Annotated in this window: 75 protein-coding genes, 1 tRNA gene and 1 pseudogene; 49 read left to right on the forward strand and 28 right to left on the reverse strand. The window is 45.9% G+C overall.

The window, feature by feature from the left end; genetic code table 11:
* The 21 genes from HY811_07495 to HY811_07595 all read left to right on the forward strand — a co-directional run.
* The coding region (locus HY811_07495) for a trypsin-like peptidase domain-containing protein (GenBank protein ID MBI4834643.1) at positions 1-1658 on the forward strand (1658 nt) is incomplete at its 5' end.
* A gap of 81 nt (positions 1659-1739) precedes the next feature.
* The gene (locus tag HY811_07500; GenBank protein ID MBI4834644.1) at positions 1740-2639 is read left to right on the forward strand and encodes a cation transporter; all 900 of its coding nucleotides are present in this window, start codon (positions 1740-1742) and stop codon (positions 2637-2639) included.
* A gap of 13 nt (positions 2640-2652) precedes the next feature.
* On the forward strand, positions 2653-3978 hold the full coding sequence (locus tag HY811_07505) for a trypsin-like peptidase domain-containing protein (protein ID MBI4834645.1): 1326 nt from the start codon (positions 2653-2655) through the stop codon (positions 3976-3978).
* A 9-nt stretch (positions 3979-3987) separates the two neighbouring features.
* Positions 3988-4821, forward strand: coding sequence for a chromate transporter (locus tag HY811_07510; GenBank protein MBI4834646.1), 834 nt, complete (start codon positions 3988-3990; stop codon positions 4819-4821).
* A 7-nt stretch (positions 4822-4828) separates the two neighbouring features.
* The gene (locus HY811_07515; GenBank protein MBI4834647.1) at positions 4829-5344 is read left to right on the forward strand and encodes a chromate transporter; all 516 of its coding nucleotides are present in this window, start codon (positions 4829-4831) and stop codon (positions 5342-5344) included.
* 12 nt (positions 5345-5356) lie between these two features.
* Positions 5357-6028, forward strand: a complete 672-nt coding sequence (locus HY811_07520) for a cation transporter (protein ID MBI4834648.1) — start codon at positions 5357-5359, stop codon at positions 6026-6028.
* A gap of 29 nt (positions 6029-6057) precedes the next feature.
* Positions 6058-6621: a zinc ribbon domain-containing protein gene (locus HY811_07525; GenBank protein ID MBI4834649.1), complete on the forward strand. Its 564-nt coding sequence runs from the start codon at positions 6058-6060 to the stop codon at positions 6619-6621.
* Positions 6622-7255: 634 nt separating this feature from the next.
* Positions 7256-7549, forward strand: coding sequence for a LapA family protein (locus HY811_07530; protein ID MBI4834650.1), 294 nt, complete (start codon positions 7256-7258; stop codon positions 7547-7549).
* 47 nt (positions 7550-7596) lie between these two features.
* Entirely contained in the window at positions 7597-7836 is a 240-nt protein-coding gene (locus HY811_07535) for a hypothetical protein (GenBank protein MBI4834651.1), read from the forward strand.
* A gap of 125 nt (positions 7837-7961) precedes the next feature.
* Complete coding sequence (gene feoB, locus HY811_07540) at positions 7962-9929, forward strand: ferrous iron transport protein B (protein ID MBI4834652.1); 1968 nt, start codon at positions 7962-7964, stop codon at positions 9927-9929.
* A gap of 21 nt (positions 9930-9950) precedes the next feature.
* The gene (locus HY811_07545; GenBank protein MBI4834653.1) at positions 9951-10610 is read left to right on the forward strand and encodes a metal-dependent transcriptional regulator; all 660 of its coding nucleotides are present in this window, start codon (positions 9951-9953) and stop codon (positions 10608-10610) included.
* Positions 10611-10641: 31 nt separating this feature from the next.
* On the forward strand, positions 10642-11670 hold the full coding sequence (locus HY811_07550) for an ABC transporter substrate-binding protein (GenBank protein ID MBI4834654.1): 1029 nt from the start codon (positions 10642-10644) through the stop codon (positions 11668-11670).
* 2 nt (positions 11671-11672) lie between these two features.
* The gene (locus HY811_07555) at positions 11673-12452 is read left to right on the forward strand and encodes an ABC transporter ATP-binding protein (GenBank protein ID MBI4834655.1); all 780 of its coding nucleotides are present in this window, start codon (positions 11673-11675) and stop codon (positions 12450-12452) included.
* Between the two features lie 12 nt (positions 12453-12464).
* A complete protein-coding gene (locus HY811_07560; GenBank protein MBI4834656.1) occupies positions 12465-13235 on the forward strand; it encodes an ABC transporter permease in 771 nt (256 codons plus the stop codon).
* A gap of 54 nt (positions 13236-13289) precedes the next feature.
* The gene (locus HY811_07565; protein ID MBI4834657.1) at positions 13290-13547 is read left to right on the forward strand and encodes a hypothetical protein; all 258 of its coding nucleotides are present in this window, start codon (positions 13290-13292) and stop codon (positions 13545-13547) included.
* 13 nt (positions 13548-13560) lie between these two features.
* Positions 13561-14403 carry a cation transporter gene (locus HY811_07570; protein ID MBI4834658.1) on the forward strand — a complete coding sequence of 281 codons (843 nt, stop codon included), beginning with the start codon at positions 13561-13563 and terminating at the stop codon, positions 14401-14403.
* Positions 14396-15286, forward strand: coding sequence for a cation transporter (locus HY811_07575; protein MBI4834659.1), 891 nt, complete (start codon positions 14396-14398; stop codon positions 15284-15286). Before HY811_07570 ends, HY811_07575 begins: the two co-directional genes overlap by 8 nt.
* Positions 15287-15289: 3 nt before the next feature.
* Entirely contained in the window at positions 15290-15976 is a 687-nt protein-coding gene (locus tag HY811_07580; protein MBI4834660.1) for a PDZ domain-containing protein, read from the forward strand.
* 21 nt (positions 15977-15997) lie between these two features.
* Complete coding sequence (locus tag HY811_07585) at positions 15998-17431, forward strand: exodeoxyribonuclease VII large subunit (protein ID MBI4834661.1); 1434 nt, start codon at positions 15998-16000, stop codon at positions 17429-17431.
* Between the two features lie 117 nt (positions 17432-17548).
* Positions 17549-17989, forward strand: a complete 441-nt coding sequence (locus tag HY811_07590; protein ID MBI4834662.1) for a hypothetical protein — start codon at positions 17549-17551, stop codon at positions 17987-17989.
* A gap of 14 nt (positions 17990-18003) precedes the next feature.
* A complete protein-coding gene (locus HY811_07595; protein MBI4834663.1) occupies positions 18004-18945 on the forward strand; it encodes an AAA family ATPase in 942 nt (313 codons plus the stop codon).
* Between the two features lie 15 nt (positions 18946-18960).
* Here the strand turns inward: HY811_07595 and HY811_07600 are convergent, their stop codons facing one another.
* Complete coding sequence (locus tag HY811_07600; GenBank protein MBI4834664.1) at positions 18961-19974, reverse strand: FAD:protein FMN transferase; 1014 nt, start codon at positions 19972-19974, stop codon at positions 18961-18963.
* Positions 19975-20172: 198 nt separating this feature from the next.
* Here HY811_07600 and HY811_07605 point away from each other — a divergent pair.
* Positions 20173-20244 (forward strand) — tRNA-Cys (locus HY811_07605).
* A gap of 42 nt (positions 20245-20286) precedes the next feature.
* Here the strand turns inward: HY811_07605 and gcvPA are convergent.
* From gcvPA to HY811_07630, 5 genes are all read right to left on the reverse strand, one after another.
* The gene (gcvPA, locus tag HY811_07610; GenBank protein MBI4834665.1) at positions 20287-21624 is read right to left on the reverse strand and encodes an aminomethyl-transferring glycine dehydrogenase subunit GcvPA; all 1338 of its coding nucleotides are present in this window, start codon (positions 21622-21624) and stop codon (positions 20287-20289) included.
* 580 nt (positions 21625-22204) lie between these two features.
* On the reverse strand, positions 22205-23596 hold the full coding sequence (locus HY811_07615; GenBank protein MBI4834666.1) for a DUF4340 domain-containing protein: 1392 nt from the start codon (positions 23594-23596) through the stop codon (positions 22205-22207).
* Positions 23597-23696: 100 nt separating this feature from the next.
* Positions 23697-25316 carry a Gldg family protein gene (locus HY811_07620; GenBank protein MBI4834667.1) on the reverse strand — a complete coding sequence of 540 codons (1620 nt, stop codon included), beginning with the start codon at positions 25314-25316 and terminating at the stop codon, positions 23697-23699.
* 3 nt (positions 25317-25319) lie between these two features.
* Positions 25320-26021: an ABC transporter permease gene (locus HY811_07625; GenBank protein ID MBI4834668.1), complete on the reverse strand. Its 702-nt coding sequence runs from the start codon at positions 26019-26021 to the stop codon at positions 25320-25322.
* A gap of 6 nt (positions 26022-26027) precedes the next feature.
* Entirely contained in the window at positions 26028-26969 is a 942-nt protein-coding gene (locus tag HY811_07630) for an ATP-binding cassette domain-containing protein (protein MBI4834669.1), read from the reverse strand.
* A 142-nt stretch (positions 26970-27111) separates the two neighbouring features.
* Between HY811_07630 and HY811_07635 the strand changes: the two genes are divergently transcribed.
* The 4 genes from HY811_07635 (at position 27112) to HY811_07650 (ending at position 30187) form a co-directional block, all read left to right on the forward strand.
* Positions 27112-27705 (forward strand): RNA polymerase sigma factor, encoded by a 594-nt coding sequence (locus tag HY811_07635; protein MBI4834670.1) that lies wholly within the window; start codon positions 27112-27114, stop codon positions 27703-27705.
* Between the two features lie 23 nt (positions 27706-27728).
* On the forward strand, positions 27729-28394 hold the full coding sequence (locus HY811_07640) for a hypothetical protein (GenBank protein ID MBI4834671.1): 666 nt from the start codon (positions 27729-27731) through the stop codon (positions 28392-28394).
* 4 nt (positions 28395-28398) lie between these two features.
* A complete protein-coding gene (locus tag HY811_07645) occupies positions 28399-28890 on the forward strand; it encodes a hypothetical protein (protein MBI4834672.1) in 492 nt (163 codons plus the stop codon).
* 85 nt (positions 28891-28975) lie between these two features.
* Positions 28976-30187: a DUF4349 domain-containing protein gene (locus HY811_07650; GenBank protein MBI4834673.1), complete on the forward strand. Its 1212-nt coding sequence runs from the start codon at positions 28976-28978 to the stop codon at positions 30185-30187.
* 8 nt (positions 30188-30195) lie between these two features.
* On the opposite strand, the gene HY811_07655 is transcribed toward HY811_07650, so the two are convergent.
* Positions 30196-30933 carry a flavodoxin family protein gene (locus HY811_07655; protein MBI4834674.1) on the reverse strand — a complete coding sequence of 246 codons (738 nt, stop codon included), beginning with the start codon at positions 30931-30933 and terminating at the stop codon, positions 30196-30198.
* A 158-nt stretch (positions 30934-31091) separates the two neighbouring features.
* On the opposite strand from HY811_07655, the gene HY811_07660 reads away from it, so the two are divergent.
* The 5 genes from HY811_07660 (at position 31092) to HY811_07680 (ending at position 37942) form a co-directional block, all read left to right on the forward strand.
* On the forward strand, positions 31092-31394 hold the full coding sequence (locus HY811_07660) for a hypothetical protein (protein ID MBI4834675.1): 303 nt from the start codon (positions 31092-31094) through the stop codon (positions 31392-31394).
* 50 nt (positions 31395-31444) lie between these two features.
* Positions 31445-35671, forward strand: coding sequence for a CoA activase (locus tag HY811_07665; GenBank protein ID MBI4834676.1), 4227 nt, complete (start codon positions 31445-31447; stop codon positions 35669-35671).
* Between the two features lie 96 nt (positions 35672-35767).
* On the forward strand, positions 35768-36898 hold the full coding sequence (locus HY811_07670; protein MBI4834677.1) for a WG repeat-containing protein: 1131 nt from the start codon (positions 35768-35770) through the stop codon (positions 36896-36898).
* Between the two features lie 24 nt (positions 36899-36922).
* Complete coding sequence (locus HY811_07675; GenBank protein MBI4834678.1) at positions 36923-37165, forward strand: hypothetical protein; 243 nt, start codon at positions 36923-36925, stop codon at positions 37163-37165.
* Positions 37166-37225: 60 nt separating this feature from the next.
* A complete protein-coding gene (locus tag HY811_07680) occupies positions 37226-37942 on the forward strand; it encodes an SDR family NAD(P)-dependent oxidoreductase (protein MBI4834679.1) in 717 nt (238 codons plus the stop codon).
* 103 nt (positions 37943-38045) lie between these two features.
* Here the strand turns inward: HY811_07680 and HY811_07685 are convergent, their stop codons facing one another.
* Positions 38046-38840, reverse strand: a complete 795-nt coding sequence (locus HY811_07685; protein ID MBI4834680.1) for a hypothetical protein — start codon at positions 38838-38840, stop codon at positions 38046-38048.
* An 863-nt stretch (positions 38841-39703) separates the two neighbouring features.
* Between HY811_07685 and HY811_07690 the strand changes: the two are divergent.
* The 11 genes and pseudogenes from HY811_07690 (at position 39704) to mreD (ending at position 49605) form a co-directional block, all read left to right on the forward strand.
* Positions 39704-39990 (forward strand): annotated as a pseudogene (locus tag HY811_07690) (GIY-YIG nuclease family protein).
* Positions 39968-40684, forward strand: coding sequence for a sigma-70 family RNA polymerase sigma factor (locus HY811_07695; protein ID MBI4834681.1), 717 nt, complete (start codon positions 39968-39970; stop codon positions 40682-40684). The pseudogene HY811_07690 and the gene HY811_07695 overlap by 23 nt, the downstream one beginning before the upstream one ends.
* A 172-nt stretch (positions 40685-40856) precedes the next feature.
* Entirely contained in the window at positions 40857-41705 is an 849-nt protein-coding gene (locus HY811_07700) for a diguanylate cyclase (protein MBI4834682.1), read from the forward strand.
* Between the two features lie 80 nt (positions 41706-41785).
* Complete coding sequence (locus tag HY811_07705) at positions 41786-43330, forward strand: serine/threonine protein kinase (protein MBI4834683.1); 1545 nt, start codon at positions 41786-41788, stop codon at positions 43328-43330.
* Between the two features lie 50 nt (positions 43331-43380).
* Positions 43381-44940, forward strand: coding sequence for an apolipoprotein N-acyltransferase (gene lnt / locus HY811_07710; protein MBI4834684.1), 1560 nt, complete (start codon positions 43381-43383; stop codon positions 44938-44940).
* Between the two features lie 27 nt (positions 44941-44967).
* On the forward strand, positions 44968-45819 hold the full coding sequence (locus HY811_07715; protein MBI4834685.1) for a hypothetical protein: 852 nt from the start codon (positions 44968-44970) through the stop codon (positions 45817-45819).
* Between the two features lie 12 nt (positions 45820-45831).
* Positions 45832-46674 carry a hypothetical protein gene (locus HY811_07720; protein MBI4834686.1) on the forward strand — a complete coding sequence of 281 codons (843 nt, stop codon included), beginning with the start codon at positions 45832-45834 and terminating at the stop codon, positions 46672-46674.
* A 12-nt stretch (positions 46675-46686) separates the two neighbouring features.
* Positions 46687-47049 carry a hypothetical protein gene (locus tag HY811_07725; GenBank protein MBI4834687.1) on the forward strand — a complete coding sequence of 121 codons (363 nt, stop codon included), beginning with the start codon at positions 46687-46689 and terminating at the stop codon, positions 47047-47049.
* 47 nt (positions 47050-47096) lie between these two features.
* Complete coding sequence (locus HY811_07730) at positions 47097-48161, forward strand: rod shape-determining protein (GenBank protein MBI4834688.1); 1065 nt, start codon at positions 47097-47099, stop codon at positions 48159-48161.
* Positions 48162-48176: 15 nt separating this feature from the next.
* Positions 48177-49088: a rod shape-determining protein MreC gene (locus HY811_07735; protein ID MBI4834689.1), complete on the forward strand. Its 912-nt coding sequence runs from the start codon at positions 48177-48179 to the stop codon at positions 49086-49088.
* A 1-nt stretch (position 49089) separates the two neighbouring features.
* Positions 49090-49605 (forward strand): rod shape-determining protein MreD, encoded by a 516-nt coding sequence (mreD, locus tag HY811_07740; protein MBI4834690.1) that lies wholly within the window; start codon positions 49090-49092, stop codon positions 49603-49605.
* A 3-nt stretch (positions 49606-49608) separates the two neighbouring features.
* Here the strand turns inward: mreD and HY811_07745 are convergent, their stop codons facing one another.
* The 14 genes from HY811_07745 to nusB form a co-directional block, all read right to left on the reverse strand.
* Positions 49609-51276: a PAS-domain containing protein gene (locus HY811_07745; GenBank protein MBI4834691.1), complete on the reverse strand. Its 1668-nt coding sequence runs from the start codon at positions 51274-51276 to the stop codon at positions 49609-49611.
* Between the two features lie 7 nt (positions 51277-51283).
* Complete coding sequence (locus HY811_07750) at positions 51284-52510, reverse strand: type II secretion system F family protein (protein ID MBI4834692.1); 1227 nt, start codon at positions 52508-52510, stop codon at positions 51284-51286.
* A 25-nt stretch (positions 52511-52535) separates the two neighbouring features.
* Positions 52536-54236, reverse strand: a complete 1701-nt coding sequence (pilB, locus tag HY811_07755) for a type IV-A pilus assembly ATPase PilB (GenBank protein ID MBI4834693.1) — start codon at positions 54234-54236, stop codon at positions 52536-52538.
* A gap of 75 nt (positions 54237-54311) precedes the next feature.
* Positions 54312-55610: a UDP-N-acetylglucosamine 1-carboxyvinyltransferase gene (gene murA / locus HY811_07760; protein MBI4834694.1), complete on the reverse strand. Its 1299-nt coding sequence runs from the start codon at positions 55608-55610 to the stop codon at positions 54312-54314.
* Between the two features lie 263 nt (positions 55611-55873).
* Positions 55874-57151: a 3-deoxy-D-manno-octulosonic acid transferase gene (locus tag HY811_07765; GenBank protein ID MBI4834695.1), complete on the reverse strand. Its 1278-nt coding sequence runs from the start codon at positions 57149-57151 to the stop codon at positions 55874-55876.
* 390 nt (positions 57152-57541) lie between these two features.
* Positions 57542-58852: a hypothetical protein gene (locus HY811_07770; protein ID MBI4834696.1), complete on the reverse strand. Its 1311-nt coding sequence runs from the start codon at positions 58850-58852 to the stop codon at positions 57542-57544.
* A gap of 860 nt (positions 58853-59712) precedes the next feature.
* Positions 59713-60822 (reverse strand): aminopeptidase P family protein, encoded by a 1110-nt coding sequence (locus HY811_07775; GenBank protein ID MBI4834697.1) that lies wholly within the window; start codon positions 60820-60822, stop codon positions 59713-59715.
* A gap of 109 nt (positions 60823-60931) precedes the next feature.
* Complete coding sequence (locus HY811_07780) at positions 60932-62716, reverse strand: DUF4340 domain-containing protein (GenBank protein ID MBI4834698.1); 1785 nt, start codon at positions 62714-62716, stop codon at positions 60932-60934.
* A gap of 5 nt (positions 62717-62721) precedes the next feature.
* Positions 62722-64335, reverse strand: coding sequence for a GldG family protein (locus HY811_07785; GenBank protein ID MBI4834699.1), 1614 nt, complete (start codon positions 64333-64335; stop codon positions 62722-62724).
* Positions 64326-65063: an ABC transporter permease subunit gene (locus HY811_07790; protein ID MBI4834700.1), complete on the reverse strand. Its 738-nt coding sequence runs from the start codon at positions 65061-65063 to the stop codon at positions 64326-64328. The genes HY811_07785 and HY811_07790 overlap by 10 nt, the downstream gene beginning before the upstream one ends.
* The gene (locus tag HY811_07795) at positions 65060-65989 is read right to left on the reverse strand and encodes an ATP-binding cassette domain-containing protein (GenBank protein MBI4834701.1); all 930 of its coding nucleotides are present in this window, start codon (positions 65987-65989) and stop codon (positions 65060-65062) included. Before HY811_07795 ends, HY811_07790 begins: the two co-directional genes overlap by 4 nt.
* Positions 65990-66090: 101 nt before the next feature.
* Positions 66091-67020 (reverse strand): tetratricopeptide repeat protein, encoded by a 930-nt coding sequence (locus tag HY811_07800; GenBank protein ID MBI4834702.1) that lies wholly within the window; start codon positions 67018-67020, stop codon positions 66091-66093.
* Between the two features lie 15 nt (positions 67021-67035).
* The gene (gene ftsY / locus HY811_07805) at positions 67036-67716 is read right to left on the reverse strand and encodes a signal recognition particle-docking protein FtsY (protein MBI4834703.1); all 681 of its coding nucleotides are present in this window, start codon (positions 67714-67716) and stop codon (positions 67036-67038) included.
* 84 nt (positions 67717-67800) lie between these two features.
* Complete coding sequence (nusB, locus tag HY811_07810) at positions 67801-68190, reverse strand: transcription antitermination factor NusB (GenBank protein ID MBI4834704.1); 390 nt, start codon at positions 68188-68190, stop codon at positions 67801-67803.
* Between the two features lie 115 nt (positions 68191-68305).
* Between nusB and HY811_07815 the strand changes: the two genes are divergently transcribed.
* The 3 genes from HY811_07815 to HY811_07825 all read left to right on the forward strand — a co-directional run bounded on the left by HY811_07815 (position 68306) and on the right by HY811_07825 (position 72574).
* Positions 68306-69850, forward strand: a complete 1545-nt coding sequence (locus tag HY811_07815) for an insulinase family protein (GenBank protein ID MBI4834705.1) — start codon at positions 68306-68308, stop codon at positions 69848-69850.
* 12 nt (positions 69851-69862) lie between these two features.
* Positions 69863-71332 (forward strand): insulinase family protein, encoded by a 1470-nt coding sequence (locus HY811_07820; protein MBI4834706.1) that lies wholly within the window; start codon positions 69863-69865, stop codon positions 71330-71332.
* Positions 71333-71419: 87 nt separating this feature from the next.
* Positions 71420-72574, forward strand: a complete 1155-nt coding sequence (locus HY811_07825; protein MBI4834707.1) for a terpene cyclase/mutase family protein — start codon at positions 71420-71422, stop codon at positions 72572-72574.
* Here the strand turns inward: HY811_07825 and HY811_07830 are convergent, their stop codons facing one another.
* The 6 genes from HY811_07830 to HY811_07855 all read right to left on the reverse strand — a co-directional run bounded on the left by HY811_07830 (position 72575) and on the right by HY811_07855 (position 79587).
* A complete protein-coding gene (locus tag HY811_07830; GenBank protein ID MBI4834708.1) occupies positions 72575-73726 on the reverse strand; it encodes an acyl-CoA dehydrogenase family protein in 1152 nt (383 codons plus the stop codon).
* Positions 73727-73859: 133 nt separating this feature from the next.
* Complete coding sequence (locus HY811_07835; GenBank protein ID MBI4834709.1) at positions 73860-75005, reverse strand: acyl-CoA dehydrogenase; 1146 nt, start codon at positions 75003-75005, stop codon at positions 73860-73862.
* A gap of 122 nt (positions 75006-75127) precedes the next feature.
* The gene (locus tag HY811_07840; GenBank protein ID MBI4834710.1) at positions 75128-76321 is read right to left on the reverse strand and encodes a terpene cyclase/mutase family protein; all 1194 of its coding nucleotides are present in this window, start codon (positions 76319-76321) and stop codon (positions 75128-75130) included.
* Positions 76322-76455: 134 nt separating this feature from the next.
* On the reverse strand, positions 76456-77721 hold the full coding sequence (locus tag HY811_07845) for an MFS transporter (protein ID MBI4834711.1): 1266 nt from the start codon (positions 77719-77721) through the stop codon (positions 76456-76458).
* Between the two features lie 253 nt (positions 77722-77974).
* A complete protein-coding gene (locus HY811_07850; GenBank protein MBI4834712.1) occupies positions 77975-78793 on the reverse strand; it encodes a tetratricopeptide repeat protein in 819 nt (272 codons plus the stop codon).
* Positions 78790-79587 carry a tetratricopeptide repeat protein gene (locus HY811_07855; GenBank protein MBI4834713.1) on the reverse strand — a complete coding sequence of 266 codons (798 nt, stop codon included), beginning with the start codon at positions 79585-79587 and terminating at the stop codon, positions 78790-78792. The genes HY811_07850 and HY811_07855 overlap by 4 nt, the downstream gene beginning before the upstream one ends.
* A 97-nt stretch (positions 79588-79684) precedes the next feature.
* On the opposite strand from HY811_07855, the gene HY811_07860 reads away from it, so the two are divergent.
* The 4 genes from HY811_07860 to HY811_07875 all read left to right on the forward strand — a co-directional run.
* Positions 79685-80527: a YihY/virulence factor BrkB family protein gene (locus HY811_07860; GenBank protein ID MBI4834714.1), complete on the forward strand. Its 843-nt coding sequence runs from the start codon at positions 79685-79687 to the stop codon at positions 80525-80527.
* A gap of 62 nt (positions 80528-80589) precedes the next feature.
* Positions 80590-81687 (forward strand): peptidylprolyl isomerase, encoded by a 1098-nt coding sequence (locus HY811_07865; protein MBI4834715.1) that lies wholly within the window; start codon positions 80590-80592, stop codon positions 81685-81687.
* Positions 81688-82077: 390 nt separating this feature from the next.
* Complete coding sequence (locus HY811_07870; GenBank protein ID MBI4834716.1) at positions 82078-82488, forward strand: response regulator; 411 nt, start codon at positions 82078-82080, stop codon at positions 82486-82488.
* A gap of 64 nt (positions 82489-82552) precedes the next feature.
* Positions 82553-82697, forward strand: a 145-nt coding sequence (locus HY811_07875; GenBank protein MBI4834717.1) for a hypothetical protein, incomplete at its 3' end; no start/stop codon positions are given.

Here is an 82697-nt window from a genome sequence, read left to right on the forward strand (position 1 = left end):
AATACCTAGAATGCCCCAATTGCCGTATCCAGATTAAGCCGACTCCGGGGATTCCCTGGTCGGGCGCGACATGCCCGGGTTGTAAAACTGTCATGGCGCATTTTATCCGTGAGGTGCAGAGTAAAAACGGTAATAATCAGCCAAATCCACCGGTTGCTTCAGGCACCCAGCCTGTATACTGGGGTCCTTTTGGGTTACTTGCACATAAATTTTATCATGGGGCTGGGAATCAGGCACAGGGACAGCCACAAGCCCTGCAACCAGCCAACCCACAAGTTACTCAGCAGACAACAGGTGGGATTGGCGCCGGTATTATTGTATCTTCACAGGGACATATTTTAACTAATTACCATTTGATTGCCGGACAGACGGATATAACTGTAACCATATTTACGCCTCGAGGTAATAATGCTTGCCCAGCTGTTATAATTGCAACAGATCCCCAAAATGATTTAGCTATCCTGCAGATTAAGCCAACTGCGCCGATGGAGTTTCCGGTAGCGCCATTAGGGAACTCTGATAATATTTCGGTGGGAGATACGGTTTTAGCCTTTGGCAATCCTTTTGGATTATCACAGACCGTAACCGATGGTATCATCAGCGCCAAAAGGAAAAACATAAACATAGAAGGGCATCAGTTGAATAATATGCTCCAGACGGATGCCCCGATTAACCAGGGAAATTCCGGCGGGCCTTTGGTTAACCTGCAAGGAGAAGTTATCGGGCTTAATACCGCCATTTATTCGCCGATGCAAACCCATACAGGCTTGGGTTTTGCGATACCTATTAACCAAGCAAAGCAATCCTTTGCAAAATATATAGACCTGAAATCGCCGCAGGCGGTCCAGGCGCAGTTGGTTGCCATGCGCTGGATAACATGCCCGAGAGCATTCCCGGTTGCCCAGGCCGGGCCTCAGGCAGGGCCCCAAGCTGGCCCTCAAGCCGGACCAGTAGCAGCAAATACCCCTAATGAGGATTCTCCTGCCTGGATGGGTGTAGAATTCCAAATACTCAATGACGTCCTGGCAGAACAGTTCAAGGTGCCTTTTGACCGTGGAATACTCGTTAACAAAGTTTTTCCTAATTCACCTGCAGCTGAAGCCGGATTGCAGGTTGGTGATGTCATTTACCGTGCCGACGGGACAAGGATAGCGGATGAAACAGTTATCCGTACCTTTTTGGCTGATAAGAAACCGGGCGATAGCGTAACCTTTGCCATCTTCCGTGAAGGCAATAAATTAACTATCAAGGTGAAACTTGCCGGTGGCTCGAACGGGCAACCAATGGGATTAATACCGCTGCCTCCGGATGGGTTATTGTTCGGTTCGGAAATAGAGGCCGGGACAGCCGATATCGTAACCCTGGGGTTAACCGTGGATAATATTACCCCGGAGGTTGCTTTTGCATTTGGATTGCCTGAAAACATGAAAGGAGTAGTGATTGCAGATGTCGAAGGAATAGCCTTATTGAAAGGGGTAGAAGAAGGTGATGTAATAAAAGGTGTTAATGGGGAACCTACACCTGACCTGCTTTCCTTTTTTAAGTGCTTAAAGAAAAGTGATTTGACTAAAGGAGTGACCATGAACCTATCACGCAATGGCAAACCGGTTGATATATTTCTAAAGGAAAATCCGGAAATTCTGACACCGGGAATATGAGTTACCCGGTAGTTGCTATTCCGAACCGATGCCCAGTGTTTACGTTATTATTTAACGAGTTTCTAACAAGCAAGAATTTAAATGACAACTTTAAGTAATGTAAACGGGAATGAAAAATGCGCCGGTTGTGCCCGGTCTGTCATGATGATTTCCGCCTTAGCTAATGTGGTCATGGCATTCGTAAAAGGATTTGTGGGGTTTATGACCGGTAGTAAAGTGCTATTAGCCGATGCCTTGCATTCAGGCGCTGATATTATTTGCGGCTTTTTTAGCATATTAAGTTCATGGACGAGCGGCAAGCAAAGCGACCAAAAACATCCTTATGGTTACGGCAAGATAGAATTTTTTGTCGGCATTGTCGTTGGCTTAGTTCTTATTTTTGCCGCGGCTAATATATTTATCCCATCATTTAAAGCCTTCTTTTTAACGCCACCTGTAACGGTTCATGCGCCGCCCTTCATCGCACTCTGGGTGGCACTTCTTTCAATTTATGCCAATATCGTAGTATCGCAGTTGACGCTTTGTGCGGCCAAGCGCGTAAACAGTCCCGCTCTGGATGCGATTTCCGCGGACAACCGCTCGGATGCGTATTCTTCCGTCCCCGTTGCTCTGGCAATTATGGGTGCGCAATTAGGGTTTCCACAGCTTGATTCGATTGGCGCAATTTTTGTCAGTATCATCATCCTCAAAATCGCCGTAACACTGGTTATAAAGAATTACCGGGGCTTAATGGATGCAGCGGCACAGCCTCAAGAGGTCCAAAATATCTCCAAGATTGTAAAGAGCCTGCCTGAAGTAAAAGATATCGGATACCTAAAAACCCGCCTTACCGGCAGGAATATCTGGGTCGATCTCCAAGTGTTGGTGGATGGCAAAAAGACAGTTTCTGAAGCGGATTTGATATGCACGAGAATCCGTTCGGCTTTAATACAGAAAATAAATACTATCGGCAACGTCCAGGTGACATTAAAGCCGGTTTGATGAGAGGCTATATATGAAAACAAATTCAGTAGTATGGGTCATGGTTTCGATTATCGCGGTCGGATTGATTTTACTGTGGCTCGTTTTATTCCGAAGCCTCTGGACAGATGAGCCGGCTAAAATAGGCAGCGTTAATTTATGGAATAATAGCAGTTGGTCAGGGCAGCCCGTGATTAACCCTACTCCTTTAAAACCAGATGCAGTGACCGGCCCGACCCCGCGGATTATTGCCTGGCAGACGGGAAATGTTATTAACAGTATCAGGCCGGCGGTAGTCGGTATAGCCGTGGGGAATACCGGACAGCCGCCCCCCTGGCAGCAAGGCTGGAAGGTGTTTACGCCTACCGGTAAGTGGAGTGTCGGCAGCGGCGCAATCGTCAGTCCCCAGGGATATATTATTACCAATTATCACGTTATTGCTTCGGGCGGACAGATTGCGGTTTCCGTATTCTCAAATGATACTTACCAGGAATATCCGGCACAGCTTATTGACGGCAATGCCAATAACGATTTAGCGCTTCTTAAGATTAGTTCCGCCCAGCCATTACCGTCTGTTCCGATAGGCAATTCGGATAAAGTGCAGACCGGCGACCAGGTCATTGCCATCGGTAATCCCTTTGGATTAAGCCAGACCGTGACCAAGGGTATCATCAGCGCCAAGCGGAAAAAACTAATGATTGGCAACCTTAATATGTATAACCTGCTTCAAACCGATGTCCCGATTAATCCGGGCAATAGCGGAGGTGTATTATGCAATTTAAAAGGCGAGGTCATCGGTGTTAATGTAGCGATTTATTCTCCGGTAGAATCGGTTTATACCGGTGTGAGTTTTGCCATACCCATTAATAAGGCAAAGATGCTTTATGGCAAGTATATGGATTTGACCACTCAACCGGTGAAATATCAGCTTCTGAGCGGCAAGTCGCCGGGATACGGGCAGCCTGCCGCCGTAGGTGTAAACAATCCTGTTCCGTTTAATGCGGCTAATCCGGAACGCATTCCGGCTAATCAGCAGCGGATTATGCCCTCACCGGGAGAAGGCATTGAAGAGCTTGCCTGGCTGGGTATTGACCTGGTGCCGGCAGCTGATGTTGGTTTGGGGGTAGAGGTAGATGAAATAGAAGGAATTTCACCTATGGAGGCAGGGCTGCAAGCCGGCGACATTATTCAAGGAATTAATGGGTCACCTATAGTTGATCTCTACGCCGTTAAGGAGATAATCAAAGAGATTCCTCTCAAAAAAGGACAGTCGGTTGTCATGCAAGTCTTTCGCCCGCGGACGACCCAGAATATATTTATCAATTTCCGCTTGCAGGACTGGGATATTAAGGGAAGATGAATCCCGATTATGATGAAGGAAGATATCAGTGCACAAGCAGACCAACTGTTTAAGCAGGGTTTATTCCATTATACCCAGAGTAAAACCTCGGAGGGGATAAAAATCGTTACCGACCTGTGGCAGAAGGCAATAGAACTCTACCGGCAGATTGGCGATCAGATTAAAGTAAAAGAGGTAGAATCATATTTTAATCGCCTTTCCCGAAACATCCTAAAGAAAGCATCCCCCGAATCATTTACTAAAAGGGCAAAAGAGAAGTCCAAGAAGTTATTTAACGATTGGTGGGTTTTCCTGAAAATAGGCTGTTTCGGGGTAGGCGGTCCCATGGCGGTTCTGGGATTATTACAGGAGGAATTGGTTAATCGTAAAAAGGTTCTGGATAATAAAGACTTCCTGGAAGGGACGGTCTTGGGTGATATCATTCCCGGTCCGGTAACTATGGACCTGGTTACATATACGGGCTTTAAACTGCGCAAGTGGACCGGAGCCATATTGGCAACCGTGGTTTTTATCCTGCCTTCTTTTTTTATAATGCTTATCTTAGCAAAATACTACGACATATATAATTCAATCCCCATGGTAAACAATATATTCAAGTGTTTAGGGGCAGCGGTAGTTGCAATCATAATTTCCGTCGGAATAAACCTGGGCAAAAGTGAGATTAAGGATTATTGGGGAACGGGTATTTTACTCTGGTCTTTTATCTCATTTGTATTCTTTAGGGTGGATATGATTATAGTAATATTTTTAGCCGGGTTAGTGGGTATCCTTGTTGAGTTTATCCCCCCCCCCCCCGCATTATCGACTGTTTCAGAAGGCATTATGGGGGAAGTAAAGGCATAGAATAATTATGTATACGTTACTTTTGCTTGGTTGGGTATTTCTGAAGGTTGGATTCTTCTGCTGGGGCGGAGGCATTGTAATCATCCCCTTGGCAGAAGAAGAAGTCGTTTTCAAATATGGCTGGTTGACTCCGACTGAATTCGTTGATGCAGTGACATTAGGCCAGGTATCGCCTGGGCCGGTGGTTATTTCCACCACTTTTATCGGCTATAAAGTTGCCGGTTTATTAGGCGCGATTGTTGCTACAGTAAGTGTAATATTGCCGGGTTTTATTCTGATGTGTTTGGCTACCCAGGCAGTAACCGCGTTCAGGAATAACCGTTACATGAGCGCCTTTTTCCATGGTGCCCGGGCAGCCGTTATCGCCATGATTTTCCAAGCAGCCTTAAGTATTGGTAACACTGCTCTGGTTGATGTCAAAGCGGTTTTTATCGCTGTAATCAGCTTGGTGTTGCTGACACGATATAAATTAAGCCCCATCTGGCTGATATTTGTGGTGCTAGGTATAGGAATTATAACTTAATTAAAAGAGCTTATGAGTAATATATGTCTCGAAGTTAAAACCTGTTCAACAAGGTTAATGATTTTTTCGGTAATAGCCAGCCTTGTTTTGAGTGTCATTAAAGGCGGAATTGGCATTCTCGGCAAAAGCGAGGCGCTGGTGGCAGACGGGTTATATTCATTTTACCAGGGTTTTATTTGTGCCCGGTCTCTTATAACCAAAAGAGATATAGAGCCGGATAAAGATAGTAACCGGTTCCCATTGCTGACTACCGGCCAGATATGGTTTGTAAGTAGCGTGGTAGGTTTGATTCTTATATTAGGCGTATTTGACGTATTTGTTTTTTCTATAATAAGATTAATTAAAGCCGCAAGCGGTTGGATAGTTGACCCAAGCCCGTATGCGTTTTATGTGGCGTCTTTTTCTAGTACTGTTAATTATATCTTTTCATGTTACAGCAATTGTGCGGTTCAGCAAACCGCGGTGAAAAATATAGCGGAGTTAAACCATAGCTTTCGGTTATCAGTCCTTATTTCTATGATTGCGCTGGTCGGTATCGGGTTAAGCCGCTGGGCATGGCTTGGCGGGGATGCCTTTGCCGCCATGGTCATTGTCGTATTGATTGTTAAACCGGTTTTTGGATTATTCCAGAAATACCAAGGCGATAGATTAAATACGACTTCTATGGGTACTAATATTACTTAGTGATGAGTTTATAATAAGGAGGGCTCTATATGTCATTAGTCAAGTGTGTACAATGCGGCCACGATATTTCGGACCGCGCTTTAACCTGCCCAAGATGCGGTGACCCAAGGCGCTTAGCCGGCAATCCTGAACCGCGTTTTGGCGGTAATATGGTTAAAGAACCGGTTATTACCTGCCCAAACGGTGCGGAGGATACTAAGCTTCATGAGGTATCATTAAAACATCAGGGGGCAGTAACGGAAACGCCTAATATTGCCAGGAGGATTCTCGCTGAAGAAACTGAGTATGTGGAGCACGAGGCAAAAACGGCGAAAATCTGGTGTTTGCTGGGGATTATTGGCGGTCTGGGTATCATTGGCGGTGCTATCTGGATAATGATTTATACCCGAAATGCTGTTATTGACCTGAGCTTTCTTACTAAGCTCTTGGGCAGGAATATAGATATAAAATATCTGGGTGAAATATTGTCAATTGGGTTATGGGGTGTGGCATTAGCAACCATAGTGCATGGTATCTGGTGGCTACGGCGGATGAATCGCCTTCAGCCGGTTATTGCGAGTCTCAGGAATATTCGGGATAAGATGCAGAAATAAAACCATATATGTAGCATACTAATTGCTAAAAGTGGTTGTTCTTTGACAAATAATTATTTTTTTTGTGACAGGGGGGAGCGTATATTGCCTAGGGAGAGTATAACTGTTGTAGAGGAGCGGGATAACTGTTGCGAGGGACGGAGATAACTGTTATAGGCTGGAAGTAAGTATATTGCCGGTATAGAGTATAACTGTTGTGGGCAGGGATGATGACTGTTGCAGGGATAGCTGGGAACTGTTGCAAGGCATGGTGGTAACTGTTATAAGCTGGGGGTAAGTATATTGCCGGTATAGACTATAGCCGTTGCAGGGTAGATGCGGTTATGTTGCAGGCGGGGTGTACGCCAGGAGGGGGTGGGGGGAGGTACCCCCTATCACCTTGAAACCGATTTATATTGATTTTTAGCGGGAATAATCGTGACTTTTTCATACGAAACTCAATATATTAAGAATTAATTCTGCATATATTCGAGATAGGCTAAAAACGTCACGATAAAACCGAACTATTATAGATGAATTTTAGAACAGCAAACATGGGTATATATGAAACAAGATAAAGGTATAATTGTTGCTTCTATATTATTAATACAGGAGGGAGCAAAGTAGCTAATCCCCTAATAATAGGAGTTGCAATATGAAATTTCAACTAATTATTATCCTGGTAATGGCGTTGATTGTAGTCCTTTTTACCTTCCAAAACCCGCATCCGGTTCCCATGCACTTTGTCGGCTGGGGAACCAGGGATTTCCCGGTAATAGGCGTAGTCTTGATTTCGGTCATTGCCGGAGTGATACTGTCTGTTTTATGGGGATTAATCAGCAATAGCAAGTTAAAAGAAGAGATTTTTAATTTAAAGAGGAAGTTACATAAGGTTCAAGCCCCACCGGTTAATCCGGAGGAAGAGGAACCGCCTGATTTCATGAAATAAACTATTAATAAATTACGAGCTTTTATAAGAAAGGAGCATCGAGGATTATGAAAGATAAAAACCCAGGATTGGCGGGAGTATTTTCGTTCTTTATTCCCGGTTTAGGACAGATTTATAACGGCGAATTCGGCAAGGCCATCGGTTTTATTATAGCTTCAATCATCGGTGGATTGCTGACGCCTATTTTTATCGGCTTCCTGATCATTCTGCCGGCTTGGGCGTGGGGCGTGGTAGACGCTTATTACTCAGCCGAGAAGATTAATGAAGGCGAAATTGTTGCGGATTAGGATATATTGATGCCTTTCTGCACTTCCGGCAGGCGGATTTACTATTCCCGTTATTACGCCCGTTACACTAAGGAGTGGTTGGTGCAGGAATGCTTCCGGTTAAATAATGACGTTTTACGATTTCTATGAATATTACAGCTATAGAAGAAAAACCAGTGATGTTTCTGGGTAATGTAAGTGTCGGTAAAACCACTCTTTTTAACCTGCTGTGCAAAAAAACAGCCTGTGTAAGTAATTATCCCGGAACACTGGTGGAAATCGGGCGCGGGTATTTTTCAGAAAACGGGAAAAACATAATGTTAATTGACACGCCGGGGATTAACAATATCAATCCTGAGTCTGAAGAGGAGATTATATCGCGCAACCTTTTGCTTTTGGAACAACCCCAATCTATAGCCCTGATAGGCGACGGTAAGAATTTACGCCGCACTTTGCTGTTGGCTTTGCAATTAAGCGAATACCGGCTACCCATTTTGCTTAACCTGAATATGATGGATGAAATAGCCCAGCGGGGGATACAAATCAATAAGGAGCTATTATCTTCAATGTTAGGGGTCGATGTTACCTCGACTACCGCGACCAAAGAAGACGGCGTTTTTGCGTTCCGCAGAAAATTGCTCAACGCCAGGGTGCCGCATTTGTTGGTTAAGTATAATAGCGAGATAGAATCAGCGCTGGAGCGGATTTCCGGGGTTTTAGCTGATTCGTTCCATTCCATTCCGGCAGATGTGAAAAAATCATTGAGAGCAATCGGCACATTATTGCTCAGCGGTGATAACGGCATATTAAATTATATCCGTGAGAAATGGGGGCATGAAGTATCGGAACAGGTTAGCTTAATTATTAAAAATACCCAAAAAGTGTTTACCAGGCCGTTAAACCTGATTATATCCGAAACGCGATTGCGGATGGTTGACGAAATAGCCCAAAAAACCCAGGTGGTTTCTACGCCCCGTAAAACATTCTGGTCGGAACGTATCGGGGAATGGACGCGGCAGGTGCATACCGGCATCCCTATTGCAGTGGGAATGTTGTTTCTCATGTATCTTTTCGTGGGGTGTTTTGGCGCACAATTACTTGTCGGATTGGTTGAAGGGGAATTATTCGGACATATTATCATTCCTTTCCTGCAAAAGATAGTTTACGGATTACCGTTATTTGTACAGGATGCTTTTATCGGAAAATTCGGGTTAATTAGTATGGGATTAACGGCTCTTATAGGGATTGTCGTTCCTGTTTTGGCGACGTTTTTCTTTGCCTTCGGGATACTGGAAGACCTCGGTTATATCCCGCGCCTTTCCATATTGCTCGACAGGATTCTTAAGAAAATCGGCCTGCACGGAAAAGGCATTATTCCTTTTATTCTGGGTATTAACTGCGTTACCACAGGGATTCTTACTACGCGCATCCTGGAAACTAAAAAGGAAAAATTTATTGCGACTCTTTTGATAGTGGGGTTGCCCTGTGCGCCTCTTTTTGCCGTAATGCTGGCTATATTCGCGTCGGTTTCATTCTGGGTGCCGTTCGTTGTTTTCTGGATTATTATTGGATTGAAAATTATAACCGGTATTATTGCTGATAAGGTTATTAAGGGAGAGCAATCTGATTTTATCATGGAAATTCCGCCGATTAGATTGCCTGATTTCAAGAAAGTATTAATTAAAAGCTTCAGCAGAACCAAGGATTTTGTCATTGAAGCTTTTCCTTATTTCATCATGGCTGTTTTTATTGCATTCCTTCTGGATTCGATTGGGCTACTTGCATTAATTGAGCACCTTGGTGCGCCGGTAGTCAGGGACATTCTGGGTTTGCCGGCACAGGCAACCGAGATGTTTATTATGTCGGTAATGAGGCGTGAGGCTGGCGCGGCAATGCTGAAGCATCTTTTTGACAGCGGGGGAGTCGGGACGATCCAGCTAATCGTCTGTATATTAGTAATGACTTTTTTAATCCCATGCCTTAACACCTTGCTGGTAATTGCCAAGCAATATGGGGTTAAAACGTGCTTGATTATCCTGGGCATTATGGTCCCTTATGCCATTTTGGTGGGAGCAGCCGTGAACTGGGGATCCCGGCTTATGGGAATACATTAACCCGTTAGAAAGGAGAATGTTATGACGACGCGTGATGCGGATGAGGCCTTGGAAAGAATATGGACTTATGGTGAAGAATGCGAGCACCGTTTAAGCGTGATAAAGAAAAAGGCACACGCGACCATTACCCCCTCAGTCTTAAATCAGCTGGAAGAGGAGAACTTGATTGCCTACAGCGGTGATGATGTCTTGTTGACCCGCGATGGCAAGCGCTATGCCGCAGGAATTATCAGGCGCCACCGTTTAGCGGAAAGGATGCTTGTGGATATATTAAATATGGATATTGACGTAATTGAACCGCGGGCTTGCGAATTTGAGCATGTGATTATTGATGAAGTGGTTGATAGCATTTGCACCTTGTTAGGTCACCCGAAGGAGTGCCCCCATGGATTACCTATACCCGAAGGAAAATGCTGCCATGAAACCAGAAATACGGTGAAAAACAGCATTATGCCGTTAGACAAACTGGATATCGGAGAGAAGGCTAAAATCGCCTATATTTCCACCAACAGAAATCACGGCAGGCTGTCTAAATTAATATCTTTTGGTGTTACGCCTGGAAGGAGAGTGCAGGTTAACCAGAAATTCCCGAGCTTTGTAATAAAATGCGACCAAAGCGAGCTCTCGATGGAAAAGGAGTTTGCAAAAGAAATATTCGTATGGAGGGAGAATTATGAATGAGATTAAAAACATCCCGTTGAAAGATCATGTTATGGATGCCAAAGGGAAAATCATTTACGCCTTGATATTATTCGGCATAGTAATTTGGGGCGTGGCTGTTTTACTGGGTTGTGAACCTGAACAAAAACTGGCGGTTAATGCAGGTTATTTCCCTGACATTGTCCATGCCCAAGCTCTAATTGGCAGGGCAAACGGGTCTTTTTCAGGTGCCTTGTCTTCACAGTGCATTATTGATTGGAAGGTGTTCAATGCCGGCCCTTCAGCCATAGAAGCGCTTTTTGCCGGTGAGATAGATATTGCTTATATCGGGCCTAACCCGGCAATTAACGGGTTTATCAAATCCAAAGGCAGGTCGTTAAAAATTATCGCCGGTGCATCCAGCGGTGGCGCTGGACTTGTTGTGCGTAAAGATTCCGGTATCACTAAGATAGAAGATTTTCATAATAAGAAAATAGCGACACCCCAATTAGGCAATACCCAGGATGTGGCATGCAGGTATTGGTTCCAGAAGCAAGGTTTATTGTCGAAGGAAAAGGGCGGTGACCTCCAGGTTATCCCGATAGCCAATCCGGACCAGTTAAGCTTGATGGTGAAGAAGGAAATCGATGCTGCCTGGACGAAAGAGCCATGGGTTGCCAGGTTGATAAAGGAGGCAAATGGGCGGTTATACATGGATGAAAGGGATATCTGGGAAAACGGCGAATTTGTTACCGCCCATGTCATTGTCAGCACTAAATTCCTGGAAGCACACCGGGATTTAGTCAAAGAGTGGGTTAGGGTGCATGTCGACTTAACAGATTGGATTAATAAAAACAATCAAGAAGCCAAGAAAATTATTAATGCCGAAATTAAAAAGCTTACCGGTCATCCATTAGCCGAAGGTGTTTTGGATGACGCCTTTACCCGCGTTAAGATAACACACGACCCGATTAGTAAATCCTTGCTAAAATCCGCCGCCTGGGCATATGAAATCGGTTTCCTTGGTAAAGAACAGCCGGCGCTCGATGGTATTTACGATTTGTCCATACTTGATGAAGTCCTTAAAGAAAGGCAGAATTAGAAATGAGTTTGATACGTTTGGAAAACGTGACCAAGGGGTATCAATCCGAGAGTAACGGCTTGATTATTGCCTTGAAAGATATCAACCTGGAGATTGAAGCAGGTGAATTCATCTGTGTAGTTGGCCCCTCCGGTTGTGGAAAATCGACCATCCTTAATATGATTGCAGGGTTTGATTATCCGACCGAAGGCAGGATTTGTTTCAATGATGACCTTATCACCGGGCCGGGCCCGGAACGGATTATGGTTTTCCAGGAACATGCTTTGATGCCCTGGCTTAATATCAGGCGTAATATTGAATTCGGTTTGACCATGAACGGTAAAACCCAGGATGAGCGCAATAAAATTGTTGATGATTTGCTGAAGATTACCCACTTAGAAAGGTTTGCCAATTCATGGGTGCATGAATTATCAGGCGGGATGAAGCAAAAAACCGCTTTAGCGCGCGCCCTGGCGCCGAACCCGAAAATATTGCTGATGGATGAGCCGTTTGCAGCTCTGGATGCGCAAACCCGGCGCATGATGCAGGATGAATTATTGAATATGTGGTCACTGGCTAATAAAACCATTCTTTTCATTACGCATAATGTGAATGAAGCCGTGACGCTGGCAGACCGGGTGGTCGTTTTGACCAAGCGTCCCGGAAGGATAAAGAAAATTATTCCGGTTCGCCTTATGCGTCCCCGTGACCGGACGGGTTTTGATTTTAATACAATCCGACAGGAAGTTTACGGAGAATTGGAAGTGGAAGTGACACAGGCATATGCAAATGCTTTGTCGTAAATAAATAACTTTATGAAAAAGAATAACCATAAGTCGTTGTTCCTGAAAATAGGATTTCTGGCTCTGGTCATGGTAATATGGGAAGCATTGTCCCTGATGCATATTTGGGATGATTTTATTTTCCCATCGCCTGTTAACGTTATCAAAGACCTTGTTGCCGGAATAGGAGAAGGGACTTATATTACGGCTATTTTAATAAGTATGAAACGTATTGCCATCGGGTTTGGTTTGGCTATGGCGGGTGGTGTTGGTTTGGGCTTATTATTAGGAAGGTCTAAATTAGCTGAAGATACTATCGGAACTCTTGTTCTGGGTTTGCAAACATTGCCGAGTATTTGTTGGTTGCCGCTGGCTTTGCTTTGGTTTGGTTTGAATGAAAAGGCGATAATTTTTATCATTATTATCGGTTCGATGCTTTCCATAAGCATTGCGACCATGTCCGGGATTAAAAATATACATCCTCTGTATCTCAGGGCGGCCCAAACATTCGGTGCTAAAGGATATAAATTGTATTCTAAAGTTATCATTCCTGCGTCAATTCCATCCATTATTACCGGATTGAAGCAGGGATGGTCATTTGCCTGGCGTTCATTAATGGCTGGGGAATTGCTTTATATCAGCCTGGGGCTGGGACATATCCTGATGATGGGCAGGGAATTAAATGATATCAACCAGGTCGTCTCGGCAATGCTTATCATTATGTTGATTGCCATGGTGATTGACCGGTTAATCTTTAGCCGTCTTGAAACCATGGTTTATAAAAGATGGGGTTTAGCAAATTAGCCGGGAAACTTGCGTGTTGATTAACTTATTTTGAACGTAAGGAGATAAATAAGAATGCAAAAGCAAACAATAGAAACGCTGGATAAAATTAACCCGATCTGGCTGTTAAGGCAGATAAGCGTGGACAATTTGGTTAGAGGGATTAATTGGATTGGGAGAATTCTTATCCCGATTAAGAAGTGTGCCGTTTCGGTATCAGGTAATATCAAGGAAAGTATTGCGGAAGCAGCAGAAGAAATGGAGAACCCGAAATCAAAGGGTAAAAAGATTACGATATCTAATAAAACGGATAGTGAAAAAAATGCAGAGTAAGGAAAAATGTAGCGTGTGTTCCAATAAATACTTGTGGGTAGGGCTCGGCAATAGTATTGTCCTGGTGGTTTTGAAAGGCACTGTTGGTTTATTAAGCAATAGCCGTGCATTGATTATGAGTGCCTTTTATTCTATCCATGATGTTATCGCTGCCATTACCATTATTACCGGGTTAAAGATAGCCAATGCACCTAAAGATGAAGAGCATCCTTATGGCCATGGTAAGGTGGAAGATATTATCTCGGTATTTACCAGTCTTCTGATCATGGGCGGTGTTATTTTCCTTTTGATTGATATCATCAGGATTGTTTATGCCGGAGAACATTCTACTCCTCATTGGGCGGTTTTCGGCACGGCGCTTATTGCCGTTTTTGCCAATGAAATTATCCACCGGTATAATATCTGTGCTTTTAAACGGTTGAACAGCCCTGCGGTTTTAACCGGCGCCAAGCACCACCGGGCGGATGCTATCTCGTCCCTCGCCGTTGTTATTGCGGTTTTGGGCGGTAAATTGGGATTCCATTTCTTGGATTCTGTTGTAGCTATATTCGAAGCAGGGCACCTAATAATCTTGAGCGGTGAAATACTTTACCATTCAAGCGCAGAGTTAATGGATCGTTCTCTGGACCAAAAGATAATTTCTGTCATACGACGGGTTGTTTCCGGTATTGTCGGCGAGGATACAATTAAAAATATAAAGACCAGGCAAATTGGGCGGCTTTGGTGGATTGATTTATCCCTTGCTTTGCCTGATAATATTACCATTACCGAGGCAGATAATATTAAGCATGAAATCGAATATACTCTCAAAAGGGATGTTAAGCATTTAGAACACGTTAATGTAATATATGAGTAAATCAAATATAAAAGAACGTTGCATCAGATGCGAACAGAAAGTGCCCTGGGTAATTCTTTCTATTAACCTTGGCGTATTCCTGATAGAAGGGGTTTTTGCCCTTATCAGCAATTGCCGTTCGCTCACGGCTGATGCCATTGAGTCTTTTGCGACTTTGATTATTGCCTTAATCGTTCTGTATAGCCTTAAAATTTCAAAGAAAGAAAATGATGAGAAACATCCTTACGGGTATGGTAAAATAGAATTTCTCGCTTCAGGTGTAATATATTCATTGCTATTAATGGGGATATCGGTGTTTATTTATGCCTCAATCAAGGAAATGATAACACCCGGCTTTATGGAGCCGCCTTGTCTTATTGCGGTTTTCCCTGTCTTGATTGCTATTGCGGGTAATTATATTGTATTCAAATATTGCCGTTGCGCAGGGGAGAAACTTCATAGTCCGGTTATTTTAGCTAATTCCATGATTAATAAAACGGATATAATGACTTCTTGCCTGGTTCTCGTGGCGGTTATCGGGTCTAACCTCGGATGGGTTAGCCTGGACCATATTATTGCCGTTATCATCAGCCTTCTGATTGTCAAGACGGCCGTTGAGGGGATGATTAAATCCGCAAGAGGGCTAATAGATTATTCTCCCAAAGAAGCCATTTTACAAATAAGGGATATAATCAATCGGGTTCCGGGAGTAAAGGAAATTAAGGATATAAAAACGAGATTAGTCGGCAGAAAGATTTGGGTTGATTTGGATCTGGGTGTCCCCGGAAATTGTATCTTGGGCGAGGGGTTGAAGATTAGCGAAAAACTGAAATATATGTTAAAAGAGAAGATGAGTAACATTGTAGATGTTACGATACGTCTGTCTCCGGTAACGGAGGAATAACCAATGTATTGGAATGATGAGCTTAAAAACGAGGGTAAAATGTCGTCTGCGGTACTTAGTAATGCAGGAGGTGCCCTGTCGGATGAGGATTGCTTTGCCGAAAAGTCGAAAGGTTGGATTTATGTGCTGGCATTTGTCATTATCGGAGTTCTGCTTTTCGGGATAATTAACCTTTTTAATAATCCTACTTGTCCGATAGCGCAACTTAATACCATGGCACAGCCGGTCGCGTTGAATCCCTGCCCATATTGTACCGGGGGACTGCTTGATAGTCAAGGGCGGTGTAATATCCCGGACTGCAAGATTTTTAGCCCTAATTGGGGACAGGCATCAAACACTATTACTTCAGCTCCGGTTCCCAAGGTAGTGCCTAAACCGGTTTTGATTAAACAGGTGGCAATGGAAGTGGCCCCATCCGCTGTCGGTCAAGGGGTGGTGGTTCATTCGGTCTATGGCGGGAGCTGGGCTCAAAAGGCGGGGCTTGAGCCGTATGACCTTATTATTAATTTTAACGGGCAGAAAGTAAAAGACATCGAACAGTTTCAGGCTTTGGTCGCCAAGGCAAAAGCTGAATCAGCGGTTAAAATTGCGTTCGTGCGTGATAATAAAAAATATGAATCAAATATTACCATTGGAGAAGGAGAAATGGAAGGAGCAATCAAACCGGTTGTTCCCCTTAAAGTGCAATAAATAATGTTAGGAAGTAAAATTATGCAAAACACCCAATTAAAAACACAAGCAAAACCGGAAAAAGATACGTCCCCTAAAGTTATAGAATTACTGAAGCGTATAAAATCATTCCAGGGCGAAGAGCTTGCCGATATTCAGGTTTCCGGTAAAGTTTCTAAGTTGGAACAGACCGATTCCGGGCATAGATATTTTATGCTTGGTGAGGGAAAAGAGCAAATTAAGTGTGTCCTTTTTGCGGATAAGGCGCGGAATCTTAATCTAAAGATGAAAAACGGATGGCAGATGTCCGTTTCCGGCAGTGTGGTGATAGATAAAAAAGCCAACAGCGGCCAAATCATTGCGGATAACGTCGAGATTATCGGGATGAGCGGTATGCAAATGGCGATAACGCAGCTTAAAGACCGTCTCCATGAAGAAAAACCATTGGAATCATCGCATGAAACGCCCATAACGCCGGTGCCCAAAGCGCAGGCAAGCGGCGGCGTTCCGCTTCCGGTTAGCGCGCCTGGGATTAATAAAAACAGGACTCAGGAAGAAGAGGATGATGCCGTCCGTGATGAGAAACTAGGGGTTGCCCGTTTGTCCATCATATCCAATACCGTTCTTATTATCGGAAAATTAGCCGTAGGTCTTTTCACCGGTTCGGTTAGTGTTGTGTCCGAAGGCATCCATTCCGGCATGGATTTATTGGCTGCGATTATCGCCTATTTCTCGGTTCGCGCCGCCGCCGTGCCACCGGATAAGGAGCACAAATTCGGGCATGGCAAGATAGAAAATATCTCCGGTTATATTGAAGCCACTTTGATATTCTTTGCCAGTGCTTTGATTATCCATGAGGCTATTGATAAATTAATCAATGGGACACCTGTCGAATTCCTTGGTTTGGGTATTTTTATTATGGGAGTATCCATCGTATTAAACTGGATTGTCTCTAAGAAACTTATGGCTGTTGCAAAGAAATATCATTCCGCAGCATTGGAGGCCGATGCTATGCATCTTACCACGGATATATATACTTCATTAGGTGTATTGGTCGGATTGGTGTTAGTGCAATTAACCGGCGTAGAGATTATTGACCCGATCGTCGCCATACTGGTCGCTTTGTTAATCGTCCATGCGGCTTATGAACTGACCAAGCGGTCTTTGCGCGATTTGTGCGATGCCAGGCTGACCGACCAGGAAGAAGCTGTAATCAGGGGTGTTTTAGATGAACATCGCGAGCAATATGTAGATTATCACCAATTGCGCACCAGAAGAGCCGGAAATACCTGCTTTATTGATTTACATGTGGTTGTGAAAAAGGAAAGTTATATTGATGAAGGGCATAAACTAAGCAAGCACTTGGAACGTGATTTGGCAGAGGCATTCCCCAGCACCGAAATATTAATTCAGGTGGAGCCCTGTGATGAAAAGTGCACGCTCTGCCCGAAGAAAAAAGATTGCCAACCCGGCTAAAAATCGGCAGGGAATTTTCGGAAAATACCGGTGTGATTAAATACTTGATTACACGGAAGGAATATGTATAATCTCTCGTGAGCATTATTGGTGTATGCTTATGAGAAAGGCTATGTTATGAAAATAGCGGTTCCTTCTGATGATACCCAGAATATTTCTGCTCACTTTGGCCGGTGTACTTATTTTATAATCTATACGGTTAGGGATAAAAAAGTTATAGAACGAGAGGTGAGGAACAATAACTATTGCCCCCATCGCATGGGTGTTTGCCCTAAAATGGTGAAAAGCAAGAAGGATAAATTCGTGGAGAAAGTAAGGGCATCGGCTGTTGGCGGAATTCGGGATTGCAACCTGTTAATCGGCCGATTTATAAATCCAACATTGAAAAGCACGCTCAAGAAGTATAATATTGATTATCGGGTCGTTGATGAAAAGGAAGGCGATAAAACCGTAGAAAAATATTTATCCGGGGCTTTAACCGATAGGTCAGCTGATTTTTCGTGTGAGCATCCGCAATGCCAGTGTAATTGCCTGGGAGAATTCATTGCTGATAATTAATCCTGCTGATAATCATGTCTAAGATTTTTGGCAAATGGAAAGACTTTTTCAAAGATTACATTTCCACCGACAAAAAGGGAGGTGGCTCCTCTTTGATTAGCCATGTAATAAAAAGCCTGAGGCAAAAAAAGAGGCATAATAAGGATACGCAAAGCTTGGCGTTAGGCGTCCTTATCGCTTCCGGCGCGGCGACGGCACGTGCTCTTTATGCTAAGCCAAGTGTTAAATCTACATTTGAGTCCACCGTGGATAAATTATTTACCGGCAGGTGGGAAGAATATAAATCTTTGGGGACGGTTAAACGCTATGCCGATTTGATTGCTGAACTGTTAAAATCCAACAATGTTGTTCCTGAAAGGTTGGCTGTGGATGGCTTGCCCGGAAGCGGCAAAAGCACATTGGCGCGTGCGCTTGCCGAAAGACTCGATTTCCAATGGAAATCCTTGGATGGCATGAACCTGAATAAACCCATCGATTTCAGCGAAAGCAAAGCGGTTTATGAGCACCACCGGTTGTTAAGAACCCATGAACCGGATAATTTCGACGCCATTATATATATTGACGAGCCGGTCGAAATGGCTAAAGCCAGGGTGGTAAAAAGAAAAAGAATGGCGATTGTCGTGGATATCTGGGATTTTGATAAATTAAAACAGATAGGCGATAAAGCCTTTGCGATTTGCAATGGGGCGGTTCATGCCATCCCAAATAGTAATATCAAGATCAAAATAAAACCCCGCGGCGGTTTTGGAGCATATGAGAATATCGCCTCCGAATTATTTATCTTGGGAATTAATTCGGAAGGTTTATCTAAGGAGCAATTATTGTTTTTATCCATAGATGGCAAGGCAAGGCAGGGGCTTAATGCTTATATTAACACCAGCGCATATAATCAAGAGTTGCTTGCTGGGTTGACGGCAGGGCTTCGTGAATTATTCCAACCGGGAAAAGATGATTAGCCGCTTGCGTTTTTGCTAATTCTGTTTTAAGAATTTAGCGAATCCTTCGGTTTGGAGAAAAGTTAATTTCTCTCCGTCGCTGGTTATGATAAAAACCTCCGCGTCTGGGATTGATTTTGCCAATTTCAATCCTTCTTCAGGCCCCAAAACGCATATCATGGTTGCCAGGGCGTCGGCGGCGGTTCCATCCGATGCGATAACCGTTACGCTCGCCAACTTTTCCTCTACCGGCCATCCGTTTCGTGGATCGATGATATGGGAATATTTCTTTCCCTGGACCGTGTAGAATCTCATATAATGCCCCGAAGTTGCGACAGCTTTATCAGTGATTCCTATATACTTCAGGTTTTCTTCAGGTTTTAAAGGGTTTCTTATGCCTATCAGCCAATCAGCACCTTTTTCCGGGTTATTACCGAGCGCATATAAATCGCCTCCGGCGACAATTAGTCCGTTGGAAACACCTTCGGATTTCAATACCTTGATAGCTTCTCCCACGATGTACCCTTTGGCAATTCCTCCGATATCAATGCTCATTCCCTGTTTGGAAAACCCAACCTCAAGGGATTTGGGGTCGAGAATAATATTACCATAGCCGGTAAGATTTATCGTTGCTTTTAGTTCGTCTGATGATGGCAGGGCGTTTTTGTTTTCCGCTTCGCGCCACAGTCTTAAAATCGGTTCAACCGTAATATCAAAAGCGCCGCGCGAAATATTCCCGAATCCAACAGATTTATTTATTATATCGAAAGTTATCGGATTAACTTTGGATTTTTGGGGGGAGGATTGGTTCAAACGTGCAATATCGCTGTTGTTATTGTGTTTGTTTAAAAGCACTTCTAATTCTGATATTTTTTGGAAAGCCGCGTTCGTTACCTTAGCAGCTTTATTTTCATCCTCGGCAAACACCGTAATAGAAATTTGTGTGCTTAATAAAAGCCTGTCTTTTTGATATTTAATCTTTTCAGCTTTTGAGCACCCGAAAGCAACTATTAAAAACAGACAGAAAAAAACAGAGTGTTTAGACAGCATATATAGTTATTATCGCGTTGGTATTTGTTTGTTTTATAGCATAATTAAATTGATGCGTCAAGACCTTTAATGTTTTTCAGGAGTTTTGATCTAGACTAAATGATAATGAAAATCTAAGATAATGAGGCTAAGTATATTCCGATGAACAAAACATTGACAGATAAGCCATGAAATGATAAATCAGATAGGCGTATTTAAGGCGGTGTAGCCAAGTGGTAAGGCGGAGGTCTGCAAAACCTCTATTCACCGGTTCGAATCCGGTCGCCGCCTTACTTTTTAAATTCTAAACAGAAACAGTTAATTAGTTTTAATCTATGCTTTAATCGCTTCTGCTAACCGGTCGATATCGAATTTGGTATTGACCTCAGTCGCGCAGAAAAGAATCGAACCTTTAAGTTCCGGATAGAACCTGCCTAAATCTAGCCCTCCGATAATGCCTTGTTTTATAAGCTTCTTATTAAGTTCGGCCGGTTTTATCGGGCATTTCATGGCGAACTCGTTAAAGAAAGGGCCTTCAAAGACCGGTTTATATCCTTTTTCCGTGCCTATTTTTTCCGCGGCGTAATGGGCTTTATGGGCACAGAGAGTGGCTACGTCCTTGATTCCTTTTTTGCCGACGCTGGCCAGATATATTCCGGCGCGCAACGCCAGGAGCGCTTCGTTGGAGCAGATATTGGAAGTGGCTTTTTCCCTTCTTATGTGCTGCTCGCGGGTGGAAAGGGTCAGGACGAATCCGCGTTTGCCGTCGTGGTCTTTGGTTTCCCCGACCAGTCTGCCGGGCATCTTGCGGACGTATTTCATCTTGGCGGCGAAGATTCCCAAAAACGGCCCGCCGAAATACATTTCGTTTCCCAAAGACTGGCCTTCTCCGACGACGATATCCGCATCGTATTCGCCGGGGGCTTTGAGGATTCCCAAAGAAATCGGTTTGACAATGGCGACAAGGAGTGCGTTGTTTTTATGGGCGAGTGCGGAAATTTCCTCGCATTCTTCGATGATGCCGAAGAAGTTCGGGCTCTGGATTGCCACGCAGGAAGTATCCGGGGTAATTGCTTCTTCCAGGGCGGCTAAATCCGTCTGGCCGTTTTTGCCGTAGCCGACCTCGACGATTTGCGAATCAATATCCTTGAGATAGGTTTTAAGGACTTCACGGTATTCAGGGTGAACGGTATTTGAGATAACCACCTTCTTTTTATTGGTGGAGGATAAAGACATCAGAATCGCTTCCGCCAGTCCGGTTGAGGCGTCGTAGACGGAAGCGTTTGCCACTTCCATTCCGGTCAGCTCGCAAATCATGGTCTGGTATTCGAAGAAGGCGGTTAGGTTTCCCTGGCTGGCTTCCGGCTGGTAAGGCGTATAAGAGGTGTAGAATTCGCTCCGGCCGGCCAGATGGTTGACAACCGCCGGGATAAAATGATTATAACAGCCCGCGCCGAGGAAGGAGATATATTTATCCGCCCCAATGTTTTTATCCGCGAGGGTTTTCATATGGCGGGTGAGTTCAAGCTCGGACATTGCCGGAGGGAGATTGAGGAGTTTTTTCAGGCGCAAATCCGCCGGGATGGATTGGAACAAATCGCCGATTGATTTAACACCGATAGCCTGGAGCATTTCGTTGATTTCGTCCTGTGAATGCGGGATGTATGGCATAAGTTGCTCTTTCAATTAATTATTATTATGTTATGCTATTAAAATAATACGAAAACGAGGCGGGGTCAAGGAAATAATATTATAAGCTGATTAAGCCTAAATGATGCCATCCAAATCGCTTTTAATTTTTAGGCCGGGGAATATAAGCTTTCCGGGTACGGGGAATAAGCCTTTTGTGACCGGGATTACAAACTTTGCAGACGGGAATTAATCCCGGCAAAGGGGCGGGAATAAGCTCTTTAATAGATGGGTTTGCCTGATTTGGGAGAGGGAATAATCTCCGCCCCCTACCAGATAGGTATAGGGATACCCCCCTACCCACCTCCCCTATACCCCCTACCCGACCCCTATCCGGATTACCCCGAACACGAAAAGGGAGCATATAGATTTTCTATCCGAAGGGAATAAAATAGCTTGAACGCCCCGAAGCCAGTATCACCACCCTCTCTACCCACCTACCCTATAACCCCCTCCTACCCCCTATCCGGACCGGTCAAAGTATTTGAATAGGGGGGTACGACGAGAGAGTATAAAAGTAGGTGTTAAGTTCAGAGTTTAATTCCGGAGATGCTCTCCCTCTTTATTTGTTCTCTTCGGGTGGCTTGGGTTGGTCATCTTTTGGCGGTTCGGGAGGTTTGGCTTTAAAATCTTCAGGCTTTTTCATCAGGTTTTCCGCATAGTGCTTGCTTAAAAGATATATCGTTTCCGAATCACTTTTCTTAACATAATATGCCTGGTCATCTTTCTTGTTACCGATTAGCAGGGTTTGCTTAGTGCCGTCTTTAAGGGCGCCAGTTATCTGGAACTGGGGGCTTACCAATCCGGTTGCAGACAGGTCGGTTTCCGCCGTGGCGACATTCGCCCTGAGATTGGAAAAGGTATTAATGATGAAGTTGACCGTATCGTTCTGGGCGGTAATCGGTTCACTCTGAACTGGCTCCAATAATATCCAATTGCCTGTTTCCGTTTTGCTGATAACCAGTTCAGTATCTAAATACTTTATGGTTAGTTCTGTTACATTTGCCGTTTCGAATTTGGCGAGTGTTTTATCTATAAAATCTTCTAATCTCTTTGCCAGTTTTTCGATAATCGCCTTACGCACGATGACGGAGAAGTTCGAGGATGATAGTTTGGCATAGTAATCTCCGGAAGGAGCGGGACTGCCGACCAGAAGCGTTTCAGCGGAATTATCTTTCTTCTGCACAATAACCATTCGTTGGGGCGGTTCCAGTCCGTAGGCGGCGAGCGCGGTGACAGGGGCAACAGATTCCAATTCCAGGTTTGAAATGACCTGGGTTATTTCATTTGCCGCGTTTTTATCGCAGGGGAAAGTTTTGGGGGCGATAACCGACCAGTCGCCGCTTTCCGCCTGTTTCAGGGTGATGGCGCTGTTATCCGCATGAGATTTAAGGGTTATTTTGGCAATATCCTTTTGCTCGCATTTAACGAGGGAGAGTTCCAGCCATGTTTTGTCATCAACCGCAATCAACCTTGAGATGTTTTCATCTACGGTGAGGACTTCATCGGCGTTATGGGGCCTGATATACGTGCTCTGGTAATCCGTCCCGTTTTTGCCGATATAAATATCCGCGAGTGTATTATTGCTTTTATCTAATATTTTCAATAACTTTCCCTGTGCGGCGTCAACCTGGAAGAGGCTGTGCTTTTCCGGGTTCTTGGAGACGGCATCTGAGCGCTTGAGATTTTTAGTTTTATCAAGCAGTTCCTGCACCTTAGCTTCTTTGACGGGGTAATTGAAGGAGGAAGCCGCCAGCCATTTTCCTTCATTCCTTAACAGGGAAATTTGTTTGCCGCCCTGGGATAATTCAATCCGCATTGCCTCACCCGGCGCAAAGTTCGTAATCGCCTCGCCGGGTTCGCCTGATTTATAGGTTGATGGCCCTTTAAGCACCAGCGCTAAGATAATCAGGATGATGAGCACTATCAGCGGAACAATTATTTTCTTAAGCATATTAGTTTGCTCCTATTTGACACAAAAACACGGAAGTCAACTCGAAAACACGAAACCTTTCCTTTCCGTGTTTTCAGGTTTAAAGTTTGATTATTTAGTGTTAAATAACTTCCTCAACTGCTTTTTTCTCCCGATGCCTCAAGAGTAGCCTGACAAGCCCGTAAAGGATAAAGAGGAACGGCACCAGACCGATATTCAAGACTTTGCATAAAAGTTTTGTCGCCGGAGATGTTTCTTTTAATGGTTTTAATTCCGTATCTTTGGCCCGGATGCCGATTAAATCACCGCCCATGGTAGCCCAATCAACGGCGTTCAATATGAACGGCAAATTGCCTTCCCGGCCGCCTGAGAGGAGTTGATTGGATATAAAATCAGAATCGCCTATTACCATGATAGTTGCCGGATTGGCGCATTCCTTTACAGTCTGCCGGTTTTTGTCGGCCTCCGCCGGGAGCGGCGTCTTGTCCGAAGCCGGCTTGGGGGCGGGAATTGGCTTATCCGAAAAGAAACTCTTGAATTTTCCGCGGATAATAGCGGCCAGAAGATACTGTTTTAAATCAGCCATATTAGGCCGGGGCAAGCGCTGTGCATCGATATTAAAGTTGTCTTTCTGTTCGGTAGACTTAGGAGTGGTTTTTAATAACTCTGTCACCTCCATATCCGGGATACGGTCTTTATTTATTTCAATCGAACTTATCCATGGGAAAGCGACTGTTTCCAGCCGGCTGACAATCGGGTTGTTCGGTGCCATGTGGTCATGCACTACCTTGGGCCAGGGTGGGTAGTTGGTGGAAAACTGGACATACTGGCTGCCGAAAGTGACGATGGAATTGGCACCCCAGTCCAGAACCAGGTTGTTATTCAGGCGGACGCCATAATTTTCCAGAAGGTCATTCAGCTTATGGCTTTTGGGGAGCGCCATGAACACTTCCGTCGAAACGTTTACCGAATCAATCAGGAAGAAGACATTCTTTCCCTGCATCAGGAATTGGTCAATTTCATATTTATCGCGGTCGGAAAGTTCGTTCGGCCCGGCAATGATTAAGGTTTCAACGTCATCCGGTATTTTCGTCCCGTCGGAGGTGTCAACCGTGGTGATTTCATAATTCTTTTCCAGAGATTGCTTGACCGTGCTGTAATCACTGCTGATAGTATGCTCTCCATGTCCGGTGAGGAAGCATAGTTTTTTGAGCTTGCCTTTCAGCACCTTAAGTATGGAACTCGTGAGGTCGTATTCAAGATTAGCGACGCTCGTAACGGCCGGCAGGATTTCCTTGCGGTCGGCGTAAAAGATGCCTATTCCCATGTAAATATTAACCAGCTCGCGTTTATCCTGTTCGATAATACTAGCCTGCAATTGGGGGATGCCCAGGCGCTGGACTTTTTGTTCTTCGTCCTTATTTTCAGCCGGGTCAATCCATTCAACCTGCAGTTTACTGCCGGCATAAGCCTGGTATTCATTAAGAGTGTCCCTTATTTCCCCGGCGACCTGCTCCAGCTGGGTAGGCAGTTTTTTGGAGCAATAGACTTTTATTGAAACGATATCATCCAGCCGTTTCAAGACGTTACGGGTAGATGAAGTGACCGAATAGGACTTATTTTCCGTCAAATCCCAGCGCCAGAAATAATCCGCGGAGATGAAGTTGACAATCCCCATAATCCCCAGGATGATGACGAGGTTAATCAGGATACCGTAACGCCTTTTCTTATATCCTTGCATAAATTATTTCTGTGTTACGACTATAAAGTTATTTAAGAATAAGAAGAAAAATATCACCGAAAGATAATAAATCACATCGCGGGAATCTATCACGCCGCGCGCGATACTTTCAAAGTGTGTTGCCGGGCTCAGGAAATATAAAAGCGTGCCCAGAGAGCCGAATATCTGGGCGAGCCAACCGGCGATAAGCGAGACAGCCAGGATAAATATGGTTAGGAGGAAAGCGATAATCTGGTTTTCGGTCAGGCTTGAGATGCACGTCCCGACCGCGGCGTAAGAGGCACCCAATAGAGCCGCGCCGATATAACCGCCGATAATCGGGCCGAAATCCGGTTTGCCCAGTAATGCCAGAGTTATCGGCACGTTTATGGAAAGGACAAGCGTAAGCAGAATTAATAACACGCTTGCCAGGTATTTTCCGATGACTACCTCGTAATCCCTGACCGGCCAGGTTAGAAGAAGCTCTAGTGTTCCCTGCTTGCGTTCCTCCGCCCACAGGCGCATGGTAATCGCCGCCACGAAGAAGAGGAACACCCAGGGCATTATCCCGAAATAATAACGCATCTCGGCAATATTGTTTAAGAATAATGTATAGAAAAATAGCCCGTTGGTAAAAAGGAGATATACCACGATGAAGACATAGCCTATGGTCAGGTTAAAGAACGACCTGAATTCCTTGCGCGTAATAAGCAATATATTCCGCATAAAATATTATTTATTATCCTGTTTAGTCAGCTTGATAAAGACATCTTCCAGGGTTGCTTCTTCCTTGTATAATTCGGCCAGGGTCCAGTTATTATCTTTTGCCAGGTGGAATATTTTCTCGTTGATATCAATATCTTCCGCGCACGTTATTTCGTATTTGCTCAGGTTGTCGCTTGATTTCTGGATGGTTTTAATTCCGGTAATCTTATCCAGTGTTTTCAGCTTATTAATAATATCGCTTTCAGACCCGCGTATTTTGGCATAGACGACTGCGCCGCTGCGCGCCTTGCACTGGAGTTCCTCAATCGTGCCCGAACCGGCGATTTTGCCTTCGTTAATGATGATGACGCGGGTGCAGGTTGCCTCGACTTCCGCCAGGATATGCGTGCTGAAGATGACGGTCTTTTCTTTGCCGAGCTCCTTGATTAAATCGCGTATCTCGACAATCTGGATAGGGTCAAGCCCGGATGTTGGTTCATCCAGGATAAGGACTTCCGGGTCGTGTATCATTGCCTGGGCGAGCCCGACGCGCTGGCGGAATCCCTTGGAAAGCTTGCCGATATTCTGCTTGATTACCTTTTCGAGTCCGCAGGTCTTGATAATCCGCTTTACCTTTTCCCGTTTATCTGTGGATGGTATATGGCGCATATCCGCGACGAAAGAGAGGAAATCGCTCACCCTTAAATCATTATAAAGGGGATTATTTTCGGCCAGGTAGCCGATCTTCCGCCTGATTTCCAGCGGGTTTTCCATGATGTCAAATCCGCCCACGCTTGCCGTGCCTGCCGTGGGAGGGAGGTAGCAGGTGAGCATCTTCATGGTGGTGGATTTGCCTGCGGCATTGGGTCCTAGGAATCCGACAATCTCGCCTCTGTTGACCTCAAACGAGATATTATTAACCGCCGTTACGCCCGGATATTTCTTGGTAAGGTTTTTAACTTCTATCATAATGTATTAAGGAAATCCGGAAAGTGGGTTTAATTATTAGATATAAAATATTTTTCTATATGAATTTGTCAAGAATTTTTATATTCCATCTAAAAAGATTTGATTTATGAGTTAATATATCCTAAAATAAAATCCAGCGGTTATGGAGAACCTTTCTGATATAGAATTGATTTCCCTGTGTAAAAGCGGTTCTGAGCGGGCGTTTGAAACCCTTTACGAGCGTTACCGCCAGACCGTGGTTAACTTTGCCTATCAGATATTGAAAGACAAGGATTTATCGCTGGACGCGCTCCAGGAAACCTTTGTCTATGTCTTTAAGAAAATGCCTGAATACCAGCCGGCTGCCAAACTATCCACTCTGCTTTTTACCGTTACCAGGAATATCTGCCTGAATATGCTGAGTAAAACCAAGTGCAACAAGAGCATACCGAACGAAGAGATGAACGGTTTTATCAAAGTAAAAGAGCCGGTAAATTCGATTGAACTTGTGGAGAAAGAGGAGTTGAAGAAAACTGTCGCTGCCGAACTGGATAACTTACCGGATATTTACCGCGAGGTGATAATACTCAAAATACTTAAGGGGATGCAATATGATGAAATAAGCCAGGTGGTTGGTTGCCCAATCGGGACGGTGAAATCGAGGCTTCATAACGCCCTGGAGTACCTGCGGAATAACCTGGCGAAAAAAGGGGAAGAAAAAGATTTAACTGAACCAAAAGGCGAGGTGTCGGCTTAATATATGGAAGGAAGCGTGTAAACATGGAATGTAAAGAGATTCTTAATGATATGCTGGTGGATTTTAACGAGAAGGCGTTGCCGGCTAAAACAGCCCAGATGATATCCGACCATTTAGCCGGTTGCAATAATTGCCGCCAAAGGTGCGAGCAGATAAAGAGCATACATTCGGCATTGAAGTTTTCGGCTGAATTGACCAGGCATATAAATATCCCGGAAAAGATGGATAAACAAATAAGAGAGGCAATTCCGGAAATAATCAAGACGCACCGTATGGCAGCGCGCAGGCGGGTGATAACGGTTTTCGCCTCAGCCGCCGCGGCAATCCTGATTATATTTTCCGGCTGGCTGGTTTTTATGAATATGGAAAAATCCGAAGAGTCCAAGAGCCAGCCAACCGCGATGAGCCCAAGCCGTCCGGAGCCGACACCGCCTCATGAAACGACCCCGCAGGTTAACCCGCCGCCGATGGAAACAACTCCTGAGCCGCCTGTGGTTGTCATGGAAGAGCCGGTAAAAGGTGATATCAATAAAGACGGCGAATTGAATATCGTTGACAGCATGCTTATCTGCCAGTATATTCTAAAAGAGCGGGAAATAACGGATGCCGAATCCGCCGATATTAACGGCGACGGCAAGGTGGATATCGGCGACTCTTTATTAATTGCCAAGAAGTCGTCAGGAGAGTAATAAGATGATAAGAATTATAAGTTTATTAATCGTTATTATTGTTATTTCGGGATGCATGGCATCATACAGTGCATCAGCAAAAACCCCGGCTGACATGATGCCGTACGCTACAATTGCCGGTGAAAATGCGGAGTTAAACGCGGATATCTGGATAGATTGCGGGGAGAATAAATTGGGGGCATATACCCTGGAAGTTATTTACAACCCGATAATCGTAGAGGTGAGTGAAATAACAACCTCTGGAGAGAACGCGTTTCCCGGGATGCCCATGTCAAATCCATCTACCTTCAAAAGCGGGAAAACCGTTATTATAGGGATGTATACAGGGCATGATGTTCCTGATGGCCGGTTAAAGATAGCCCATATAAAATTTGCGCCTGTTTCCAAAGGGACAAGCCCGCTTAAAGTGATGTTGCAAAGCATTTATGATACAGCGGGGAATCTGTTTGACGCCACAGCCATCGTTTCTCCGGACAGCCTGACCGTGACTAAATAGAATTTTCGCTCCATTCTGATTTTTCCGTGAACCTTTTCGCCCCCTCCTTGCTTAATAGGTATAGTTAATAAAAAAGGAGGTGTTTATGGGAAAGATAGTAAAACCTGTTGCGCTGATGTTAGTGGTAGTTTCTTTGCTGATGATTAGATGTGCATCTTATAGCAAAGAATGGTCTCCTTCTTGGACAGAAGAAGTTAAATATGAAAAAGACGCCCAACGTGCGCAAGTTTCTCAAATACCGCCTATAGGATCCTTTACCAGCGAGATAAATTTCAACGCGAATGAATCCGCTCCAAAGTCTAAACGGCAGGTGATTTACAGCTCATGTTTAAGGCTGGTGGTATTTCATCTCAGGGAAAGCTTGCAGAAGGTGCAGGATATTGCCGGTAAGTTTAACGGGTATATGCAGGAGATGACCGGGAACAGCATTCTTATCCGCGTTCCGCCGGATTCGTTTTACGATGCCATTGCGGAGATTGAGAAAATCGGTGAGGTCGTAACCAAAGACATAAAAGGGCAGGATGTCACCGAAGAGATGCATGATTTGGGAGTAAGGATAAAAAACGCGGAGGATGTCCGGAACCGGCTGGCCGGGCTTTTGGAGAAATGCGGCATGATGGAGGATGCGCTTAAGATAGAAAAAGAACTGGAACGGGTTACCGGGGAGATAGAAACGCTCAAAGGCAAATTGCAGTTTATCAGCCATAATGTGGATCATTCGGCAATCAGGGTTGAATTTAATATCAAGAATCCTACTGTTATCCAGCAGATTTCTCTTCCGCTTCCGTTCCCGTGGCTGAATGAATTAGGGCTTGACCATATTCTTAATTACAGCCCGGAGACAAGGGGTAAGGGGAGCAGTTCCAAATTCAAGATGGAAAATCCAGAAGGATTTGTGCGGATGGAATATCCCGGCTGGCAGCACGGCATCAGGTTGATTTCGGCTGACGGGATAAATATTTGTGTTTCGGTAAAGCCGAATCTCAAAGGAGGAGCGCTGGATTTCTGGAGGAAGTTAATCCTGCGTGCCCTAGTTGAAGGGAAGGCGTATTCGCCGATTAGTGAAGAGAAATTGAAGACAAAGAAAGGAGCCGAGGGTGTTATCCTGCAGTTCGGGACAGAGCAGGCATCCGGCAAGGCTTATCGTTATGACATTGCAATATTTGCCAAGGAAAGCAGTTTTCTCCTATTTATAAAAACAAGAAAACTCTATTTAGTTGAAATATCCGGCCCGGAAGAAGTGGTTAAAAAAGAATACGATAAAATCAAGAACGCTTTAGCCAACAGCAAGTTTTAATAAAGTTGTCAGGGGCGCGGTACATCTTTAATACGCGAAAGTGCCGCGCTGAAGCTTTTATTAGCGCCTTTGATATATTGCTCGTCCGATATAATGGGCTTTTGCAATGCCGCGACTGTTTCCGGGGAAAGCTTGAGATTCTTGGCGATTTCCTCTCCTGCCTTAACGAGCAAATTGCGATATCCGTAAATAAACGGTTTCAGTATAAAGGGATGGTTGGCGAGCAGTGCGCCGCCCGGGCGGTATATCTCGGCGATAAGCTCGGATTGCATATTCCGCGCGATGCGCTTGAATAACAGGCTCAATACCTGGAAATGCACCGGCTCCGGAAATCCGGAATTTGATATCACCATGATTTTCGGGATTTTACTAAGCCTTGTCTTGTGGAAGCATTCCCCGCTTGCGTCTTTTTCAAAGCGGGCGTCAAGAATCGGAATCATCCGGTCCATGAAGTTCTTCATTATGCCGGTGACATTATCCACATAAAGCGGCGTGGCAAAACCTAATATATCGGATGACGAGAATTTTGTCAGCAGTTCTGCCATATCGTCTGCCATGGCGCATTTTCCGGGAGTCTTTAACCAGCAGGTAAAACAGCCTTTGCAGGGCGCGATGGTTTTTTGGGAGAGGAAAATATTTTCCACCTCAGCGCCGGATTTTTGCATGCCTTCGGCCAAAGCCTGAACCATGAAATGGGTGTTGCCTTTTTCTCCGTGCGGGCTGCCGTTAAAGATGGTGATTTTCATGATAATATTACTCCTTATAAATTAGGATATTGTTATAGCGTTGCTTTGACTAAATGTCAAGAGTAAACATAGCGCCGTTTTGATGGATATTTTTTTATTGATATTCTGAAATATAAATGTTTTAATATCGGTTTGCCAAAAGCCTGAAAAGCTTATATATGTTCAAGTTTATATGTGATTCGTGCGGGAAAGGGTTATTGCTGGATGAAGACGTCCGTTATGAGGTGACGATAGAGGTGAAATCCGCTTATGACCCGATGGAACTGTCGCCGAGCGACTTGATGCGCGATTATCGCAAGGAAATAAGCGAGCTTTTGGAGAGGATGAAAGAACGCGACCCGCAAGAAATGGAGGACGAGGTTTATAAGGTGTTTAAGTTTGATCTGTGCCTCCAATGCCAGAAGAAATTCCTGAAAAACCCGCTATTCAATAAAGTAGACAGCCCCGACGTTCGCCCCTAAAGGGAGGCTGCGCACTCGGGACTGCTGATTTATTATAGATAGTAGAATATATGAAGATAGGAATTGATATCGGTTCGGTCAGTGTTAAGCTGGTTGTTCTGGATGATAAGAATGTTATCAAAAAACATGTTTATTGCCGGACGCATGGACAGCCAATAGAAATACTTCTTTTGCTTCTCAAGGATTTAGCCAAATCTTATCCTTCAGATGAATTTTCCGTTGCGGCAACCGGAAGCGGCGGAAAGCTTGTTTCCGAGGTTTGCGGCATCGGTTTTGTCAATGAGGTCACCGCCCACGCCGTCGGCACCGGGACGGATTATCCGAAAGTTAGATGCGTGATAGAAATCGGCGGCGAGGACGCCAAGCTGATTCATATCAGCGAAAAAGAAGAGCGGAAAAATAACGAAGTTAAAGAACACGTCAGTGTAATAGATTTTGCCACCAATACGGTCTGTGCCGCCGGGACGGGTTCGTTCCTCGACCAGCAGGCATCGCGCCTGGGGATAGCGATAGAAAACTTCGGCAGCGTGGTAATGAAATCGGTTAATCCTCCGCGCGTGGCGGGCCGGTGCAGCGTTTTTGCCAAGACGGATATGATACATCTCCAGCAGGTAGGCACCCCGGTTGAGGATATCGCGGCCGGCTTATGTTATGCCATGGCGCGCAACTTCAGGAGCAATGTCATCAAGGGAAGCCATCTGGAAAAGCCGGTGGCCTTTCAGGGCGGTGTGGCGGCAAACCAGGGAATGATCCGCGCCTTTAGGGATGTCCTGGAACTGGCGGAAAACGATTTGGTCATACCGGAAAACTTTGCGCTGCGCGGTGCGATTGGGGCAATATATGAAAGTTCACATGTTCAATCGCTCAAAAGCTCAACAGTCCGGAAATTGATAGATAAGCTCGAAGAATATGTTAAAGGACGCCGGATTGATCTTAAAACACTCGAACCTTTGGTCGGCGATAATTACCCGATAAATATTCAAACGCATCCGCTGAAAAGCGGGCAGAAAACGCAGGGGTATCTGGGGATTGATGTCGGCTCGATTTCCACCAATGTGGTGGTGATAGATAAGGATAATAATGTTTTAAGCCGTAGATATCTCATGACCGCGGGCAGGCCGATTGAGGCGGTCAGGCAGGGATTGGCCGAGGTCGGTAAGGATGTCGGCGATTTCGTGGAAATCAAGGCGTGCGGCTCGACCGGCTCGGGCCGTTATATGACCGGCGCGTTTTTCGGCGCGGATGCCATCAAGAACGAAATCACCAGCCATGCCAAAGGCGCCGTGGCAATGGACCCGAAAGTGGATACGATTTTTGAAATCGGCGGGCAGGACGCGAAATATATCAGCATCTCTAACGGAGTTATCGTTGATTTCACCATGAACAAGGTCTGCGCCGCCGGGACGGGGTCGTTCCTTGAAGAACAGGCGGAAAAGCTGGCTATTAAGCTCGACCAGGAATTCGGAGCTCGCGCCTTGAATTCCAAGGCACCGCTTGATTTAGGCGAACGCTGCACCGTCTTTATGGAATCGCAGCTTAATTATTATAAACAGCAGGGCATGGTCAAGGATGACCTCTTAGCGGGGCTGGCTTATTCGATTGCGACTAATTACTTGAACCGCGTGGTGGAAAAACACAAGATAGGTAATCATATTTTATTCCAGGGTGGCGTGGCGTTTAACCGTTCGGTTAAGGCGGCGTTTGAGAAAGTGGTCGGCAAGAAAATTATCGTTCCGCCTCATCATGATATCCTTGGCGCGGTAGGCGCTGCCATTATCGCGCGTGAAGAAACGGTTGGGAAACAGACTGCCTTTAAGGGATTCGATTTATCCAAACGAACTTACCAATCGTCATCATTTGAATGCCAGGGATGCCCGAATAATTGCGAAATACGCCGGGTGGTCTTTGAAAAGGAAAAGCCGATGTTTTACGGCTCCCGTTGCGGCAAATTCGATGATACGGAAGTCAAAAAGGCGCGCCAAACCAATCCTCTGCCGCAGTTATTCAAGGAAAGGGAAGAAAAACTAATCGGTAACTTGAAACCGGAAGCCAAAGGTTCCAAGCGCGTCGGCATCCCGAGAAGCGCGATGTTCTTCGACCTGGCACCGTTATGGATAAGCTTTTTCCAGGGGCTTGGTTTCGAAGTCGTGCTTTCCGACCCGACCAACCGGACGATTATCAAGAAGGGCGTGGAAAACGTCCTTGCCGAACCGTGTTTCCCGATTAAGACCGCGCACGGGCATATCCTCAACCTTCTTGATAAATCAATAGATTATCTCTTCCTGCCGGTCCAGGTGAATATGCCCAAACTCGCTCCGGATTTCGTGCGCTCTTATAACTGCCCGTATGTCCAGTCATTGCCTTACACAGCGGAAAGTTCCATCCCGTTTTTGGAATATAACGTGAAAATACTAAAGACGGTCTTTGAGATGGCCAGAGGAAAGAGATTTATCGTCAAGGCGTTTGAATCGCTGGCGCAAGAGGCAGGCATCAAAGACCGAAGGGTTATTAGCCGCGCAATCGAATCCGCTTTCAAGGCGCATGACGAATTCAACCGCTGGATGGTAAAACGCGGGCGCGAAGTCCTGAATAATCTAAAGCCGAATGAAAAGGCAATCGTCTTGGTCGGCCGCCCTTATAATACATCCGACCCCGGCCTGACCCTGGATTTGCCAGAGCGCCTGCGCGAGCAAGGGATTCTGGCGATACCGATAGATTTCCTTCCGATGGAGGAATTAGGCAGGGAAATCTCTGGCGATTATCCTTATATGTATTGGAAATCCGGCCAGCGGATGCTTACCGCCGGAAGGATGGTTGCCCGCGACAAGCGTTTGTTTGCCATTTACATCACCAATTTCGGCTGCGGGCCGGATTCATATATTACCAAGTTCTTCGAGCGCGAGATGTCCTCCAAAGGCGGATCCGCCTCTGGCGGACACTGCAAGCCATTTATGGTACTGGAAATCGACGAGCATTCAAGCGATGTCGGCGTGATGACCCGTTGCGAGGCGTTCCTGGATACCATCCGCCATAGCGAATCGCTCGCCGAGACTAATCTTATCCAGATGCATTCATTCATACCGAGCCGTAAAAACGGCCGGACGATTTATATCCCGTATATGGGCGACCACAGCCATACCTTTGCCGCGGCAATCCGGTCGCAGGGGATTCCGTCGGAATCGCTTCCGCTTTCCGATGAGAAGAGTCTTTCCTTCGGCAGGAAATTCACCACCGGCAAGGAATGTTTCCCGAGCATCATTACGACCGGCGATATCGTCAAGAAGGTTAATGAGAACGGTTTTAAGCGTGACAAGAGCGCTTTCTTCATGCCCGCGGCACAGGGACCCTGCCGTTTCGGGCAGTATAATAAGCTCCACCGCATGGTTCTGGACAGCCTTGAATATGATGATATCCCGATAATGCTCTTTGACCAGATTGATTGTTACCATAAAGACGTGGCGGCGCTGGGCAAGAGCAGTTTTAAGCGGATGGCATGGCGCGGGTTTGTCATGATTGACCTCATGCAGAAAATGATGATGGGAATACGCCCGCATGAAGTTAACAAGGGCGAATCAGACTACGTCTATAAGGAATCGCTGGAGGAATTGACCGGCCGCATGGAAAAGAACAGCGATTTGGCATCTTTTGCCGCCCAAACAAGGCATCGCTTTGCCCAGGTAAAGACAGACCCGACTATTAAGAAACCGAAAATCGGGGTGGTCGGCGAGATTTATGTCCGTAATAACCCCTTTGCCAATGATTTCATGGTCAGGAAGCTCGAGTCCCTGGGTGCGGAAGTTTCGCTCCCGCCGATGGAGGAATGGGTGGATTATTTGGATTATTGCCGCAAGGGAACTTATCTTACGAACAAAGACTATAAGCATTATCTGGCGCAAAGAATTGCCGAATTCGTCCAGGAATATGATGCCAACCGCCTGAGAAAAGGATTCAAGGGCGCCATCCGCGATTTCCCCCTGGAAGACTCGATGGAAAAGGTGATACATTGCGGCGGTTGTTATATCAGTCCGGCAATTCTTGGCGAATCGATATTGTCAATGGGGCGCGCTGTGGAATACGCCAAGAAGGGGTTCCACGGGATTGTGAACGTGATTCCTTTCGGGTGCATGCCGGGTATTGTAGTGACGGCGATACTGAAGCAATTCCGGGATGACTATCCCGATATCCCGATAATCACTCTGACGGTGGACGGTGTAAAAGACCCGGGCGGCGAAATGCGCTTGGAAGCCTTTGTCCAGCAGTGCTGTGATAACATGTGAGCGGAAAGATAACCACAGAGACACAGAGTTCGCAGAGAAATCCCCTCTAAGAGGGAGATAAAGAGGCGTGTAAGAATTCTAACACGAATCGCACGAATGAGACGAATCATACTTTTCATATCCCTATCTGTTTTGTGCCTCGTTGGATGTGAAGCATCTAATAAAGAAATCAGTGAGAACCAAATTACCCCATTAGCGGACACGGATGATGCGGTTTTGCTTCCTGTTAAACAACATGGTAAATATGGCTATATTGACCGGACAGGCAAAATAATAATTAAGCCGCAATTTGATAGCGCTTCTGATTTTTCTGAAGACTTGGCGCGAATAAAGGTTAACAAGAAAAGCGGTTATATTGACAAAACCGGTAAAGTTATTATTGAACCTCTGTTTGATTCGGCTGGTCCATTTCATGAAGGGTTGGCGCGGGTTGAAATAGCCAAAAAACACGGCTATATTGATAAGACCGGCAGGACAACAATTGATTTGCAATTTGACTACTGCGGTAATTTTTCAGAAGGGTTAGCCATGATAGGTTTTATTATTAACGAAAATAAGGATGTGCCTATATACGAGCGTCATTATAAATGTGGCTATATTGACAAGACAGGTAAAATTATAATGGAGCCTCAATTTGCTTGGGCTAATGATTTTTCTGATGGATTGGCAGTAGTAAGGATTGGGCCTGAATTCTTAAAGGGTAAATATGGTTATATTGATAAAACGGGAAAAATGGTCGTAGAGCCGCGAGACAGATCGGCCAAAGATTTCTCCGAGGGGTTAGCATGGGTATATAACGGCCTTAATGAAGGCGGGGGTTACATAGATAATACAGGTAAAATAATCATTAAAAGCGATGCGGTTGTTTCCGGCCCTTTTTCCGAAGGATTAGCCTGGATTAGAATTTATGATAAGAAGGGTGCTAAGTGGGGATATATTGATAAAACCGGGAAAATAGTAATTGACCCTCAATTTGATTACGCTTATAGTCCAAACTCGGATTTTTCTGAAGGTTTAGCTTTGGTGTCTTTAAAAGGCAGGTGGTGTTATATTGATAAAACAGGCAAGGCAGTAATTAAGTTGGAATCTGATATTTCGGGATATCCTTTTTCTCAAGGGATTGCACGGGTGGAAAAGCGAAGTTTTATAGAATCCTCGACCCAGCAGATGGGAAAAATCGGCTATATCGATAAGACCGGAAAGTATATCTGGGAACCGGCTAAATAAATTCCATAAAAGGGAAGCATCTTAATGGCTTTATATGCATTATTGGGGCAGCTTGTCATAATAGGTTGCGCGGCGGCAACCGTGGTGTTTCTTCTTTTGGCTGAGTCGTCAATTATCTGGAAGATTGTTATTGCGCTTGTCTACTCTTTTTCCTGGAAAACAGAACTCTTTATTCAGACAAGATTCCCCATAGGTTTCCTTACCCAGATAGGGCTTAGTATTTATTATATTTTATATTATAAATGGTTCCGGGTGAGGGTTAAATAAATGACTCCTCGGAGAAATACGAAAAACTCTCCGAAGAGGCAATTAAATATAAATCAATAGATGAAAAAGGCAATTATTATCGGCGCGACCTCCGGCATCGGGAGGGAATTGGCTAAAATCCTATCCCAAAATGATTATGTCGTTGGTATCGCCGGCCGGCGGGAGGAATTGCTCTGCGAACTCCAAAAAGAAATCACCGCCAAGACCTACGCCAAACGCATTGATGTTGCCCAAGCGTCAACCGCCATGAACTCCTTAAAAGAACTGATTAATGACATGGGCGGAATGGATTTGCTGGTTATCAGCGCCGGGACCGGCTATATAAATCCGGAAGTTGATTGGGAGAAGGAAAAGGAAACTATCGATGTGAATGTTTCCGGCTTTGCGGCGATGGCAAATGTCGGCATCCGGCACTTTTGCCAAGAGGGTTCCGGGCATCTTGTCGGGATATCCTCGATTGCCGCCCTTAGGGGGAGCGGAGAAGCCCCGTCATATAACGCGTCAAAGGCGTTTATCTCAAACTATCTTGAGGGGATAAGGAAAAAAACGGCCAAGTTAAAACTGCCGATTACCGTGACGGATATCCAGCCGGGTTTTGTTGATACGGCAATGGCAAAAGGGGAAGGCTTGTTTTGGGTGGCGACTCCGGCAAAAGCCGCCTCTCAAATATTCCGGGCCATCAAGCGCAAAAGGAAACATGCCTATATCACAAAACGCTGGCGGATTATAGCCTGGATGCTTAAGATTATGCCGGATTGGATATACAATAGATTATAAAGTAGATGGAAGCGGTGTGTTTCGGCGGTGAATAATCAGAACCAATAAAAAAAGGGGCGACCCGATTTCTCGAATCGCCCCAATTTCGACCACATCTGGCATATCAGACTTGACTGACTTGAACCTCAAGCCACAAATCATCCTTGTCCATGACGTAATCTATGCGGGATGCCCCGCCGGTCGTGAAGGAATCCAACCCTAACGCCGGGTCAATGAACCCTTGGACGAGTTCATTGGTCAGGTTGTTCTGGGCAGTGATTACCGCAGGCGAAAAGTTCGCCCGGATAATCGCCGCTCCAGCCTGAATCAGCCGCTGGGTAAGAGCTGCCTTCAAAGCCGCCCTCTTTTTGGTCTTGGTTACCAGGAACGGTCCGCCTTCAAGCACCTTGTCGGCATTCCGTAACTTACCCACGACCAACTGGTCGCCTACCAGCCAGCAAGAAGCAATCGGTGCCGGCCCGAGTTCCTCAATCTTGATTCCGGTAAACGGCAATGACCGTTTAGCCGTACCCCGAGAGAATTCCTCGCGTGCCAGGTCAACCAATTCCTTATACCGCTTGGCAGAAACACCATCCACCGTGGCGAAGACCCAATCCAGGGCTTCCTTATAATCAATATAAGAATCCCTGACATTAGCTCCCTGCTTGTTGATGATATCGCCTGAATCCAAGCCGGCCTCACTGGTAAAGCTGGGATTAACGAAAGGCGCAAACTTATCCGTAGAAGGCTTTGCCAGTTTGGACTGGTAAGTTTCTTCGTTCGGAATCATAGTTTGCCTTTTCTCGTTAATGCGTTCGGCGTTGAGTTTCAAGCCTTCCGCCCATTGCGCGATGACGCGCGCCGGAGCGCTGGCCCGAAAGTCCACCGCCAACCTTACGTGACTTCTGATTATACTCATTTTTCTCACCTCCTTTCCATGCCCTGAACCTGAGTCCCGATTACTATCGGGATGAATGGTTCAGGGTGAGCTGACCGTTTGATTTATTTGCTCCGGATAGGCACGGTCTTAACCTTTCCGGAGTAACCATCTGCCGGAATGCCTTCCCCTCACTTGCTTGGCCAGAGTAAGTATGGGGGCGCTTCGACAATCCTGATGAGCAGGTGGATTTTTACTATTGACTTATTCCGTTGTTTTTGTTATCCTTTGCTTATGATGTTTTTGTCTTCCCCCGGCACCATCTACTTACCAAGTGGGGACAGAAAAGGCCGGTTTTTAGCTGAAATCGTAAAAAACTTGGTTTTATAACTTTCTGATAAATAAGGAGTTATAGTGGAATATCAAGATTTTTATTTTTTATTTGGTACCGCTAAGGAGAACCAGTGCCAAAAAAGACTGATTTTCGTTATAACTTATTGATTTATATAGGAAAGGGACGAAAATTGGGGGTACCGCCCCCACCCCCACCCTTATCAAAGGCTGGGTATGTATAAACCAGGCGCTGGCTGTATATAAATCAGGGCTTGGCTATATGTAAATCAGGCGTTGGGCATATATAAATCAGACCCTGAGTATATATAAGTCAGGGTTTGGGTATGTATAAATCAGGATTTGGATATATATATACCAAGTTTTGGGTATATGTAAATCAGGACTTGGGTCTATATAAATCAGGGTTCGCGTATATATAAATCAGGGTTTGGACTGAAGGATGTAACCAAAATAAGGAGGCGAAAATTATGAAAGGGCAAAGATGGAATATCAGGATAGGCACACGGACGACACCTTGCCCCGTTAGAGATTAAGTTTATGTATTAAGAAGTATTAAAGATGGGAAATGGTATACCGGTTATACTGAAGATTTACGGAAACGCTTCAAAGAGCATAATGATAACAGAGTTATTACAACAAAAGGTAGAGGTCATTTTGAATTAATCTATTATGAGGGATGCCTAAACAAGTATGATGCTTTGGTTCGAGAGAAGTACTTAAAAACAGGGATGGGAAACGCTATCTCAAAAACCGCTTGAAGCGTTTCCTATCTCTAACGGGGCGAGAAAACAATCGGCCCCGGAAAGGAGATAGCGATGGGTCAGCGTTGGCAGATTAGAATAGGGACACGGACGACACCGAGAAAACAATCCGCCATCAAAGCGGCGCGCGAAGGCCGGATGCTCACGAGGCACTGGGATTACGTCAAGCCGATTTATATCGCCTCGCTTTACCGTCCTTTACAGGATATTTTGCCGAGGGCGATTCCTTCCAATGACCTTGCGCAATTTGCCGAGGAATGTATTGAGGACGCGTTTGTTAGAATCAAGGAATACGAGGAAGGCAGGTATAAATTCCGCACCTTTCTGGTACAGAAAGTGGTTTTCCCCCGGCTGGCGGAATTCATCAGAGGCCGCAAGAACCGGCATGATAAACTGCCGGATGAAAATGAGCTATACTCTTTAGCACGGATGAATGATTTTAGCGGCGACTTCCGTTATCACGCCCTAAAGCAATTCGTGGATGAAGCTTTGCGGGAACTCAAGAAAGACAACGAAGTGCAATATGAAGTGGTTGTCAGGAAGATTTACCGGGATATGCAGCAAGGCGAGATATACAAGGAACTAAAGGACCAATACACCTTGAGTTTAAACTCGGCTGATGCTGTCAAGAAGGCGAATCAGCGCGGATTGGAGAAACTCAAACATTACTTGCGTGAGATTTATAAACGTGGTAAATATGTGGATAAGGAACGGCCGTTACAGAAATGGTTTTTGGCGAGATTGAGGGCGGAGACGACTGCTAAAAAGTAGAGAAGAGTAGGCAGTAGCCATGAGAAGGAAGGATAAATTATGAGAAAGTTATCGTTAGCTTGTTTACTTTGCGCCTTTGCGGTGAATATTAGCTTATGTTAGAAATATCCGGCCCCAGATGTGCGCCGGGGCAGGCGCATCCGGAAAGAAATAGAATCTGAAAGGGAATTTAATGGGCTCAAAAGAATATAGCGGCAAACCATATAAGTTGTTCTGGATAATATTGGGGACGGCTTTGATTCCGTCTCTCTGGGTAATCGATTACCTTGCGGGCCCTGATATTGCAATGTTGATATTTTACCTGGTTCCTATCTTCATATTCACTTGGTTTGTCGGATGGTGGAGCGGTATGTTGATTTCTTTCCTGAGCGCGGTATTATGGCTGACCGTTGATATGATTACCAGCCCGGCTTATGTCAGCTTTGAACATGATTATTTGGACACGGCCATACAATTAGCCTTCTTTTTTATCACCGTTTCGGTTTTAACCATCCTGAGAGTAACCATCGAACGGGAGAAAAAGTTAGCCCGGATTGACCCTTTGACCGGTATTGCTAATGGAAGATATTTTTTAGAGCAAGTTCAAATTGAATTGTATAAGGCCAATCGGTATCACTATCCCATCAGCCTGGCATACCTTGATGTGGATAATTTTAAAGATGTTAATGATACTTTCGGGCATAGTGTCGGGAATACCACTTTGCGGATAGTGGCGGAGACGATGAAACAGAACGTCAGGCTAAGCGACACTGTTGCCCGGTTGGGCGGCGATGAATTTGCCATCCTCCTGCCGCAGACCGATAGCCACCAGGCAATGCTTGCAATAGATAAGCTGCAAAAGGTCCTTTTAGGGGAAATGCAGAAAAACCGGTGGCTTGTGACATTCAGCATCGGCTTGATTAGCTGTCCCACTCCGCCGTTTTCGGTCGATGCGATGCTAAAAAAGGCGGATGAATTGATGTATTCCGTAAAGAACAGCGGCAAGAATATGATAAAGCAAGAGACCTTTACGGATAAGTAAATTATTTTATTCCGTGTCCCAGGGGGTTTAACTTTAATCTGTGAAATCTGTCCCTAAAAGGAGGCCGCAGGCTCTGCCTTATGTTAGAAATACCCGACCGCATCCGGAAAAAGATTAAAGGCTACAGCAAGCCCCAAAAGGTCTTCCGCACCAATTCGGAGCATATTCTCTGCTGGAAAACTACCAGGTTGGAAGATAAAAACCAGGCAGTGATTAAACTCTTTGATTGGGAAGTAACCGAGCAAATCAAGGCGGAGTATAAGGCAATCGTTGCCATTAAGAAGATAACCCATAAGAATCTTGTTAGGGTTTATGATATTAAAGAGGATGAAGAACTCGGACTTTATTATGTTATGGAGTATTGGGGTGAAGATTTAAGGGAATCCTTTAAATATCTTCCACGTCAGGAACAGACAATTGACATCATTAAACAAGTATTAGAAGGATTATCTGAATTACACAAAAAGGTCGGCCCGCATCGTGATATCAAGCCGGAGAATATATTTATTAAAGACGGGCAGGTTAAGATTGGTGATTATGGATTGGTTAAGTCCAAACGGTTTGTGACGGAACTGACCACTGTTGCCGGCACGCACGGCTATATGGCACCGGAAGTGCTGGCGGGTAAACCCTATGATGAACGGTGTGATATATATTCTACAGGGATAGTTCTATTGGAGTTATTGACCGGACAAAGAGATAACACGAATCTCACGAATAGAGACAAATTAACACGAATAATATTAAAAGCAGTAGATAAAAATCCTGGTAAACGATACCAAACAGCAGAAGAATTTATTGGGGTACTTTCTCACCACAAAGACGCAAAGGACACAGAGATAATTCCAGCCATTAATAAAAGAAAGCGGAAACACAAACGAAATGAACCCATTGTTTTAGGGTTAGCAAGAGGCGGGGAAGATTTACCTGTCAAGGAACAACCTGAAGATATTTTGGTTAAAACGCTTCTAAGCAGGTTTGAAGAATTACAAACTGGTTCGGAAACAAATAAGATTTTAGAAGTGGGAAATGAATTGCTTTCCAGGTTTGCGTCAATGCAAGGACTAAAATATCAAGAGGTTTATATAAGGAATATCACTCTTGTTTTGGCTAAAATTAACTATGAAATAGGCAATTTTAAGAAAGCTGAACAATTATATCAAAAATGCTATGCTTTGGATGTAAAACTATTCGGAGAATACACTGGGCCGTCAATATTTGATTTATGCTGGCTTGGAAATAGTTATCTAAAGCAGAAACGCTGGGAATTAGCCATACAGAATTACCTACTTGCCCAGCAAAGCGTTGAGAAGCATGATGATTCAAAGGAGGAGAAAAATAGTTTAGCGATTATATTAAACAATCTGGCAACAACGTATTATTTATGGGGAAAGAAAGATATTGCACAACGGTTATACCAAAAGACTCAAGAACAACTGCGCGAAAATCAACCTGATGACACTATTGCGGTAATTTTATATAACCTTGCTTTGACCTATTCAGCGATGGGGAATGAGTCAGCCGCCGAGCCGTTATATAAACAGGCGCTGGAGATTGCCGCCAAAACCATGAAGCCGGATGACGAGAGATTGGCGATAATCCGGGGCGCGGCAAGTAAGGGTTGATTATATTTGCTTTTCGGGCAGGATGAACGTATATTAAGCCTCTTATAACAATGAAAAAACACCTGTTGCTTCCGTTTCTGGCTTCGCTCCTTTTATGCCTGAGCTTCCATCCGGCTAACCAGGGCTGGATTATCTGGCTCGCGTTAATTCCGCTGGTTTTTTATATCCGCCTTGAAACGAATTACAAGCGCCTGGTTTTCATCTCCTGGGCGTCCGGATTCCTCTTCTTTTTCACCGGTTTATGGTGGCTGCGCTATGTCACCTTCGCAGGGCTCGTAATTTTGGGCGTCATCCTGGGATTATATTTCGTGGTCTTCGCTGTGGCTTCCAAGATAATCCAGAAGAAATTAGGCGACAGCGCATATTATTTAACCATCCCGTTTTGGTGGGTGTTTCTGGAGTTTGCTCGTGCATACGTCCTGACCGGTTTCCCCTGGCTTTTCCTGGGGCATACCCAGTATAACTGGCTGATATTCATACAGATATGCGATATCACCGGGGTCTATGGGATATCGTTTCTTATCGCCTCGGTCAATTCGTTCCTGACCTTTGTCTTGGTGCGCGCGATAGAGCGCAAAGCGCCCAAGCAGGAGACAAAAACACTCACCGCGGTTTGGGCATCGGTTATTGCCGTGCTGATTCTGTCATCGCTTATATACGGGTCTTTGCGCATGAAATCAATCGAGGTGGAAACCGGCCCTAAAATCAGCTTAGTACAGGGCAATATTCCGCAAAGCCTGAAAATCGCGCCTGACAGCGCGGAGAGGATTTATAATAAACATATAGAGCTTACCAAAAAGGCAAAGGCGGAAAACCCTGATTTGATTGTCTGGGCAGAGACGATGTATCCGGGTTTGGTTACGGAGTCGGCAGGGGAGCTGGACAACCTGAAAACGCTTGCCAAGGAGTTCCAGTCTGAGATGCTTATCGGTGCCGTGGCGGACAGGAGCAAATTGTCAGAGAGGTTTGAGCTTTATAACAGCGCCTATTATCTCTCAGCAACAGGCGAGATATTAGGGAGTTACGATAAAATACATCTTGTGCCGGTGAGTGAATTGCTACCTTTCCGCACTATTATGCCGTGGCTGGAGGATTTGGCATTATATTTTTCAGGTTTGGAGCAACTGCCGATGCTCAATCCCGGCACAAAGTTAGAGCCTTTTGTATTGAATGGTTCCCGATTCGGCGTTTTGATTTGCTACGAGAGCGTCTTTCCGGAACTCAGCCGCCAGGTTACCAGAAAAGGCGCGCGGTTTATAATGAACCTCTCCAATGACGGCTGGTTTTGGGACAGCGCCGAGTTGGAGCAAATCCTGGCTATTTCCGCATTCCGGGCGGTGGAAAACCGAATCGGTTTCGTCCGCGCCACCAATACCGGCATATCCGCCTTTATCTCGCCCATCGGCAGGATGGATATTTTTACCGACGAAAAAGGCAAGGCAAAGGAGATAGAAGGGGTCTTTACGCGCAATGTTGAAGTTGCCAATATCGGGACAGTTTACAGCCGCTGGGGTGACTGGTTTCCGGCCCTTTGTGCCGTAGTTTTTGCGCTAATTATCTCATCTAAAATTGTGGAAATTAACTTGACAAGGAAACCGATAATTAGTTAGTTATCGTATAAATCTAGCGCCTTTTATATGAATATTTTCACTAAATTGGTCATAATTCTTATCCTCGTCATGAGCCTCGTTTATACGGGTTTTGCCACCATCATATTCAATACCAAGGAAAACTACAAGGTGATGCTCCATAAAAAAGACGAGGCGACCAAGAAGATTTCCGAAGTGGATAACGCGGAAATCACCCGTCAGAAAGAGGAATTCGCCAAGCTGGAAAGCGAAACCAAGGCGCTGGAAACCGAGAAAAAGAATAAAACGGCCGAGTTGACCAGCAGCGCGGACAAGCTGACCCAGGAAAAGAACAGCCTGGGCGATATCCAGAAAAACATCACGGAGCTGACCGCGGAGAACGAACGCATGGCGCGTGATATCGAATACGAAAGAAGGCGCAACGAGGAGCTCCACCGCGATATCGAAACCTCACGGAAGCGCTTCCAGGAGACGGAAAACGATTTGAATATCGCGGAGGCAAGATTGATAAATGACCGGGACGACCTGGCCAGGACAAAGAAAGAGCTGGCCGCCCTGGACGAACAGTATATAGAGCTTTCCAGGAAATATGACCAGGCCAAATCCACACTTGAGGCATACCAGCGGAACAAGGACCTGAAACCGCCGGTCACGCCTTATAAAGATATCCGCGGGAAGGTTTTAGCGGTGAGCCAGAACACAAACGTGGTGATAATCAGCGCCGGGGAAACAGCGGGGGCGAAAGTAGGCATGGAATTCACCGTTTCGCGCGATAACAAATTCATAGCGAAAATCAAAGTCGATAAGGTAGAGGAGAATTTTTCCACCGCAACGCCTGTCGAGAAATTATCAACGGATCTTATAAGAGAACAGGACGACGTGACCACGAGTCCTTTTTAAGATATGAGCCTTTTGACAAAACTGTTAGTTATCCTGGCTGTCCTTTTGAGCATAATATATTTCAGCCTTGCCGGCTCGCTTTTTACTTACCGCTTGTATTACAAGACCGAATACCAGAAAAGCGCCAAGAAATATGATGAGACGGTGGACCAGGGAATCGCCGAAATCACCAAATGGAAAGGCGATATCGACAGCAAGATGATTCACAATAGCCTCTTGCGTTCGGATATCGCCAGCATAAACATTTCCATCAAGGAAAGGAAAGACCAGTATGACGTGGTCCAGAAGCTGATAACCGATCTTGCCAAGCGTATCGAAGAGTTGACCGCGAATAACGGGAAATTAAAGGACGAACACAAAAAATTGACGACATCTAACGATGAAATACAAACCCAGGTTACGGCGTTCAGGGACAGGCAGAAGCAGCTGGAAAAAGAGAGGAATGACCGCCAGGACGAAATGCAAAAAGTTTCCGATGAGCTTGCCAAGGATAAGAGAAACCTGGCATCTTTGAACGACGGCTACCTTGAGCTTTCCAAGAAACTTCGTTTCGTGGAACAAAGCCTGGAGTATTATAAGAAGCTGCTTACCGAACCGATTGGGCCGGCTAAAATCATCAAGGGAAAAGTGCTGGCGGTAAGCGAAACCCATAAAATCGTGATAATCAACGTCGGGACGGCTATAGAAAAGGAAATAAGCGTCGGTAACGAATTTACGGTTTACCGGGGAGATAAATATATCAGTAAAATAAGGGTGGATAAGGTGGAGAAGGAATACTCCAGTGCGGTTATTATGCCCGGCACGGAAAAAGAATCCATCAAGGTCGGGGATGATATCACCACCAGCCCTTATTAAAGGAGATTTTTAATGGCTAAGCCCAGCGATGAGCCGGAATTTGTTGAAGGGGAAGGCCTGGAAGGCGAAGGAGAGCCGGAACAACAGCCGCTTCCGCAGATGGAACCGCTGTTGCTCAAGCCCCGCAATAATATTTATACTCTGCTGCTGTTGATTTCGATATTATTTATACTCGTTTCGATTTACCTGGTGGGTTGGGAACTGCGCAACTTTTACGATGCGACGTTCGGAATACTTTCCCCTACGCAGCCGGTTGAAATGACTTCAGAGTCAAGTGAGCCCAAGCCCACTCCGGAAACTCCTGAAAATCCCGAAACACCTGTAGCGCCTGAATCACCCGGAACACCTGAAAATCCAACCTCAACTGGTGAATAATCGTTGGTTTGACGATAAATAGATATTAGGAAAAGGAGGCTTGATAAATGGGTAATTTTATTGATGATATCTTAGGCATGTTTTCCAGTGATATCGGGATTGATTTGGGCACTTGCAATACCCTGGTCTGTGTCAAAGGGGAAGGCGTTATCCTTTCCGAGCCGTCAGTCGTTGCGGTGAAAAGGGGAACGAACAAGGTTTTATTGAACGGTCAGGCGGTGGGTAACGTTGCCAAGGAAATGTTAGGGAAAACCCCGGGCGGAATCGTTGCCGTGCGCCCGTTAAGGAACGGTGTCATTTCGGATTTTGATCTGGCCGAAGCTCTTATCCGTTACTTCATACAAAAAGTCAAGCAGCATAAAGGCTGGAAGCTTGTAAAGCCCAGGGTGGCAATATCCATTCCTTCGGGCATTTCAACCGTGGAAAAACGCGCCGTCATAAACTCCGCCGAACGCGCCGGTGCGCGGAAAATTTACCTCGTGGTCGAGCCGATTGCGGCTGCCATCGGTATCGGATTACCCATCCAGGAGCCGGTTGCCAGCATGATTGTGGATATCGGCGGCGGAACGACCGAGGTGGCCGTTCTTTCTTTAGGCGGTATCGTTGCTTCAAAAAGCATTCCGATTGCCGGAGACGAATTAGACGAGGCAATCGCCCAGCATATGAAAACCACGTATAATCTGTTAATCGGTGAGCAGATGGCCGAAAGGGTCAAAGTGGCTATCGGTTCGGCATGGCCTTTGGAAAAAGAAATGACCATGGAAGTAGGCGGACGCGACCTGGTGGCTGCCCGCCCCCGTAAGATTATCGTGAATTCAGAAGAAATAAGGGAATCCCTTAAACGCCCGATAGATACGATTATCCAGGCGATTAAAGAAACCCTTGAGAAAACCCCGCCCGAATTATCGGCGGATTTGATTAACCAGGGTATCACGCTGGTTGGCGGCGGCTCTCTTTTAAGGGGCATGGATAAGGCGATTGCCAAGGAAGTGCAGATTCCCGTCAGGGTTGATGAAGACCCATTAACCGCAGTCGCTAAGGGTACGGGGATTGTCCTGGAAAATCTTGACCAGATTCAGGAAAGCCTGGAAAGCGGAGAAGATTTACTCTAAATCTGCTCATGAGCGATGCTTGGTTATAATAAACCGTTCCCTCTGGCTTTTCTCCTGTTTGCTTTTGTTGTTTTCCTCATCCCCGCTAAGGCAGACGGTCCTGTCAAATCAATGATTATCACGCCTTTTACCCCATTTGCAAGGATTTTGCCTGCCCAAAAGGCTTCGCCGGTCATTAATAAAAAAGATGGCGCTGATACGAAGAAAGAAACTGCTTCCGAGCGCCTCGCAAAGCTGGAAAAAGAAATAGAATCCCTTAAGGCTGAGAATATAATCCTGGCGAATGACAACCGGGAATTGAAAAGTAAATTGAGCAGTATCTCGAGTTTTATCGAGGTCGCGTCTTCCTCCAGGAAAATAAACGAGGCGTACGAACTTATTTCGGCTGACGTTATTTTAGCCGATGATTCCTCCAGCTGGAGAAAGGGAATTACGATTAACCGCGGGAGCAATAGCAAGATTGAGGTCGGGTTGCCCGTGGTTTACGGTAAATACCTGGTCGGCCGGGTGGTGGAATGCGGCCCTTTTAACAGCCGGGTGCAGCTTTTGACGGACCCTGTCTTTAGGATAAAAGCCTTTGCAGCGGCTTCCCAAAAAGTGCCTTCCGAGAAGAAAGAAAAGAAAGACATACCCGAAACAATTCAGGCCGTACCGGAAAAAACAGCCAAACCAACCGCCTCGGGCAACGGCGTCCTGGAGGGCAAATCCACGTCCGAATGCATCCTTAAGTATATATCCAGGAGCATACCGGTTGAGGAAGGCTGGATAGTTTTTTCTGCCCAGGATATTTCGGAAACTTACCCGAAGGGCTTGCTTATCGGCGAGGTCGTTGCGGCGAAGCAGGAAAGCTATTTTTCGTTGTTGACGGTAAAGCCGTTTCTGGATTTTAACAGCCTGGAGAATGTTATAATCATTAAGAAGAAATAAGATGCGGATTAATTCTTTGTTTATTATCGTTGCTTCCGTTTTGACTTTATTCTTACAGTTGACGCTGTTGCGGTTCGCGGAAATCGCGAGCATTAAGCCGGAGCTCTTGTTTATATGGGTCATAATGAGCTCTTTCTATCTTCCTTTGCGCTCGGCAGTTTTTACGAATTGGCTTATCGGTATTATGGCGGATGCGACCTCTAATTCAAGTTTGGGGACGATGGGTTTTTTATACCTGCTGGTCGGTTTGGCAATATCCTTGTTAAGGGAAATGTTTTTCCGGGAAGATATTGCCGCCAGGGTCGGCATCACCTTCATTTCCGTTTATTTTTGCCATTTCCTTTACGGGGCAGGGATGTGTTTTGCCAGGGGGTCGCTTGATTTTTGGTTTATAATAATAAAGCCTTTTGGCATTGCTGTTTACACGACAATAGCCGGGATAGCTTTTTTCTTTGTCTTGGCCATTATCGAACGTGTCGTCCAGGTGAAGCGTTTAAGGGATGAACTTAAGCCTTGAAAGTCATTTTTTGGGGCAGGGCAGCCTTATAGTGAATTTCGTCCCTTTCCCGACAGCCGTCTCAAACGAAATCCTTCCTTTATGGAGCTGGATAATCTTACCGGCAATGGCTAAGCCCATCCCGACACCTTTGGGTTTGGTGGTGAAAAACGGGTCGTAAATTTTATCCCGGTAAGAAGGTTCTATCCCCTTGCCGAAATCGATAACTTCAATAATGATTTCTTCGGCGTTCTTGAATTCGTTGTATTCAGTGTATGCTTTTAGAATTACTTTGTCCGTATCCGCCTCAAGCGCATTAAGCCCCAGGTTAATCAATACTTGCTTTAACTGCTCGGAATCAGCGGAGCAAAATATTTTCCCTTTGATTTCTTTTTGGATTTTTACGGGTTTGGCGGTTTCCTTGTGTTCAAGAAGGATGGCAACCTCGTCCACGATTTGCCCGATATTGCAGTACTGGAAACAAACCGGCCTTTCCCTGGCGAAATCTATGAATTCGGTGATTATTTGGTTGAGGCGCTTTGTTTCTTTAATGATAATATCCATCAGCTTTTTCTCGTCCGGGGAAAGCTTGTCGAGAATGCCCAATTCCTGGGCGGCGCTTCTTATGGATGCCAGCGGATTTCTTATTTCATGCGCGATTGACGTGCTCATTTCGCTCAAACTTTGCCACCGCTCTGCCTGCTTGGTTATTTCCGCGGTTTTTCTGGCGAGCGTGACATCGTTAAACAATACGATGGTTCCCCTCGTTTTTTCCTGGGAGTCTTTTAACGAAGTCGTGCCGAATTCTATGAAGTAATCGTTTTTATCATCCTTGATGGTTATTTCGCCTGAAGAAATCTGGGAATCGAGCAAGGCATCGTGCAACTGTTTGTAGTTTGGATGATCGAAAATATCTTTTACTTCCGCCCCTTCTGTGAAGATATCTTTAGGCAGCCGCAGGAGTTTGCGGGCTTGAAGGTTGTAAAAAGCGATTTTACCCTGCAGGTTGATTACCATGAGCCCGGTTGACATTCCCTGAAGGATTTCTTCGTTAAGGATTCTTTCGTGGCTGAGCTCGATCGTCAGCCGGCCGGACAGGAACGCCACAAGATGCAATGCCAGCGCAAAGAAGAAAAGGTACGGCAGGGCGAAACTCAAATTGCCGCTTACGTCTTTGATATATTCATTGGGAAGAAATGGCAGCGGGCGGTTATAATGGACGCCGAGGAAATAAATTATGGTTATTCCGGAAAGGAATATCGAAGCCAGCGAAGCGAAAATAAAGCTGCTCCGCGCGGAAATTAACAGGGCTCCTGACACGATGGAGGCAAAATAGAGGTAAATAAAAATGCTTCCTCCTATCCCGCCGGTGAAATATATAAGCAGTGTTTCTATCAATATATCGAGGGTTATTTGAAACATCGCTTGTTTCCTGAGTGAAATCCATGTCCACCTGATAGCAATGAGATACAGGATGTTGATAAAACAGGCGAATATCAGGATGGTGTAAGCAGAGATGAGATGCGGGGGAAAAGATTTAAATGTCTTTTGCTGGTATAAGATGATTGCGATAAGCGCCAGGATGGCAATCATCAGCCGGATGAACAGGAACCATTTCAGCCGGCTTTGCAGGCCGGCTGTTTCATAGGAAGAGATTTTTTTAGTATTCGTTTCAGGCGAAGTAGTTTCCATTAATAAATTACTTCTTACCCATTACCGCCGACTGGATCTTGAAGATCGGCATAAACACCGCCAGGACGATTCCGCCTACCACGGCGCCCATCACGCCGATCAATAACGGTTCGATCATGGATGTCAGCGATTCAACCGCGGCAGAAACCTGCTGGTCGTAGAAATCGGAAATCTTTTCCAGAAGCGCTTCCAGTGCGCCAGATTTTTCGCCTATTCCGATCATCCTTGTGACCATCGGCGGGAATATTTTATTTTGAGATAGGGGTGCGCTTAGGGTTTCCCCTTTACGCACGCTTTCCTTTGCGTCGTTAACCGTGTCTTCGATCAATATGTTTCCCGATGTGCTTGCCACTATTTCCAAGGCGCCTAAAATAGGAACGCCGCTTTTTATGAGCGTGGCAAAAGTCCGGCAGAAACGGGATACCGCTACTTTGGTAAACAAATCCCCGAAAACCGGGGCATTCAGTGATAGCCAGTCCATTACGCGCGCGCCCTTTTTAGTTTTCTTGAATGCGCCGAATGCAAAAATCAAACCGACTATTGCGCCGATCCAGATATACCAATAGTTTTGCATGGCATCGCTTGTTCCCATGAGTATTTTAGTGGGTAGCGGCAGTTCGATGCCCATACTGGTGAAAATCGATTTGAATTTCGGAACGATGAAAATCATCAGTCCGCCCACGATAAGGAATATCATTGCAAGCGAAATGACCGGGTAAGTCATGGCGGATTTGATTTCTCGTCTCAAAGCCTGTGTGCTTTCCTGGTATTCGGCCAGGCGCACCAGGATTGCATCCAATTGGCCGCCGGCTTCGCCGGCCCTGATCATGCTGACATAAATACGGGCGAATACCTTGGGATAGGCTTCCAGTGATTCGGAAAAATCTGCGCCTCCTCTTACTTTCTCGACCACGCCTCCCAGCGTTAATTTAAAACTTTCATTATCGGTTTGCTCCTGCAGGATTTCCAGCGATTCCAGAAGGGGAATGCCCGCTCCGATCATCGTTGATAACTGCCGTGTAAACACCATCAGGTCGTCCGCTTTAATTGACGAACCGGCTTTGGGCCTAAACAAGGCAAAACCTCCCTTTTTGTCGGAAGCCGCTTTGACCGTCAGCACCGTTAATCCCTGTTTTTTTAGTTCGATAGTTGCTTCGGTAGGATTGATTGCAGAAATGGTTCCTTTCTTGGGTTTTCCGTCAGCGCCTCTTACGGTGTACAAATATTTAGGCATTATTCAACCTCCTGTATAAATAGATTTAAGTATTGCTTAAAACTTCTTCAAGGGATGTTAATCCTTTGATTACATTTACGATACCGGCTCTTCTTAATGTGTTCATTCCTTTGCTGACGCCGTATTCGCGCATTTCTATGACGGAACTACCTTTGATAATCATTTTTCTTACTTCGTCATCGACCTCAAATACTTCATAAAGGGAAACCCTCCCTTTATAACCGCCGTGGCAGCGCGGGCATCCGACCGGCTTAAAAAGTTTTACTGTTTCAGATTCTTGGGGAGTAAAACCGACCGCGACCATCCGTTCCGGCGGTAGTTTCATCGGTTCTTTGCAGTGGGTGCATAGCCGTCTTGTCAGCCGTTGATTGGTTACCAGTAAAACTGCGGAAGCAACCATAAAAGGGTCAATGCCCATATCCGTCAAACGGCTTATTGTAGAAACCGCATCATTCGTATGAAGCGTTGAAAAGACCAGGTGCCCGGTGATTGCGGCTTTTACCGCAATATCGGCTGTTTCCAGGTCGCGCATTTCCCCGATCATGATAATATCCGGGTCCTGTCTTAAAAGCGCCCTCAAAGCGGCACCAAATGTCATTCCCTGTTTCGGGTTGACCGGTACCTGGATGACGCCGGGCAGCTGGTATTCCACAGGGTCTTCCACCGTGCTGATATTATCATTGGGTGAAAAAATCTCTTTTAATGAGCAATATAAAGTTGTTGTTTTGCCGGCACCGGTCGGGCCGGTTACCAGAACCATTCCGTATGATGAATTGATTGCCCGGTGGAAAGCATCCAGGTCGCGCGATTCAAACCCTAAATCTTTTAAGCTTAAGGTCAAAGATGATGAATCCAGCAAGCGCATTACCACTCTTTCGCCATGAACGGTGGGGGTGGTGCTGACCCGGAAATCAATCCTTCTTCCCGAATACTTTATTTGGAATTTTCCGTCCTGGGGGATACGCCTTTCGGAAATATCCAGCCCGCACATTATTTTTATCCTGGAGGCGATGGCGTTGCCTAAGCGTTTCGGCGGGAAAAATATTTCGTTCAGGATGCCATCCTGGCGGAAACGCACGCGTATTTTTTTCTCGTAAGGTTCGATGTGGATATCGCTTGAGCCCTCTTTTAAAGCCCGCATTAATATCATATTAACCAGTTTTATGACGGGTGATTCGCCTGCCTCGGAGGTTATCTGGAAAAGGTCTAATTCTTCATCCTCTGAGTCTTCCTTTAATTCCATCTCAGGACCGCCTACATCCTGCAAGAGTTCTTCCAGCTTGTGGTCTTCCGGGTTGTAGAATCTTTTTATGGATCTTTGCAGGTTGCGTTCCAGCGCCAGTACCAGCCTTAATTCACAATTGGTTATCATGCGTATGTCATCCAGCTTGAAAATGTCAAACGGGTTTGATACGACAATCGTCAGGATATTCCCGATTTTGGATATAGGCAGGGCGGAAAAAGATTTTGCTTTTTCCTCGGGGAAATCCTTCAAGGCTTTTTCATCGGGATGTATTTTCTCTATGGATATCGGAGGAATCCTTACGTCTTCGGCCAGTGCGCTTAATATCACGTCTTCGTTAAGAATATTCCGTTCAATCAGCACGTCCACGAAACCCAGCGACTCTTTTTTTGTTACTTCTATCGCCTCGTTAATCTTTTCCTTGCTCAGCAGTCCTTTTTTCAGGATGATGCTGTTTACCCTTTTGTCGACGGCTGTTATCATAAAGGCGTATTATATTTTTTTATCCGGTCGTTGTCAATATCTCTTGTCCGCAATTTTAAGGAGAAAAACGATAAGTTAATTTTCATCTGTCCCGGTTTTCGAAGGGATATCCGGTATGCGTTCGATATCCGCGCCGAGCGAGATTAGTTTTTCTTCTATCTTTTCATAACCGCGGTCAATATGATAAATACGCTGGATTTCGGTCGTGTTATCGGCGACCAGTCCGGCCATAACCAGGGCGGCGCTGGCGCGCAAATCTGATGCCATTACCGGGGCGCCGTGCAAGGCTTTTACCCCGTGTATAATCGCGTAATTGCCTTCTTTCCTGATATTCGCGCCAAGGCGGTTTAATTCGGCGATATGCATGAACCTGTCCGGGTAGATTTTTTCGGTAATCACGCTGATGCCTTCGGCCAGGCATAAAAGAGTCATTATCTGCGCCTGCAGGTCGGTTGCGAATCCCGGATAGGGCAGGGTGGTAATATCTGATGGCGTTATCTTTTTAGTATGTTTGACCGTGCATTCTGTTTGGGAGTTTTTCTCCACAGTAATGCCCATTTCTTTCAGCTTGTCGAGCATGGCGGAAAGGTGGTCAACCCGGCAGTTCCGGATCGTTATTTCGCCTGAAGTTATCGCCCCTGTCAGGATAAACGTCCCCGCTTCAATCCTGTCCGGGATAACCGTATGCTCGGCGCCTTTCAACGATTTGACGCCTTTGATGACCAGGCGGTGCGTTCCGATGCCTTCTATTTTAGCGCCTGTTTTGACGAGGAAGCTTGCCAGGTCCTGGACTTCGGGTTCGGATGCCGCGTTTTCTATGACGGTGGTTCCTTCGGCGAGCGTTGCCGCCATCAGGACATTTGCCGTGCCGGTGACGGTCGAGCCGAAAGCTCCGCCCAAATATATTTCCGCGCCTTTTAATCTTTTGGTTTTGCTGATGAGATATCCGTGTTCATAATTGATATCGGCGCCCATCATCCTTAAGCCTTTTTCGTGGAGGTCAATCGGCCGCACTCCGATGACGCATCCGCCGGGCATGGAAACCTTGGCATAGCCGCGCTTGGCGATAAGCGGTCCCAGGACGCAGATGGAAGCGCGCATGGTCTTGACCAGCTCGTAACGCGCGGTTGATTGTTTTTCGGAGATAACCTCCGTGATAATATCGCCATTGGCTTTTCGCTCGGATTTTACGCCGAGCTCTTTCATTATGTCAAGGAGCGTGTCCACATCGCGTAGGCGAGGCACACCTTTTATGGTGTTTTTGCCTTCCGTCAAAATAGTCGAAGCGATGATAGGTAGTGCCGCGTTCTTTGAGCCGCTGACAGTGACCTTTCCCTTTAAAGGCCTGCCGCCCTTAATAACAAATTTATCCATAGATTAATTTATCCTCCTATAGTAATGATAGTTAGTCCCTATTCTTTTTTCCTTCTGTCATGCCTGCCCCTCTCCCCACGCCGGGGCGGGGTTCGGGGACACCCGATAATAGGGAGTCCCAGAATGGGGCAGAAGCAGGCATCCAGTTCGCATCTGGATTCCCGTTTTCACCCCATGTCCCCGCTTTGCGGGACATGGACTCCCTTTTGGTCCCCGTAGCGAAGCGGAGCGGGAATGACATAGCAGAAGCCTAAATACGTTAGCTATATAAACCTTTTTATTATTGCCAGGTTTTTTTCGGTGGCGCCTTGCTGCGAAGCGATTACGTCAATTCCCTTTTTGCCTGTTTCTTTGAGCCGGGTTAAATCAGACAGCAATTCTTTCAGTTTATGGAGCAGTTCTTCCTTATCCTTAACCATAAACCCGGCGCCTGCCTTAACTAATAAATCGGCACTTTCCCGGAAATTATACACAAAAGAACCGAAAATCACCGGTTTTCCCAAAGCCGCCGGTTCGAGCATATTCTGCCCGCCACGGTCTATCAGGCTTCCGCCGACAAAAACTATCGATGCGAGCGAATAAATCATGCTTAATTCGCCCATGGTATCCAGAAAGATAACATAGTTGTTAGATGTTAGTTGTTCGTTGTTAGAGGGTTTGCTGCGCTTCAGGCAGGCGAATCCCTTTGACTTAATCAGGCTTTCCACCTCGCAGAATCTTTCGGGATGGCGGGGAGCGAGTATTAATTTCAGATTGCTGATTGTAGCTTTTAGATTAGAGTAAATATCCAGGAGAATTTCCTCTTCCGGTGCGCTTGTGCTACCGGCTATCAGCACAATATCTTTGTCCCTAATCCCCATCTCATCTTGGAGTTTGCGAAGCGGAGCGGAGTCCCGCTCTGCGGGAGGATTTTTAATCATATCGTATTTCATATTCCCCGTTACGGTGATTCTTTCTTTGGGAACGTTCAGTTGGGCATATCGTTGGGCGTATGTCTCGTCCTGGACGCCGAAATGGCTGAGCATAGCAAGTGACGGCTTGAATATCAATCCGGATTTGCTGTAACGATTAAATGATTTTTCGGTAATTCGGGCATTTAAAAGCAATACCGGGATTTTCATGCCGGATGCCGCCCTGATGAAATTAGGCCAGATTTCCTGCTCTAATAGTATTATAAGTCTTGGGTTAATCCGCCTTAGGGCTCTTTTAACCACCCATGATAAATCTATAGGGAAGAATATGCACAGGGAGTTGGGATACTTCTTCCTGATAAGCGACTGGGCAGTTGGGGTAAGGGAAGAAAGCACAATAGCGTAATCAGGATAATCCGTAAGCAATTTCTCGATAAGGAGCTCGACTGATTTAAGCTCGCCTACAGATGCGCCATGCAACCAGATTGATGGTTTATCTATTTTCGGGATAAAGCCGAATCTCTGCCATAATCCCATCCGTGCTGAAGGCGTGGTAATAAACTTTACCAGGTAATACGGCAGGACGATGATAATGGCGAGGATATAGATAATATTAATAATGAATGACATGGCGCCTATTCTAAATTACTTCCCTTAGTTTGGCAAGAAAATCGCTTCGATATAACTTTCCGCCGGAGGCGGATTTTCCGATAGCTTCGGGATGAAAAGGTGGTTAGGTCTATAGCCCTGTACCACAAGTAAAACCATAACCGCAGATTAACGCTGATTATGCGGATTAATATCCTTCCAGTGAGGGCGATTTCTACTTGACAATAAGACTGAGAAGCGAGTATACTACGGTAAATTATCAGAATGGCAAAGGGAAATTAGTATTGCATAGCGGAGCGCGGAGCCGCAGCGAAGTCCCGAATGAAACTTCGGGGAAGTCCCGACTGTCGTCGGGGTGTCCCCGGATTTTCCCCGGATTTCAGCAACTCACTTGGTTCGAAGTGGCACTAATTATTTATACCTGATTAGGATATAACGGCTAAGGCCGGCTTGGTAGTGGCGTCCGCCGACGATAATCTTGCCGTCTGCCTGGATTTTTACATCATTGGCATACGTATAAGAGCCTGTTGTCGGCACAATGATGATGCCATCAACTCCGAATCCGGTATCAATCGTCCCATTAGTATTATAGCGCGCTAGAATGATTCCGTTACCAATATAACCTGCCACTACTATCTTGCCGTTAGCCTGCAGGCTCATTCCGTAATACCCTATCTCCTTATAGGTGGCAATGGTTTGGGTAACCACGCCATTGGTGCCGAAGGAACTATCAAGCGCGCCATTGGCATCATAACGCAGGATAAAACCGAAATAATCATTATTCAGATTGGATGTATATCCGCAAAGAAGAATCTTGCCATCGCTTTGTAACGCGATATCATAGGCTCTCTCATCATTATTGGCTCCGGCTGCGGTGGTAATTGCTCCGTTTATGCCGCAGGTTGTGTCCAGTGTGCCGGTCACGGTATAACGCGCCAAGGCAGTAACATAACTGGTATCATTATATCCGGCCAGCAGAAGCTTCCCGTCCGGCTGGAGTTCAAGAGCCAAGCCGACACTGCTGCCGGCGCCTATTAAGCTGGTGATTACCCCGCCCGTGCCGAAAGTCCCGTCAAGCACGCCGGCATCCGTGTAACGCGCCAGGGCGAAGGCAAAATTTGCATAGCCGCCAGCAACAATCTTCCCGTCCGGCTGGATTTTCAGGTCATTGAATACGCTGCTGCCTATGTCAAGAGTTGTGGTGATAATACCATTTGTGCCGAAGGTCGCGTCCAGAGCGCCGGAGGCGGTGTAACGCGCAAGAGCAGATTTACTAAAACCGGATGAGGCGTATCCGGCGGCGACAATCTTGCCATCCGCCTGAATCTCGATTCTTGAGATTTGGTCGTTTGATGCCCCTACGGTATTGGTTACGGCTCCGTTCGTGCCGAAGGCGTTATCCAAAATACCGGCAGTAGTATAGCGCGCTACGGCGAAATCTTCATTTGAGCTGACAGACGAAAACCCGGCACCTAAAATCTTGCCGTCTGCTTGAATCGCTAATCCGTTAATATAGCAGGAATCGCCTATAACCGAGGTAACGATTCCGGCTGTGCCGAAATCGGTATCGGTAATGCCGGTTGCTTCATAAATGCCGCTGGAACCGGTGCTTACGGATTTATCTTTGCTGTCGCTGTTGAAGCAGGTGCCGCCGTAGCTGATGATGCCGATGGATAATAAGGTGATTATAATAACCGTTTTGCCGACTAGGATTTTTTTCATAGTCGCTCCTCTTTTCTTTTTTAATACGCGACTAATATAGATTCCGGGCTCATCCCTGTCAAGATAATTATTCCTGGTAGTGTGGTGCACTCTTTGGTAGTGTGGGACACTCTTCCCAACCACAACAAAATCAATCTGATACAGGCGATTTTCCCTGCTGTATTTGATAAAGGATATCTGCCCCGCTATTTTATCTATTATCCCCAGCCTTTGGCCGGTAAATCCTGAACTTAAGCCCAAAAACTCCATTTTATTCGTTCCTAATAACTCAATATATCGCGTTTGGCCGATTAAAACATGCCACCCTATATCTATAATACTAAGGACTTATACCCTAATTTCCATAAGAGCATTTTTGATTTTCGGCAGGTGGTAGGGGGGTATGGTAGGGTCCAATACCCCCTTTGTAACAATCTAATACCCTAAAGCAAACATCCTAATGGGTTAAACAGAGTAAATCCAATGGGGGGTAGGGTAGGGGGTAACGGCCTAAAAGGCTGGGAATAATACCCCAAAATAAACATTCTAATCCCCTAAAGCAAACAGGCTACTACCCTAAAGCAAATATCCTAACGGTCTTGGCATGCCGAAACCAACAGGGGGTAGGGTAGGGGGTAATACCCTGAAAGATTAGAAATAAGGGGTGCGGAAAAATAAAACAGTAAGCTGTTGATAAGTTAACTATATATGTATTAACACACCCTCCCCACCATAACTACGCCACACAACCGCATATCCCATCCCTTGCATATTCATATACTACATCCACGCCTTACCCTATACTATCCGCTGTAGGGACGGATAGTATAGATTATACACGCCAATATCTTATTCTCAAAATTGTCCTTATGCCCCCTAAATTAAACCGTCATTTCTTCGATTGCTTTAGGAAGAGAAGAGGTGAGTATTTCACAACCGTGTTCGGTGACCAGTACCATATCTTCTATCCTGATTCCGCCTTTGCCGGGCAGATAAATCCCCGGTTCAATGGTGAATACCATTCCGGGCTGGAGAAGGTAAGGTTTTGGCTTCATCGACGCGGGCATGGAATAACGCCTGATGCGCGGGAGTTCGTGGACTAATCTACCGACGCCGTGCCCTAACCCGTGCCCGAAGTTTTTACCGTAGCCTTTTGATTCGATAAATTTACGGGCGGCCCTGTCAAGCTCTACCGAATCAATCCCCGGTTTTACCAGGTTAATCGCGCGTTGCTGCGCTTCGCGGACAATCTCATAAATATTCCTCCAGAAAGGCGACGGTTTCCCCAAGAAGACCACACGGCTGGTATCCGAATTATATTGGTTGACGCAGGAGCCCCAGTCAAAGAGCACAAACCCGCCTTTTTTCAGTTTATTATCGCCGGCAGTGGCGTGTGGGAGCGAGGCGCGGCTGTCCGCGGCGATAATTGATTCAAAAGCCGGATGGAGCGAACCGCGCTTTCTCATCCGGTATTCCAGTTCTGCGGCAACCGCCTGTTCGGTCATGCCGGGTTTTAACAGGCGCTTGACTTCCTTAAAAGATTCATGCGAGCATTTTACCGATTCGCGGATGCATTCGATTTCTTCCGGCGTTTTAACCGCCGCAATATTTACGATTACGCCCTGGGTGGATTTAAGCCTGGTATAAGCTGGCAGTTGCTTTAATATATATTTAACACCTGCATATGACAAGGCGTCTGATTCAAAACCGAGTTTCTTGATGCGGTATTTTTTCACCAGTTCGATAACCTTATCAACCAGTCCTTTTTTATGCTCGATAATCCTAAAAGCGCTGACTTCATTCTGCGCCTGTTCGGTATAACGGGAATCGGTTATCAGGAACGCCTGCTTAGGTGTTACCAAAAGGTAAGTATCATCCCCGCTAAAGCCGGAGATATATTGGACATTAGGGGTTTTTGTTACTAGAAAGGCATCTGCTTTTTGTTTCGTTAGTTCAAGCCGCAGTCTTTGAAGGGGTGTTATTGTATTCATAAGTTTATAAGGCGCAAGATGGGTGAAGAAGGCATTAGAGGGCACAGACGACAAGAAGGCAAAATAAGTCATAGTGCCGTCATAGTCTTCTTATCCTTTCTTAAGCCGTCTATTCCTTCTTTTTAATAACATCTTTATCTATTGTTGAAACTGTGTTGGAACCCAGTATAAAGACGATATTTTTACCTTCTATCATTGCGTAAAAATCGCCTTTATCGGTTTTTTTGCCTATTAAGACGGTTGTTTTAGCCGGGCTTTCATCTTTATTATATTCTATTTCCACGCGGCAGGTGGGGTAATCAAGGCCATATGCGGAGAGATCGGAAGGATTGTTTGCCACAAATTCCTTTGCTCCCAAGTAGCATATTTCGCTTAGGATATTGTATAATTGGGTGGTATCTTCTATCGGCTGTTTATCGTCGGCGAGAATATTCCAAACGCCTTCCTTTTCCTGCTCGCAGACTATTTGTTTATCTTCTTTTACGATGGTGCAGCGGGTGATTTTATTGCGCGGGATTTCGAGGAGCCCTTTCTTATGGAGGTACAAAGCGCCTTTATCAACAATATCGAATAATTCTTTGCCCGCCGATACCACGCGTGTTTCGTTTGATTTCTTGAGATAGACATATTTTTCATCCATTGACGGCGATATCCCGATTGTCAGTGCGGGTTGGTTATCTAAAAATGCAACGGTTATTTCCAACAGCGGCGAACTAAGCCCGTAGGCGCCAAAATCGGAGACATTATCGGCGATAAAATCGAATGCCTCGGTCTCGTTAATCTTTTGGACCAATTGGCTGGGGCCGTTCCATTCCAGCGGAATATCGGATGGCTTGGTTAATTTCCATTCGGCTCCGGTTTTTTCCAGGAGCACGAGTGTTTCACCGGATTTCTTGGTTTCAATCGATTTGACATTCTCAAAAGCGATATTGAAGAGTTTTCTTTCACGGAATTCTTTAAAAGGTATGTTTAAATTAGACAGGCTTGCGGCGTCAACCAATATAATCGGGTTTACGCCTCGCTTGGTTGCATATATTTTCTTGGTATCGGAAATAGGAATTGTTCCCCAGATAATAGTTTCGGAAACGTTTGCTCCTGAAACGGTTATTTCCAGCACCGGTTTATCCAGCCCGTATTGGGCATAATGTTTTCCTGCGTCCTCCTGGGTGTCGCTTTGCTCCGCGACCACTGATTCGGCTTTTAGGTTTTCCAGTTCGGATAATAAAAATCTTATTTTTTCAGGGGAAGCATTTTCGTTGACCGGATAGGTTGTAAGCCATTCGTCCAGTTCTTTACGCTTAAATTCCATCGAATCCGCTGGCAGGGTGATTTTTATCTGTTCAATCTTTGCCGGCTCAATTGAAATCACCTTTTTATCCCTAAGGTCAAACAGGCTTTTGCTGATTGCCTGCCAGAATGATGGCTTGATGATATAAATATTGTTATCACCTTCTTTCATGGCATAAACGCCCTGATTCATTGGGGCATCCTTGCCTATTCTTAAATGATATGTCTGGTTCTTTTTATCGGTTACCGCCAGGTTAATACGCGGGATATCCAACCCGTATTCAGAAAGATTGCCGGCAACCGGAATTCCTTTTTCCTTGGAAAGGGAGCTTATTTCATAAGTAAGGTTTTCTATCTCTACCTTGTCCGCCGGTGTTTTAATTGGAGACGTGATTCTCCAATTGTTTTCCTTATTAAACTCGCAAACAATTTGTTGATTATCCTTATTTATCTCTACTTTTACGATATCTTTTTGTTCCAGGGGAAGCATTTGTTTGGCGAGCTTATCCCATTCTTTAACCGGAGGAACGGTATAGTGAAGGATAATGATGGCTCCTCCGATAACCACGGCAATGGCCAGCATAATAAGCGTAGAGCGGAATCTCATGGCAGTTATTTCCTCCTCATTATCCAGACAATAATGCCGAGAAGCAATCCTATAGACGGGATAAATACCAGGCTTATCAGTGTTAATTTTAATGGCCGGTTGTCTTTGCTTAAATCAATGCTGGTATCTTCGGGCTTTTTAGGTTCAATCGTGATGAATTGTTCCTGCCGGGCGAGCCAGCGTATGGAATTTATGACAAAGTCATTCGGGCCGAGGTAATAAGGTGATTCAGGATGAAGGTATCTGTTTTTTATCATTTCGGACGCTCCGATAACCACCAACCGTGTTTCCGGCAACTGTTCCGTCGAACTTGCCGTTGTTCCGCTAACCGGTTTGCTTATGGCAAAAGCCAGGGTTAACGGTCCTTTTTTCTCATTTTCATCCAGTCTTGCTTTGCCTGTGTCCAAAACTCCGGCGATATCCGTTTCTCCCCATGAATCTTTCGACGAATGCGCGATTTCAGTTGTTTGTATATCCTGAGATGTTTCTTTATCTTTTTCCATGGAGCGGCAGAAAACAAGAGGCGTGGGTAATCCTTTGGCTTTCAAATCCTTGGTAATCGGATGAAACGCTATCCCGTAATCGGTGACCTGCGGGGCGGTGTAATCTTTCATCAATCCCATAACGCTGTTGCATTGCTGGTCAATCACGACGACATCTTCCAGAATTATACCCCATTCTTTGAGGAGTCCTTCGAGTTTTATATTCATGCCGGCGCTGATGAGTATCAGCACTTTTCCGCCTTTCTTAAGATATTCCCTTATCTGGTTGGTTTCATCGGGCAGGAAAGGTTCGGAAGGGCCTGCGATGATTAAAATATCCGCATCCTTCGGGGTGTTTTTACTCGTATGGAGATTAATCGCCTGCGTATCCATGTTTTCCCCCTTAAGGGTTTTATCAAGATAGAGCAGGTCTTTCGATAATTCCGGTTCGTTGTGCCCTTCGGTAAAATACACCTTAATCTTTTTTGCCTGGATGACGCTCAAGATAGCGCTGCTGAAGGCTTCTTCCCCCCGGAAAACATCTATCCCTGTTTCCTGCGGTTGCATATAAGGGTTGCTGTAATCATATTTAGGCGTATAAGTATCGCGCATGTTTACAACCTTGCTTTTACCTTCATAAACAAATACGATGTCGTTTTCCTGGAGGACTGATTCGACTTTAAGCTCTTCGGTAAGGTATTTTAATTTGGCTTCGGTAAGAGCCGGTTCCTTATAGATTTCTATTTCTTCCACAATTATATTGCGCGAATTCATCTTGTATTCTTCCAGCAGGTCTTTCAGCCGCGGGACTACCGCGTGGTTATAAACAAACAGTGCATAAATCTGGACCGGTTTGGTTAGTTGTGTAAGGACATTCTTGCTTTTTTCGGAAAGCTTATAAGTCTGCCTGAAGGTGCAATCCAGCCTGTAATAATAGCGGGTGGAAAGGTAATTTAAGCCTGCGAATATTGCAAGGCCGATTAGCACCATTAAAATCACATTAAAGGCGATAAGGCTCCTGCGGGCGGAGTTCCATCCGGGCGAAGCCGGGGCCGGCGCCAAACCACCGCTGGTTTCTGTTACAACCGCCGGTTTTGAGGCATCAACCGGTTTTTGATTATCCTGGTTTATTTCCATCGTTTTGACTCCACGATTCTTACGCTTAGGAATAAGAATAAGCCGATAAGCGATAAATAATATACCACATCCCGGGAATCTATCAGGCCTTTTCGGAAGGCGTCCAAATGCTCGAAAAATCCGAGATAAGTCATAACGTTTCCGAGAAGTTTTATGAATTCAGGCGAAGTCGATTTAGTGAGGCTCATGCTGATCCACCCGAAAATCCACCCGATAATCAGGATTACAAAAGTGATTATTGCGGCAACAATCTGGTTTGAGGTAAAAGAGGAAACAAACAGTCCGATTGCCACAAACGAGGCTCCCATGAGAAGCAGCCCCAGATAGCCGGTTATCAAAGAACCGAGATCCGGGTTTCCCCACATCATCAGCATCACCACGTAAATAAAAGTCGGGATGACCAGGAAAAGGAAAAAGATAAATCCTCCGAAGAATTTGGCAAGGACTATTTCACTTTCTGTAACCGGCGCGGTCATCAGCATCTCGAGCGTGCCGCTCTTTTTTTCCTCTGCCAGAAGCCTCATGGTTATCATGGGCATGATAATGAGCGTGATAAAACTCATGGTGTCAAGCACCCCGCGCATTGCTTCCGTATTCGGCGCTTCTTTTATTATCTGGTAAAAGAAAACGCCGGTAAAGAAAAGGAAACCGGTCATAATGACATAAGCCAGCGGCGTATAAAAATACGACAGGCATTCGCGTTTCGTCAGGTTTATTATGTTTTTCATGCTGTTTCTTCTGCCGTTACCTTTACAAAAATATCCTCCAGAGTGGCTTTTTCCTTATGCAATTCCCTTAATGCCCAGTTATGTTCCGATATTTTACGGGAAACGAGTTCCCGGATATCTTCCTTGGCGATAACGGTGAAAGTGCTGATATTATCGGCGCCGGAGGTTCCGCTTACTGCTATTACCTGGGGAATTTCCTCAAGCGCTTTCTGGACGTCTATTCCCAGCGCTTTCACCTCCAGTTTTATAATGATTTCTCCGCTTCCTTTCACCATGTGTTCCATGGTGTCCTGCGCGACGATTTTACCGTGGTTGATGATAATGACGCGGTTACAGATGATTTCTACTTCCGGCAATATGTGCGTGGAAAGTATGACCGTGCGGTCGCGGCCCAGTTCTTTTATCAATTCCCTGATTTGTCTTATCTGGTTCGGGTCAAGCCCTATGGTCGGCTCGTCCAAGATAAGGATTTTTGGGTTATGGACGATAGCTTCGGCCAGCCCGACCCTCTGGCGGTATCCTTTGGAAAGGTATCCGATGATTTTTCTTTGCACGTCCTTCAGGCCGCAGCGGTTTATTATTTCATCAAGTCGTTTTGTGCGTTCTTTGCCTGGTACGCCTTTGAGCCTTGCGCGGAAATCAAGGTATTCATTTACCCTCAAGTCATTATATAAAGGCACGTTTTCCGGCAGGTAGCCGAGCATGCGGCGGACATTCAGGGAATCCATGACCGTATCATTGCCTTCGATGGTGATTTTGCCGGTTGAAGGCGGCAGGTAAGTGGTAATCATCCGCATGGTGGTGGTTTTGCCGGCGGCATTGGGTCCCAGGAAACCGATAATCTCCCCGACATCCACATCAAAGGAGATGTTATCAACCGCCGTTATACCGGAAAATCTTTTGGTTACGCCTTCTACCTTAATCATAATTTATAAGCCAAGGAAAGTTTTAATGATTATCCGAGTTGCTTATTTTATATAAATGTAAGCGGCTGTCAATAAATTTATCAGTTTATGCTAGTGTCTTGTTATTCTTGGTGATGTGTTCGCCTGGAACGGATTTCCTTCTTTAACAGCATTATATTATCATAAGTCGCTGATCTCTGTTGTTCCGGTATTATCCTGAATATTTCCAATGCCTTTTCCAGGTGGACCGAAGCTTCTTCGCGCATGGCTTCCGCTTTATCGGGATCGGATTCCTTATAACTTTGCCTGACCAAATCCGAAGCTTTAACATAAAGGTTTACCGCTTCATCCTTAAGTTTTTCCTCGTTAAGCACGACGATTTGGTTGCATTTAGTGCAAGTCAGGTAATCTTTTCCTTTTGCTTCTTTCCTGTCCACCTCAAACTTTTCGTTGCAATGGGTGCATTTTATTATTATTACATCCTTTGAAACGCCGTCCGAGCGGAACATCAGCATGAAAATCACGGCGATAATTATTATGATGGAAGAGATGCTCATGATTATATTTAATTTGGAGGAAAAGAATCCCGTATTCTTCGGCCTTTCTTCATCGTTATTCGTTTTCTGATTATTCTTTGATTTCTGTGTCCGTGTTGAACCGTTGTTCTTTGTTGTATTTTGCAGCTTGATTTGTGTCGAAGGCTTGGCGGGGTTTGCTTGTTTGGGGGCGGTTGCAGAGGGATTCGTTTTTACGGCTGATGCTTGTTTGTTTATAGCAGCAGGATTATTAACTTTTACCGCTGGTTTTGGAATCGCCGGTGGGATAGGTGGTTTTGGCTGGGTGTTTTTCATTGTACCGAGGTTTTGTCCCGCAGGCGTTTTATTAGGGGCGGTAGTAGTTTGTCCCGCAAGCGGTCTGGGTGCCGGTTTTGGAATATTCTGCCCGGCGGCCGGTGCCGGCGGTTTGGGCATTGCCGTATGCTGGTTAGGAGCGGGGCTATTTACCGGAAGCTTATTGATTCCGTTATTCTGCTTGGGGATATTCTGGTTCATATTTTAATCTCCCGTTTACAACAAGGCGTCTATAAATCGGTCAGCATCAAACGGCTCGATATCTTCCGGTTTTTCTCCAATGCCGATAAATTTGACCGGGATATTCAACTGGTTCTTTATAGCTATTATAATACCACCTTTTGCCGTTCCGTCAAGTTTTGCTAAGAAAATCCCTGTGACATTAATCGCTTCATTAAACAATTTTGCCTGGACGATTGCGTTTTGCCCGGTGGTCGCATCAAGGACCAGGAGCGTTTCATGGGGCGCACCCGGTATTTTCTTCGCCACGACGTTTCTTATCTTGGTTAATTCTTTCATCAGATTGGCTTTGGTATGGAGTCGCCCGGCCGTATCAATAATGAGATAATCCGCTTTACGAGCTAAGGCCGCATCCACCGCGTCAAAAACTACGGCGGCCGGGTCTGAACCTGATTGATGCCGGATTAACTCGGCTCCTACTCTGTTTGCCCAGATGCCCAGCTGTTCAATCGCCGCTGCCCTGAACGTGTCACTGGCCGCTAGGATGACTTTTTTATTCTCGGCTCCCAGCAAATACGCCAGTTTGGCAATGGAGGTTGTCTTGCCTGTCCCGTTTACGCCTCCGACCATAATGACCGTCGGCGGGTTAGCACTGGCCGCAAGTTTAGTATCACCTCCTTTAAGGGTTGCTTTCAACTCGGCCTTGAGGTGTTCCATTACCTTATCAGCGTCCGTAATTTTTCCCTGGCCTGGTTTTGCTCAAACCAGATTTCAGTTTTTCCAGAACCGTTTTAAACATAATTATTCCCTGGATTGGAAAATCTTATCCAAAACCCCGTTAATAAAAGCCCCGGATGATTCTGAGCCGTATTTCTTGGCAAGGTCCACTGCTTCGTTGATGGAAACAACCGGTGGAATATCAGACCTGAACACAATTTCGTATGCACCCAGCCGCAGGATTATACGGTCAATAACCGCCAGGCGGTTGATTTCCCAGTTATCCAGCTTTTTTTGAATTGTTTCGTCAAGCTCGGCTTGTTTTTCCTTGACGCCGTCGACCAGCTCCTGCGCGAATGTTTCAATGTCTTTTGTCGTATTTTCGGCATCCGGTATGTTTAACTCATCGTTTTTGAATTCGATTTGATATAATTTCTGAAGAGCTCTTTCCCTGGCTATCGAACGGTTGCGCATAGAGCAATAATATATAGTTACAAAGGGCAACTGTCAAAAGAAAAGTTGATTTTGCTTGACAGTTAACGGACATAAAAAGAGAATAGCGGCAACTTTTATTAGGAGAAATAAGATTATGAGAAAACTTTTAATGTTGGTTGCCTTGCTTTCCTTTTTACTCGTTATCCAGAGTGTTTCATCAGGCGGTGAATCCAGCCGGGTTCGTCTTGATATTAAAGAGCACATATTGAAGAATGGGATGAAGGTGATTATCATGGAACGGCATACCTCGCCCACCGTTGCGGTTAATATTGTCTTCAAAGTAGGCTCGGTCAACGAGCGCCCCGGGATTACCGGACTTTCGCATATCGTGGAACACATGCTTTCCAAGGGCACCAAGCGTATCGGAACAAGAAATTACCAGATGGAAAAACCGCTCTTGGACGAGATAGATAAGATTTACGCGCGTTTGAATCTGCTGGTGAAAGAACGCGCTCGTTTGCCTCTGGATAAACCGGCACCCCAGGACGATGAAATAAAAGGATTGGAGAAAAGACTGGTTGAATTAAAAGAGAAAGCCCAGGCCTACCGTATTCCTGATGAAATATCCATGCTTTACAAGAGGCACGGTGCGCAGGGCTTGAATGCCTCGACCAGCAATGAAATCACTTGGTATTATTGCGAGTTGCCATCGAACAAGCTGGAACTGTGGGCATGGCTTGAATCGGACCGTTTTAGCAACCCGGTCTGGCGCGATTTCGAGGAAGAAAAATCAGTTATCCTGGAAGAACGCCGCTGGAGGAACGAATCCAATCCGGGCGGCACACTTTATGAAAACTTTAATGCTCTTTGCTACCAGGCGCATCCCTTGAACTGGCCGGTCATTGGCTGGCGTTCTGATATCGAGGCGGTTACCAAGGAAGAGCTTAACGAATATTTCCACCAGTATTATGCCCCGAACAATGCGGCGGCCATAATTGTCGGCGATGTCGACGAAAAACAGGTCATGGAATTGATGCGTAAGTATTTTGATCCCATCCCTCCTTCCCCCAAGCCTGTCCCGGAAGTCGTCACGCGCGAGCCCGAACAATTGGGGGAAAGGCGCGTTATCCTGGAACTTGACGCTGAGCCGATGCTGGATATCGGCTATCATACGACCACCCTCGGCACCCTTGACGATTATGCTTTAGACATAGTCAGCATGCTGCTTTTCGGCGGGCGGACCAGCCGTATGTATAAAAAACTCGTCCTGGAAAAGAAACTCTGCACCTCGGTGGGCGGCTATAACGACGCCGGCAAATATCCGGGACGTTTCATAATTTACGCCCAGCCGCGCTACCCTCATACCCCACAGGAAGTGGAGCAGGCAATATATGAGGAACTGGAAAAATTCAAGAACGAGAAGATTGCCGATGAAGAAATGACCCTGATGAAAAAAAGAATGGAGGTTGGATTCTTGATGGGATTGGATTCCAATTTGGACATGGCAGAAACCCTCGGTCATTATGAAGGGCTGGCATCATGGCGTTATATTTTGGATGTGAACGTCCAGCGCGATAAAGTAACCCAACAGGATATCAAAAATGTAATGGAAAAATATTTTATCCCGAAAAACAGGAATGTTGCTATCTTAATGAGCAAACAAACGGGTGATAAGCCCGCTGAAAAAGAAAACGAATAACAGGAGTGTTTTATGAGAAAGAAATTATATTTCCTGGGTTCTCTTTTGCTTGTCTCGGTCCTTTTGGTGATTCAATGTTCAGCGTCCAAGCCGGCCGTCGCACAAAGCGAGACGCCTGACCCTGACCAACGAATCGGTAATCCGGATAAAATAAAGTTTCCTCCCATCAAAATAGTCATCCCAAAACCGGGCAGGGTGGAACTGGATAACGGGATAGTACTTTATACCTTGGAAAACCATGAATTGCCTTTGACTGAAATAACTGTTCGTATCAAAACCGGTTCGCTATGCGAACCGCAGGATAAACTTGGCTTGGCTAGCCTGACTGCCGTTATGATGCGCAACGGCGGTATCGGCAAGCTTTCTCCCATGCAGGTTGATGAAAAGCTTGAAACAATGTGCGCCACGCTTAATGCCAGTTCCGAATACGAGGAGATTAATTTTACCCTGACAATGCTGAAAGATGATTTAGATGAAGGATTGAAACTTCTTTCAGATCTTTTGACTGCACCGCAGTTCGATGAAGAAAGGCTTAAATTCGAAAAAGCCCAGCTTGCCGAGTCTTTCAGGCGAGAAAACGATAAATCCGATGATATCGGTTACCGTAAAATCATTAAGATTATTTATCCGGAGCATCCTTACGGGAATGTCCCGGCCGGCACAGCCGAAACCGTGGAATCTATTTCTCGGGGAGATATCGTTGGGTTCTATAATAGATATGTAAAACCGAACAATATCTTCGTGGCTGTCGGCGGTGATTTTAATGCTTCGGAAATCTTAAAGATGGTCCATGATAAATTGGGTAAATGGGAAAAGCAGGCGATTGATTTGCCTAAGCTTCCGTTGCTCGAATTAAAATACCAGAAATCTATTAATCTTGTCCCGAAGGAAGTAAACCAGACATCCATAATAATCGGGCATCTCGGCATAAAAAGAACCTCGCCGGATTTTTTCCCCCTTATCGTGATGAATGCCATCCTGGGCGGTGCTTCCTCTTCGCGTCTGGAACATAGCGTCCGCGAGGAAAAAGGGCTGGCTTACGGCATCTGGAGTTATTTCATCATGCGCCGCGACCTGGGTGTTTTCCTCATCCAGACGGATACGAAAAATGAATCGGTCTCTGAAGTTACCGGGATTATCCTTGATGAGGTGGAAAAAATGCGCAATGAACCGGTGAAAGACGAGGAGCTTATACAGACAAAGGATTCTATTCTTAACGGCTTCGTTTTCCGCTTTGATAAAACCAGCCGGATTCTTGACCAGTATATCTATATCGAATACATGGGCATTTCTAAAGACTACCTGGAAACCTACCGTGATAATATTATGAAAGTGACCAAGGAGGATATCCAGAGGGTCGCCAGACAATATCTTCATCCTGAAGACTTTACATTTATGTATGTCGGCAACCGGGCGGATATCGAAAAACAGATCCAAGAATTTGGGGCAGTAAACATAATTAACCTGGAAGAGAAAAAATAAACTGCTTGCGCATGGAATAATTCCGTTGCTTTATTTGTTTATACATTATTAGGAAATATTCCGGGTTTTCTTTAAAAGGAGATCTCTATGATGAAAATGCCTTCTAAGGTTTTGAGATGCGGTTTATTGCTGGTGCTCCTGGCTGCCACGGCCACTTTCGGCAAAGATGAAAAGAAAATAGATATCTGGCAACATGTCGATAAGCAAAAGGTTGAGAATGCGATTAAGAGCGGGCTGGCTTATTTGCTTGATTCTATCGAAAAAGGAAATCAGCTTTCGCCTTCCCTGGTTCCGCCTGGTGTTGACGGTTTATCCGCTGAGGAATTCGTTCTTTATACCTTGGTCAAGGGAGGTGTGGATAAAGAAGATCCCAACTTTAAGAAACTTCTGGAAAAAGTGCTTTCCAAGAAACTGGAGCGCACTTACCTCGTTTCTGTTTTGGCGATGGCGCTTGATGAAATAGATAGGGTCGCTTACCAGGAAAAAATAGCCAACTGCGCCCAGTTCCTGATAGATAACCAGTGCAAAAACGGCCAATGGGATTACGGTAAGCCGACCGACCCGCTTGATTCTAAAGTCTTTGTTACCCCGTCAAAGCCCAAGGACGGTAAAGATAGCGGGACTGTTTCGGTGAAAAAGGTCCAGCTTGCCCGGCGCCGCGGCAAAGAAGGCCCGGCCACCGGCGATAATTCCAATACACAATATGCCTGCCTGGCGCTGCGTTCTTGTATGCAGGCAAGCATCGTCATTCCGCCCGAAGTTTTCCAGCTTACTGCGCAATTCCTGGAGAAAAAACAGCAGGCAGACGGCGGATGGGGATATGATTCCCCTCATGGTAACCAGATTTCTCCGGCTTATGGGAGTATGAGCGTGGGTGCTTTGGGGAGCCTGATTATCTGCAAATTCTACCTGACAAAGAGAATTCCTGACCGCGATAATTCCGTGCTTAAAGGGTTTGACTGGGTCATCAAGAATTTTACGGTTACCGAAAACCCGAAATTCAAGCAGGGATTCTGGCATTATTATTACCTTTATGCCATGGAACGTTTGGGTGCATTTCTGGAAACAGAGGAATTCGGTTCCAATTTGTGGTATCCGGTCGGTGCCAAGTTCCTCTTGGAAAAACAGGAAGCAAGCGGCAGTTGGAATCAGGGCAGGATTGATGACACCTGTTTTGCCATCCTTTTCTTAAGAAGGGCGACTAAACCGCTCCGTGCAAAAGTCACCGGTGACAAGGAATAATTATTTCCGCTGTCCTAGCACAAACGAGGAAATAATCATCTTCTGGATATTCGACGTCCCTTCCACAATCTGGAAACTCTTGGCGTCTCTCAGGCGGCGTTCCACCGGGTATTCTGATGAGAATCCGTAAGATCCGAATATTTTAACCGCTTCGTTGGTTGCCTTGACGGCGGTCTCGGCGGCGAAATACTTTGCCGTGGAAACTTCCAGTGTATTCTTGATGCCTTTGTCTTTGAGGTAAGCGGCGCGATAAACCAGCATCCGGGCAGCTTGTGTTTCCACGAACATCTCGGCCAACTGGCTCTGGATCATTTCGTATTCGGCTATTTTCTTGCCGAACTGTTCGCGTTCGTTGGCGTATTTGACTGCGGCGTCCAGCGCTCCCTGGGCTACCCCGACCGCACGGCAGGCACAACTCAAGCGGGTGTTATCCAGCATGCCCATGCATATCTTGAATCCGTCTCCGGTTTTTCCCAAAAGCGCGCTCTTGGGTATTTTGGCGTCTTCAAAAATCACCTCGCCGGTCGGCGCGCAATGCAACCCTAGTTTTGTTTCTATGGCGCGTGTGGTGACTCCCTTGGTGTTTTTCAGTTCCACCGCGAAGGCGGACATGCCTTTGTGCTTCTGCGTAGGGTCTGTATAAGCGTAAACGATTCCAATATCAGCTACCTGTGCGTTGGAAATCCAGGTTTTGGCACCATTCAAAAGCCAGTGGTCGCCTTTATCCACGGCCAGCGATTTCATCGAGGCGACATCAGAGCCGGAATTGGGTTCGGTAATGGCAAAGCATCCCATGAATTCCCCCGTTACCAGCTTGGGTATATATTTTTTCTTATGCTCCTCCGTGCCCCAGGCAAGCAAAACCTGCCCTGGCCCGATGGTCTGCATATTGAAAGGCAACCCATAAGAAGCGCTCACCCGGGCGATTTCCTCGTTCATGATGACCGTTGCGAGCATCCCGACGCCTGTCCCGCCGTATTGTTCGGGGATGACCCCGCCGAAAAATCCAAGCTCGCCCATCTGCCTGACTATTTCCGGGCGGAATTTATGCTCGGCTTCGTCTTTTTCCACAATCGGGGCGATTTCTTTTTCCGCGAAATCGCGGGCTACCTTTTTCATTTCCAGTAATTCTTCGGTCATTTCAAAATCCATATTTATTCCTCCCCTTATCACGAAAACACGAAATTATTTCGAGCCTTCATTTCTTTTCGGGCTTTCGCCCCGCTCCACTCCGTTTCGGGGACACCCGATTGATAGGGAGTCCCATACCGAAGGTGTGGGGTGTTTATAACTTTCCTATTATGTTTCTGGCAATCACAATCCTCTGGACTTCGGAAGTGCCTTCTCCGATTTCAGTTAGTTTGGCATCCCGGTAATACCGTTCCACCTGGTATTCATTCATATAACCATAACCGCCCATAATCTGGATGGCGCTCTTGGTGGCGCGCATGGCGGTTTCAGATGCAAAGAGTTTTGCCATGGCGGATTCCTTGCCGAATGGTTTGCCTTCCTCCATAAGATGCGCTGCGTGGTAAATCAAGTGGCGCGAGGCTTCTATCTCGGTTGCCATATCGGCTATCATCATCTGGATTGCCTGGAAGGAGCCTATGGGTTTGCCGAACTGCTGGCGTTCCCTGACGTAAGGAAGGGCTTTATCCAGCGCTCCCTGGGCGATTCCCAATGCCAAAGCGCCGATGCTGATCCTGCCCCCATCCAAAGTTTTCATCAGGTTTTTAAAGCCGTCGCCTTCCTTACCCAGCAAGTTTTCCTCCGGCACGAAGCAGTCCTCAAAAATAAGTTCACATGTATCAGAGCCGCGCAGGCCCAGTTTATCCTCTTTCTTACCGCTTTTAAATCCCTTAAAACTGCTTTCTATGATAAAAGTGCTCAATCCATAAGAGCCTTTTGCATTCATATCGGTTTTGGCGAGTACTACAAAGCTTTTTCCCACGCTGGCATTGGTGATGAATATTTTGGAGCCGTTAATGATGTAGCCGCCTTTGGTTTTTTTGGCGGTGGTCCGTGTCGCGCCGGCATCAGAACCGGCTTCCGGCTCGGTCAGCCCCATTCCGCCCAGGTATTTGCCGCTTGCCAGGGGAGTAAGGTATTTATTTTTCTGCTCTTCCGTGCCGAAGGCGTAAATGGGGAAAGAGCCCAGCGATGTATGGGCAGCTAAAGTAATGGAGGTTGAGCCACAGACGCGCGCCAGTTCCTCAACCGCGAGGATGTAGCTAAGCTCTCCTGCCTCCGCGCCGCCGTATTCTATGGGCCAGGGGATGCCCAGGAGATTAAGCTGGGCCATCTTTTTTATGGTCTCGTGCGGGAATTCGCTTGATTTATCAATCTTCCTCGCAATCGGTTCTACTTCTTTAAGCGCGAACTCGCGGACCGTTTCCCGGATTAGTTTTTGTTCTTCAGTCAGTTCTATCATAAACAGGAATGCGTAGTATACATATAATAATATAAACTATTCAAGAAAATCCGGGTTTTCGTTAAAAACAGTCCGCCGGCTTTTATAAAGAAAGTAACGGCTGTATGGTTGCTTTGCCTGTTTTATTCTTTCTTCGTTTCCGGTTCGTCGCCTGTAAAGTTGGCCTTAAGGGTGGGAGTGGCGAGTTTTAGGAAAAGAATGGCGAAGCAGGTGTCCGCGATGACCGTGCTGTGGACATCGTCGCCCGGCGCGTTCCAGCTGCCGTCTTTTGCGCTCTGGTTTTCTACGAGGTATTTGGCGCCCTCCAGATACCAGTCGCGGTTGCCGAGCTGTTTTACTCCGAGTACCGCACCGACGCGCTCCACCCCGTAAATGTAATAATATTGCCAGGCTTGTTCTCCACCCCAGCCTTTCATGATGGAGTTTGCCGCCCCGGGGTTGCCGTCGAACTTGAGTTGGCTTCCCAGCCAGTTTAAACCCCTGTTTATGCATTGATCCTGGGTGATATCCTTTTTAAGGTAAAACTTGGCGATAGCCGAGCCGCAGACTGCGGCGCAGGTCATGCTTCCGTAAGATGAGGTGTCCGGTGCTCCCTCAACGCTGTATCCCCATCCGCCGTCGCCCATCTGGTTTTTTTCAAACCAGTCTGCAGCTGCCTGCCAGGTCTCGTCCGGTATATCCACACCGGCGCGGGCGGACGAGCGCAACCCCAGAAGTGCGAATTGGGTATTGGAATTATCACCGCTTAGCTGGGTTTTCTTCTGGTCGGTTTTACGGGTTACTTTTATCTTAAAAAATGGTTTCTCTTTTTCCTTCTTGGCGTTTTTGGTTTCGCCTTCACCGGTGATGATTGCTTCAAGCGTTTTGGCAGATTCCTTGGTCACAACCGGCAGGTTTGAGCCTTCTTTATAAAGGCAATTGTAATTCCACTGGCCGTTCTGCGCCTGCGAATCCACCAGCGCCTGGGCGCATTCGGCAAGCCGGTATTGATGTTTGTAGCGGTCGGCCATTTCTAGGACCATTGCCGTCACCGCGGTGTTATAGACTTGTTGAAGCTTGCCCTTGCTTACATCAGCGATTCCCGCGGCAAGGTTTCCGTTCTTTTTAGGGTCGACGCCGGCGTGGAGCATTGTCAAGACGACCAGTTCTTTTTCGCGCCCTTTCATTCCCTTTGAGGTCAGGTATTTTATGCCTTTATCTATTGCCGCGTTTATTTTCTTCTGGGTTTCTTCGTCAGCCGAATAAACGCTGGTAAAAGGCAGCCAGCAAAGAAGAGCCAAAAAAGCAAAGGCGAGTATCAATTTGGTGTGTTTCATGGAATGGTTCCTTTCAAATAAAATTATGAATTATATATTAATAATACCCATTTTACTGCGGCTGTCAAGCTTTTTCCGTTAACCTCTGATAATTCCACTCGGCTTGTTAAAGTCAAACAGCGGGATTAAATGGATTAAGCGGAAAGTCCGGCATCTGATTTGCAGGCAACCGTTCCCTCTTCAGATTTACGGAAGAAAATATAAAAGAATATTGCGGAAAGCGAATATAAACCGACCGCAATATAAAACGAAAGGATATAATTGCCCTTTAAAACCGTTCCGAAGACCCATGCGGATATCGCCCAGGACAGGCTCCAGGTGATGCTAAGAAACGCGTTTAACATTCCCTGTTCCTCTTTCCTGCACATCTCAATCAGCAGGGTGTTTGAAATAGGGCTCCCCATATTCATCAGGACCGATCGCATGATAAAAGCCGCCACTGCCAGCCGGATATCTGTGGTCAACGCCAGGACGAGTATAAAGGGAATGGAAACACATTGTGTTAAAACTATGGTATTGACCTTGCCCAGCTTTTCCGATAAGACCGGTGCAATCAAGACACCCGCCGCCATGGTGACGGATTGGAGCGCCATGTAAAATCCGATGGCGCCGTCCGAAGAATTGAAAATATCCCTGAAGTAAAGGTTGATGAACTGGACAATCATCCCCGCGCCGATTCCGACGAGTCCCGAAGGTATGCTCGCCTTGGCGAAAAATTTCCAGTTCCATCCGGCAAAGCCGGAAAGCTTTATTTTTCTGTCCGGTTCGCCCGGCTCGTGTTTGGCAGGCCTGATAAAAAAGAGCGGTATCGTCCCTGCCAGCCCGGCAAGCATGCCGCCCATGATGATATAGCGGTAACCGGCAAGCGACTCGACTCCAAAACTGTTAAGCATATCCTTGATTGTCCCGCCGATGACGTTCCCGAAAACGCCTCCGGATATCATGATGATAAAAGTAAGGCTGAAAATATAAGTCCGTTCCGTTGTCCCGGAATTGGACATGATGAACGGCCCGTAAACCACCCTGATAAAGGTTTCGCAGGCGAATGCCGCGAAAATCATGGGCAAAAAGAGCGCCATATTCAAAGTGGCCATTGCCGCGACAAAGAAAACGATTGCGCTAATTTGAGCGATGATTAAAATCCGTTTTTGGCTGTAGCGTCCGGCAAGGTATCCGGCCGGGAGTGCCGCAAGGACCGCGGCGATTAAGGTCAATGCCTGGATATTCCCGATTGCCTTGTTGTCGAATCCGGCGGTTTTGAGGTAGAGGTTAAAGAAAAGGAAGTAGAAGGAAATGCCGACTCCGGAAATCAATTGGGAGATGAGTAACAGCCGGATATTCCGGTTAAAGAGCCTTATCCGGTTCCAGTAGGCGGCCAGGAAGCCGAAAACGTGTTTCATTAAGCAAATATAACTCTAATCCAGCCGTAACGCAAGCAAAATTAATTCTTATCCGAAGGGAGAAAAGCGGGAGAAACAAACCCTAATGATGGGGAGTCCCTGTCACATACTAACTATTATCGTATTGTTTGCAGAGAAGGTTTAGTGTACATATGAGGGTATAGCGCATAGGCTATAAAGGTGCAGGCCATAGTATATGAAGGTCGAGTACGCAGGTCCCTATATTGTACAATTCATTTTTGGCCGCCCTCTTTCATTGTTTTTTATCACCCAGGAGTTTTTCCATGACGTCGCGGGCGTCCTGGTTTGAGGGGTCAAGTTCAAGGGCTTTCTCGAAATCAGCCCTGGATTTTTCGTAATCACCTTTGGCGTAATAAATCAGCCCTCTCTGGATATAAGGAATCGGGTCGTTGGGTTTTATCTCTATGGCTTTCCCGTAATCGGCAATCGCTTCTTCATGTTTTCCTTCCAGATAATGCACCATCCCGCGTGCCACGTAGGCGGGGATGAATCCCGTCTTAATATCAATAGCCTTGGTGAAATCCTTGATTGCGCTTTCGTATTTCTTCAGCGCCTGGCAGGCAAGCCCGCGCGCCAAAAGAACCTCCGTATTCCTCGGATTCAAGGCAAGCGCCGAGGTGTAATCCATTACCGCTTTTTCCATATCTCCCTTGTTCTTGTAAGAATTGCCCCTTCCTATATAGGCATCCGCATTTTCCTTTTCCAGTTTTATGACCACGCTGAAATCCATGATGGCTTTGTCGAAATTTTCCATATTGAAATAAACTTTCGCCCTTTCGAAATAGGCGGCGGCGAAATAGGGGCTTAAGGAGACGGCTTTGTTGAATTCTTCGATTGCCTGGTAATCCCTGCTTTCCGCGGCGTATTGAATGCCCAGTTTTAAGTGGGGGGAGGCATCCATGTTTTTGAGTGTCTTGTCGGAAGTGCAGCCGGATATGAGCACTGCTAAAACCAGGATTAGTAATATTCCGGAAGCTGAATCCTTCATCTTGCCCGCGCACCAGGTGCGGTGCAGGGCTTCGCTCCAAGAAACGATTTTTTCCGGCTTCACTGAAGTTCTTTTATTTTCTGGATTTTCTTTTTGAGTTCCAGTGCCTGCGGGTCTTTCGGGTTTATCTTAAGTGCTTTATTTACCTCGGCAAGGGCTTTATCGAATTCCGCCTTGTAGGTATAGGAATATCCTTTACCCACGTAAGCGTTGATATTATTCGGGTCGAGTGCCGTGACCTTGTCGAGGTCTTTGATGACATCGTCGTATTTGCGCAGGGAATTATTCAGCGCCGCGCGGGAAGTGTATGCCTCCAGGTATTTCGGGTCGATTTTGATTGCCATATCCAGGTCCTTGAAAGTTTCCGCGTATTTACTCTGCGTCATATAGACGACCGAGCGGTTGAAATATGCCTCTGCTTCTTTCGGGTTGATTTCTATCGCCTTGTTGAAATCGGCCATTGCATCATCCGGCTTTTGCAGGGCGAGGTAAGAAAGCCCTCGTTTGACGTAGGCGATGGACACCTTCGGGTCGAGCTTGATGGTGTAGGTGAAATCAGCGGCGGCTTTATCGAATTTGCCGGTATTGCCGTAAACCCTGCCGCGTTGGAAATACGCCTGCGGGCAGTAGGGGTCAAGCTCGATTGCTTTATTGAATTCGGCCAGCGCCGGTTCAAATTGGCCTTTGTCGTGGAAGGTCATGCCGCGGTCAAGATGCGATGCCACCTGTTTGAGCGTTTGCGGGTCGGACTCCTTTTTCCCGCAGCCGGCAAGCAAAAACATGACCGGCAGTGAGATAGCTATAATAAATTTCATCATGCCTAAAGGATAATTCCAAGGGCGCTTTGTGTCAAGCATTTAATTGATTTCCTTAATGGCTATAGATTTTACTTGACCGGGTAAAGAGCGGCATGATAATATCCTGCAATAATTGGTTTGTGCGAGGGGCAAAAGAGTGTTATCCAAAATAATGTTCTTTTTCGGGTTTCTTAAAGAAGTTTACAAGACCATGCGGGACAGCAACCTCTCGGCATTGGCCGCTTCAATCGCCTATTTCATGGTGTTATGCCTCATCCCGTTTTTACTGGTGGCGTTATCCATCCTGGGCTTTATACTGGGAGGGATTGATACGGCATTCAGCGCCCGGATTATAAGCTTCGTCCGCATTAACCAGCCGATGCTGGTGGATTACGTCAAGCAGTGCATAGAATTCGCCACGGTAAACAGGGACCTTTTGGGCATTATAGGACTCGCGGCGCTTTTGTGGACTTCCAAGGGCGTGGTCTTTGCGCTGGAATACGGGTTGGACTGTATGCTGGGGCTTGCCCCATTCGGCAAATCGTATTTACGGAAACTCCTGGATAGCGTCATCATGCTTTTTATCGTCATCGGGCTTTTCGCTTTTTCCATGGGATTGATGGTCCTAGCCAATTACGCCACGGCGCTGGCGAGCTCGACCGATTTTTCCATGGTTTTATGGGAAGCGCTGGGCGGGTTTTTATCCTACGTCTTTGCGCTGGTTATTTCGGCGATACTTTATTATTTCATCTACCGGATATTGCCGGCCGGGAAGCTTTCGGCGAAAGCGGCGCTCCTGGGGGCTCTCATCGGTGCGAGTATCTGGCAGGTCATTAACGGGTTCATGGGGTGGTACCTGGCAAAACAGGTCCTGCATTACCAGTTTATTTACGGCTCTTTCGCCACTTTTATCTACATCATATTATGGACATATTTCTTCGCCATGAGCATATTGATAGGCGGGGCGGTTATCAAAGTGGCGCGGGATAAGGGATTATAACGCATCACAAAACCTGTTTTTTCTTGTATTATATCCGATTTTCGCTATATTAGATGCTCATTATGCCGTATAATGAAATAGAAGAAAAACCGGATGGGCTGAAAGAGACTTACAAGAAGATTCAGCCTTACCAGAATATCATCTTTTTTGTCTTGTTAATCATTTTCCTGGTTGTGCTTTTGGTGGTCTGGCGCAATTACCGCATAAACAAGATGAACGATGCCGCCTGGAGCGAAATCGGGAAAGTGCCGTTTACTTCGGCCAATTTAAAGGTTTTGATAGACCGTTACAAGCTGACCGAAATCGTCCCGCTCCTGGAATTCCGGCTGGGCAACGCCCTGGCGCAGGAAGGCAACTACAAAGAGGCTTCGGACATTTACAAGTCTTTCATCAATAAATATCCCGAGCATCCGTTTGTCCAAAAGGCGAAAGAAAACCTGGCAGAAGCGGAAAAGAATATGTTATGGACGGGAGATGCGGGGCGGCTGACTGAGGAGAAAAAGAAACTGTTGGTTAAAAGGGATATGCCGCACTTGACTATCCAGACGGCCAAAGGCAATTTTGAGGTGGAGCTTTTTGAGGATGATGCGCCCAATACTGTGGCGAACTTTATCGCGCTGGTCCAGGAAAATTTCTATAACCAGGTGCCTTTCTTTGAACTGAGGGGAGACCTTGGCATATGCATCGGAGCCAAAGTCGTTACCCAAACCTTTACCGTGCCTTTTGAGAAGAATACCTTGAAGCACGAGGCTGGGTCGCTCGGCATGCTGCGCGCGGTTGACCCGGAAGCGAAAGAAGGCGTGCCTGAAAGGGAAAAATACACGGATTCAGCCACCACGAGATTTTATATTTGCCTCAATCCCAATGCCGATTCAGACGGCAAATACACGGTTTTTGGAAGAGTCTTGAAAGGCATGGAAGTGGTGAACCAGTTAAGCCCGGGGGTACAGATTACCGGCATCACGATAAACCACAAACGCAGCCACGCTTACGAACCGAAGCGTATAACGAGAGACCCTGCAGAGATACCAACTCCCGCCCCGCCGATCCCGCCAACACCGCCGGTTCCGCCGATACCTCCGCCTGAGATACAGGTTCCGCCGGTGCCTCCTGCGGAAACGCCTGTTACGCCGACTCCGCCGGTTGAAGAGAATAAGTAAAACCCCGCTCCGAAGTAATCTCTTCGTATAGGCAGGCAAAAATAATTTCTTCCATTGGCCAATATTTTAGTTGACAAGCATAGGCTAAACTTATACAATCCGGCTAAGTTAAAAGACAAAGTACTTTCACCCGCTATATTATTGGTGTCCGGTATGTGGGCTCTGCCCTTTGGGGCGGGGTTCCACGACGCTGGTCATACTGGACACTTTAGCGGGTGAAAAGTAGAAATCCAGCAAGTGGTTCCTTGCCCTTTTTTTATTGGGCATAGGAAAAGCAAATGTTGCTTTTATATCTTAAACGCTTAGGTGAAAGGAGGCAGCGAAAAATAGAAAATAGATTGATATGATACGACAACCACTGAAATAGTTTTCCGTTTTATCGCAGGAAAAATGATACCTAAAATAATGGTGGTAGACGATGACCAGGCAATCGGTAACCTCTTGACGAGATTCCTGCGCAAAAAGAATTATGAGGCAATCAGTTTTACTAACCCTAAAGAGGCGTTAGAACATCTTAAAACCAATCCGGTTAACCTGATGCTGATAGATTTGAACATGACGGCCGCCGTTGGCGAGCCTCGCCCTAATGGGCGGGAAATAAGCGGAATAGAATTAATTAAATCATCTAAGGAATTAAAGCCGGATTTATCAGTTCTGGTTATGACCGGAATGCCTGATTCAGAAACATTTGAGTTCTTAAAGAAATACGGGATTTCAGATTACTTAGAAAAACCCATTCACCTAAGCGATTTGGAAAAAAGCATTGCCGTGTCGCTGAAAATAAATATTGGCAATAAATGAAATTGCCCTTGACAAAGAGATTAATAAAAGTTATAGTATCAAACAATAAATAAGGAGGATTTATATGGGTAAAAAACACCGCGCCGTTAACATAGGAGCTTTCGGCATCGCCTTATTAATATGTATAGCCACCGTAAATCTCGCCTTTGCAGACCCAACCATCACCACAAATTCCCCCTTGCCTGATGCCTTGCTTAATACTGCATATA

The sequence above is a fragment of the Planctomycetota bacterium genome, from assembly GCA_016207825.1.
In the GTDB taxonomy this organism is placed as follows: Bacteria; Planctomycetota; MHYJ01; order JACQXL01; family JACQZI01; genus JACQZI01.

Bases quoted from the DNA above. Each gene is read 5' to 3' on its own strand.
- HY811_07635 (MBI4834670.1), top strand. From the start codon at position 27,112: ATGGAGAACCTTTCTGATATAGAATTGATTTCCCTGTGTAAAAGCGGT.
- HY811_07865 (MBI4834715.1), top strand. From the start codon at position 80,590: ATGCCGTATAATGAAATAGAAGAAAAACCGGATGGGCTGAAAGAGACT.
- HY811_07585 (MBI4834661.1), top strand. From the start codon at position 15,998: ATGCAAAACACCCAATTAAAAACACAAGCAAAACCGGAAAAAGATACG.
- HY811_07855 (MBI4834713.1), bottom strand. From the start codon at position 79,587: ATGCTTGACACAAAGCGCCCTTGGAATTATCCTTTAGGCATGATGAAA.
- HY811_07565 (MBI4834657.1), top strand. From the start codon at position 13,290: ATGCAAAAGCAAACAATAGAAACGCTGGATAAAATTAACCCGATCTGG.
- HY811_07550 (MBI4834654.1), top strand. From the start codon at position 10,642: ATGGATGCCAAAGGGAAAATCATTTACGCCTTGATATTATTCGGCATA.
- HY811_07770 (MBI4834696.1), bottom strand. From the start codon at position 58,852: ATGAAAAAAATCCTAGTCGGCAAAACGGTTATTATAATCACCTTATTA.
- HY811_07590 (MBI4834662.1), top strand. From the start codon at position 17,549: ATGAAAATAGCGGTTCCTTCTGATGATACCCAGAATATTTCTGCTCAC.
- HY811_07800 (MBI4834702.1), bottom strand. From the start codon at position 67,020: ATGAACCAGAATATCCCCAAGCAGAATAACGGAATCAATAAGCTTCCG.
- HY811_07745 (MBI4834691.1), bottom strand. From the start codon at position 51,276: ATGGAAACTACTTCGCCTGAAACGAATACTAAAAAAATCTCTTCCTAT.
- HY811_07725 (MBI4834687.1), top strand. From the start codon at position 46,687: ATGGCTAAGCCCAGCGATGAGCCGGAATTTGTTGAAGGGGAAGGCCTG.
- HY811_07825 (MBI4834707.1), top strand. From the start codon at position 71,420: ATGATGAAAATGCCTTCTAAGGTTTTGAGATGCGGTTTATTGCTGGTG.
- HY811_07670 (MBI4834677.1), top strand. From the start codon at position 35,768: ATGAGACGAATCATACTTTTCATATCCCTATCTGTTTTGTGCCTCGTT.
- HY811_07645 (MBI4834672.1), top strand. From the start codon at position 28,399: ATGATAAGAATTATAAGTTTATTAATCGTTATTATTGTTATTTCGGGA.
- HY811_07620 (MBI4834667.1), bottom strand. From the start codon at position 25,316: ATGCAAGGATATAAGAAAAGGCGTTACGGTATCCTGATTAACCTCGTC.
- HY811_07510 (MBI4834646.1), top strand. From the start codon at position 3,988: ATGATGAAGGAAGATATCAGTGCACAAGCAGACCAACTGTTTAAGCAG.
- HY811_07530 (MBI4834650.1), top strand. From the start codon at position 7,256: ATGAAATTTCAACTAATTATTATCCTGGTAATGGCGTTGATTGTAGTC.
- HY811_07765 (MBI4834695.1), bottom strand. From the start codon at position 57,151: ATGTCATTCATTATTAATATTATCTATATCCTCGCCATTATCATCGTC.
- HY811_07505 (MBI4834645.1), top strand. From the start codon at position 2,653: ATGAAAACAAATTCAGTAGTATGGGTCATGGTTTCGATTATCGCGGTC.
- HY811_07775 (MBI4834697.1), bottom strand. From the start codon at position 60,822: ATGAATACAATAACACCCCTTCAAAGACTGCGGCTTGAACTAACGAAA.
- HY811_07815 (MBI4834705.1), top strand. From the start codon at position 68,306: ATGAGAAAACTTTTAATGTTGGTTGCCTTGCTTTCCTTTTTACTCGTT.
- murA (MBI4834694.1), bottom strand. From the start codon at position 55,610: ATGGATAAATTTGTTATTAAGGGCGGCAGGCCTTTAAAGGGAAAGGTC.
- HY811_07790 (MBI4834700.1), bottom strand. From the start codon at position 65,063: ATGAAAAACATAATAAACCTGACGAAACGCGAATGCCTGTCGTATTTT.
- HY811_07780 (MBI4834698.1), bottom strand. From the start codon at position 62,716: ATGAGATTCCGCTCTACGCTTATTATGCTGGCCATTGCCGTGGTTATC.
- nusB (MBI4834704.1), bottom strand. From the start codon at position 68,190: ATGCGCAACCGTTCGATAGCCAGGGAAAGAGCTCTTCAGAAATTATAT.
- HY811_07665 (MBI4834676.1), top strand. From the start codon at position 31,445: ATGAAGATAGGAATTGATATCGGTTCGGTCAGTGTTAAGCTGGTTGTT.
- HY811_07655 (MBI4834674.1), bottom strand. From the start codon at position 30,933: ATGAAAATCACCATCTTTAACGGCAGCCCGCACGGAGAAAAAGGCAAC.
- HY811_07845 (MBI4834711.1), bottom strand. From the start codon at position 77,721: ATGAAACACGTTTTCGGCTTCCTGGCCGCCTACTGGAACCGGATAAGG.
- HY811_07715 (MBI4834685.1), top strand. From the start codon at position 44,968: ATGAATATTTTCACTAAATTGGTCATAATTCTTATCCTCGTCATGAGC.
- HY811_07575 (MBI4834659.1), top strand. From the start codon at position 14,396: ATGAGTAAATCAAATATAAAAGAACGTTGCATCAGATGCGAACAGAAA.
- feoB (MBI4834652.1), top strand. From the start codon at position 7,962: ATGAATATTACAGCTATAGAAGAAAAACCAGTGATGTTTCTGGGTAAT.
- HY811_07595 (MBI4834663.1), top strand. From the start codon at position 18,004: ATGTCTAAGATTTTTGGCAAATGGAAAGACTTTTTCAAAGATTACATT.
- HY811_07640 (MBI4834671.1), top strand. From the start codon at position 27,729: ATGGAATGTAAAGAGATTCTTAATGATATGCTGGTGGATTTTAACGAG.
- HY811_07785 (MBI4834699.1), bottom strand. From the start codon at position 64,335: ATGGAAATAAACCAGGATAATCAAAAACCGGTTGATGCCTCAAAACCG.
- HY811_07700 (MBI4834682.1), top strand. From the start codon at position 40,857: ATGGGCTCAAAAGAATATAGCGGCAAACCATATAAGTTGTTCTGGATA.
- HY811_07750 (MBI4834692.1), bottom strand. From the start codon at position 52,510: ATGCCTAAATATTTGTACACCGTAAGAGGCGCTGACGGAAAACCCAAG.
- HY811_07730 (MBI4834688.1), top strand. From the start codon at position 47,097: ATGGGTAATTTTATTGATGATATCTTAGGCATGTTTTCCAGTGATATC.
- HY811_07695 (MBI4834681.1), top strand. From the start codon at position 39,968: ATGGGTCAGCGTTGGCAGATTAGAATAGGGACACGGACGACACCGAGA.
- HY811_07650 (MBI4834673.1), top strand. From the start codon at position 28,976: ATGGGAAAGATAGTAAAACCTGTTGCGCTGATGTTAGTGGTAGTTTCT.
- HY811_07830 (MBI4834708.1), bottom strand. From the start codon at position 73,726: ATGGATTTTGAAATGACCGAAGAATTACTGGAAATGAAAAAGGTAGCC.
- mreD (MBI4834690.1), top strand. From the start codon at position 49,090: ATGCGGATTAATTCTTTGTTTATTATCGTTGCTTCCGTTTTGACTTTA.
- HY811_07870 (MBI4834716.1), top strand. From the start codon at position 82,078: ATGATACCTAAAATAATGGTGGTAGACGATGACCAGGCAATCGGTAAC.
- HY811_07545 (MBI4834653.1), top strand. From the start codon at position 9,951: ATGACGACGCGTGATGCGGATGAGGCCTTGGAAAGAATATGGACTTAT.
- HY811_07615 (MBI4834666.1), bottom strand. From the start codon at position 23,596: ATGCTTAAGAAAATAATTGTTCCGCTGATAGTGCTCATCATCCTGATT.
- HY811_07600 (MBI4834664.1), bottom strand. From the start codon at position 19,974: ATGCTGTCTAAACACTCTGTTTTTTTCTGTCTGTTTTTAATAGTTGCT.
- HY811_07630 (MBI4834669.1), bottom strand. From the start codon at position 26,969: ATGATAGAAGTTAAAAACCTTACCAAGAAATATCCGGGCGTAACGGCG.
- HY811_07560 (MBI4834656.1), top strand. From the start codon at position 12,465: ATGAAAAAGAATAACCATAAGTCGTTGTTCCTGAAAATAGGATTTCTG.
- HY811_07520 (MBI4834648.1), top strand. From the start codon at position 5,357: ATGAGTAATATATGTCTCGAAGTTAAAACCTGTTCAACAAGGTTAATG.
- HY811_07840 (MBI4834710.1), bottom strand. From the start codon at position 76,321: ATGAAACACACCAAATTGATACTCGCCTTTGCTTTTTTGGCTCTTCTT.
- HY811_07535 (MBI4834651.1), top strand. From the start codon at position 7,597: ATGAAAGATAAAAACCCAGGATTGGCGGGAGTATTTTCGTTCTTTATT.
- ftsY (MBI4834703.1), bottom strand. From the start codon at position 67,716: ATGGAACACCTCAAGGCCGAGTTGAAAGCAACCCTTAAAGGAGGTGAT.
- HY811_07705 (MBI4834683.1), top strand. From the start codon at position 41,786: ATGTTAGAAATACCCGACCGCATCCGGAAAAAGATTAAAGGCTACAGC.
- HY811_07835 (MBI4834709.1), bottom strand. From the start codon at position 75,005: ATGATAGAACTGACTGAAGAACAAAAACTAATCCGGGAAACGGTCCGC.
- HY811_07555 (MBI4834655.1), top strand. From the start codon at position 11,673: ATGAGTTTGATACGTTTGGAAAACGTGACCAAGGGGTATCAATCCGAG.
- HY811_07515 (MBI4834647.1), top strand. From the start codon at position 4,829: ATGTATACGTTACTTTTGCTTGGTTGGGTATTTCTGAAGGTTGGATTC.
- HY811_07625 (MBI4834668.1), bottom strand. From the start codon at position 26,021: ATGCGGAATATATTGCTTATTACGCGCAAGGAATTCAGGTCGTTCTTT.
- HY811_07795 (MBI4834701.1), bottom strand. From the start codon at position 65,989: ATGATTAAGGTAGAAGGCGTAACCAAAAGATTTTCCGGTATAACGGCG.
- HY811_07735 (MBI4834689.1), top strand. From the start codon at position 48,177: ATGCTTGGTTATAATAAACCGTTCCCTCTGGCTTTTCTCCTGTTTGCT.
- HY811_07675 (MBI4834678.1), top strand. From the start codon at position 36,923: ATGGCTTTATATGCATTATTGGGGCAGCTTGTCATAATAGGTTGCGCG.
- HY811_07525 (MBI4834649.1), top strand. From the start codon at position 6,058: ATGTCATTAGTCAAGTGTGTACAATGCGGCCACGATATTTCGGACCGC.
- HY811_07685 (MBI4834680.1), bottom strand. From the start codon at position 38,840: ATGAGTATAATCAGAAGTCACGTAAGGTTGGCGGTGGACTTTCGGGCC.
- pilB (MBI4834693.1), bottom strand. From the start codon at position 54,236: ATGATAACAGCCGTCGACAAAAGGGTAAACAGCATCATCCTGAAAAAA.
- HY811_07660 (MBI4834675.1), top strand. From the start codon at position 31,092: ATGTTCAAGTTTATATGTGATTCGTGCGGGAAAGGGTTATTGCTGGAT.
- HY811_07820 (MBI4834706.1), top strand. From the start codon at position 69,863: ATGAGAAAGAAATTATATTTCCTGGGTTCTCTTTTGCTTGTCTCGGTC.
- gcvPA (MBI4834665.1), bottom strand. From the start codon at position 21,624: ATGCCATACATCCCGCATTCACAGGACGAAATCAACGAAATGCTCCAG.
- HY811_07500 (MBI4834644.1), top strand. From the start codon at position 1,740: ATGACAACTTTAAGTAATGTAAACGGGAATGAAAAATGCGCCGGTTGT.
- HY811_07580 (MBI4834660.1), top strand. From the start codon at position 15,290: ATGTATTGGAATGATGAGCTTAAAAACGAGGGTAAAATGTCGTCTGCG.
- HY811_07680 (MBI4834679.1), top strand. From the start codon at position 37,226: ATGAAAAAGGCAATTATTATCGGCGCGACCTCCGGCATCGGGAGGGAA.
- lnt (MBI4834684.1), top strand. From the start codon at position 43,381: ATGAAAAAACACCTGTTGCTTCCGTTTCTGGCTTCGCTCCTTTTATGC.